The sequence below is a fragment of the Microbacterium sp. NPDC064978 genome (assembly GCF_044543605.1).
In the GTDB taxonomy this organism is placed as follows: Bacteria; Actinomycetota; Actinomycetes; order Actinomycetales; family Microbacteriaceae; genus Microbacterium; species Microbacterium meiriae.
The window spans coordinates 336567-448280 of the sequence record NZ_JBITWF010000002.1 but is presented as its reverse complement, the minus strand read 5'-3'; the positions used below and the strand labels follow the sequence as shown (position 1 = coordinate 448280).

At 69.1% G+C, this 111714-nt stretch carries 110 protein-coding genes (2 of these 110 running past the window's edge); 57 read left to right on the top strand and 53 right to left on the bottom strand.

The features are described from left to right. The 6 genes from ACIGJI_RS09055 to ACIGJI_RS09030 form a co-directional block, all read left to right on the top strand. Positions 1-187: the final stretch of a Gfo/Idh/MocA family oxidoreductase gene (locus tag ACIGJI_RS09055; RefSeq protein WP_363445134.1), read on the top strand. 662 nt of this gene lie to the left of the window's left edge; 187 of the gene's 849 nt are visible here — the last part of the coding sequence; its start codon lies off the left edge, out of view; it ends in the stop codon at positions 185-187. A gap of 91 nt (positions 188-278) precedes the next feature. Further along, a complete protein-coding gene (locus tag ACIGJI_RS09050) occupies positions 279-1223 on the top strand; it encodes a phosphate/phosphite/phosphonate ABC transporter substrate-binding protein (RefSeq protein WP_232089150.1) in 945 nt (314 codons plus the stop codon). A gap of 5 nt (positions 1224-1228) precedes the next feature. Further along, positions 1229-2059, top strand: coding sequence for a phosphonate ABC transporter ATP-binding protein (locus tag ACIGJI_RS09045; RefSeq protein WP_363445132.1), 831 nt, complete (start codon positions 1229-1231; stop codon positions 2057-2059). After that, positions 2043-2882, top strand: coding sequence for a phosphonate ABC transporter, permease protein PhnE (phnE, locus tag ACIGJI_RS09040; RefSeq protein WP_363445130.1), 840 nt, complete (start codon positions 2043-2045; stop codon positions 2880-2882). Before ACIGJI_RS09045 ends, phnE begins: the two co-directional genes overlap by 17 nt. Beyond that, positions 2879-3646: a tyrosine-protein phosphatase gene (locus tag ACIGJI_RS09035; RefSeq protein WP_187662955.1), complete on the top strand. Its 768-nt coding sequence runs from the start codon at positions 2879-2881 to the stop codon at positions 3644-3646. Before phnE ends, ACIGJI_RS09035 begins: the two co-directional genes overlap by 4 nt. Beyond that, positions 3643-4263, top strand: coding sequence for a TetR/AcrR family transcriptional regulator (locus ACIGJI_RS09030; RefSeq protein ID WP_259951787.1), 621 nt, complete (start codon positions 3643-3645; stop codon positions 4261-4263). Before ACIGJI_RS09035 ends, ACIGJI_RS09030 begins: the two co-directional genes overlap by 4 nt. Positions 4264-4383: 120 nt before the next feature. Here ACIGJI_RS09030 and ACIGJI_RS09025 read toward each other — a convergent pair whose 3' ends face one another. The 3 genes from ACIGJI_RS09025 to ACIGJI_RS09015 all read right to left on the bottom strand — a co-directional run bounded on the left by ACIGJI_RS09025 (position 4384) and on the right by ACIGJI_RS09015 (position 7965). Next, entirely contained in the window at positions 4384-4821 is a 438-nt protein-coding gene (locus ACIGJI_RS09025) for a VOC family protein (protein WP_187662957.1), read from the bottom strand. Between the two features lie 21 nt (positions 4822-4842). Continuing rightward, positions 4843-5187, bottom strand: coding sequence for a TraR/DksA C4-type zinc finger protein (locus tag ACIGJI_RS09020; RefSeq protein ID WP_363445127.1), 345 nt, complete (start codon positions 5185-5187; stop codon positions 4843-4845). 243 nt (positions 5188-5430) lie between these two features. Then, complete coding sequence (locus ACIGJI_RS09015; protein WP_363445125.1) at positions 5431-7965, bottom strand: MMPL family transporter; 2535 nt, start codon at positions 7963-7965, stop codon at positions 5431-5433. Positions 7966-8033: 68 nt separating this feature from the next. On the opposite strand from ACIGJI_RS09015, the gene ACIGJI_RS09010 reads away from it, so the two are divergent. Further along, positions 8034-8606, top strand: coding sequence for a TetR/AcrR family transcriptional regulator (locus ACIGJI_RS09010; RefSeq protein ID WP_363445123.1), 573 nt, complete (start codon positions 8034-8036; stop codon positions 8604-8606). A 78-nt stretch (positions 8607-8684) separates the two neighbouring features. Here the strand turns inward: ACIGJI_RS09010 and ACIGJI_RS09005 are convergent, their stop codons facing one another. From ACIGJI_RS09005 to ACIGJI_RS08985, 5 genes are all read right to left on the bottom strand, one after another. Beyond that, positions 8685-8828: a hypothetical protein gene (locus tag ACIGJI_RS09005; RefSeq protein WP_363445121.1), complete on the bottom strand. Its 144-nt coding sequence runs from the start codon at positions 8826-8828 to the stop codon at positions 8685-8687. After that, positions 8828-11155, bottom strand: coding sequence for a phosphoribosylformylglycinamidine synthase subunit PurL (purL, locus tag ACIGJI_RS09000; protein ID WP_187662961.1), 2328 nt, complete (start codon positions 11153-11155; stop codon positions 8828-8830). The genes ACIGJI_RS09005 and purL overlap by 1 nt, the downstream gene beginning before the upstream one ends. A 109-nt stretch (positions 11156-11264) precedes the next feature. Then, entirely contained in the window at positions 11265-11645 is a 381-nt protein-coding gene (locus ACIGJI_RS08995; RefSeq protein ID WP_363445119.1) for a PIN domain-containing protein, read from the bottom strand. Then, positions 11642-11905: a type II toxin-antitoxin system prevent-host-death family antitoxin gene (locus ACIGJI_RS08990; protein ID WP_363445117.1), complete on the bottom strand. Its 264-nt coding sequence runs from the start codon at positions 11903-11905 to the stop codon at positions 11642-11644. The genes ACIGJI_RS08995 and ACIGJI_RS08990 overlap by 4 nt, the downstream gene beginning before the upstream one ends. Before the next feature lie 138 nt (positions 11906-12043). Continuing rightward, entirely contained in the window at positions 12044-12994 is a 951-nt protein-coding gene (locus ACIGJI_RS08985) for a WYL domain-containing protein (RefSeq protein WP_363445115.1), read from the bottom strand. A gap of 98 nt (positions 12995-13092) precedes the next feature. On the opposite strand from ACIGJI_RS08985, the gene ACIGJI_RS08980 reads away from it, so the two are divergent. The 4 genes from ACIGJI_RS08980 to ACIGJI_RS08965 all read left to right on the top strand — a co-directional run bounded on the left by ACIGJI_RS08980 (position 13093) and on the right by ACIGJI_RS08965 (position 15088). Continuing rightward, complete coding sequence (locus ACIGJI_RS08980) at positions 13093-13533, top strand: VOC family protein (protein WP_280566529.1); 441 nt, start codon at positions 13093-13095, stop codon at positions 13531-13533. A 285-nt stretch (positions 13534-13818) separates the two neighbouring features. After that, entirely contained in the window at positions 13819-14046 is a 228-nt protein-coding gene (locus ACIGJI_RS08975; protein WP_187662965.1) for a hypothetical protein, read from the top strand. 7 nt (positions 14047-14053) lie between these two features. Beyond that, positions 14054-14776 carry a 3-keto-5-aminohexanoate cleavage protein gene (locus ACIGJI_RS08970; protein ID WP_280566525.1) on the top strand — a complete coding sequence of 241 codons (723 nt, stop codon included), beginning with the start codon at positions 14054-14056 and terminating at the stop codon, positions 14774-14776. A gap of 147 nt (positions 14777-14923) precedes the next feature. Further along, positions 14924-15088 (top strand): hypothetical protein, encoded by a 165-nt coding sequence (locus tag ACIGJI_RS08965; protein ID WP_187662967.1) that lies wholly within the window; start codon positions 14924-14926, stop codon positions 15086-15088. A gap of 324 nt (positions 15089-15412) precedes the next feature. Here ACIGJI_RS08965 and ACIGJI_RS08960 read toward each other — a convergent pair whose 3' ends face one another. Both ACIGJI_RS08960 and ACIGJI_RS08955 read right to left on the bottom strand, forming a co-directional pair. After that, the gene (locus ACIGJI_RS08960; protein WP_363445113.1) at positions 15413-15790 is read right to left on the bottom strand and encodes a VOC family protein; all 378 of its coding nucleotides are present in this window, start codon (positions 15788-15790) and stop codon (positions 15413-15415) included. Positions 15791-15848: 58 nt separating this feature from the next. Beyond that, entirely contained in the window at positions 15849-16553 is a 705-nt protein-coding gene (locus ACIGJI_RS08955; RefSeq protein WP_363445111.1) for a WYL domain-containing protein, read from the bottom strand. 82 nt (positions 16554-16635) lie between these two features. On the opposite strand from ACIGJI_RS08955, the gene ACIGJI_RS08950 reads away from it, so the two are divergent. Beyond that, entirely contained in the window at positions 16636-17505 is an 870-nt protein-coding gene (locus tag ACIGJI_RS08950) for an NAD(P)H-binding protein (protein ID WP_363445109.1), read from the top strand. Positions 17506-17548: 43 nt separating this feature from the next. After that, on the top strand, positions 17549-17881 hold the full coding sequence (locus ACIGJI_RS08945; protein ID WP_259951800.1) for a hypothetical protein: 333 nt from the start codon (positions 17549-17551) through the stop codon (positions 17879-17881). 62 nt (positions 17882-17943) lie between these two features. On the opposite strand, the gene ACIGJI_RS08940 is transcribed toward ACIGJI_RS08945, so the two are convergent. Next, positions 17944-18945, bottom strand: a complete 1002-nt coding sequence (locus ACIGJI_RS08940; protein WP_363445107.1) for an SDR family NAD(P)-dependent oxidoreductase — start codon at positions 18943-18945, stop codon at positions 17944-17946. Positions 18946-19020: 75 nt separating this feature from the next. On the opposite strand from ACIGJI_RS08940, the gene ACIGJI_RS08935 reads away from it, so the two are divergent. After that, complete coding sequence (locus ACIGJI_RS08935; RefSeq protein ID WP_363445105.1) at positions 19021-19590, top strand: TetR/AcrR family transcriptional regulator; 570 nt, start codon at positions 19021-19023, stop codon at positions 19588-19590. A 148-nt stretch (positions 19591-19738) separates the two neighbouring features. Here ACIGJI_RS08935 and ACIGJI_RS08930 read toward each other — a convergent pair whose 3' ends face one another. The 5 genes from ACIGJI_RS08930 to ACIGJI_RS08910 all read right to left on the bottom strand — a co-directional run bounded on the left by ACIGJI_RS08930 (position 19739) and on the right by ACIGJI_RS08910 (position 23024). Beyond that, entirely contained in the window at positions 19739-20218 is a 480-nt protein-coding gene (locus ACIGJI_RS08930) for a DUF2087 domain-containing protein (protein ID WP_363445103.1), read from the bottom strand. Positions 20219-20363: 145 nt separating this feature from the next. Then, complete coding sequence (locus tag ACIGJI_RS08925; protein ID WP_363445101.1) at positions 20364-20663, bottom strand: hypothetical protein; 300 nt, start codon at positions 20661-20663, stop codon at positions 20364-20366. Between the two features lie 23 nt (positions 20664-20686). Continuing rightward, a complete protein-coding gene (locus ACIGJI_RS08920; RefSeq protein ID WP_363445099.1) occupies positions 20687-21538 on the bottom strand; it encodes a hypothetical protein in 852 nt (283 codons plus the stop codon). 160 nt (positions 21539-21698) lie between these two features. After that, positions 21699-22337: a hypothetical protein gene (locus ACIGJI_RS08915; RefSeq protein WP_363445097.1), complete on the bottom strand. Its 639-nt coding sequence runs from the start codon at positions 22335-22337 to the stop codon at positions 21699-21701. A gap of 162 nt (positions 22338-22499) precedes the next feature. Continuing rightward, entirely contained in the window at positions 22500-23024 is a 525-nt protein-coding gene (locus ACIGJI_RS08910; protein ID WP_363445095.1) for a DUF4188 domain-containing protein, read from the bottom strand. Between the two features lie 70 nt (positions 23025-23094). On the opposite strand from ACIGJI_RS08910, the gene ACIGJI_RS08905 reads away from it, so the two are divergent. Further along, complete coding sequence (locus ACIGJI_RS08905) at positions 23095-23715, top strand: MerR family transcriptional regulator (protein WP_363445093.1); 621 nt, start codon at positions 23095-23097, stop codon at positions 23713-23715. Here the strand turns inward: ACIGJI_RS08905 and ACIGJI_RS08900 are convergent. Together ACIGJI_RS08900 and ACIGJI_RS08895 are read right to left on the bottom strand one after the other, a co-directional pair. Further along, the gene (locus ACIGJI_RS08900) at positions 23705-25444 is read right to left on the bottom strand and encodes a DNA/RNA helicase domain-containing protein (RefSeq protein ID WP_363445091.1); all 1740 of its coding nucleotides are present in this window, start codon (positions 25442-25444) and stop codon (positions 23705-23707) included. The genes ACIGJI_RS08905 and ACIGJI_RS08900 overlap by 11 nt on opposite strands. Beyond that, positions 25441-25776, bottom strand: coding sequence for a nucleotide pyrophosphohydrolase (locus tag ACIGJI_RS08895; RefSeq protein ID WP_363445089.1), 336 nt, complete (start codon positions 25774-25776; stop codon positions 25441-25443). Before ACIGJI_RS08895 ends, ACIGJI_RS08900 begins: the two co-directional genes overlap by 4 nt. Positions 25777-25890: 114 nt before the next feature. On the opposite strand from ACIGJI_RS08895, the gene ACIGJI_RS08890 reads away from it, so the two are divergent. Genes ACIGJI_RS08890 through ACIGJI_RS08875 form a run of 4 tightly spaced genes read left to right on the top strand, consistent with a single transcriptional unit; the run spans position 25891 to position 37178 of the window. After that, a complete protein-coding gene (locus ACIGJI_RS08890; RefSeq protein WP_363445087.1) occupies positions 25891-30663 on the top strand; it encodes a sacsin N-terminal ATP-binding-like domain-containing protein in 4773 nt (1590 codons plus the stop codon). After that, positions 30642-32177, top strand: coding sequence for an NERD domain-containing protein (locus ACIGJI_RS08885; RefSeq protein ID WP_366244227.1), 1536 nt, complete (start codon positions 30642-30644; stop codon positions 32175-32177). Before ACIGJI_RS08890 ends, ACIGJI_RS08885 begins: the two co-directional genes overlap by 22 nt. Continuing rightward, complete coding sequence (locus ACIGJI_RS08880; RefSeq protein ID WP_363445083.1) at positions 32174-35362, top strand: helicase-related protein; 3189 nt, start codon at positions 32174-32176, stop codon at positions 35360-35362. The genes ACIGJI_RS08885 and ACIGJI_RS08880 overlap by 4 nt, the downstream gene beginning before the upstream one ends. Then, positions 35343-37178, top strand: coding sequence for a DUF1998 domain-containing protein (locus ACIGJI_RS08875; RefSeq protein ID WP_363445081.1), 1836 nt, complete (start codon positions 35343-35345; stop codon positions 37176-37178). Before ACIGJI_RS08880 ends, ACIGJI_RS08875 begins: the two co-directional genes overlap by 20 nt. A 53-nt stretch (positions 37179-37231) precedes the next feature. On the opposite strand, the gene ACIGJI_RS08870 is transcribed toward ACIGJI_RS08875, so the two are convergent. Continuing rightward, the gene (locus ACIGJI_RS08870) at positions 37232-37762 is read right to left on the bottom strand and encodes a very short patch repair endonuclease (RefSeq protein ID WP_363445079.1); all 531 of its coding nucleotides are present in this window, start codon (positions 37760-37762) and stop codon (positions 37232-37234) included. Between the two features lie 75 nt (positions 37763-37837). Between ACIGJI_RS08870 and ACIGJI_RS08865 the strand changes: the two genes are divergently transcribed. Further along, complete coding sequence (locus tag ACIGJI_RS08865; protein WP_363445077.1) at positions 37838-38905, top strand: DNA cytosine methyltransferase; 1068 nt, start codon at positions 37838-37840, stop codon at positions 38903-38905. A gap of 799 nt (positions 38906-39704) precedes the next feature. Here ACIGJI_RS08865 and ACIGJI_RS08860 read toward each other — a convergent pair. Beyond that, positions 39705-41207: a SulP family inorganic anion transporter gene (locus ACIGJI_RS08860; RefSeq protein WP_363445075.1), complete on the bottom strand. Its 1503-nt coding sequence runs from the start codon at positions 41205-41207 to the stop codon at positions 39705-39707. A gap of 175 nt (positions 41208-41382) precedes the next feature. On the opposite strand from ACIGJI_RS08860, the gene ACIGJI_RS08855 reads away from it, so the two are divergent. Together ACIGJI_RS08855 and ACIGJI_RS08850 are read left to right on the top strand one after the other, a co-directional pair. Continuing rightward, positions 41383-42468: a type I restriction endonuclease gene (locus ACIGJI_RS08855; RefSeq protein WP_102208760.1), complete on the top strand. Its 1086-nt coding sequence runs from the start codon at positions 41383-41385 to the stop codon at positions 42466-42468. A 50-nt stretch (positions 42469-42518) separates the two neighbouring features. Beyond that, entirely contained in the window at positions 42519-43028 is a 510-nt protein-coding gene (locus ACIGJI_RS08850) for a hypothetical protein (protein WP_363445073.1), read from the top strand. 4 nt (positions 43029-43032) lie between these two features. On the opposite strand, the gene ACIGJI_RS08845 is transcribed toward ACIGJI_RS08850, so the two are convergent. Genes ACIGJI_RS08845 through ACIGJI_RS08825 form a run of 5 tightly spaced genes read right to left on the bottom strand, consistent with a single transcriptional unit; the run spans position 43033 to position 48974 of the window. Next, positions 43033-43911, bottom strand: coding sequence for a metallophosphoesterase (locus tag ACIGJI_RS08845; RefSeq protein WP_363445071.1), 879 nt, complete (start codon positions 43909-43911; stop codon positions 43033-43035). Positions 43912-43953: 42 nt separating this feature from the next. Beyond that, positions 43954-44976: a LacI family DNA-binding transcriptional regulator gene (locus ACIGJI_RS08840; RefSeq protein WP_363445069.1), complete on the bottom strand. Its 1023-nt coding sequence runs from the start codon at positions 44974-44976 to the stop codon at positions 43954-43956. Continuing rightward, positions 44973-46832: an iron ABC transporter permease gene (locus ACIGJI_RS08835; RefSeq protein ID WP_363445067.1), complete on the bottom strand. Its 1860-nt coding sequence runs from the start codon at positions 46830-46832 to the stop codon at positions 44973-44975. The genes ACIGJI_RS08840 and ACIGJI_RS08835 overlap by 4 nt, the downstream gene beginning before the upstream one ends. A gap of 1 nt (position 46833) precedes the next feature. Beyond that, positions 46834-47853, bottom strand: coding sequence for an ABC transporter ATP-binding protein (locus ACIGJI_RS08830; RefSeq protein WP_363445065.1), 1020 nt, complete (start codon positions 47851-47853; stop codon positions 46834-46836). Positions 47854-47891: 38 nt separating this feature from the next. After that, entirely contained in the window at positions 47892-48974 is a 1083-nt protein-coding gene (locus ACIGJI_RS08825; RefSeq protein ID WP_363445063.1) for an extracellular solute-binding protein, read from the bottom strand. Between the two features lie 216 nt (positions 48975-49190). Between ACIGJI_RS08825 and ACIGJI_RS08820 the strand changes: the two genes are divergently transcribed. Next, positions 49191-49844, top strand: coding sequence for a hypothetical protein (locus ACIGJI_RS08820; protein WP_280566458.1), 654 nt, complete (start codon positions 49191-49193; stop codon positions 49842-49844). A gap of 284 nt (positions 49845-50128) precedes the next feature. Beyond that, positions 50129-51472, top strand: coding sequence for a DUF222 domain-containing protein (locus ACIGJI_RS08815; protein ID WP_363445061.1), 1344 nt, complete (start codon positions 50129-50131; stop codon positions 51470-51472). 67 nt (positions 51473-51539) lie between these two features. Here the strand turns inward: ACIGJI_RS08815 and ACIGJI_RS08810 are convergent, their stop codons facing one another. From ACIGJI_RS08810 to ACIGJI_RS08800, 3 genes are all read right to left on the bottom strand, one after another. After that, entirely contained in the window at positions 51540-53141 is a 1602-nt protein-coding gene (locus ACIGJI_RS08810; protein ID WP_363445059.1) for a glycosyltransferase family A protein, read from the bottom strand. Positions 53142-53270: 129 nt separating this feature from the next. Beyond that, a complete protein-coding gene (locus ACIGJI_RS08805) occupies positions 53271-54773 on the bottom strand; it encodes a DUF4127 family protein (protein ID WP_363445057.1) in 1503 nt (500 codons plus the stop codon). Between the two features lie 50 nt (positions 54774-54823). Further along, a complete protein-coding gene (locus ACIGJI_RS08800) occupies positions 54824-55540 on the bottom strand; it encodes a GntR family transcriptional regulator (protein WP_259951856.1) in 717 nt (238 codons plus the stop codon). A gap of 127 nt (positions 55541-55667) precedes the next feature. Between ACIGJI_RS08800 and ACIGJI_RS08795 the strand changes: the two genes are divergently transcribed. The 8 genes from ACIGJI_RS08795 to ACIGJI_RS08760 all read left to right on the top strand — a co-directional run bounded on the left by ACIGJI_RS08795 (position 55668) and on the right by ACIGJI_RS08760 (position 64907). After that, positions 55668-56957 carry an ABC transporter substrate-binding protein gene (locus tag ACIGJI_RS08795; protein ID WP_259951858.1) on the top strand — a complete coding sequence of 430 codons (1290 nt, stop codon included), beginning with the start codon at positions 55668-55670 and terminating at the stop codon, positions 56955-56957. A gap of 10 nt (positions 56958-56967) precedes the next feature. Next, positions 56968-57936, top strand: a complete 969-nt coding sequence (locus ACIGJI_RS08790) for a sugar ABC transporter permease (RefSeq protein ID WP_363445055.1) — start codon at positions 56968-56970, stop codon at positions 57934-57936. Next, positions 57923-58789: a carbohydrate ABC transporter permease gene (locus ACIGJI_RS08785; protein WP_085604539.1), complete on the top strand. Its 867-nt coding sequence runs from the start codon at positions 57923-57925 to the stop codon at positions 58787-58789. The genes ACIGJI_RS08790 and ACIGJI_RS08785 overlap by 14 nt, the downstream gene beginning before the upstream one ends. After that, the gene (locus tag ACIGJI_RS08780; protein WP_363445053.1) at positions 58786-59469 is read left to right on the top strand and encodes a putative N-acetylmannosamine-6-phosphate 2-epimerase; all 684 of its coding nucleotides are present in this window, start codon (positions 58786-58788) and stop codon (positions 59467-59469) included. Before ACIGJI_RS08785 ends, ACIGJI_RS08780 begins: the two co-directional genes overlap by 4 nt. Further along, the gene (locus ACIGJI_RS08775) at positions 59466-60377 is read left to right on the top strand and encodes an ROK family protein (RefSeq protein WP_363445051.1); all 912 of its coding nucleotides are present in this window, start codon (positions 59466-59468) and stop codon (positions 60375-60377) included. Before ACIGJI_RS08780 ends, ACIGJI_RS08775 begins: the two co-directional genes overlap by 4 nt. 71 nt (positions 60378-60448) lie before the next feature. After that, the gene (locus ACIGJI_RS08770; protein WP_363445049.1) at positions 60449-61072 is read left to right on the top strand and encodes a PadR family transcriptional regulator; all 624 of its coding nucleotides are present in this window, start codon (positions 60449-60451) and stop codon (positions 61070-61072) included. A 45-nt stretch (positions 61073-61117) separates the two neighbouring features. Beyond that, entirely contained in the window at positions 61118-62833 is a 1716-nt protein-coding gene (locus tag ACIGJI_RS08765; RefSeq protein WP_363445047.1) for an AarF/ABC1/UbiB kinase family protein, read from the top strand. 115 nt (positions 62834-62948) lie between these two features. Further along, on the top strand, positions 62949-64907 hold the full coding sequence (locus ACIGJI_RS08760; protein ID WP_363445045.1) for a BCCT family transporter: 1959 nt from the start codon (positions 62949-62951) through the stop codon (positions 64905-64907). A gap of 18 nt (positions 64908-64925) precedes the next feature. Here the strand turns inward: ACIGJI_RS08760 and ACIGJI_RS08755 are convergent, their stop codons facing one another. Further along, positions 64926-66509 carry an SDR family oxidoreductase gene (locus tag ACIGJI_RS08755; protein WP_363445043.1) on the bottom strand — a complete coding sequence of 528 codons (1584 nt, stop codon included), beginning with the start codon at positions 66507-66509 and terminating at the stop codon, positions 64926-64928. Positions 66510-66627: 118 nt separating this feature from the next. Between ACIGJI_RS08755 and ACIGJI_RS08750 the strand changes: the two genes are divergently transcribed. After that, positions 66628-67851 (top strand): MFS transporter, encoded by a 1224-nt coding sequence (locus tag ACIGJI_RS08750; RefSeq protein ID WP_363445346.1) that lies wholly within the window; start codon positions 66628-66630, stop codon positions 67849-67851. On the opposite strand, the gene ACIGJI_RS08745 is transcribed toward ACIGJI_RS08750, so the two are convergent. After that, positions 67848-68393 (bottom strand): MarR family winged helix-turn-helix transcriptional regulator, encoded by a 546-nt coding sequence (locus ACIGJI_RS08745; protein WP_232089158.1) that lies wholly within the window; start codon positions 68391-68393, stop codon positions 67848-67850. The genes ACIGJI_RS08750 and ACIGJI_RS08745 overlap by 4 nt on opposite strands. Beyond that, positions 68390-68626: a hypothetical protein gene (locus ACIGJI_RS08740; protein ID WP_187663005.1), complete on the bottom strand. Its 237-nt coding sequence runs from the start codon at positions 68624-68626 to the stop codon at positions 68390-68392. The genes ACIGJI_RS08745 and ACIGJI_RS08740 overlap by 4 nt, the downstream gene beginning before the upstream one ends. Before the next feature lie 128 nt (positions 68627-68754). On the opposite strand from ACIGJI_RS08740, the gene ACIGJI_RS08735 reads away from it, so the two are divergent. Together ACIGJI_RS08735 and ACIGJI_RS08730 are read left to right on the top strand one after the other, a co-directional pair. Further along, positions 68755-69201 carry a MarR family winged helix-turn-helix transcriptional regulator gene (locus ACIGJI_RS08735; protein WP_187663006.1) on the top strand — a complete coding sequence of 149 codons (447 nt, stop codon included), beginning with the start codon at positions 68755-68757 and terminating at the stop codon, positions 69199-69201. A gap of 69 nt (positions 69202-69270) precedes the next feature. Next, positions 69271-69597, top strand: coding sequence for a hypothetical protein (locus tag ACIGJI_RS08730; protein WP_187663007.1), 327 nt, complete (start codon positions 69271-69273; stop codon positions 69595-69597). Between the two features lie 169 nt (positions 69598-69766). Here the strand turns inward: ACIGJI_RS08730 and ACIGJI_RS08725 are convergent, their stop codons facing one another. Together ACIGJI_RS08725 and ACIGJI_RS08720 are read right to left on the bottom strand one after the other, a co-directional pair. After that, the gene (locus ACIGJI_RS08725) at positions 69767-70519 is read right to left on the bottom strand and encodes an SDR family NAD(P)-dependent oxidoreductase (RefSeq protein ID WP_187663008.1); all 753 of its coding nucleotides are present in this window, start codon (positions 70517-70519) and stop codon (positions 69767-69769) included. Between the two features lie 69 nt (positions 70520-70588). Further along, positions 70589-70900 (bottom strand): hypothetical protein, encoded by a 312-nt coding sequence (locus tag ACIGJI_RS08720; protein ID WP_363445349.1) that lies wholly within the window; start codon positions 70898-70900, stop codon positions 70589-70591. Between the two features lie 7 nt (positions 70901-70907). On the opposite strand from ACIGJI_RS08720, the gene ACIGJI_RS08715 reads away from it, so the two are divergent. Beyond that, positions 70908-71498: a GrpB family protein gene (locus ACIGJI_RS08715; protein WP_363445344.1), complete on the top strand. Its 591-nt coding sequence runs from the start codon at positions 70908-70910 to the stop codon at positions 71496-71498. A 21-nt stretch (positions 71499-71519) separates the two neighbouring features. On the opposite strand, the gene ACIGJI_RS08710 is transcribed toward ACIGJI_RS08715, so the two are convergent. The 3 genes from ACIGJI_RS08710 to ACIGJI_RS08700 all read right to left on the bottom strand — a co-directional run bounded on the left by ACIGJI_RS08710 (position 71520) and on the right by ACIGJI_RS08700 (position 75964). Further along, positions 71520-72866, bottom strand: a complete 1347-nt coding sequence (locus tag ACIGJI_RS08710) for an MFS transporter (RefSeq protein WP_363445041.1) — start codon at positions 72864-72866, stop codon at positions 71520-71522. Positions 72867-73790: 924 nt separating this feature from the next. After that, positions 73791-74780, bottom strand: coding sequence for a SagB/ThcOx family dehydrogenase (locus tag ACIGJI_RS08705; protein WP_363445039.1), 990 nt, complete (start codon positions 74778-74780; stop codon positions 73791-73793). 53 nt (positions 74781-74833) lie between these two features. Then, positions 74834-75964: a radical SAM/SPASM domain-containing protein gene (locus ACIGJI_RS08700; RefSeq protein ID WP_363445342.1), complete on the bottom strand. Its 1131-nt coding sequence runs from the start codon at positions 75962-75964 to the stop codon at positions 74834-74836. 777 nt (positions 75965-76741) lie between these two features. On the opposite strand from ACIGJI_RS08700, the gene ACIGJI_RS08695 reads away from it, so the two are divergent. The 3 genes from ACIGJI_RS08695 to ACIGJI_RS08685 all read left to right on the top strand — a co-directional run bounded on the left by ACIGJI_RS08695 (position 76742) and on the right by ACIGJI_RS08685 (position 79573). Continuing rightward, positions 76742-77146: a metalloregulator ArsR/SmtB family transcription factor gene (locus ACIGJI_RS08695; RefSeq protein WP_363445037.1), complete on the top strand. Its 405-nt coding sequence runs from the start codon at positions 76742-76744 to the stop codon at positions 77144-77146. Between the two features lies 1 nt (position 77147). Beyond that, positions 77148-78125: an SRPBCC family protein gene (locus tag ACIGJI_RS08690; protein ID WP_363445035.1), complete on the top strand. Its 978-nt coding sequence runs from the start codon at positions 77148-77150 to the stop codon at positions 78123-78125. Positions 78126-78220: 95 nt separating this feature from the next. Further along, the gene (locus ACIGJI_RS08685; protein WP_363445033.1) at positions 78221-79573 is read left to right on the top strand and encodes an FAD-dependent oxidoreductase; all 1353 of its coding nucleotides are present in this window, start codon (positions 78221-78223) and stop codon (positions 79571-79573) included. On the opposite strand, the gene ACIGJI_RS08680 is transcribed toward ACIGJI_RS08685, so the two are convergent. The 7 genes from ACIGJI_RS08680 to ACIGJI_RS08650 all read right to left on the bottom strand — a co-directional run bounded on the left by ACIGJI_RS08680 (position 79564) and on the right by ACIGJI_RS08650 (position 83691). Beyond that, entirely contained in the window at positions 79564-80262 is a 699-nt protein-coding gene (locus ACIGJI_RS08680; RefSeq protein ID WP_363445032.1) for a Pr6Pr family membrane protein, read from the bottom strand. The genes ACIGJI_RS08685 and ACIGJI_RS08680 overlap by 10 nt on opposite strands. 139 nt (positions 80263-80401) lie before the next feature. Continuing rightward, a complete protein-coding gene (locus tag ACIGJI_RS08675; protein WP_363445030.1) occupies positions 80402-80788 on the bottom strand; it encodes a hypothetical protein in 387 nt (128 codons plus the stop codon). 28 nt (positions 80789-80816) lie between these two features. Continuing rightward, positions 80817-81596 (bottom strand): ribonuclease H, encoded by a 780-nt coding sequence (locus ACIGJI_RS08670; RefSeq protein WP_363445028.1) that lies wholly within the window; start codon positions 81594-81596, stop codon positions 80817-80819. 102 nt (positions 81597-81698) lie between these two features. Next, the gene (locus tag ACIGJI_RS08665) at positions 81699-81920 is read right to left on the bottom strand and encodes a hypothetical protein (RefSeq protein ID WP_363445026.1); all 222 of its coding nucleotides are present in this window, start codon (positions 81918-81920) and stop codon (positions 81699-81701) included. A 104-nt stretch (positions 81921-82024) separates the two neighbouring features. Then, on the bottom strand, positions 82025-82336 hold the full coding sequence (locus ACIGJI_RS08660; RefSeq protein WP_363445024.1) for a protealysin inhibitor emfourin: 312 nt from the start codon (positions 82334-82336) through the stop codon (positions 82025-82027). After that, complete coding sequence (locus ACIGJI_RS08655) at positions 82311-83381, bottom strand: M4 family metallopeptidase (RefSeq protein ID WP_363445022.1); 1071 nt, start codon at positions 83379-83381, stop codon at positions 82311-82313. The genes ACIGJI_RS08660 and ACIGJI_RS08655 overlap by 26 nt, the downstream gene beginning before the upstream one ends. Positions 83382-83475: 94 nt before the next feature. After that, on the bottom strand, positions 83476-83691 hold the full coding sequence (locus ACIGJI_RS08650) for a hypothetical protein (protein WP_187663017.1): 216 nt from the start codon (positions 83689-83691) through the stop codon (positions 83476-83478). A gap of 93 nt (positions 83692-83784) precedes the next feature. Between ACIGJI_RS08650 and ACIGJI_RS08645 the strand changes: the two genes are divergently transcribed. After that, positions 83785-85302, top strand: a complete 1518-nt coding sequence (locus ACIGJI_RS08645) for an SDR family NAD(P)-dependent oxidoreductase (RefSeq protein WP_187663018.1) — start codon at positions 83785-83787, stop codon at positions 85300-85302. An 82-nt stretch (positions 85303-85384) separates the two neighbouring features. Here the strand turns inward: ACIGJI_RS08645 and ACIGJI_RS08640 are convergent, their stop codons facing one another. Next, positions 85385-86458: a HAMP domain-containing sensor histidine kinase gene (locus tag ACIGJI_RS08640; RefSeq protein ID WP_311198654.1), complete on the bottom strand. Its 1074-nt coding sequence runs from the start codon at positions 86456-86458 to the stop codon at positions 85385-85387. A 10-nt stretch (positions 86459-86468) separates the two neighbouring features. Then, positions 86469-87140 carry a response regulator transcription factor gene (locus ACIGJI_RS08635; protein WP_259951898.1) on the bottom strand — a complete coding sequence of 224 codons (672 nt, stop codon included), beginning with the start codon at positions 87138-87140 and terminating at the stop codon, positions 86469-86471. Positions 87141-87227: 87 nt separating this feature from the next. Between ACIGJI_RS08635 and ACIGJI_RS08630 the strand changes: the two genes are divergently transcribed. Genes ACIGJI_RS08630 through ACIGJI_RS08615 form a run of 4 tightly spaced genes read left to right on the top strand, consistent with a single transcriptional unit; the run spans position 87228 to position 90408 of the window. Further along, positions 87228-87911, top strand: a complete 684-nt coding sequence (locus tag ACIGJI_RS08630; RefSeq protein WP_259951900.1) for a M15 family metallopeptidase — start codon at positions 87228-87230, stop codon at positions 87909-87911. Next, on the top strand, positions 87908-89029 hold the full coding sequence (gene alr / locus ACIGJI_RS08625) for an alanine racemase (RefSeq protein WP_363445019.1): 1122 nt from the start codon (positions 87908-87910) through the stop codon (positions 89027-89029). The genes ACIGJI_RS08630 and alr overlap by 4 nt, the downstream gene beginning before the upstream one ends. Beyond that, positions 89026-89976, top strand: coding sequence for a D-alanine--D-alanine ligase (locus ACIGJI_RS08620; RefSeq protein ID WP_363445017.1), 951 nt, complete (start codon positions 89026-89028; stop codon positions 89974-89976). The genes alr and ACIGJI_RS08620 overlap by 4 nt, the downstream gene beginning before the upstream one ends. Positions 89977-90018: 42 nt before the next feature. After that, the gene (locus tag ACIGJI_RS08615; RefSeq protein WP_101847682.1) at positions 90019-90408 is read left to right on the top strand and encodes a VOC family protein; all 390 of its coding nucleotides are present in this window, start codon (positions 90019-90021) and stop codon (positions 90406-90408) included. Positions 90409-90423: 15 nt separating this feature from the next. Here ACIGJI_RS08615 and ACIGJI_RS08610 read toward each other — a convergent pair whose 3' ends face one another. The 7 genes from ACIGJI_RS08610 to ACIGJI_RS08580 all read right to left on the bottom strand — a co-directional run bounded on the left by ACIGJI_RS08610 (position 90424) and on the right by ACIGJI_RS08580 (position 97191). Beyond that, positions 90424-93030 carry a DUF3516 domain-containing protein gene (locus ACIGJI_RS08610; RefSeq protein ID WP_363445015.1) on the bottom strand — a complete coding sequence of 869 codons (2607 nt, stop codon included), beginning with the start codon at positions 93028-93030 and terminating at the stop codon, positions 90424-90426. Positions 93031-93054: 24 nt separating this feature from the next. After that, positions 93055-93555 carry a hypothetical protein gene (locus tag ACIGJI_RS08605; protein WP_187663025.1) on the bottom strand — a complete coding sequence of 167 codons (501 nt, stop codon included), beginning with the start codon at positions 93553-93555 and terminating at the stop codon, positions 93055-93057. Continuing rightward, positions 93552-94115 carry a hypothetical protein gene (locus tag ACIGJI_RS08600; RefSeq protein ID WP_363445013.1) on the bottom strand — a complete coding sequence of 188 codons (564 nt, stop codon included), beginning with the start codon at positions 94113-94115 and terminating at the stop codon, positions 93552-93554. The genes ACIGJI_RS08605 and ACIGJI_RS08600 overlap by 4 nt, the downstream gene beginning before the upstream one ends. Before the next feature lie 68 nt (positions 94116-94183). Next, the gene (locus ACIGJI_RS08595) at positions 94184-94555 is read right to left on the bottom strand and encodes a hypothetical protein (RefSeq protein WP_187663027.1); all 372 of its coding nucleotides are present in this window, start codon (positions 94553-94555) and stop codon (positions 94184-94186) included. A gap of 110 nt (positions 94556-94665) precedes the next feature. Further along, entirely contained in the window at positions 94666-95379 is a 714-nt protein-coding gene (gene deoD, locus ACIGJI_RS08590) for a purine-nucleoside phosphorylase (RefSeq protein ID WP_363445011.1), read from the bottom strand. A gap of 13 nt (positions 95380-95392) precedes the next feature. Next, the gene (locus ACIGJI_RS08585; RefSeq protein WP_363445009.1) at positions 95393-96052 is read right to left on the bottom strand and encodes a DNA alkylation repair protein; all 660 of its coding nucleotides are present in this window, start codon (positions 96050-96052) and stop codon (positions 95393-95395) included. Between the two features lie 101 nt (positions 96053-96153). Further along, positions 96154-97191: an FUSC family protein gene (locus ACIGJI_RS08580; protein WP_336501310.1), complete on the bottom strand. Its 1038-nt coding sequence runs from the start codon at positions 97189-97191 to the stop codon at positions 96154-96156. Between the two features lie 101 nt (positions 97192-97292). Here ACIGJI_RS08580 and ACIGJI_RS08575 point away from each other — a divergent pair, with 101 nt between their 5' ends. The 13 genes from ACIGJI_RS08575 (at position 97293) to ACIGJI_RS08515 (ending at position 111610) form a co-directional block, all read left to right on the top strand. Next, positions 97293-97748 (top strand): SRPBCC family protein, encoded by a 456-nt coding sequence (locus ACIGJI_RS08575; protein ID WP_187663031.1) that lies wholly within the window; start codon positions 97293-97295, stop codon positions 97746-97748. 94 nt (positions 97749-97842) lie between these two features. Further along, positions 97843-98931: a hypothetical protein gene (locus tag ACIGJI_RS08570; RefSeq protein WP_363445006.1), complete on the top strand. Its 1089-nt coding sequence runs from the start codon at positions 97843-97845 to the stop codon at positions 98929-98931. Between the two features lie 132 nt (positions 98932-99063). Further along, positions 99064-99282, top strand: a complete 219-nt coding sequence (locus ACIGJI_RS08565) for a hypothetical protein (protein ID WP_187663032.1) — start codon at positions 99064-99066, stop codon at positions 99280-99282. A 65-nt stretch (positions 99283-99347) separates the two neighbouring features. Beyond that, complete coding sequence (locus ACIGJI_RS08560) at positions 99348-102212, top strand: AAA family ATPase (protein ID WP_363445004.1); 2865 nt, start codon at positions 99348-99350, stop codon at positions 102210-102212. A 73-nt stretch (positions 102213-102285) separates the two neighbouring features. Continuing rightward, entirely contained in the window at positions 102286-102489 is a 204-nt protein-coding gene (locus ACIGJI_RS08555) for a cold-shock protein (RefSeq protein WP_025104028.1), read from the top strand. A gap of 234 nt (positions 102490-102723) precedes the next feature. Beyond that, positions 102724-103749 carry an iron-siderophore ABC transporter substrate-binding protein gene (locus ACIGJI_RS08550; protein ID WP_363445002.1) on the top strand — a complete coding sequence of 342 codons (1026 nt, stop codon included), beginning with the start codon at positions 102724-102726 and terminating at the stop codon, positions 103747-103749. A gap of 32 nt (positions 103750-103781) precedes the next feature. Next, the gene (locus ACIGJI_RS08545) at positions 103782-104825 is read left to right on the top strand and encodes an iron ABC transporter permease (RefSeq protein ID WP_363445000.1); all 1044 of its coding nucleotides are present in this window, start codon (positions 103782-103784) and stop codon (positions 104823-104825) included. Then, entirely contained in the window at positions 104822-105895 is a 1074-nt protein-coding gene (locus ACIGJI_RS08540) for an iron chelate uptake ABC transporter family permease subunit (RefSeq protein WP_363444998.1), read from the top strand. Before ACIGJI_RS08545 ends, ACIGJI_RS08540 begins: the two co-directional genes overlap by 4 nt. Then, positions 105892-106692: an ABC transporter ATP-binding protein gene (locus ACIGJI_RS08535; RefSeq protein ID WP_363444996.1), complete on the top strand. Its 801-nt coding sequence runs from the start codon at positions 105892-105894 to the stop codon at positions 106690-106692. The genes ACIGJI_RS08540 and ACIGJI_RS08535 overlap by 4 nt, the downstream gene beginning before the upstream one ends. Further along, positions 106682-107638: a siderophore-interacting protein gene (locus tag ACIGJI_RS08530; RefSeq protein ID WP_363444994.1), complete on the top strand. Its 957-nt coding sequence runs from the start codon at positions 106682-106684 to the stop codon at positions 107636-107638. Before ACIGJI_RS08535 ends, ACIGJI_RS08530 begins: the two co-directional genes overlap by 11 nt. Position 107639: 1 nt before the next feature. After that, positions 107640-108479 (top strand): ABC transporter ATP-binding protein, encoded by an 840-nt coding sequence (locus ACIGJI_RS08525; RefSeq protein ID WP_259954923.1) that lies wholly within the window; start codon positions 107640-107642, stop codon positions 108477-108479. Between the two features lie 24 nt (positions 108480-108503). After that, entirely contained in the window at positions 108504-109535 is a 1032-nt protein-coding gene (locus ACIGJI_RS08520) for an iron-siderophore ABC transporter substrate-binding protein (RefSeq protein WP_363444992.1), read from the top strand. Beyond that, positions 109532-111610: an iron ABC transporter permease gene (locus tag ACIGJI_RS08515; protein ID WP_187663040.1), complete on the top strand. Its 2079-nt coding sequence runs from the start codon at positions 109532-109534 to the stop codon at positions 111608-111610. Before ACIGJI_RS08520 ends, ACIGJI_RS08515 begins: the two co-directional genes overlap by 4 nt. Positions 111611-111680: 70 nt before the next feature. Here the strand turns inward: ACIGJI_RS08515 and ACIGJI_RS08510 are convergent, their stop codons facing one another. Then, a protein-coding gene (locus ACIGJI_RS08510) for an alpha/beta hydrolase (protein ID WP_363444990.1) crosses the window boundary here: on the bottom strand, positions 111681-111714 show its end. Its footprint extends 809 nt past the window's final position; only the last 34 of its 843 coding nucleotides appear in the window; its start codon lies off the right edge, out of view; it ends in the stop codon at positions 111681-111683.

The window sequence follows — 111714 nt, the reverse complement described above, 5'->3', positions numbered from 1 at the left end:
GGCGACCGTCGTCGGCCGACGGGGCATCGCCAGCCGGGAGATCCCGATCGGTCCCGGGTACGTGCAGCCCGGCGTCCGTGCCTTCGCCCGGATGCTCGAGACCGGTGAGCCGCCGGTCCCCGCGTCCGAGATGCGCGCCCCGATCGCCGTGCTCGACCAGGTCGCCGGGGTCCTCGCCTCCCGCTGACCCGGGCGGCGACACCATCCGTTCACGAAGCGTTCGGATACGGGTACGGCGGTCTCGTAATTCCCCGTCACCTTCGGGAGTTGGAATACCGATGGTCTCGGAATCCCGGGGCCTCACCTCCCGAAAGGTCATCATGCGCCGCTTCACCCTGCCCGCCGTCGGCCTCCTGGGCGTGGCCGCCCTCGCCCTCACCGGATGCCAGACCCCCACCGCCGATGCGGCCCCCGCCGACCCGGACGCCCCGATCACGATCGCGACCATCCCCGTCGGCGACGACCCCACGGCCGAGAACCCCATCGAGGTGTTCGGCGCGCTGCTGGAGGAGGCCACGGGCCGCGAGGTCGAGATCACCGACGTGCCCGACTACCTCAGCGTGGTGGAGGCCATCCGCGCCGACCACGTCGACATCGGGATCATGAGTGGATTCCCGTCCGCGCTCGCCGTGAACACCGGCGAGGTCGATGCCCTCGTCGCGTTCGAGGGCGACGGCAAGCCCGTATCCACCTGCGTCGTGCTCGCGGACTCGCCCGTGCAGACGCTCGAGGACCTCGCGGGGAAGACCGTCGCGTTCGCGGATCAGGCCTCCAGCTCCGGATACTTCATGCCGGTCTACATGCTGCACGAGGCCGGGTTGGAGCAGGGCGACGACTACGAGGCCATCTTCGCGGGCGGCCATGAGGGCAGCTTCGCGGCCCTGGAGCAGGGGCAGGTGGATGCCGCGTGCACCGCCGTCATGCTCACCGAGCTCGGCGCGCCGATGTTCCCCTTCGCGGACGGCGAGTGGCGCGCAGTCGGCGAGAGCCCGGCCATGGACGTCGCCGGCGCCGTCCTCGGTCGTCCCTCGCTCGACGCCGCGACACGCAAGGCCATCCAGGACGGTATCGCCGCCGTGTTCACCCCCGAGAACGCTGAGAAGCTGGGCGCCTTCGGGTCGTTCGCAGCCGCCCCGCAGACGGTCGACCCGGACGACAGCGCGTTCGAGTCCTTCGCCGAGATCGCGGCCGTCGCGGGCGTCGAGCTGAAGGACCTCCAGTGACGGGCATGAGCGTCGCCGTGGCTGCCCGGCACCAGGACGACGGGCGCACGCCGACGGCCGAGGTGCGCCAGGCGCTGCCGCTCGTCAGCGTCCGCGGTCTGCGCGTCGCCTACGACACCACGACGGTGCTCGACCGCGTCGATCTCGACCTCTTCCCCGGCGAGATGGTCGCGCTGCTGGGAGCGTCGGGCTCAGGGAAGTCGACGCTGATGAGGAGCCTCACCGGATTCGCGCCCATCGCCGCGGGCTCCGCGCGGGTCGCCGGACACGACGTCACGAATCTGGCGCGCGGCGAGCTGCGCACGCTGCGGTCCGAGGTGGGGCAGGTCTTCCAGCAGTTCAACCTCATCCCGCGCCTCAGCGTCCTCACCAACGTGCTGACCGGGGCGCTGCACACCGCGGGACCGCTCAATCTCGTCGGCGGATTCACGAGCGCGGATCGCCGCCGGGCCCTCGACCTGCTCGACCGTGTCGGGATCGCGCACAAGGCGGCGGCGCCGGCGCGGTCGCTGTCCGGCGGCCAGCAGCAGCGCGTGGCGATCGCCCGCGCGCTCATGCAGCGCCCGAAGCTGATCCTCGCCGACGAGCCGGTGGCCTCGCTCGACCCGAAGCTCGCCGACTCCGTGCTCGGACTGCTCCGCGAGATCGCGGTGCAGGACGGGATCCCGGTGCTCGTGAGCCTGCACGTGCTGCCGCTCGCCCTCGCGCACAGCGACCGCATCGTCGGTCTGCGGCACGGGGAGATGCTCGTCTCCGGCGTCACGTCGCAGCTGGACGTGGCCGCACTGGAGGCCCTGTACGACGACGAGGAGCACGCCGATGACCACGACCGTTGAGCGCCAGGACCGGACCGTACGCCCCCAGCTCGAACCGGCGGAGCGCGCCCGGCTCGACAGCGCGTTCCGCGTCCCCCGCGCCCGCTTCCTTCTCGGCATCCCGGTCGCGGCCCTTCTGCTGATCTGGTCCTTCGCCGGGGCGGGTTTCGACTTCGTGAAGCTCGGCGACGGGGCCGTCAACATGGGGGAGTTCCTGTCCCGGCTGTTCCCGCCAGACTTCTCGAAGATCGGCACCATCCTCGCGCTGCTGCTGGAGACGTTCCAGATGGCCGTCGTCGGCACGGTCCTCGGTGCGGTGCTGTCCCTGATCGTCGCGTTCGGGGCGACGTCCACCCTCGCGCCACCGTGGCTGTACTACCCGACGCGCTGGATGATGAACATCATCCGCTCCGTGCCCGACCTCGTCTTCGCCCTGATGTTCGTCTCGGCGGTCGGACTGGGGCCCTTCGCCGGCATCCTCGCCATGACGCTCGGCTCCATCGGGTCGATCGGCAAGATCTTCGCGGAGGCCATGGAACAGGTCGACCGCGGTCCCGTCGTCGCGATGGAGGCGGTCGGCGCCTCGAAGCGTCAGGTGATCCAATACGCGGTGCTCCCCCAGGCCGCACCCCTGCTCACCTCGTACACGTTGCTGCTGTTCGAGGGGAACGTCCGCGGCGCGACGATCCTCGGTCTCGTCGGCGCCGGCGGCATCGGCCTGGAGCTGACGACCGCCATGCGCATGTACGACTACGGCCACCTCAGCGCCATCATCCTCTGCATCATCGTGCTCGTCACACTGATCGACCAGGGCAGTGCCCTCATCCGAAGGAGAATCACATGACCACGATCGACACCGGTCTCATCCTCAGCGCGCCGGTCAACCTGCGCGACCTCGGCGGCATCGCCATCGACGGCGGGGTGCTCCGTCCGGGTCTGGCCATCCGTACCGACGACCTCGCCTATGTGACCGCGGAGGTCGCGGACGAGCTCCTCGCAGGCGGGCTGACGGCCATCATCGACCTGCGCTCGCCGCTCGAGGTCGCGGTCACCGGCCGCGGTCCCCTCGGCGAGCACCCGGTCGCGTACCACCACCTCCCCCTGATCGCCGATGTCGGCGCATCGATGGATCGGGAGCACCCGGCGCTAACGCACGAGGCGATGGGGCTGATGTACCTGCGCATGGTGGAGGGCGCCGCGCCGCAGCTCGTGACCGCGCTCAACGTCATCGCGCACACCCCGGGAGCGACGGCGTTCCACTGTGCGGCGGGGCGCGACCGCACGGGAGTCCTCGCCGCGATGCTGCTGCTCGCCCTCGGGGCTGGGGACGACGACATCGTGGCCGACTACGCGCGCACCGGCGACAACATGGTCGCGATCATGGCCCGCACCGCTCCGGTCATGGGGGCGATGTGGAAAGCGCTCGGCTTCGACCTCGACGCGCGGGACGCGTCGTCGGCGCTGCTGGAGGGGTCGATGGACGTGTCCATGCGCAGCCTCCTCGACACACTCCGGGCTCAGCACGGCGACCCGCTGGCTCCGCTCCGCGCGGCCGGGCTGTCCGACGCGACCATCGTCCGGTTGCGCGAGCGGGCGCTCGGGGCATGACCGTCGTGACGCCTTCGGGCGTGGGGCGCCGCCGCCCCGGCCGTCCGCGCGACGAGGACATCGATGCACAGATCGTCGCTGCCACGCTGGACATCATCGATGCGGGCGAGGATGTGACGGTCGCGCGGGTCGTCGCCCGGAGCGGGGTGAGCCGGGCGGCGCTGTACCGGCGCTGGCCGTCACTCACGACGCTGATCGCTGCGGCGCTCGACGTGGGCCGGGAGGTTCCGCCGGAGTACCCGATCGATGCCGACCTGCGCGAGATCCTCCTCACCGGCCTCGGGCTCGGCGCGGAGGGCGTGGCCCCGTCCGCGCCTGGCTATTCCGAGGAGCGGTTCCGTCAGCGCATCCGTCTCGTCATGTCCGATCGGGGTCTGCAGAAGGCCTACTGGGAGTCGCACGTCTCCCGTCGTCGGGTTCCGCTGCAGAACGCGCTGCGCGCCGGTGTTGTGCGCGGCGAGCTCCGGGCGGATCTCGACGTCGAGGCCTGCTTCGACGCGGTGGCCGGTGTCGCGTACTACCAGCTGGTCGTCCGCGGCGACCGCATCAGCGACCCGGCCGTCGTGGCTCGCCTGCGCGCCGCCATCGAGGTGATCTGGCGCGGAATGGTGGCCTGACGGCGACCCACGCGCTGACCCGGGCACAGCTTCGGAGATCCGGGCCGACACGCCGGCGACAGGTTCCGTTCGACGGCGTGTCGCCTGCGGTCTCCGAAGCTGTGCCCGGCCGACGCGGGTTCAGGCCTGCGTGAGGTCCTGCGCGAGCATGAGGATGATGCCGCTGGGGCCGCGGAGGTAGGTCAGTCGGTAGATGTCCCGGTAGTTCGCGACGCCGCGCAGGGGATGGAACCCGTGCCGCGCGGCGATGGCGAGGGAGGCGTCGATGTCGTCGACGGAGAAGGCGATCCGGTGCATGCCGATCTCGTTCGGTCTCGTCGGCTCCGTCTCGATCGCGTCCGGATGGATGTACTCGAAGAGCTCGATCTGCCCGCGCCCGTCCGGGGTCTGCAGCACGGCGATCCGCGCGTGGTTCCCGTCGAGTCCGACCGCGGTGGACGCCCACTCGCCGCTGACCTCGTCCCGTCCGACCACGGACAGCCCCAGGTCGGTGAAGAAGGCGATGGTGGCGTCGAGGTCGCGCACGGCGATCCCGATGTTCTCGAGGGCGATGGCCATGCCCGCGATGCTACTCCGGCGTCAACGACCGAGCTTCTCGGCGCAGGCCACGCAGTATTCCGCGAACGGCCGTACCTCCAGGCGCTCCGGCGGGATGGGCTTGCCGCAGCGCGCGCAGATGCCGTAGGTCCCGGCGTCCATCCGCATCAGCGCCTCGTCCACCTGGCGGAGCTCCGCCTGCGCCGCCTCGGCGAGCCCCGACAGCCGGGACCACTCCGACGAGAGCGTCACCCCTTCCGGGTCGTGCTCGTCGTCGTCGTTCGAGCCCTCACGGTCGTGCATGAGCTCGGCGAGGGTGGCCGCCGTCGCCGTGACGCGAGCTGCGGCCTCGGCGCGACGCTCTTCCAACAGCGCTCGCAGATCCATCCGCCCACTCTAGGCCCGGCGACGCTCGCGTCGTCGCGGGTCCAGGCGTCCGCGCCGATTCAGGCGCCCGCGCGGAATCAGGCGACACGGGCAGCAGGCGCCTGAACTCCCGCGCCTGCCTGTCCTCTCCTGAAAGCCTGCGCCCGCGACGGCGCGCGCAGGGTCAGGCATCCGCGCGGCATCAGGCGACACCAGCAGCAGGTGCCTGAACTCGCGCGAACGCCTGTCCCCCGCGAACCGGATTCAGCCGCGGGTGCGCGGAGCCTCCACGGTGGGCACGGAGTCGGTGTGCACGCTGGGGTGATCCCGCTCCAGCGCCGCGCCCTCCATGTCGACGTTCGGGATGATGCGGTCGAGCCACTTCGGCAGCCACCAGGCCGAGCGTCCGAGCAGGTGCATGAGCGCGGGCATCAGCAGCATCCGCACGACAAACGCGTCGAGCAGCACGCCGAACGCGAGGCCGAACCCGATGGACCGGATGATGGTCGACTCCGAGAACACGAACCCGCCGAACACCGACACCATGATGAGCGCGGCCGCGATGACCACCGAGCGCCCGGCCCGGAACCCCTGCGCCACGGCATCGCGCGCGGAGGCACCGTGCACATAGGCCTCGCGCATCCCCGACGCGAGGAAGAGCTGGTAGTCCATCGCCAACCCGAACAGGATGCCGACGAGGATCACCGGCAGGAAGCTCAGGATCGGACCGGTGCTGTGCAACCCGATGAGGTCGGCGCCCCATCCCCACTGGAACACCGCGACGATGAGCCCGTACGTCGCGAACAGCGACAGCACGAACCCTCCCGTGGCGATGAGCGGCACGAGCAGCGAGCGGAACACGACGATCATGATGAGCAGCGACAGGCCCACGACGACCACGAGGTACAGCGGGAGCACGCTCGCCAGGGCCTCGGAGATGTCGATGTTCGTGGCAGCCTGCCCGGCGACGCCGAGGGTGATCCCGCCGTCGATCTCGGGGAGGCCCCGCAGATCCTGCACGAGCTTCTCGGTGGAGGCGCTGTTCGGGCCCTCGGCGGGCAGCACCTGGAAGGCGAGGAGCGTATTGTCGTCCGACGTCGCGATGGGAGCGACCGCGACCACGTCGTCCTGCTCCGCGATCTTCTCGGCCACGGTCACCTGGGTGGCCAGCAGGTCGTCGTCGCTCACGGCGTCGTCGAGGGTCGCGGTCACCAGGAGCGGCCCGTTCGCGCCCTCGCCGAACTGCTCGTCGACGGTCTGGAACGCGCGGTAGCTGGTGGAGTCGGCGGGCTCGCTCGACCCGTCCGGGAGGCCGAGGCGCATCGACATCGCGGGGATCGCGATCACGAGCAGCGCGACGACGCTGACGAGGGCGGTGACGACCGCGCGCAGCGTCGACATCCGGCGCACGGGCTTTCCGGCCGCGTGCTCCTGGCCGATGGTCGCCCGCGCCTTGCGGCCGAGCAGGCGGGTGCCGACGAGGCCGAGGATCGCCGGGGCGAGGGTCACGGCCACGAGCACGGCGACGGCGACGCAGACCGCGCCCACCGTGCCCATGAGGCCGAGGAACGGCACGCCCGTCACATTGAGGGCGAGGAGCGCGACGATGACCGTGGTCCCCGCGAACACCACCGCGGTCCCCGAGGTGCCGGTGGCCAGACCGATGGACTCGCGCACGGGCGACCCGGCCAGCAGCTGCTTGCGGTGCCGGTTCACGATGAAGAGGGAGTAGTCGATGCCGACCGCGAGCCCCAGCATCACGCCGAGGACGGGGGTGACCGAGGCCATGTCGACGACGCCGGAGAACGCGAGGGACGCCGTGACGCCCACGCCGACGCCGACCACGGCCGTGACGATGGGCAGGGCCGCACCGATCAGCGAGCCGAGCATGACGATGAGCACGACCGCGGCGAACGCGAGACCGATGGCCTCGCCGACGCCGAAGATCTCCGGCACGCCCTGGGCGATGTCGGTGCCGAAGTCGACCGTGACGCCGTCGATCTCCTCGTCCTGGAAGTGGGCGATGGTGCTCTGCTTGGTCTCTTCGGCGAGTTCCAGGCGCGGGTCGACGAAGGAGACGTTGACGATCGCCGTGGAGCCGTCCTCCGAGACGACGCCGATGCCGTCCGAGAGGTCGAGGAGGGTCGTTCCGAGCTCCAGCTGCTCCGCACTGTCGGCGAGCTCGTCGCGGTTCGCGTCGATGGTGGCCTGCTGGGCCTCGAGCTGCGCGAGCTGGGCGTTCAGCTCCGCGAGCTGCGCGTCGAGCGCGGCGGTCTGCTCGGGCGGTGCACCGGCGGCGTCGGCCTGAGCCCGCGCTCCTTCGAGCTGGGTGATCCCGGTCTCGAGCTGGGCGCGGCCGTCGTCGAGCTGGGCCTGGCCGGCGTCGAGCTGCGCGCGGCCGTCGTCGAGCTGGGCCTGTCCGTCTGTCAGCTCCTTCGCCTGCTCGTCCTGCTGCCGCTGGGCGTCGAACGGGTCGACGACGGAGGCGACGCCGTCGAGGTCCTCCGCGCTCGCGGCGAGGTCGGAGATCGCCTGCTTCTGCTCGTCGGTGAACGGCTCGCCGTCGTCCGTCCGGTAGACGACCGTCCCGGTGCCGCCGGCGGTGCCCGGCAGCTTGTCGGCGAGCTGATCGGTGACCTCGCCGGACGCGGTGCCCGGGATGTCGAAGCTGTTGCTCAGCGTGCCGCCGAACGTGAGGAAGGCGCCGACGCCGAGCCCGAGGATGAGCACCCAGGAGACGATCACCGTCCATGCTTTGCGCGCAGCGAAAGAACCCAGACGGAACAGCAGTGAAGCCACGTGATCTCCTTCAGACGAAAAGAGCATACGGCACGTCTCGTCTAGGGATCTGTGGCTATCCTGAACGCATGGTGAACGAGCATCGCAGCGGCCCCGTGCGCAGCACCGCGGCTCGCGAGGCGATCCTCGACGCGACGGCCCGGCTCTTCCACAATCAGGGGTACGACCGCCTCACGATCGAGGGCATCGCCAAGGAGGCCAAGGTCGGCAAGCAGACCATCTACCGCTGGTGGCCGTCGCGGGGTGCGCTCATCGGGGAGTGCCTGGCCGAGGGGCGACTCATCCCCGTGGACTTCGTCGTGCCCGACACCGGAGACCTCTCCGCCGACGTGGAGACCTGGCTGCGCAGCGTGCTCTCCATCGTCGAGAAACCCCAGGGCGGGGTGCTGCTGCGATCACTCGTGGCCGCGGCGACCGAGGACGCCTCGGTCGGCGCGCACCTCGGGGAGAGCCTCGGGGTGGAGAAGTACCTGTCGGAGCGCCTCCGCGGGGGCATCCGCGACGGCCAGCTGCCGAAGGACGCCCCGGTCGAGCAGCTCGGCCGCGCGATCCTCGGGGCCATCATCGTGGAGTCCCTCGGCCGCGAGGCCCACGATCCGGGTTCCGTCGTCGCCCTGACCCGCTACCTCTTCGCCCGCTGAGGTCGCGGATCCGCACGAGGTCGCATGGGTTCCTGGAATCCCTGCGACCGGGGTGCGAATCTGCGACGTAAGGCCAGGTCAGCCGAGGAGGACGGTGAGCACGGTCGCGCCGCCGCCACCGAGGATCAGTGCCACGATGACGGTCCACGCAATGATGCGGATGCGCCGGTTGCGCTTCTCGCCGAGGTCGCCGTAGTCCTCGCTGAGGCCGTCGCCGCTCATCAGGCCACCGGCTCCGTGACGGTCGGACCGAAGTACGACGGCAGCGTGGCCTGCGAGCGCTCGCGGAGCTCTGCCGCCGAGACGGTGAAGACGTCCTGCACCTCGAGCTGTGGCTCGCTGTCCGTGACGCCGATGCGGGCGACCGGGTAGCCGCGGCCCTCGCAGAGACCGCGGAACTTCACGTCGTCCTCGCGGGGGACGGTCACGAGCACGCGGCCGGTCGACTCGGAGAACAGGGCGGTCGCGGCGTCCACGCCATCGCGTTCGATGATCTCGTTCAGCCAGACGCGGGCACCGACGCCGAAGCGCATGACCCCCTCGGCCAGGGCCTGCGCGAGACCACCCTCCGAGAGGTCGTGCGCCGAGGAGATGAGCCACTCGTCACGGGCTGCGGCGAGCAGTCCGGCCAGGCGCTTCTCGCCCGCGAGGTCGACCTTCGGCGGGCGGCCGCCGAGGTGCTGGTGCACGACGTCGGCCCACGCGGAGCCGGACAGCTCGGTCGAAGTCGTGCCGAGCAGGTAGATGTTCTGCCCCTCGTCCTGCCAGCCGGACGGGATGCGGCGGGAGACGTCGTCGATGATGCCCAGCACGCCGACGAGCGGCGTCGGGTGGATCGGCACGTCGCCGGTCTGGTTGTAGAACGAGACGTTACCGCCCGTGACCGGGGTGCCCAGCTCGTAGCAGCCGTCCGCGAGGCCGTCGACGGTCTGCCCGAACTGCCACATGACCTCGGGGTTCTCGGGGGAGCCGAAGTTCAGGCAGTCGGTGATCGCGGTCGGCACGGCGCCGGTGACGGCGACGTTCCGGTAGGCCTCGGCGAGCGCGAGCTGCGCGCCCGCATAGGGGTCGAGCTGGCAGTAGCGGCCATTGGCGTCCGTCGAGACCGCGAAGCCCAGGCCGGATTCCTCGTCCACGCGGATCATGCCGGCGTCGTCGGGGAAGCTCAGGGCCGTGTTGCCGAGCACGTAGTAGTCGTACTGGTTCGTGATCCAACTCGTGTCCGCGAGGTTCGGGGAGGCGACGAGGGCGAGGAACTGTTCGCGGAGCGTCTCCGGGTCGTTTGCCCGCGGCAGGTTCTCGGCGGCGTCCGCCTGCAGGGCGTCGATCCACGTCGGGTAGGCGACGGGACGGTCGTAGACGGGGCCGTCGACCGCGACGGTCGAGGGGTCGACGTCGACGATGCGCTCGCCCTGCCAGTCGATGATGAGGCGTCCGTCGCCGGTGACCTCGCCGAGCACGGAGGTCTCGACCTCCCACTTGTTCACGACGGCCAGGAAGGCGTCGAGCTTCTCGGGGGCGACGATCGCCATCATGCGCTCCTGCGACTCCGACATGAGGATCTCCTCGGCCGTGAGCGTGGGGTCGCGCAGCAGCACGTTGTCGAGGGAGACCTTCATGCCGCTGTTGCCGTTGGCCGCGAGCTCGCTCGTCGCGCACGAGATGCCGGCGGCGCCGAGGTCCTGGATCGCCTCGACGAGCTCGCCGCGGTACAGCTCCAGGCAGCACTCGATGAGCACCTTCTCGGCGAACGGGTCTCCCACCTGCACCGCGGGGCGCTTGGTGGGGCCGCCGTCGGCGAACGTGTCGGAGGCCAGGATGCTGGCACCGCCGATGCCGTCGCCACCCGTGCGGGCACCGAACAGGACCACCTTGTTGCCGACGCCGGTGGCGTTCGCGAGCTTGAGGTCTTCGTGGCGCAGCACGCCCACCGCGAGCGCGTTCACGAGCGGGTTGGCCTGGTAGACGCTGTCGAAGACGGTCTCGCCGCCGATGTTCGGAAGGCCCAGGCAGTTGCCGTAGAAGCTGATGCCGCTGGTCACGCCGTGCACGACGCGGGCGGTGTCCGGGTGGTCGATCGCGCCGAAGCGCAGGGCGTCCATGACCGCGACGGGGCGGGCGCCCATCGAGATGATGTCGCGGACGATGCCGCCGACGCCTGTCGCCGCGCCCTGGAAGGGCTCGATGAACGACGGGTGGTTGTGCGACTCGGCCTTGAAGGTGACGGCCCAGCCCTCGCCGACGTCGACGACGCCCGCGTTCTGGCCCATGCCGACCATCAGGCGTTCCTTCATCTCGTCGGAGACCTTCTGGCCGAAACGGCGCAGGTAGTTCTTGCTCGACTTATAGGAGCAGTGCTCCGACCACATCACCGAGTACATCGCCAGCTCGCCCGAGGTGGGGCGGCGGCCGAGGATCTCCTTGATGCGCGCGTACTCGTCGTCCTTGAGCCCGAGGGCGCCGTACGGCTGCTCCTTCTCGGGCGTCGCGATCGCGTTCTCGACGGAGTCGGGGACGTGCTGGGGGGAAGGTGCAGGGGCGGTGGTCACGCGCACTCCAAAGGAAGGGGCCGGCGGGGCGTCTTCAGTCTACCGGCGCGGTCGGGGCCGTTCTCTCGTGCGCGCAGGCGCACGGCGTCGGGGTGGGAAGGCGGCGGCGTCATGGCAGCTCGGCGAGGCTCAGGCCCTGTGCGCGTGCTGCGGCCGCCAGCTCACGGTCGAAGGTGAGGAGCGCAGTGACCACGTCGCCGAGTTCGAGCGCGGCGGCGAGGTGGAGAGCATCCAGAGTGCGGAGCCCTGAGCCTGCCTGGATGGCCGCGGTCAGCGTTTCGTCGTCGACAGAGACGAGCGCGACGCGGTCGAGGAGGTCGACGACGGCTGCGCGGTCGAGGGAACGGCGGTCGGCGATCGCGTGCAGTTCCACGGCGAGGAGGCTCGAAGAGACGAACTCGCTGCCGTTCGCGAAGGCGCGGACGACCGCTTCCGACCCCTCTTCCTCGATGAGTGCCTTCGCGGCCGCTGAGGTGTCGAGGTAGATCACGACCGGTCGGCCCGAAGCTCGCCAAGGATCTCCGTCGCGGACAGCGAGTCCGGCACGGGGGCGTGGCGGAGCGGACCGTTCGCGCGGGGCAGCGTCACCCGCCCGTTGGCGATCATGCGCGTCCAGGCCGTCTCGGCGGGCGGCGACAACTCGGCGATCGGGCGCCCGCGGTCTGTCACCGTCAGGTGCTCGCCGGCGGTGACGCGCGCCAGCACCCGCGCGGTCTGCTGATTCAGTTCGGTCTTCGACACGGTGCCCATCTCCTCAGGGTAGATCCAAAGTAGTAGAACTACTAGTTCTTGGATTCGTGGGTCCAGTGAACCATCGCTCGGCGACATTGCGAGGCCGGGCGGACGGAGCTCCGCGAAGGTTCTGGATAACTCCCCCACAGGGCAGCGTCAGGAGGAGGAGTGCGCTGCCGCGAACCGCTGCGCCAGCATCCCCGCAGCCTCGCGCAGCGCCTCGGGCCCGACCACCGTGAACGGTGCGTCGAACCGGGCCACCGCGGCGAGCACACCCGTCCACGACCAGGAGCCGACCGTAAGGCGGCACGAGCCGTCCGACAGGGGCACCACCTCGCCGTCGCCGACCCACGGCATCACCTCCCGCGCGGGCAGGTCGAGGTCCACCTCGCCCGTGCACGGCCAGCGGTCCTCGGTCGTCGAGCCCTTGGCGCGCGCGGCGAGGAGTGTCTGCGCGTTCGCGGCGGGGAGAGGCCGCGGCGTGAAGGAGGGCCCGGTCGGCGTGCGGGGCCGCAGTCGATCGAGGCGGTACGTGCGCCAGTCGGCCGCGTCGAGGTCCCAGGCCAGCAGGTACCAGCGGCCTTCCCGCGCCACGACGGCATGGGGCTCCGTGCGCTGGGGCGGGCGGTCCCGTGCGGAGCCGTAGTCGAATCGGAGCACCTGTCGGTCGCGCACGGCCGCGCTCGCCGCCTCCAGCACGGCCGGGTCCACGCGGACCTCGGCGGGCGCTCCGGTGAAGCGGATGCCGTCGATCCGGTGTCGCAGGCGTGAGGGCATCACCTGGCGCACGGTCGCGAGTGCACGCTGTGCGGCCTCGGTGACTTCGACCCCGGTCGCGCTCGCACTCTGCAGGGCCACGGCGATCGCCACGGCCTGATCGTCGTCGAACAGCAGCGGCGGCATATCGGATCCCGCTTCGAGGCGGTAGCCGCCGTAGGGGCCCTTGCTCGAGCCGATGCGGTAGCCGAGGGCGCGGAGCCGACCGACGTCGCGGCGCACCGTCCTGGGTGTGACACCGAGGCGGTCGGCGAGTTCTCCGCCCGGCCAGTCCCGCGTCGCCTGCAGCAGAGACAGCAGCGTGAGCATGCGCGAGGAGCTTGCGGTCATGGCTCCATTCTGTGTGGGAAAGCGGACAGAAACAGACCTCTACTGCTGTGAGGGTGGGGTCACACGGCCCGATCGGCGGGCCGGGACACGGAGGCACCATGACTCTCACGACCACCACCCACCTCAACTTCCGCGGCACGGCTCGGGAGGCGCTCGACTTCTACGGGTCGGTCTTCGGCGGCGAGGTCACCGCGGCGACCTACGGGCAGTTCGGGATGCCGGAGGGGGTTCCCGGGTTCGACAAGGTCGTGTTCGGGCAGCTCGACGGACCCGTGCGGCTGATGGCGTACGACATCCCGGGTGCGGACGACACCGCTGCGCCCTCGGGAGCCACCCGCCGCGAGAACGGGATGACGATCACCGACCGCTCCTTCTTCCAGTCGCTGCGGGCGGATTCCCTCGCGGAGCTTCAGCCCGTGTGGGATGCCCTCGCCGACGGCGCGACGGTGGTCGAGCCCCTCGCCGCCTCCGCGTGGTCGGCCGGCTTCGGCATGCTCACGGACCGCTTCGGCGTGACCTGGGTCCTCGACGTCGCCTGATCGCCGACCCACCCCCTTGCGCTCGACTCGGCCCCTTGCGGTCGTCCCGGCCCTCTGCGGTCGTCCGCAAGGGGCCGGGATGCACAGAACGGGGTGGCTCGACGAGCGGCGTGCCTCCTGTGCCCGAACCGGCCCCTTGCGGTCTACCCGGCCCTCTGCGGTCGTCCGCAGGGGGCCGGGTTGCGCGGAAGGGGGTGGGTCGGCGCGGGCGCGCGACACGACATGTCAAGGGCCTCTTCGCTGTCGGTCGCCTCACGTAGAAAGGAGGGAGACGAAAGGCAGGGCATGGCCGCAGGAGACATCGAGACGTTCTCGCGCAACGGCATCTGGTTCAACCGGATCCAGGGCGAGTCGCACACGCTGGGCAGCAGCTTCGAGTCGATGGAGGAGGCGGTGAAGGTCGGCCGCGGGGCGGCGACCGCGCGCCAGGTGCAGCACTTCGTCCGCACGGAGGAGGGGCCGTCGGAGGACGTGGCCCCGAACGAAGCGCACCCGCGCGACCTCATGTGGTGAGGCGCGGATGATCCTGCAGGCGTGTGTGAACGGCGCCAGAGACGTCGCGGAGCACCCGTGGCTGAGCGCCGACGAGACGGTGGTCGCTCAAGACGCCGCGGCGGCCGTCGATGCCGGGGCTGCGGAGATCCACGTGCACGCGAAGGACGCCGCCGGCCGCGACTCCCTCGCGCCCGAGGATGTGCAGCGGTGGCTCGGGGCCGTCCGCGCCGCGGCGCCGGGAGTGCCCGTGGGCGTGACGACCGGGGCCTGGGCCGAGCCCGACGTGTCGCGAAGGCTCGAGGCCATCGGAGGCTGGACGGAGCTCCCCGACTATGCCTCCGTGAACTGGCACGAAGACGGGGCCGACGATGTGGCCGTGGCGCTGGGTCGACGGGGCATCGGCGTGGAGGCGGGTATCTGGGACGCGGCGGGACTCGAGGCGTGGCGGGTCTCCCCGGTCCGCGGCGACTGCCTGCGCGTGCTCGTGGAGCTTCCCGCGGAGGCGGCCGACGTCGTCCGTTCGCACGCTGAAGGTCTGATCGCGCACGTGGCTCGCGAGGAGCCCGACCTGCCGATCCTGCTGCACGGGGAGGAGCTGTCGACCTGGCCCGCCCTCGACCTGGCCGCGGAGTTCGGCCTCGACACGCGGATCGGCCTGGAGGACACACTCCTCCTCCCAGACGGCTCCGAGGCTCCGAGCAATGCCGCCCTCGTCCGCGCCGCCCGCGCCCGCCTCCCGCGCCCCTAGCCACGCCGCGTCCCTCCTTTCGCGTGAGAGTGCAGGAACGTCCCTTCGGCCACCGGATTCGGGGCGTTCTTGCACTTCTGACCGCAACGAGGTGACGATCCTCTCTACCTACCGTCGCTGGAGCACGACCGCCCCTACGCTGGAGCGATGTTCGCCGGTACCTCCGTCCTCTTCCTCCTCGTCTACCTGGTCGTCCCGCTTCTCGCGCTGCTGCTCCTGTGGCTGATCATCTACTCGGCGGTCCGGGCGGCGCTGACTGCGCATCGCCGCGCGCTTGCCGCCGAGCGCACCACCGCGCCGGATACTCTCTGACCCTTCGCCTCCAGCGACCTCGACGGCCTCATGCGTCGTCGCTGGAGTCCCGGTGCAGGCGCAGAACCGTTCCTCCCGTCGCCGGCTCGGGCACGTTTCTGCCCTTCTCTGCACGGGTTCCCGTCCGGGACCCCGGTGCGAGCGCAGAAACATCCCTCATCCTGATCTCGCCTCGACCGGAACGGTTTCGCACTCCCCACCGGGTGCATCCCATTCAGTGCCGATACGGGATCAGAAACGGCCCCGACACCGCCCGCCCCGGAACGTTTTCGCACTCTGCACCCGCGGGAGACCGCACGAACGGGCCGCACGAACACCCCGGACTCACGCGGTGCTCCACCCACGCCAGTCGGGACGGTCGACGACGCAGAAGCGGTTCCCCTCGGGGTCTTCCATGATGATGTAGTCCGCGTCGTCGGGGCGGCCGTCCCAGTGCACCTCCCGTGCTCCGAGTCCGGCGAGGCGCTCCACCTCCGCGGACTGATCCTCCGCATAGATGTCGAGGTGGATGCGTGGCGGAAGCACACGCTCCGAGTGGTGCGCGTCGAGCGCGATGCACGGTGCGTCGGCGTCGCGGGGTGTGAGCACGACCCAGTCGTCCTCCGCGGGGTCTCGTTCGACGTAGTCGAGGGCGGCCTTCCAGAATGCGGTCTGGGCCGGGAGGTCCTCCACGCGGATCACGATCGACACGATCTTCAACATGCGGCGAGGGTACGGCGAGGGAAGGTGTCCGCGGAGGGGGTTGCGCCGCCGCGTGCGATCAGCTTCCGGAACGGCCGAAGTCGCTCGTGAGCCACTCCTCGACCGATGCGAACGGGAACTCCCGGGCCGCGAACACCCCCGGCAGCGCCCGCACCTCCCGCATCCGGTCGAGCCGGAACAGCCGCCAGTCGTCGCGGTCGATGTCGAAGCCGACCACGTACCACCGCCCTCCGCGGAGGATATGGCGATGCGGCGCGATCACCCGCTCCGAAGCGCGATCGTGCTGGTCGGTATAGGTGAAGGCGACGCGAGCATCCTGAGCGACCGCGTCGGCGAGTGTCCCGACTGCAGCCCACTCCGCGGGCGCCGGCTCGGCCCGCAGGATCTGCGTGGACAGCGCCGTCGCCGCGGCCCGTCGCCGGAGGCCAGGCGGGAGGACCTGCTCGATCTTCCCGCGGGCGACGGCGGCGGCCGGGTCTTCCGGGCTCCACGCTTCGAGGACGAGCAGCCCGGTGATGATCGCGGTGACGTCGTCGGCGTCCAGGAGCAGCGGCGGGATGCGCGTCCCCGGTCGCAGGCGATAGACGGCGCCGGGACCGGGGCGGGAATGGACGTCGTAGCCGAGCTCGCGCAGGCGCTGCACATCGCGGCGGACCGTCCGCGGGCTCACCGTGAGGCGGGCGGCGAGGTCGGGCACGCTCCACTCGCCGCCGGTCTGCAGGAGGGACAGCAGATGGAGGGTGCGGTGCGAGGGGGCGTCCACAGCTCCATCATCGCGCGAGATGCGGCCGGAATCAGGCCGTATCCGTCCGTAGCGTGGAGCGACACCGACCGAGAGGACCCTCATGCGCATCGCTGTCACCACCCCGAACGGCCACGTCGGGCACCACCTCACCCGGATGCTGATCCGCGCCGGTGTCCGTCCCCTACTGCTCACCAGGGACCCCGATCGCATCGCCGCCGACCTCCGCCCGTACGTCGACATGGCGCAGGCCGACTCGCAGGATCCCGAGGCGATCGTCGCCGCGACGGGGGACGTCGATGCCCTGTACTGGGTGGATCCGTCGGCGTTCTCCGACGACCCGCTCGCCGACTACGCGCGTGCGACCGAGGCCCTGGTGCAGGCCGTCCGGGCGAACGGCGTCCGGCGGGTGGTGTTCCAGAGCAGCGTCGGGGCGGAGAAGCGGCACGGCGTCGGCGAGATCGACGGCCTGGCCGGCACGGAGGTCGCGCTCGACGCCCTCGACATCGACGTGACGCATCTGCGCTGCGGCTACTTCTTCACCAACCTGTTGCTCGACGTCGAGTCACTGCGGGGAGGGACGCTCGCCACCGTGCTGCCGCTGGACTTCCGGATGCCGTGGGTGGCGCCGCGCGACATCGCGGAGGTCGCCGCCCTCACGCTGCTGAACGGGGAGTGGAGGGGGCGGCGGGTGCAGGCCGTGCACGGACCCGCGGATCTGAGCTGGGCCGAGGTGGCCGCGATCCTGACGCGCGAGCTCGGGCGAGAGGTGACCGTGCAGCGCGTCGATGACGAGGAGATGCGTCAGGGGCTCCGCGCTGCGGGGATGCCGGAGGCGATGGCCGAGGCCGTGCTGGGGATGTCGACCGGGCTCCGCGACGGCTTCGTGGCGGAGCAGCCGCGGTCCGTCCTCTCGACGACGCCGACGACTCTCGAAGCATGGGTGCGCGAGGAGCTCATCGGAGTGGTGTGACCGGCATCCTGCCGGAACCGGTCCCGTCCGATATGGTGCGGCCATGGAGACTACATCCGAGGTGACGCACGAGACCGATGACGACGCGCGGTCGGGGACCGCGCCCGAGACCGATGAGGTCGACCTCGCGGAGCGGCGACGGCTGGCCGTGAACAGCTTCGGATGGATCGCCGCGTGGGGTGTGTCGGTCGTGGCCCTGATCGTCGGCATCAGTCTCACGGGAGTCGGGACGGTCGAGCACATCGTCGAGTACGACGACAGCTACGACGTCTTCACGCGAGAGGTCTGGCCCGCGGGTCTCGTGCTCCTCGGCGTGGGCGCGCTCGGCATCATCGCCACCGCCCTCGCCACCACGGTCCTCACGCAGAGGCGCTGACCCCGGACGGAGAACGCCCCCGCCGTTCGGGTCGGCGGGGGCGTCGGTTCCATGGAGTCGCGTTACTGCACGGACCAGCCTCCGTCGGAGGCGAGGATGGCGCCGTTGATGTTCACGGCGTCATCCGAGAGCAGGAAGGTGATCGACGCGGCCGGGTGCTCGGCGGTCGCGACGGTCGGGATGGCCTGCTGGAACGGGGCGAGGCGGCCGGAGCCGTACTCGGACATGTTCGGGGGCATCGGGATGCCGGTGGCGACGCCGCCGGGGGCGACGGAGTTCACGCGGATACCCTTCGGCCCGTACATGAAAGCGGCGGACTTGGTGACCCCGATGATGCCGTGCTTGCTGGCCGTGTAGGCGTTGCCCGAGGCGTTGCCCCGCAGACCCGCCTCGCTCGACACGTTGAGGATCGCGCCGCGACCGGCCTTCTCCATGACGGGGATGACCGCGCGCATGAGCTTGAACGGCGCGGTGAGGTTGATCGCGATGACGCGGTCCCACACGGCATCCGGGGTCTCGCCCGCAGGGGAGAAGTCGTCGTTGATACCGGCGACGTTCGCGAGCCCGTCGATGCGGTCGCCCGCGGCGGCGAGCACGGCGTCGATCGCGTCCTGCTTCGTGAGGTCGCCCGCGACCGTCACGATGTCGGCATCCGGGAGCTCGGCCTTGAGGGCGTCGAGCTTCTCGGCCGCGATGTCGCTGGCGAGCACGCGTCCGCCTTCCCGGGCGATGCGCGAGGCGGTGGCCTTGCCGATGCCGGACGCGGCGCCCGTGACGATGACGGTCTTGCCGGCGAAGCGGCCCGCCGTGACCTTCTCGGTCCAGCCCTCGGAGGCGTCGTCCTCGGGAATCTCGCCGTTGTTCGCGGCGCGCACGAGGTCGTCGACGACCGACTGCGGGAGCTGGCCCTGGCTCATGGCGACGAGCTGCTGCAGGGGGAGTCCGAGCACGGGGGTGAGGAGTTCGGGGTCGGCACCCGTCTGCTCGAAGAGGCCCCGGATGAGCGGGCCGCCGGTGGGGTCGTTCATCCAGTCGCCGATGGTGGAGTGTGCGGTGAGGGCCATGCTCTTTCTCCTTGCTCGGGTTTCGCAACGGTGCGTCTACTTATGTTCCAGTGTACGCCTGAGTACGCTCGAAAGGTGCCCCGTCCTCGCAGTGAAAAGGCCCGCCAGTCCGTGCTGGAGGCGATGCGTCGCGCGCTCGCCGCAGACGGGTACGAGGCCGTGACGATCGAGGGTCTCGCGGCTGAGGCGGAGGTGTCGAAGCAGACCATCTACCGCTGGTGGCCGTCGAAGGCCGCGATCCTCGGCGAGGCGCTGCTCGAAGGGGCGGTCCCTGGTTCGGATGTCGTCGTACCGATGACGGATGACCTCGGCGCGGACCTGCGCGCATGGTTCACAGCGGTGTCCGCGGGGCTCGCTCGGCCCGAGGGCGTCTCGCTCGCGCGGGCGCTCATCGAGGTGACGGCGGCCGACCCGGAGCTGGGGCTCGTGTTGAACGAGCGGCTGGCGGCGCCGATCCGGGAATGGGTGTCGGAGCGGGTCTCTCGCGGGCGGGCGGACGGAGACGTGCGGGCGGACGTGGATGCCGCCGCGGTCGCCGACGAGTTCATCGCGATCGCCTCGTACTCCGCTCTTATCGGACAGCCGTTGAGTGTGGAGCGGGTGGAGGAGACGGTGGTGCGGTTGCTGCGGGGGATCGCGGCGTAACTAGTCCGCGGTAGGGCTGAACCGGAGCACGTTCGTGTCAGGCCTGCGGAACCCGAGGCGCGGCTGGTCCATCTCGATACCGTAGCCCGGCGCGGAGCGCGGCGAGTGCAGATCGGGCTCGTTGCGCCGGCGCATCAACGGTCCCGACTCAAGCGCGCCAGTACACCGAGCCGTCCGTCTCTCGGGCAAGGATCCCGTGGACGACAAGGAACCGTCGCAGCGTCGGTACATCGGAGTCGTACCGTTCGAGGCGGAGGTTCAGGTCCGCTTCGCTGAGCCGCTCACCGTCGGCGATCACGCGGTCTCCGATGGCCTTCAGCATCGCCCGTCGCTCGCTTGATCTCCGCGGGTACTGCTTGACCCGACCGCTGGCGTCGAACCACCGCTGCAGCGGATCCGGCATCGACACACCTCGAAGTCCCGCCAACTCCGCCCTGATGCCTTCGGAGTTCAGAGAAAGGCTGTCGCCGGTCGCGGTGATGAGGCCACTCCGGGTCAGAGCGTCGACCGCCTTCTCCGCCTTTCCCCGGGGGACGTCCTCCGTGGTCACTCGGAGGACGATGCTCGCGAAAACCCGAGCGACCTCCTCGTTTGCCAGACAAGCCAACATTGCTCTCACGTCGCTCACGATGCCTCCACGGTCCAAGGTCGGCGCTGCGGGTTCCGCATCGGCCCGAGCAGGACGAGCAGCACGCAGAGAGCATAGAGGGCGCACGAACAGATGATTGCCCACTCGAGAAGCGAGCACGGGAAACGCTGATCAATCGCCGGGGTCAGGGTCCATCGCTGCGACGAAGGGCACTGCGATAGCCCCTCATCATCGCGACGTACCAGCCGGCGACGCCCATCACCGCAGTCACTTCGAGGACGGGAGCGACGTATGGCAAGAGTCCGCCGCCCACGAATGCGGCGATGAACCAAGCCCACACGCCGAGGGTCGCGATCAGGTGACGGCGAGGCTTCGTGATCGTCGATAACCACGTGGGGCGATCGACGAAGAGACGCCTCGATCGCCCGCCACGTGACAAAGGGCCGCCGAGTCTTCGCCACCCTTCGGGCTGCTTGCCGAACATCGTGGTTCCCTCCTCGTGAAGCGTCAACGACTCGCGATGCGTTGCAGGTCCGCATCGGTGACGTCCTGAAAGCCGACCGACACGGGCGCGAGGCGAGTGGTGTGTGCCTTGCCACTGCCGTCCGTGTAGTCAATGGACGGGCTCATGACGCGGAAGTCGAAGTCTCCGTCGCATGCAAGTTCCGCTGTGACGCTGTGCGATCGGGTGTCCAATGCGACCTCGTCTGCGTGGACGTCTGGTGAGCCCGGGTCGAAGCGCTGGACCGACGCCACCGCCTCAGGAACGGGGAAGTCGGCCGTCGTGCATCGCGGCATACCGACCACGTCCGCACCGGCGTCTGCGGAGGCGAAGTCGTCGGCCGGCGCGCCCCTCAGTGACCAGCTGCCGACAGGCACCTGGGTGATCGTCGGAGAGCCCGCGAAGACGAGGCCGACCGTGCGGAACGACAACCCGGCGGCGGGAATGTCGAGAGTGAAGGTGACGTTCCCGAGCGTGGCCCCGTTGGCGCCGTCTCCGCGGGCGACGGTGAAGTCGCCCGGCGGGATCGACAACTCGTCTGAAAGCACGATGCCCGTGAGATCCGTCCAGATCGCGTCGTCGAGCTCAGCCACGAAGATCAGATTGACCGGATACGTCGCGTTGGTCGGCTGGACGATCGTCGCGGATGTCCGTGCGAAGGAGGCGGTCGAACGCGGCATTCCCCCGGGAGAGCAGGACGCCAGGGTGGGGATGAGGCTCAGCGCGAGGATGCTCCATGTACTCAGCGTCCCGACGAGGTTCTGACGTCGTTGCGAGACCATCGAGAACCACGAGTGGTCGCCTCCGAGCGGATCGTCAACGAAGATGCGGGCTCCCACGTCGCTTCTGCTCGACATCACGACGAGAGTTGTGCCGAAGTCGGCGGTAGGCCGCTCTTCCCAAGAGGAAGATGGTGTACCCCGCACCCCCGACGACGACGAGCCAGAGGAGGATGACGGTGACGGCGAAGACGTTTCCGAACATTGGGGTTCCTTCGTGCTGCGGCGCTGGCGGCGTTCAATAGGTGGAGACGGATGTGCCGCTTACGCGGATCCCGATAGAGCCCTTTGTGGTTGCCCAGGCCAAGTTCGCGGTGTACCGGAGTTCCGCCCATGCCGGGCCCGCGGCGCTCTGCGTCGCCCGCTTGATGCTGCCCGATCGGGTGCAGGAGCCGGCGACGTTGTCGCAGGTGAGCGATCGCATGTCGCGAACCCTCGCGCGACCTGAAGTGCTGGTCTGATAGTCGATGACGAAGGTCGCGCTGCTGATGAGGTCGTAGACCCCCACCCGGCATCCAACCTTCCAGCCCGCGGAGCTTCTGCAACCGCTGATGGAAGACCGCGTTGCTGCGTCTGACGCACCGGTTGGAAGCTCGAGTTCGGTCCAACTCCGAGAACCGTCGGCGAAGATGCTGATGGTGCGAGTGCCGGTGCTCGTGGATTCGATCATCGTCCGCACAGGATCCTTTCCAGCAAGTGAGTCAGGAGCTTCGCCGTGCTCCATCTTGTCGACTAGCTGATCCTGGATCTCCAGGTCGATGCCGCCCTCGGTCATCGTGGATCGGATCGCTGACTCTTCGGCGTCGGAGAGAAGTCCCGCATCGGCCGAAGCGGGAGCCGCGAGGAGCAGCGTTGTAGCCACACTCAGGCCAGCCACCAGTCCGAGGCTGGGAATGTACCGTCTTATGGATCCTCCTACGCGATCTGCATTTGCAGAGAGTAAAGCGCACGCATGAGGACGATTGCAATATATTTGGATGACGAACGTAGTCCAGGCGATGGTGTCAGAAATGGTGTGGTTCCCGGCGCCTCGAAGGGCTCACTGAGTGTTGGCCTGGGAGTGATCGGCTCTCGGGTGGGATGCCGCCGTCCGCCCATCCGTGAAGCGCGCCTGCGCGCGGTCGTGGCGTCGCGGTACGGGCACGTGCTCTGTCGCGGCCGCGAGGCCCATGCGCTTCGTCGAGACGTACACGCTCTCGGCGGTGTCGACGAGAAACGTCTCGTGCCACACGCCGACCGCTCCCGGAGCCTTGCGAGCAGCGCGGTTGAAGGCGGTCCAGGCCGGACGGTGCTGCTGTTCCGGGTTCGAGGCATAGGCGTAGAGCTTGTCGACGGACGACCAGAACTGCACGACGTAGGGCCCGCCCGATCCGAGGAGGAGCTGGTAGCCGAGCAGGCCGGAGTCTGGCTCGGTGCTGAGCTCGCGGAGCATGCGCGGCATGGCGACGAACGCCGGCAGCCACAGGTCGGGGCGCCACCACCGGTTGATCTGCATCCCGATGTGGAACACGACGAGCTCGCCCTCGTGGCGGTGGGTCATGCGGCCCGTGATGACTTTCGACATGGCGACTCCTCAACTGGATAGCGATGCTATCCATAATGGATAGCGCTACTATCGAAGTCAAGAGGTGGCCATGAGGATTTCCGAACTGTCGGCGCAGACCGGCGTGACCGTGCCGACGATCAAGTACTACCTGCGCGAGGGGCTGCTGCCCGAGGGGGAGCGCACCTCCGCGACGCAGGCCGCGTACGGCGAGAAGCACGTCGAGCGGTTACGGGTGATCCGGGCGCTGCTCGACGCCGGCGTGAGCATCGCTGAGACGCGACGGGTGGTCGCAGCGCTGGATGATCCGCCCGCGAACCCGCACGAGCTGCTGGGGACCGCGCACGTCGCGATCACCCTGCCGGCCGATGACGCGTTGGACCTCGCCGGCGCTGAGGCGCTCGCCGCCCAGCTCGGGTGGAAGCCCGGGATGTGTGACCCCGCGGTGCTGCATGCGGTTGCGCGAGCGTTGCAGGGGCTGGAGCGCGTCGGGTTCACGGTTCCGGAGGCGGTGATGGCGGAGTACCTCGCGAGTGCGCGGCGGATCGCGGATGCGGAGATCGCGGGGGTGCCGGAGGAGTCTGCGGAAGCGGCCGTGCGGTACGTGGTGTTGGGGTCGGTGCTGGTGGAGCCGTTGTTGTTGGCGTTGCGGCGGGTGGCGCAGCAGGTGAAGTCGGGGGAGCGGTTCAGCCGGCCGGAACTTAACGGGTAAGCGCGGCGGCGAGACGCTCCCGAAGCGCCGGATCACACACGTAGATGTACGTTCCACGCATCCCGCGCGTGAGCAGCACCCCGTAGATGTTTCGGATGAACGTCAGCAGGTCATCGTCCCCGAACTCATCCTTCAGGTGCCCGGTGTTCTCCTTGCCCTTCTTGTCGCGATAGCTCTCGCGACAGGCGACGATCCGACCCGTTGCAGGGTCCAGGCGTAGGTCTGGCCCAATGATGACGCCAGCGTAGTTGAGGTCGTACCCCTGTACCGTGTGGATCGAGCCGACCTCTTCGAGTGAGTCTCTTGAGTTGATCCAGTCCTTGTCGGTTCCGTTCCACCGAAGTCGCTCGCCATCGAGTTCAATGTCGAAGGCATCTGAGTCCTTCCGCGACACCCATTCCCACGCGTAGCCAGCGACAAGTCGGGAGAGACCGACCTCAGCATCCTTCTGGCGGATGGCTTCGCGCATTTCTCCGAGGTCGTCGAAGAGGCGGAGTTCGTACTCGCCGAGATCCGGTAGCGACGGCGCTTCGCTCCGAAGAAGGGCCCGGATAAATTCCACATAATCTGCGCCAGCCTGGACCCGCATCTGGGTGGTCAGACGGAAGAAGCGGTGCTCGTCCTTCGCTCGGGACACCTCCGCGCTGAGCGTTGTCGGGGAAAGGTCATGAGGCCGCACGCTCTGCTCGCCGTCGACGAGCAGGAGCTGATGCTTGCTCCGAGCCTTGATCCAGTCGAGCTGGGTGTATCGAGGATCGTCGCTCCCGAACAGCGCCTCGTTGATTTCGCGGAACTTCTTGTTTTGCACGCCCGATGCTTGGTTGGCCCGCTGCCCGAGACGATGGGTCTCGTCGACGAGCACGAGGTCGTATGGCTGGTCCGATTCACTCAGCTGGAACGGCGACATCACCATCGAAGCGTCGAGCTTGGGCGTCTTCTTGAAGACCTTCTTCACCGACATCCGCAGAGACTGTTGAGGGATCACGAGGGCCATTCGAAGCGTCCTCAGCAGATCGCGATTCTCCGGGACGAAGAACTCCGAGAACATGGAGTCCGGCTCGATGCCGTCCTGGTCTCGGTAGTCGCGGATATCGGCGAGCAGCTTCATGAGAAAGATCGCGATGATCGTCTTTCCCGTTCCGGGGTTGCCCTGCACAACGAGGGTCGATCGAGCGCCCGGGTCCTGGAGATCTTCGAGAAGCCCCTCCAAGATGTCCATGATCGCGATGCCCTGGTCCTCGGTGAGAGCTTTGAACGGCGACAGCTTGAAGAGGTCCGAGTTCTCGATCTGCGGGATGCTCCGAGAGAAAAGTCCCTCTGCTCGCAATGCCTCAAACACGTCACGGAAGGACTCGCGGTAGATATCGCGGTCGTAGTACTGCGCGTCAGTCAGGCCGTCGTTGCCATTGAGGAGGTGATAACGTCCGTCGCCCGAGAACCACCGGATGAGATGCGATTCAAGGTCGAGGCACACTGACTTGTTGAACCTGTGGTTTACGACGACGCGAATCGACTTGAGGGACTCGTTCCGTTTTGACCCAGAGAGATGTTGACGCATCCGAGTGGCGGCACTCACGGTCTCACCGACGTAAAGTCCTGGCGAACTGCGCCGGGAATCCCCTTCGATCACGTACACAACCGGCCAGTTGGTGTGCCGGGCGTCATCACGCGCCCAGGTATCAACGGCGTCACGGCGGAACGGGAGGCGCTGGATGCTGAACTCTGTCACTCCGGCGCCTCGGCGAGCTTGGTGTACTTCGTCATGCGGCCCTTGGCGAACTCGACGGGGTACTTCGCCTTCGTCGACTCCAGCTTCTTCAGGACGATCTCGTCGAGGTCGCCGCCGATCTTGTTCGCGAGATGGATGCAGTACGTGATGACATCCGCGAGCTCTTCTTCGACCCGTTCTTGGTCGAAGTCAGGAGACCATTGGAAGCACTCGAGGAGCTCACCGGCCTCGATTGCGATGCTCTTGGCGAGGTTCTCTGGCGAGTGGAACTGGTCCCAGTCTCGTTCCGCGACGAAAGCACGAAGGGCAGCGAGAGTCTGCGGCGACGGCATGATGCGACGCTAGCAGCGAGCCCGCCATTGGGCGAACACCGTGTCGCACCAACGAACGCCAAGTTGACGCTACGTTGGTCGCAGGGTCAAAGAGGATCGTTGGGGGAGTCGCCGATGCTGATGAATGAATGGACGTTCAATCCCGAGCTCGCTCGTGAGATCGAGGACCAGTTCGAGAGCGCAATAGCCGCCTACTCCGCGAAGCCCACGCTGATCACTGAGCATGCGAATCATGAGGAATCGATTCGGACCGGTGGATACGCGAACCGCACACTTCTGGAACTAGTTCAGAACGCCGCCGACGCCATGGCAGGTAGCGCCCTAGACGGCGGCTTAGGGCGAGTGGAGATCGTGCTGGACCCGGCCACGAAGGTCTTGTACTGCGCGAACTCTGGCCGACCGTTCTCCAAGAACGGTCTCGTCGCTATCACGCACGCTCATCTCAGCGGCAAGCGGGGAGACGAGATCGGTCGGTTCGGGCTTGGATTCAAGTCCGTATTGGCGGTCACCGACTCGCCGCAGATCCTGAGCCGTTCTGTCTCGTTCGAGTTCAACTCGGACAAGGCGCAGTCAGCGATAAAGGGGATCGGTTCCGCCGACCGTCGGCTCCCAGCACTCCGAACGGCCACGTTGCTCGACGTCCGTCGGCTCTTCGACGCGGATCCGATCGCAAGGAACCTCGCCGAATGGGCGACCACGATAGTCCGTCTGCCTGGTATGGACGATACCGAGAGAATCCGCCGAGAGATGGAGACCTTCAAGTCCGAGTTCCTCTTGTTCGTCAGTGCGGTGCGGGAGATCAGGCTCACGGTACTTGGAGACAAGGGGTTTGCGACTAGTCACGTGTCGAAGGATCTCGGGGGCGGCCGATTCAAGATTGAGCGCCCGGACTCGACGGGCGATGAATGGCTCGTCAATGAGCGGATGCATGCACCCAGCGCCGCAGCTAGACGAGAGGTCGGCGAAGCCGTCTCGCGCAACGAGATCAAGGTCAGCATCGCGATGCCCGTCAGACCCCGCCGAGCCAATCTGGAGACTGGGGACGCCGGTACCCAGATCGGCCAATTCTGGAGCTACTTCCCTCTGCAGGACCGAACATCTGCCACCGCCTTCTTCAACGCCCCGTGGAGCGTAAACGATGACCGCACCACGCTGCTGCGAAACAGGTACAACCGTGAAATCCTCGCGACCGTCGCTGACATGTTTGTCGAGCTGCTCCCACGAATCAGCAACGAACAGGATCCCGCCGCCCACCTCGACTACCTCCCGGCTCGAGGCCGCGAAGCCACCTACATCGGCGATGAAGTCCTGTGCGGACTCGTGCCGCCGCTGGCCGTCGCAGCGGCGCTGATACCTGACGGCCGCGGGGTGCTGCGAAGACCAGAAGAGCTCAGGCCCCTTGATCTGTTGTGCGAGTGGAAAGTTCCCGAGATCGCCCATGAAGCATGGATCGCCTCATCGAACACCAAGAACGACGTGCCCCACTGGCGCTGCTATAGCTCTACCCAGCGGGTTGCGCGACTTCGGCAGTTGTTCGCCGTGAGCGTGAGCCAGGACCGGTTCGACGAGAACAGCCGCGACATGAAGCGCGCGCTCGAACTCGTGCCGAAGCGCGGCATCCAATCCTGGCTCCGGGAGTGGGCAGAGGGCGACGATGTCGAATCAGCGGCCAACGCGGTCAAGGTCGTCATCGCGAATCGTGGGGCGGAGGAAGCGGACAGAGCTCGCGTCATTCCGACGACCGACGGGCTGCGCGCGCTCGCGGACAGGTCTCTTGTCTTCCTCTCGAAAGCCGAGGACCCGGAGATCGAGGGCGCGGTGTTCGTCGCTCCCGACTTCCTCGCCTATCCCGACATGGAACAGGCCCTTCGTTCCGCCGGCTTCCGCGACCTCGATCCCATCGCCATTCTCCACGCGCGCCTCGCGAAACTCTCCACCGCCCCCGGCGCCGAGCAGCAGACGAAGTTCTGGGAAGCTGCACTCGGCGTCAGCACGCGCGACGCGGTAAAGGCGGTTCGCGCAACGCCTGCTGCGCAGGTCCTGGTCCCGACTCGTGACAGCGGCTGGCACTGGCCCCAGCAGGTTTTCGATCTGGACGGCGATCTACCGGGCGCCGACGGCCGAGTCCTCCTCGACCGTCAGAGGTGCGTTCCCGCGCTCGCTCATGAGATCGGAGTCGTGAGCTCTCCGCGCCGCGACTACGACTTCGAAGACGAGACGGCTGCCGACGAGTATCGGGACTGGGTCATCGCGGACTTGAACAGCAAACTCACGCCTGGTGAACGCCCCATCGAGCAGATATCGCTCTATCCGGGACAAGGCGGCTCCGCTGGCCCGTTCTCGATCCTATTGATCCTTGAGACCGCAGGCGCGGCGGAGCAGATCCGCGCGAGCTGGACAAGCGGTCTCCTGGAGTTCGGCGACGCTCCTTGGGACTGTGAGGACGTCGCCTCCGGGGTGTCCTACCGAGTGAAATCGCCCGTTCGATGGGCGGTCGAACGCGCAGGCCTGCTCCGCACATCCCGAGGGTTTCGACGGATCAGGCACGTCGTGTCTCCCGCGCTCGTCGAGTACCGCGATCTGCTGCCGCTCTACGAGGGACCGCGCAGCATCGTCGACACGCTTCAGCTGTCCCACGACCTGTCGACGATCGCCCCTGAGGTACTCCGAGAGGCGCTCGCGATCGACCTGCTGCCGCCCCATCTCACCGACCCGGTGCTGGTGCGATTCATTCTCGAGGTCGCTCCCCTGGCCTATGCCGACGGGCGTCCCCCACGTATGCCTGCCCGTGTCGGACGCGTGATCGAATCGCGACCGACAGGGACGGTGTACATCGCGGTGGACGAGGAGCAGCGCGACTACCTGGCGCAACATCACCAACCGTATCTCCGGACGTCCGAAGCCGAGGCCGAGCGGCTCGTTGCCGACGTCGGATGCAAGCGGTTCGAGGACTCCTTCGCCTTCTCGATGCGCATTGATGGCCAGCAGGACGCGGAGAGGCTGCTTGATGTCTTCACCGGGCTCAGGGGCTGGCCCAGTACCGAAGATCTGGGGAGTTCGACGTTCTCCCGCGCCGAGTCCATCGCGAAGTGGGTCACAACAGAGGACGGCGTTGAGACCCAGTCGCTCGATTCGTTCCGCGACGGCGGAGACTTCGTCGTTGCGAGCCGCGTCCCTGAGAGGGAGGCCCTACGACTCGTCAGCGAAGCATTCGACCTCGGCCTCAACAACGCGGAGATTGAGCGCGTGCTCGAGGTCGGCCTCGCTCAGCACCTGGAACTGATTCGACAGGAAGCGTTGTCGGCGACGGGGGTCGCGGATCGTCTCGATGTCTACTTCGGTGCTGACGATCTGCGGGAAAAGCTTCCTAGGGGGCTCTGGCAGGGACTGATAGCCCAGAACCTGGTGTCCAGAGACACATCCGTGGCCGAGCTCTGTCTCTCGGTCTACCGCAAGGACACCATCAAGGAGCTCGCCGATCTCTTTCGGCGTGAAGGCTTCCCCGACGTTCCGACGCAATGGGCTGGCGGCGCGGCGACCATCACCTGGCTGCGGAAGATGGGTTTCGGGCCCGAGTTCGCCGGACAGCGCATCCAACGCCAGGCCGCGGAGTTCGTGGTGCCGGGGGCGACAGTGTTGCCCGCATTGCACGACTACCAATCGCGGATTAGCAGCGAGCTCCGGTCCGCGCTTCTCGAGATCGGCCAAGAAGGCCGTCGCGCCAAAGCCATGGTCGAACTGCCAACCGGAGCCGGCAAGACACGAGTCGCGTCGCAGACCCTCCTTCAGCTCTTCATCGACGGCGAATTGAGGGGGCCGGTCCTCTGGATCGCTCAGTCCCAGGAGCTCTGCGAACAGGCTGTGCAGACGTTCAGCGAGGTATGGCGCGGGCTCTGCACAGAGCAGCGGGCCGACATACCCCTTACGATCGGGCGACTTTGGGAGAGTAACGACGTCCAGAAGCCGGACACTGCTCACAGCATCATCGTCGCGACCGATGCGAAACTCGAGACGTTGCTCGACAGCGCTGAATATGGCTGGCTCAGTCGTCCTGCAGCTGTGTTCGTCGACGAGGGTCACGTCGCTGGCGCATCCACGCGATACACACGGATCCTGACGTGGCTCGGAGTCGACGGAAGACAATTTGAGAGGCCGCTGATCGGCCTGTCAGCGACACCTTTTAAGGGCACGTCCGTACAGGCCACGGATCAGCTGGCAGCGCGCTTCGGTCGAAGAAAGATCGTCGCGTTCGAGAAGAACCCGTACCAGGAGCTGGTCGCACGCGACGTCCTGGCACGAGTGAAGCACGCTGTGCTCGAAGGTGCCGACGTCCGTCTCTCAGACGAGGAGGCGCGTGAGGCCAAGCGTACGAACCGCGTCAGCGGTTCTGTGCTCGACCGCGTCGCGGCCGACCATGCCCGCATGCGAATCCTGGTTGAGAGCATCAGAAACCTGGTGAGCTCGAAATCCGAACAAGGGCGGTCGGTCCTCGTGTTCACCCCGAACGTCCTCTCTGCGCAGGTCCTCGCTGCCACGCTCAACTGCCTGAACATCGACGCCGCCTCGGTGAGTGGTCGGACCGGTCGGCAGGAGCGGCGAGATGTGATCAAGCGCTTCAAAGACGGCGAGACCCAGGTACTCGCGAACTGCGACCTATTGACCCAGGGCTTCGACGCGCCCGGCGTCACGGCCCTATATATCGCGCGTCCCACATTCAGCCCGAACGCATACATACAAATGGCCGGTCGCGGACTGCGCGGTTCAAAGAACGGCGGAAAGGACGAGTGTCTCATCGTGGACATGGCGGACAACTTCGGCAGCAGCGACATCAACAGCCTGCTCGGCTTTCGCGAGTATGAAGAGCTGTGGCAGGAGCAGCAGTCGTGATCTTGAGCCCGGACCTTCAGGACATCGAGCGCATCGCGCAAAGTGATGCCGAGCGCAAGCTTGCCCGACTACTCCACGCGGTGCCGCAGGCCGACGCCGTCGCGTTCTACTCGATCAAGCTCCGGACTGCACCGGGGAAGCAGATGGCGGAGGCCGACTTCATCATCCTCTGGAAGGGCGTCGCGATCGTCGCTGAAGTCAAGGGCGGGGGGGTGAAGAGGTTCGAGGGAGTCTGGTACACCGTGGACAGACACGGCGACAATCACAAGCTGAAGTCCTCGCCCATCGACCAGGCCCGGGATGCGATGTTCGCCCTGAGGGACATCCTTCGAGAAGACGGGCTCGGCTGGTACCCTTCGGAGGCGATCGCTGTCACGCCGGACATCGGGCATCCGCCGACGGATGTCGCGTGGAAGGCTTCGCACTGGTTGGCGAAGGAGTCTATGACGGTCGGCTCTTTGACCGCCGCGCTCGATACCGTGGCGCGTTCGGCGCAGAAAGCCCCGAGGGGCGCCAGCGCGGCGCGCATCGACGAGCTCCGGGAGCGACTCTTCGGCGAGTTTTCCCTTTTGCCCATCATCGACGCGCAGCGAGGAGCGGTGATCGACGAGCAGAACACCGCCACCGCGGAGCAGGCGAGAGTCCTCGCCGGTCTCGCGAGGAACCCGCGAATTCTCGTGCTCGGAGGTGCTGGCACCGGTAAGTCCGTCGTCCTCGCAGAGGCGGCGAAACAGGAGGCAGAGGCGGGCAGGTCCGTGTTGGTGACGTTCCGGTCTCCCGGGCTCCGGAATTTTTTCGAGCCTCGCCTGGCCGGACGCGCGATCGAGATGAGCGCGTTCGACGAGATCGACCCCTCGGCGCAGTTCGACGTCCTATTCGTCGACGAGGCGCAAGATCTCATGTATCCCGAGGCGATGGACGTGCTCGACCGGGTCGTCAGAGACGGCCGAGGGCAAGGGCGTTGGAGGATGTTTCTCGACCAAAACAACCAGGCTCATGTAGACGGCAGCTTCGATGACGAAGTCTTCGATATCGTCCGCGCCGAGGGAATCGAGTACGACCTGAGCAAGAACGTCCGCAACACGCGCGCGATTGTCCACGCAGTGCAGGAGTATCTCGGTGCCGATGTCGGCGACCCGGGGATCGTGAACGGTCAGCGCATCAACTGGGAGACCGTGGCCGAGCAGGAAGCGCGCGCACATGCGATCCGCATTGCGAAGTCATTCAAGAAGGAAGGGGTCAGTGCCGAAGACATCTGGGTCATTTCGGCGTCGACGGCCGGGTCGTTTGATGAGACCGTCGACGGGATCCGCGTTCTCAGCCCGAGAATCGCGAAGGGCCTCGAGGCGGAGCACGTCATCGTCTGTGATATGCCCCAGGAGTTCACGGACGCCGCACTCGCGTCGCTTTACGTCGCCCTCACGCGCGCGCGTGTGTCTCTCCACGTCATCTACACCGACGCCGACCGCCGACGCCTGCGTGCGCTGGGGCGCAGAGCTGAGGTGACGGCGTGACGCTCACCCCGGCACAGGTCCGTGTGCTCACGCATCTTCGCGACGCTTACGTCGGACCCGAGCAGGGAGAGGATGAAGTGCTCATCGAGAACCGTCCCTCGCTGCAGTACGCAGTCGGCATGCTCTTTCCCTCTGAAGATGAGGTCGCGGCACTCGGAAGCGTCGCGGCAGGAGAGATCGACCCGGGGCAGCTCATCATGGCCGATGTCGAAGAAGGCGACGTCGAAGAGGGCGATGCAGCGTGCCCCATCGCGGAGGATTGGCGACCGTCCTCTGTGGCGGTTTCCTTCATCACCGACTCAGAGTCCGTCCTCTGCGACTTCTCTGCGGGTACATATGCGCTGATCGAGGATGACGGACCGCAGCGATGGCAGCGTACCGGCCATGACTACCGGGACGTCGAGCTCACGCGAGGCAAGGCGCAGGTGCGGCAGATGGCGGCGGGCGACGTTTCGTTCGAGATCGGCACTCGGTGGCGGCCATACGGCTCCTCGAATTGGCTCGTGACACTGCATGTCCGACTGCGGACGAAGTCGACCGGCGATGATCGTTCCGATATCCCTCTCATGCTATTCCAGGTCGATCTGGCTGCGCGGCCAGCAGACGGGCTCATTCTCGAGTACGACATGTCGCGCGCGCTCGACGTCGACCCGGAGGCTGCTGAACTGCGCTTGAGGTATCGGAGCCGCAAAGTGTTCGCAGTCGGACACGGAATGGCAGCGGACTGGGAGACGGATGAGTTCGGCAACTGCATTCGGATCAGGCTCGAGCCGGTCCCGCACGTCGTGGTGCCCGCGATCGAACAGGCCAGCAGCTCCAAGCTCAACGAGCGTGCGCGACCCGCACTCGATCTGGAGTTCCTCGCAACTATCGAGTCGGAGCCGGCGCCGGTCCTGGAGGCGTTCGGCTGTTTCATCGACGACTTCTCCGACTGGGTCGCGGATCAGCGGGTGCAGGCTTCAGGCCTCGGTCAAGACGCCGAGGCGATCGCGCAGCGTGCGGGGATCACAACGGATCGGATGCGCCAGGGAGTTCGCTTGCTCGCGAATCCCGACTCGAGCGCCCTCCGATCATCGTTTGCACTCGCCATGTCGGCCATGCGCCTCCAGATGCGCCAGGCGGCTATCGGACGTGGCGAGACGGATCCGAAGCCCGCGTGGCGTCCGTTCCAGCTCGGCTTCTTGCTGGTCTCGCTCGAATCGAGCGTTGACGACTCTCACCCTGATCGTTCGCTGGTCGACTTGATCTGGTTTCCGACCGGCGGCGGAAAGACAGAAGCATACCTCGCGCTCGCTGCCATTGTGATCTTCTTACGGCGAATCGAATACGGATCGGCGGGCGGCGGTACCGCGGTGATCACCCGTTACACCTTGCGATTGCTCACTTCGCAGCAGTTCCAGCGCGCCGCCTCGTTGATCTGCGCCATGGAGCTACTTCGGACGACCGATCCGAGGGCCAAGGGAATGGCGGCGTTTTCGATCGGGCTCTGGGTCGGGAACGAGGCGACACCAGGTTCACGCTCCGACGCCAAGTACGCCCTCGACCGCCTCTATAAGGCTCAACATCCGCAAGATGCAAACGAGTTCCAGATCACGGAATGTCCTTGGTGCTTGGCCGAGCTCGTCCCGCGAAAGAAGGACGACACGCGAAAGAAGTACGGCGCGCGCTTAGTGGGCAAGGATGTGGTCTTCCGGTGTGTCGAGCCCGCCTGCGAGTTCTCGCGTCGCGATCTACCAATGAACGTCGTGGACGAGCTGCTCTATGAAGCGCCGCCGACCTTCCTGCTCGCCACAGTCGACAAGTTCGCCCGCCTTCAGTTTAAGGAATCCGCCGGACGACTCCTCGGTATTGGAATGCCTTACCGGCAGCCGTCGCTCGTCATACAAGACGAGCTCCATCTGCTGTCCGGTCCGCTCGGCACCAGTGTCGCGGTCTTCGATGCCATGATCCAGATACTGCTGAGCCAAGCGGGGTCCACGCCCAAAATCGTCGCCTCGACGGCGACGATCCGCGCGTCCGGCGCCCAGGTGAAGGGACTGTACGGCCGACAGGTCGCGCTCTATCCACCAGCGGGTATCGACGGTGACACCACGTTCTTCGCCAGTCCCGTGGCGAGCGGTGAGGGGCGGGTTTATGCCGGCTTGATGCCGCAAAGCGTCTCGCAGGCCACCGCCCTCGTCGCAGCGTCCTCACCCATGCTGGAGTTGCCGGGCCTTCTGCTCGGCACGGAGCGCGTCGGAGATCGCGTCGATCCCTACTGGACCTTCGTGATGTATCACAACAGCCTTCGGGAACTTGGCCGCACGGCGGCGCTGCTCCTGGACGACATCAATGGCCGCATCAGAACCCGTGCGGACCGGCTTGGGCTCGACCCAAGAACAGTGCACGCCGACCGGGTGCTTGAACTCACGAGCCGGCGCGGGCCTGAAGAGCTACCCAAGGACCTGCGGCGGCTTCGCCTCAGCGCGGACGATTCGCCCGAGGCCGTGGACGCGGTGCTGTCATCGAACATGCTGTCCGTCGGAATCGACGTGCAGAGGCTCGCTCTGATGCTGATGGTCGGACAACCGAAAACGACGGCGGAGTACATCCAGGCCACCAGCCGCGTGGGACGCGGTTCTGTGAACGGCGTCGTGGTGACGTTGTTCCGGTCCAACCGAGCTCGTGACCGATCTCACTTCGAGACCTTCCGGGGGTACCACGATGCGCTCTACAGGAGCGTCGAACCTACGAGTGTGACGCCCTGGTCGCTCTCCTCCCGCGATCGCTCGCTGGCCGGGGCGCTCATGTCGCTGCTTCGGCATTCAGTTCCCGGTCTCGCCAAGGACGAAGACGCAGGCGCGCTCGATCTGTCCGATGATCGCCTTCGAAACTCGGTGGAAAGACTCGTTGGGCGATTCCTCGCCCTGGTCCGGCAATCGGATGAGGACGAAGGGGACGCTGTCGGCGAGCAGGTGAGGCGGCTTCTTCGGGAATGGGATCGGAAAGCTGCAGAAGCCCGCCGTTCCGGAGAAAGCCTTCGATACGAGCACCGTCAGGCGGGAGACCGCGCCCTGGTGAAACGCTTCGGGCAGGCGGGCGATGAGTGGATGGTCGGTGACTCGATGCGCTCCGTCGAACCCAGTGTCGCCGTCGAGGTACAGGAGCCCAGACAGGAGGCGCGTCGTGCAGAAGATCCGTCATGATCTTCGTCTTTCGGAGACGGTATCGCCGTACGGGGTAGGTGCGATCGTCGATATCAAGGGCGAATCCCTCATCGCTCCCGACACATCGTGGTGGGATCGGAAGGTCTCACCGGAGATCCACTGCGATCGCCTCGTCGACCAACTTAGGGTGTCCGGGCGCCCGCGGCCGGTGCTCCGCCAGGCCCCCTCGCATGCCGGCCGGGCGGGCCAAGAGACCGCGAGTCTCACCTATTGGCGATTCCCGGCGTGGCGTTTCTGCGAGCGTTGCCTCAAGCTCTCCATGCTGACGACGATCGACAAGGGCCGGTTCCGCAACCGGTGCGGTTGCGGCGGAGCACTCGTTCCGATGCGATACGTCGCGGTCTGCAAGGCAGGAAGTCACGTCCAGGATGTCCATTGGTTCGCGTGGGCCCACCGCGGCCACGACAACGGCGTAACTGAGGAAGTCCGCTTCTGCCGCGCGTACGACGAGCTGCGTTTCGTCCGTTCCAGGGCGAACGGCGAAGGTCTCGCCTCTCTGTGCGTAGTCTGCGACGGATGCAAGCGGTCACGATCCCTTTCGACGCTCGTGGTTGCAGGCGCCCTCCGCCGTGACGGGATCCGGTGTGAGGGTCGGCAGCCCTGGGAGCCCATGGACTCGGTGTCCTCACGCTGCGACGATGACCTCGTCGCAGTCCAGCGTGGAGCGACCGGCAACTACATCGCCGACCGCATCTCCGCGCTCGACATCCCCGAGGAGCAGACGCAGTCGGAGGATGCCAGCGCGAAAATTCGGGCTCACGACTATTTCCAGCGCCTGGTTGATGACAACGGCGGGCCGAAGTCGGAGATCATTGCCGGGTGGATTGCGGACGAGGTCGGCCTCGGGGTCGATGCCGTGCTGTCGATCGCCAGAGGCGCGGAGTACTCCGCCGATACCGGCATGCACGTGCTGAAGGATGGCGAGTGGGCTGCGTTCGTGAAGAAGATCGCCCGCGGTAAAGATCTGGAACTCAGTGACTTCGTCGTCGACGGGTGGTCCGGTGCGTCCATCGCGACGGGACCGTCGGCGCTCAGCAGCGTGATCACGGGGCTCGGGCAGGTCCACCGTGTCCGTGAGGTGCGCGCCCTCAGAGGCTTTCGCAGGCACAGCCCCAACTCCGATTTCATCAGCGCCGACCTCGGGGCCGATCCGAAACAGCGCCCCGTCTATCCGTCCCTGGAGCTCTTCGGCGAAGGCATTTTCCTGCAATTTGATGAGGAGGCGCTCCGCGAGTGGGAGTCGCTTCCCGATGTGCAGGCCCGTGCGCACATACTCATGGACCGTCGTGAACATCTGGAGTGGGCTCGCACCCGTCTCGACGTACCCGAACCTCGCTTCATAGCGCTGCACACGATCGCTCATCTGCTGATCCGTCGCCTCGCTTTCGCCAGCGGCTACTCGTCGGCGGCTCTGCAGGAACGGATATACGCAAGCACGGAACGCCCCGATAACACGGCGGGCGTTCTCGTCTACACCGCCGCCGGTGACGCGCAGGGGACCCTCGGTGGACTCGTACGCCTCGGCGCTCCGGACCTGTTGATCCCCCTGCTCATCGCAGCGCTCGACGATGCCGACGTCTGCTCGAACGATCCGGTGTGCATCGAGAGCGATCGACAAGGATCGTCCCATCTGAATCTGTCGGCGTGCCACGGCTGCGCCCTTGTGAGCGAGACTTCTTGCGAGGCAGGAAACCGGCTACTGGATCGGCAACTCGTCCTCGGTGGAAGCGAGGTGACAGGGTTGCTCGCTTATGTGCTACCTGAGGTTCGAGCCCTCTCGGACGGCGCCTTGTGAACTCATTGCACGCCCTCCGTCGCGATGGAGGTCGGTCCTCGAAGCCGGGCCGTCTACCCGGCGCTGTCCCCGGCGGCAGGCGAGTGTCTAGCCGCTTCGGACCGGTTCTCCACACTCTCCTCGGACCACGTGTGGGCTGAAGGTCGTCGCACCGCCTCGACGATCCGGGCGGCCACCTCCTCTGCGTCTGCCCGGATCTCGTGCTCCCAGAAGCGCAGAACGAGCCAACCTCGCTCGGTAAGTCGAAGCGTGGTCTCGGAATCACGGGCTTGATTCGCGGCGATCTTGTCCGACCAGAACCCGGCATTGGCTTTGGGGGCCTGATGATGTCGCGGACAGCCGTGCCAGAAGCATCCGTCTATGAAGACGGCGACGCGAGCGCCGCGGAACAGCAAGTCGGCCGTGCGACGGAAGTCTCGCTCAGGTCGAGCGCTGACCCGGTAACGGAGGCCCGCAGCATGCACCAGTCGGCGCACCTGCATCTCGGGTTTCGTGTCCTGCCCGCGGTTGGCCTGCATGGTCGCCCGCGCCTCTGGGCTGCTCGCCCATGAAGCCGATTCGCCTTCCGCCGGCGTCGCATCCATCCGTCCATCATCCAACGTCATAAGATCAAGTCGCACCCACTTCCTACGCTGGGTGCGAACGCGCGGGAGGCACAGTTGGGGAACCCGATCTCCGTCCTCGATCTGTTCGCCGGAGCAGGCGGGCTCAGCCAGGGGATGCACGAGGCATCGTCTCGGTTCAACGTCGTGCGTGCAGTCGAGAAGGATCGGGACGCGGCTGCCTCGTTCGCCCTCAACCATGGCGAGGGCATCACTTACCAGGGTGGGATTGAGGGATGGTTGCGGGACGAGCCGGTCCCGTCCGTCGACGTCGTGGTCGGCGGACCCCCGTGTCAGGGATTCTCCACTCTCGGTAAGCAGAACGCTGAAGACGAACGCAACACCTTGTGGCGGGAGTATGCCGAGACGATCACCCGCGCTCAGCCGAAGTATTTCGTGTTGGAGAATGTCGCGGTGTTCGCGAAGTCCCCCCAATTTCGCTCACTCACGGACGCGACAGAGAGCGAAGGTATCCTTCGCGACTATTCGTTCGAATGGGATATCTTGAACGCCGCCGACTTCGGTACGCCGCAGGCGCGAAGGCGGGCGATCCTCATCGGCAGACACCGCGACATGCCGGAAATCGGACTGCCGAAAGCCAGTCATCATCGCGATGAGCATGTCACCGTTGGCGATGTCTTCGCGGGCATCCCGCACAGTGTGATGCCTGAACTCGATGATCGCCGTGTCGAGATCGACGGTCGCGATCACCGCGGCTGGTGGTCATCACGCGAGCTTCATGTCGGGCGCGACTACGCCGAGGTCTCCCTTCGGAGATTCGCTAAGATTCCCCCGGGCGGCAATCGTTTCGATCTCCCCGACGAGCTCCTCGCCCCATGCTGGCGGAGTCACAAGTCCGGGTCGGGAGACGTAATGGGTCGGCTCCATACCCACAAGCCGTCGGTGACCATCAGGACCGAGTTCTTCAAGCCGGAGAAGGGTCGCTACCTTCATCCTTTCGCCGACCGGGCGATCACGCACTACGAGGCAGCCGTTCTTCAGGGGTTTCCTGCGGACTATCGGTTCGCCGGATCGCGCACGGCCATCGCGCGGCAGATCGGCAATGCAGTCCCGATCCCGCTGGGCAGGGCGATCGGGAGTCTGCTCGCCGATGCGTTGCGCTGAGTTTCTGAGCGTGGATCGACCGCACACAGATAGCCTGCGCGTCGATGTGATCGAGATCAGTAGACGAGAGCGCATGAAACCGCTGCGACGCGCTCAATGCTCGCTGTCGGGGAGCGCGCTGAGTTGCTGAGGAGTCGCGCGCTGCATCGCGAGAACAGTCCCTTTCGAGGTGAGAAGCATCCCGTCCGCCTTCGCCCAATTCGTCCACACCATTGTCTCAATGGGCTGTCAGAACGCCCGCGACAGTGGTGACACTTTTGGCCATCGAGCCGCCCTGCTGGCGCACGTGTGCGTTGAAGCGGTCAGACGGCGGGAGTGCCTTCAGGAGGTTGGCGACCGCGCGCACCTGACGCCGAACCGTAGACATAGGTGGCGAGGTCGCGGTAGGTGGTCCAGATTGATCTGCCCACGAGTGCCACAACGATGGCCGCCTTCTGCTGGTCCGAGTTGTATAACAAGGGTCGTCGTCTGGTGCCGCAGTACGTGCGGTGGACGGCGCAAGGTCGTCGTTTTCGACGTCGTCGAACGGTACGGGGACTGCGACGAGCATCTCCTCCCACTTCACAGCGCGACACCCTCGCGGGCGAGCAGAGGATGGTCTCATCGTCACAAGTTGTGACCGGTATTCCGGTGAAGCAGATCGGTGTCCTCGGATCGGTCGGCATGGTCCGCCTCTATCCAGCGGCCACACTTGGGAGCCCGCCCGGCGATTTATCATCATGGTCGTCGACATCTAGACAGATAGTGAATCATCGACCCACCCGTTGGCGACCTGGGTTTTTAGGGATGGTCGGCCGCCCTACTTGAACCCGCCCGTCAACCGCCCGTGCATCGTGCCGCTCGAGTCGTTCATCCCGACGATCTCCACCGTCTTCCCCAGCGCCTGGTACTTCGTCTCGATCGCATCCAACGCCGCAACGGTCGACGCATCCCACACGTGCGACCCCGACAGATCGACGACAACGCGACCGGGATCCTCCGTATAAGAGAACAACGTCGTCAGGTCGTTACTCGACGCGAAGAACAGCTCCCCCTCCACGACGTACGTCACCACATCGCCCGCAGGCCCCAGAACCCGACGAACCGAAACGAAGTGCGCCACCCGCCGCACGAACAGTACGGACGCAACGAGCACCCCACCGACGACCCCCACCGCAAAGTTGTGCGTGATCAGCACCAGCATCACCGTCGCGATCATCACGAACGTCTCGCTCCTCGGCATCCGCTTCAGCGTCGACGGCCGCACACTATGCCAGTCGAACGCCCCGATCGCGACCATGATCATCACGGCGACGAGCGCCGCCATCGGAATGGTCCCGACGAAGTCGCCGAACACGACCACCAGCAGGAACAGGAAGATCCCGGCGCAGAACGTCGAGATGCGGGTCCGCGCGCCCGACGCCTTCACGTTGATCATCGTCTGACCGATCACCGCACAGCCGCCCATGCCGCCGAACATCCCGGACAAAACGTTCGCGACGCCCTGCCCCCACGACTCCCGGGTCTTGTTCGAGTGGGTGTCGGTGATCTCGTCGACGAGCTTCGCAGTGAGCAGCGACTCCATGAGCCCGACGAGCGCGACTCCGAGCGCGAACGGCGCGATGATCGTGAACGTCTCCCACGTCAGCGGAACGTTCGGGATGAACAGCGACGGCAGACTCCGCGGCAGCTCACCCTGATCGCCGACCGTCGGCACCGCGATCCCGAAGGTGAGCACGACGCCGGTCACGATGATCACCGACACCAGCGGCGCCGGCACGATCTTGGTGAGCTTCGGCATCACCAGCATCACGACGATCCCGAGCGCCACCAGCGGATACACCAGCCACGGCACATCGATCAGCTGCGGGAACTGCGAGCTGAACACGAAGATCGCCAGCGCGTTCACGAACCCGACCATGACGCTGCGAGGGATGAACCGCATCAGCTTCGCGACGCCGAGCACTCCGAGGATCACCTGGAAGATGCCGGCGAGGATGACCGTGGCGATGAAGTAGTCCAGTCCGTACGTCGGCGCGACGGGAGCGATGACGAGCGCCACGGCTCCGGTCGCCGCGGTCACCATCGCCGGCCGCCCGCCGAGGAACGCGATCGATACCGCCATGATGAACGATGAGAACAGCCCGACCTTCGGGTCGACGCCGGCGATCACCGAGAACGCGATGGCCTCCGGGATGAGCGCGAGCCCGACGACGAGCCCGGCCAGCACTTCTCGCGTCAGCAGTCGCGGGTTCTTCAAGGCTTCGAGCACCGAGGGGTGGGCGCGATAACGGGCGCGGTCGTCGACCGTCGTTGCAGACATGGAGCTCCAGGGGAAGGCGCCTCAGAGAGGAGGCAGACGTTCCAGCCTAAGGCGGAGCTCGCGCTCTGGAGCGCGGGCAGATGACACACCCACTCGAGATTCGCCCGTGCAGTGGCGCGCGCGTGGACTCCGCTATGGTCTGGATCAAGCGTGTTCAACGAAGAACGGAGTGATGGTGGAGTTTGCAGAACGTCTTGATTCCCTCGCGACGAAGGTGAAGAACCAGGCGACGGCGATCGGGACCGAGGAGGCGACGAAGAACGCCTTCGTCATGCCCTTCATATCGACGATTCTTGGCTACGACGTCTTCGATCCGTTGGAAGTCGTCCCCGAGTTCACGGCCGACGTCGGGACCAAGAAGGGCGAGAAGATCGATTACGCCATCATGCGGGACTCGGAGGTGCAGATCCTCATCGAGTGCAAGCCGTCGATGGGTTCCCTGAAGATCGAGCATGCTTCGCAGCTCTTCCGCTACTTCGCTGTCACGAATGCGCGCATCGCGGTCCTGACTAACGGCGTTGTCTGGCATTTTTACACGGACCTGGACGCTCCGAACCGTATGGACGCCAAGCCCTTCCTCGTACTCGATCTGCTCGACATCGACGAGACACTCATTCCCGAGATCCAGAAGCTCAGCAAGGAGAGCTTCGACCTCGATTCGATCATCAGCGCCGCGGAGGAGCTCAAGTACATCGGCGCGTTGAAGCGTGAGATTGCGAGCCAGTTCCGCGAGCCGACCGATGAGTGGATCAAGTTCTTCGCGACGCGTGTCTATGACGGTTCGTATACGCAGAAGGTGCGGCAACAGTTCACCGGTCTCGTCGGGAAAGCGGCGCACCAGTTCCTGAATGAGCGCGTGAACGACCGGCTGAAAACCGCGCTCGGGGTCAGTGGCATCACCCATGCGGCCGATCCCGCGCCTGCGACGAGCGCGGAGGTCGTGGAAGCGGACCTCGATAGGGACACCGAGATCGAGACGACCCTTGAAGAGCTGGAGGGGTACCAGATCGTCAAGGCCATCGCCTGCGGCGAGGTCAAGCCGCAGCGCGTCACGCACCGTGACGCCAAGAGCTACTTCGCGGTGCTCCTCGACGACAACAACCGGAAGCCCGTCGCTCGCCTCCACTTCAACGGCAAGCAGAAGTACCTGGGGCTACTCGACGCGGACAAGGTGGAGACCCGTCATCCGATCGACGAGCTCGACGAGATCTACTCTCACGCCGACGCCATCCGCGAGGCCGTGCGCCGGTACAAGGAGTAAATGTCCACACATCCGTCAGGATGAACAAGACCGCCCCGAAGGAGCCCCGCATGTCGCTCGCCCCCTCCACGTCCCAGGACAAGGCACCCGCCGCGCTCCCCGGCGCCGTGGTCATCGCCGCGATCCGCCGCGTCCTCCTCTGGTCGCTGATCACCGCGTTCCTCTACCCCGTGTTCATGACCGCGAGTAAGGGCATCTGCCCCGGCGGCGTCGACGGGAACGGCGGGTTCATCGACTCCGCGGGCCAGCCGGTGGACGAGGCTCCCCAGTGCATCCAGCTGACGCTCGCGCCGAGCCCCCTCGTCTACGTCGCCATCGCCGTCATCGTGCTGCTCGCGCTCGGTCGCGTGATGAAGGCGGCCGATGAGCGCGCGGCGCTGCGAACCCTGGAGTGGACCCTGCGCGGAGTCGGACTGCTCGTGGTGGTCGCGATCGTCGTCTCGCACGTCTGGTTCGCGCTGATCCCGATCGAGCAGTTCACCGGCGACTCCTGGACCGTGTCCAGCCCGTTCCCGTTCGGCTCGATCGACGTCGAGGTGACGCCGATGGCCACCTCGTGACGGCTTAGTCCCGCCAGTCGATCCCGACGCCGGCGATCCGTCGCCCGGCCTCGTCGGCGGCGACCGGCTCTCCGACGTCCGCCCCGCGCTCGAGCGAGACGGCGGAGTGCACGATGGTGTCGGCGTACACGTGCACGAGGTTGTAGCCCTGCGCGGCGTCCTGGCCGCGCGTGGCGCCGACGGGCTGCGCGAGGTCCTGCCCGTACGCGCTCGATGACGCAACGGCGACGGGGATCCCGGCGAAGGTACCGAACGACGGATGGTGCACATGCCCCGACAGGATGCCCCGCACGTCCGACCCCCGCAGCACCGCGGCCAGCGCGTCCTGATCCCGCAGCTCGACCGTCACGGCGAGGTCGAGCACCGTCGGCAGGGGCGGATGGTGCAGGAGCAGCAGCGTGCCCTGTGGTGCCGCCGTCGACAGCTCTCCCTCCAGCCACTCCAGCTGCGACGACGGCACCTCCCCCCAATGCGCGCCGGGCACCGTCGAATCGACGACGATGACGCGCATCCCCCCGAACCACCGCACCTCGACGATCGGCTCGTCACCCGCCCCCGCGAGTCCGAGCTCCGATCGCATGGCACGGCGGTCGTCATGGTTGCCGGCCGCCCACACGACCTCGCACCCGAGCGCCGCGGCAGCGGGCGTCACGAGTTCGCGCAGTCGCCCGTACGCGGCGGCATCGCCCCGGTCCGTCAGGTCCCCCGTGAACAGCAGCGCGTCGGGACGGAGCCCCGAGGCGACGAGCCGGTCGAGCATCTCCGCCAGGTTCGCGTCGGCGTCGGCCCCGCTGCCGTACAGCGGCGACCGCTCACCGGGCAGGTGCGTGTCGGAGATGTGCACGAAGGTGTGCGACGGGCGAGGGTGTTCGGTGAGGATCATGTCTCTTCCTGGTCGGCGGACGAAGGCAGGTCGGGGCAGATGTCAGACGGCGGCGGCCGTGGAGCCGGGGACGAGCGTTCCCGTGAACGAGCGGCGCACGAGCGTCTCCGGCTCGTCCGCGGTGAGCAGCTGCTGCATGGTCTCGACGGCGGCCGCGGCCACCGCCTCCACGGGGATCCGCAGGGTGGTGAGCCCGAGCAGGTCGGCGCCGGGCAGGATGCCGTCGCACCCGGTCACGCTCACGTCGTCCGGCACGCGGAGCCCGGCCGCGCGGGCGGCGCGCATGACGGCGAGCTGCCGGTAGTCCGAGGCGCACATGACGGCGGTCGCCCCGGCGCGCACGGCGACGAGGGCTTCGTCGACGCCGTCGTCGGGACCGGCACCGGCTGAGATCATCGTCACGGCGACGCCGGCCGCGGTCAGCACCTCCTGCATCGCGAGCGCGCGGAGGTGCTCGGGGTACGACGCGTCGGGGCTTCCGGCGAGCACGACGACGGTCCGATGCCCGAGCCCGACGATGTGCTCCGCGAGCAGACGTCCGTGGCCCTCGTCGTCGTAGTGGGCGGTGTGGATGCGGCCCGCTGACTCCACGCGCCCGGCACGGAGGATCGGCACCTGGTCGGCGAACGGCTCGAGCTGCGCTGCGGAGATGCCGCCGGTGGCGACGATGAGTCCCGCGACCCGCATGCCGAGCAGCCGGTGCAGCGCATTCACCTGCTTGGCGCCCTGCTCGTCGGCGCCGATCGTGACGGTCACGAGGTCGAGGCCGCGCTGATGCGCCTCCTCCTGCAACCGGGAGAAGAGGAGGCCGTACGCGGGGTTGCTCGCGTCGCGCAGCATGAGGCCGACGGTGCCGGTGCGTCCGGCGGCGAGCTCAGCGGCCATCGTGTTGCGCACGTATCCGAGCCGCTCGGCGGCTTCCAGGATGCGCTCCTGCGTCTCCGGCGCGAACCGGCCCTCGCCCTTCAGCGCCCTGGTCGCCGTCGCGCGGGACACTCCGGCTGCCGCGGCGACGTCGCTGATCGTGACCCGCAGGGCGGGCGTCCCGGCATCCGCCCCGCTCATGCGCGCTGCTTCCGTCGGCGGGGCGCTCCGGCGCGTGAACCTCGTCCATACACGAGATACATGGTGACACCCATGATGATCATGAGCAGCACGGTGTAGACGAACGTGATGGGCATCGCGTCGAGGTTGTTCTCCCCGCGCGTGCTCTCCTGGATCGCGACGCCGAGCGGCTTGTACAGCGGGTGGTAGAGGAAGATCGCGGCGTCGTAGTCGTCGAGCAGGCTGTTGAAGTTCAGCGCCGTGATCGCGGCCGCGGTCGGCAGCACGAGCGGGATGAGCACGCGCCGGAACGTGGTCAGCGAGCGGGCGCCGAGGATGCGCGAGGCGTCTTCCAGGGAGTCCGGCACGGACGCGAAGCCCGCCTTGAGCAGCCGCAGCGTGAACGGGATCTTCACGCAGATGTACGCGACGAGCAGCAGCACCGGCGTCCCCGTGAGCACGATGTTGCCGACGAGCGGCTGCGGGGCGTCGAACGCCATCACGAAGGCCAGCGCGATCAGCACGATCGGCAGGATCCACGGGATGTGCAGCACGTACTCGATGGCCGTCGTGAGCAGGTTGCGGTGCTTCTGCATCATCCGCGCGACGAACAGCAGCCCGCCCACGACGATGACCGCGGCGAGGGCGCTGTAGACGACGCTCACGATGAACGGCCGGAGGGCCGCCGCGCTGGAGAACACGGTGATGTAGTTGTCGAGCGTGAAGCTGTCGAGCGTGATGGATCCGGCGAGGATGCTCCGCGCGTCCACGAACGAGAAGATCACGATGAGCACGACCGGGATGAGGTAGATCACCCAGAGCAGGTAGGCGACCACGTGCACGACGGCATTCGCGAACGGGTTGCGGATCCGCTGCTTCTGGATCGGCGTCGCCACCTTCGCCACCGAGAAGTACACCCCCGACTTCTCGGCGCGGTTCATGATCGCGAGCAGGATGATCGTCGCGACACCGAGCACGATCGCCAGCAGCGCCGCGATGTCACGGGTGATCGGACTCCGCGACAGGTCGATGATGAGGGGTGCGACGGTCTGGAAGTCCGGACCGCCGAGCACGAGCGGCGCGGTCAGGGCCCCGAGGCCGATGAGGAACGTCAGCACCGTGACGGCGAAGAGCATCGGCTTCATGACCGGCAGCACGATGCGCCGCAGGATCGTCCATGTCGAGGCACCCATGAGCTTCGCGGCCTCGATCGACGCGTAGTCCACCTTGCCGAGCGACGAGGACAGGAACAGCATGTGGTTCGTCGTCGTCGCGAACGTCATCACGAACACGACCGCGAAGTAGCCGGAGAACCAGTCCCGGTTCATGTCCGGCCAGATGTTCACCATCAGATTCGTGATGAAGCCGAACTTGCCGTAGATGAAGTTGTAGCCGGCCGCGAGCACGATGCCGCCGTAGATCAGGGTGGTGGCGTAGCCGAGCCAGAGGAGTTTCGCGCCGCGCACCTGGAAGTACTGCGTCACCAGCACGATGAACACCCCGACGACGTTCACCGTGACCGACAGCGTGATCGCGAGGAGGAAGCTGTTGCCGAGCGTCTTCAGCGCGCGCTCGCTGCCGAGCAGCTTCTCGACGGCGCGGATGCTGAACTGCCCGTCCGGGAAGAAGGTCGCGGCGAGCAGCTCGGCGTTCGGCAGCACGAGGAAGGCGGCGGCGAACCAGATCACGACGATGCCGGTCACCCAGGCGAGCGGCGAGCGGAGCATCGCGCGCACGCTGCCGGGACGGCCGCGGCGGAGGCGGGGCTTCGTCGCGGTGCCCGCCTCGGCCGCCTCGGTCGTCAGCGCGCCGGGGGTGTCGGTCATCGCCGCGGACGGCGGCGGCACCGGACGGGAGTCGTTCTGCGGGTCGCTCATGTCACGCCGCCGGGTACTGCAGGATCCACCGCGGGTGGACGTCGATGCGCACGGCGTCGCCGACGTCCCAGCGGTGCGCGCTCGCCGCGGCCGGCACGCTCACCCGGAGCGACGCGTCGGCAGCGGAGACCGTGTAGACGCTGTGGCTGCCGTGGTACGTGCGCTCGCCGACGGTGCCGTCGAGCGACGCCGTGCCGCCGGCGGTGGCCTCGGACGGCGACGCCAGGTGCAGCTTCTCCGGCCGCACGTAGCTCTCGGCCGTGGCATCGAGGCCGGCGCCGATCGCGACGAGCTGCGCGGGCGTGAGGCGGTTGTTCTCGCCGATGAACCGGCAGACGAACGGTGTCGCGCTGCGGTCGTAGATCTCCTCCGGCGTGCCCACCTGCTGCAGCGTCCCGGCGTCGAGCACGGCGATGCGGTCGCTGAGGGTGAGCGCCTCCTCCTGATCATGCGTGACGTACACGGTGGTCACGCCGACCTCGTGCTGCAGCTCCTTGAGCTGTTCGCGCAGCTGCACGCGGAGCTTGGCGTCGAGGTTCGACAGCGGCTCGTCGAGCAGCAGGATGCTGGGGGTGAGCGCGAGCGCCCGGGCGATGGCGACGCGCTGCTGCTGGCCGCCGGACAGTTCCGCCACGTTCTTCTCGAGCTGCGACGCGGCGAGCCCGGTGCGGTCGGCGACCTCGTCCACGCGCCGCCGCTGCTCGGCCTTCGACACCTTCTGCACCGAGAGGCCGAACGCAATGTTCTCCCGCACATTCATGCTCGGGAACAGGGCGTAGTTCTGGAACACCATGCCCACGCCGCGCTTCTCGCTCGGCACCCGGGTCACGTCGCGACCGGCGATGTGGATGCGGCCACCGGTGGGCTCGATGAACCCCGCGAGCGTGCGCAGGGCGGTGGTCTTGCCGCATCCGGACGGACCCAGGAGGGTGAAGAACTCACCCTCCTGGATCTCCAGATCGAGGTGCGAGACCGCACGGTGGTCGCCGAACACGACCTCGACGTCGTCGAAACGGATCATCGTCTTCTCTCTCTGCCGGAGCGGCGGGACGGCTCGGCTCAGCCGATGTACTCGAGCGTGACCTTCTCGACCCAGGCGCCGAGGTTCTCGCTCACGAAGCCGAAGTCGATGTCCTGACGGTCGAGCGTGCCCATGAGCTCGACGACCTCGGGGTTGGCCTTCTCAACCGCGCCCTCGTTCACCGGCATGGCGTTGAACTCCGCGGCGAACTCGCCCTGGACCTCGGCGCTGCCGAACCAGTCGATGAACTCCTGCGCCTTCTCCTCGTTGTCCGTGCCGTTGATCTGAGCGATCTGCTCGGTCACATAGGGGACGCCGTACTCGGGAACGATCATGCCCGTGCTGGTGCCGTACTCCTCGTCGCGGGCGGAGATGCCGCTCGACGGCAGCACGCCGTAGTCCACCTCGTCGCGGGTGATGCGGGCGTAGAGGTCGGTGCCCTCCACAGCGGGGGAGCCGTTGGCATAGTACGACTTCACCAGGTCCCAGCCCTCGTCGCTCACGCCGAGGTCGCCGTCCTCGTCGAGGTGACGGGTGAGCATGCTGGCGAGCACGAGCTGCGGGGTGGCCTGGCCGAGCGCGGGGTTGACCTCGTAACGGCCGGCGAACTCCTCGTCGGTGTACAGGTCGTCCGGGTCCGCCGGAGCGTCGCTGATGCGGTTCTCGTCGTAGACCGTGACGATCGCCTGCTCCACGAGCGGCCAGAACGCGCCGTCCTTCGGGTCGCCGGCGTCCGCGGGGACCTCGCCGCTCCAGCTCGGTTCGTAGGCCGTGATGGCTTCCTCGGTCTTGAGCTGCTCGAAGAACATGTTGTTCAGGCCGAAGACCACGTCGCCGACGGGGTTGTTCTTCTCCGCGATGATGCGGTTCGTCAGGTCGGCGCCGCCGAGGCCCACGATCTCGATGTCGATGCCCGCGTCCGCCGCCTTCTCGGTGATCCACTCACCGCGGCCGTCGCTGTTCGAGTTCGTGTAGACGATGAGGGTGTCGCCGGAGCCGCTGTCGCTGCCGCCGCCGTCGCCCGCGTCTCCGTCGCCGCCCGCCGTGCATCCGGTGAGCGCGATCGCCGCCGCGGCCGTCAATCCGATGAGCGCCCAGCGCCTCTGCTGCCTGTCGGCCATGTTCGTCCCTTTCTCGCCTTCGAGGTATGTCGATGCGACACTACCGGTTCTTGTGGTGAAGGCACAAAGATTGTCTGGTTTCGTGAGCGCGGTCGCGCGTCCGCACTCAAGGTAGGCGCGCGGCGTGAACGCGAGGATGCGACGAGGTGAACAGGTGGGATTCGTGAATGTCATCCATTAGTTGACGCTCACGAGCTCGGCCCATAGACTCGCTTCATGGATGGATCATCGACCAGCGGCTTGTCGCTTGCCGACCTCGCCTCCCTCGTCGACGCTGGCGGACGAGAAGCGCCGTCTCGCTCGGATGACGAGGTTCTGATGATCCGTCAGGCCGACGAGTTGGTCCGGCGTTCGCGTGAGCGCTTGCAGGAGTCGGTCTCCACTGCGCGTTCGCATGGCGTCTCGTGGCAAGAGATCGGCGCCACGCTCGGCGTGAGCCGACAAGCAGCGTTCAAGCGATTCGGCACCAAGGGTGAGGCAGGGATGATGGCAGCGCCGGTGACAGACCTCTCGGATCGCACGAGCGCGGTATTCGCACACCTGGATGCCGGCGACTACGAGGCGGTGCGAGCACACATGACGTACGCCTGCGGTCGCGCGCTGACCAAGCGCAAACTGATGAGCGTGTGGGACCAGATCCGCAGTGACACCGGCCGCCTCGAAGCCTGCGTCGATTCGACGGTACAGACGGCGGACGGCAGTACGCCGCTGAGCACGCTCGCCAACCGGCACCTGAGTAACGGAGCGATCGTGCAGGTGACCCTGCACCACGAGGCCGGAGAGTGGATCGGCCGCGTTGCCTACAACGGCTTCGGCAAGATCACGGGCATCCTCATCGCCCCACCGGGGTCTCGCGACCTGCCGTTCTAGACTCGTTCCACCCGGGCGTCTCACCCTCCTGACAGGGCGGGTTGCTGTGATTCGATCCCGCCGCCGCTGTCCTGCTCGGGACGTGTGGTGTTCGTCGCGTGCTGGGCGCACGCGCGATCGTCGGACCGATCGACACGGCCCGTGATCTTTCCTGCCGCGTCTGCCGCCCGGCCCTGCTCTTCGACGTGTAGGGACGGGCAGGAGGAGTGGCAGACCGCGGCAGAATGCCGGCATGCAATCGAACATAACTTCGAAAGTCGAGACCTGACGAGATAGAATGAAGCATGTCGAAAACGTCCGGACTGCGCGAGGCGATGGATCGCCTCGACGAGGCGTGGGGCGCCGCGGGCGATGTCGCCGAGCTCTCCCGCGTGCAGCTCGTCGAGGTGGCCCACGCGATCGGACTTCTGCAGCGCCGGCTCGATGCGATCCACGTCGACGTGGCCGCCGGCATCGCTCGGGAGTCGCGCGCGGAGCTCGGAGCCGACAGCTTGGCGAAGCAACGCGGGTACCGCACGGCGGCGAAGCTCATCGCCGCGACGACGGGCATCTCGACGGCGGAGGCGCAGCGCCTGGTGAAGGTCGGAGAGGCGACCGCGCCGCGGAGCGATCTGCTCGGCGCGCCGCTGCCCGCGCGGTATCCGCTCCTCCGGGAAGCACTCGCGTCGGGTGTGCTCGGAGCGCCGGCGATCGGTCTCCTCGTCGCTCTCCTCGATCGCTGCCGCGTGGCCGCCGGTGTGGAGCGCATCGCCGAGGCGGAACGCGTGCTGACCGCCGCAGCCGAAGGGCTCGAGCTCGATGCGGTGCGCAAGCTCGTCCTCCGCGCCGAAGCGTGGCTCGACCCCGACGGCGTAGCGCCGCGGGCGGAGGAACAGCGCGGTCGGCGTGGACTGCGCATCTTCGAACGTGACGGCATGGTGCACCTGCACGCGCAGCTCGATGTCGAGTCCGCTGCGCCGGTCGTCACCGCGATCCGCGGGCACGTGTCTGCCGTGTTCGCCGCCCGCCTCGAAGCCCCCGATGCGGAGTCGCCCGACGCGGATCGGCGCTCCGTCGCGATGATCCAGGCCGATGCGCTGTCCCTCTTCTGCGCGCACGTGCTCGGGTGCGAGGGCGATCGGGTGCCGCTCGCCGGGGCGACGGTGATCGTTCGGGTATCGCTGGACGATCTGCAGGTGGGAACCGGGTCGGCGACGGTCGACGGGCTCGACCAGGTGATCGACATCGGTGCTGCCCGGCGGATGGCGGCCAGCGGGGGCGTCATCCCCTGCGTCCTCGGCGGTGCGAGCGAGGTTCTGGACTGGGGCCGCGAGAAGCGCCTCTTCACCCGAGCCCAACGACTGGCGCTCGCCGAGCGGGATGGCGGGTGCGCCATGTGCGGGCTCCCGCCGGGGATGACGAAGGCTCACCACCTCCGCTGGTGGCAGCGAGATCGAGGTCCGACCGATCTCTCGAACGGGATCCTGCTCTGCGAGACCTGCCACCACCGTATCCACGACAACGGGTGGGACATCGTGATCGAGGGTTCCGGCGTGACCGGCCGACCGTGGTTCCTTCCGCCGCGGTGGGTCGACCCGCAGCGCACACCGCGGCTGGGCGGACGGGCGCGCTTCGATGTCGCAGCGTGAGTGGGATCCCGCGGGCGTCAGCGCGTGTGGAGGGATCTGCTGCGTGGACGGATCTGTCGGTGGGGGATCAGCGGCGAAGTCGGGAGCGGACGCGGCGGGCGGCTCGTGCGAGGGCGTCGCGCCAGGCGCCGCCCGGCCACTCGCGGCGCAGCCGCAGGCTGCCGTCCTCGTTCCGTACGAGCTCGACCCGACGGCCCGCGAGAAGCGGCGACCTGCCGAGGTGCGCCGTCACGTCCGGCGCCGCTGTCAGCGGGGCGGTGAACATCCACCCGGCGTAGCGGACGGCGACGGTGAGGTCGGCGTCGCGAGCGCCGTCCTCACGGAACGCCTTCATCGGGTCCAGCGCGATGGACACCGCGTCGAGGCGCTTCGGGCGTCGGCCGCCGATCTTGCGCTCCGAGCCTGCCGTCGACTCCGGCGCCTGTCCGGGGGTCGGCGTATCCCGCGCGACGAGGTCGACGCGGTCAGCGCGACGCTCCTTGCGGGCGTTGAGCAGCCCGGAGGGGAGGTCTTCGGTCGCCGACGGGGGCAGGGAGACCAGCCGGTCGGCGGAACCGACGGTCTCGAACACGAACGCCTCCTCGCCGTCCCGGAGCAGACGGACGCGCACGGTGAGCTGCAACCCGCCGCGCGACCAGCGCGCCGCGGTCACGGTGGCCGTGCAGGTCGTGTCCGCCTCGAACGCGGCGAAGGCGAGCAGGTCATCCCGGCGGTCGGCGCGCAGCAGAGCCGCCCGGATGCGCTGCGGGAACGACAGCCCCGCATCCACGCCGGGGCCGAATCGACGCTGCGCGAGCGGCACCACCACATCCAGCAGGCGGTCGCGGTACTCCGCCGGGTACTTCACCATCCGTCGTCCGGCGATCCGGTTGAGGATCTTGCCGCGGAACCAGTGCCGCAGCAGCCGGTCGCGCACCTTCCCGGGCTCCGTGTTCGCCTCGACGACATCGAGCACGGTCTCCAGGTGCGGGAAGTACGACTCGGGGTCGATGCGCGACGAGCTCGCACTCCCGGGCTCCTTCACCCACGCGTAGCAGGGCTCGCTGGCGAGCACCGAGATCGTGTCGGCGGCGAAGTACGCCTGCATCACGAACAGGTGGTCCTCGAGCCGCACCTTGCCATCAGGGAAGCGGATGCCGTGCTCGCGGAGGAACGCCGTCCGGAACATCTTGTGCGGCGTCAGCATCTCCAGGATCGGGTCCTCGCCGAGCACCGCGTGCGGGATGTCGCGCTGGAAGATCTTGGCGGGCAGCTTCCGTCCGATGCCCACCTCCTTGCCGACCACGACGTCCGACCCGTGCTCATCGGCGTAGTCGCACAGCCGCTCGAGTGCGCGCGGGTACAGCCAGTCGTCCTGGTCGACGAACTGCACGTACGTCCCTCTGGCCTCCTCGACGCCGCGGTTGCGCGGAGTGCCGGGCCAGCCGGAGTGCGGCAGCGACAGCACCCGTACATGAGGGCGATCCTTCGCGATGCTCTCCAGCCGCGCGGCCGTCTCCTCCCCGGAGCCGTCGTCGCAGAGCAGGACCTCGAACGCCTCCCGATCCAGCGTCTGGGCGTCGAGCGAGGCGATGAGGTCGTCGAACGACGCCTTCGGCCGGAACACCGGCACCACCACACTCACCCGCACTCGGCTGCCCGCCGCCTCGTGCCCGGTCGTACTGCTCATGGACGCCGTCCCCCCTGTGGTCGTACCCGGCTCGAATCTCCCCCGCCGGAGATTCCAGCCAACCACCCCTTCCTGTGGAGCGCGCCAGGCTCGCGGCGGTCCCGGGTGTATGCCGGCGCCGCGGAGGAGTCAGCGCAGGGTGAGACCGATCTCGAACGAGCGCCGCCAGGGGAGCGTCAACTCCTCGATCCGCACGTCGTCGGCGGGCAGCATCGACTCCAGCAGGCCCGTCAGCTCGTCGCGGATGACCCGCTCGGCCGTCGCCACCTGCGCATCGTCGGCCATCGGATAGATGTCAGGGAAGAGGGACGGCCCCGCATCCGTGCGCACCACGGCCTGGTAGGCGAAGTCGTCGAGCAGGCGGGTCAGCAGGGCGATCCGCGCGGCGCGTTCGTCGAAGGAGCCCGAGGCCCGACCGACGACGCCGGCGGCGGCCACCGCGACGACGCTGCCGAGCGTGTTCCCGGCGGTGTTCCACCCGCCGAAAGCCTCCAGGCGGCCGAGCAGTCCGGCTTCGGCGAGCGCGCGCACGAGCGCCTCGTCCGCGCCGTTCGGGTAGCGCACGTCGGCCAGGGCCACGTGCTCACCGGCGTCCAGACGCTCCCGCACGAGAGCGACCGTCCCCGCGACGGCGTCCGCATCGACGACCTCGGGCCGCCCGCGGAACATGTCGTGCCGGTCGGGGTCGGGGGCGTGCAGCACGAGGGTGACGTCGCCTCCGGCGGCCACCTCCTCGGCGCCGGCCGCGCGGATCTGCCGGCTCGCCGACGCCGCGAGCGACATGTTCTCGTAGGGCGGGACGCGCTCCATGCCGTCGGCGTCCGCGCACGCCACCGAGAACGAGGCGATCACCCCGGCGTTCGCCGCCAGGGCCCGGGCGACGAGCGCGGCGCCCACCTCGTCGGCACCGGGGTACATCAGCACGCGACGGCCCGACGGCAGCATCCGCATCCAGTGCCGGAGCCACACCTGCTCTGCGCTGCCCGCCGCGAAGGGGGCGGTGTCGTCGGCGGTGATCGCCAGGAAGTCGAGGGTCTCGTCCTCCATGAGTCCCAGCGTGGAGAGGTTCACGATGTGGTTGCGCAGCCGTCGAGACGAGTAGTCGGAGACGACCTCGGCGGGCACCGGAGTCAGGTCGTCCAGCGGCAGCACCTCGGTCTCGCCGAGCAGTCGGTGCGCGTCGCCGCCGAGTGCGTGGATCTCCTTGCCGTGCTCCGTCCAGTAGGTCGGCTCCTCGGCGGCGGAGTACGAGTTGCTCGCCCGGGTCACGAGCGACACCGCCGAGATCGGCAGGTCGGGCCGCAGCCGCCGCACCTCGCGCAGCACGTCGAGGCGCGCCAGCACGTCGCGGGTGGTGTCGTCGCTCGTGCGGCTCGCGATCAGACCGCCGTAGAGGAGCATGTCCACCGAGACGACCAGGTGCACCGTCGCGGGGTCGGCCGCCCGCTCCCGCAGCCACCCGCCCAACGCGTCGGCGTCGCCCGCGGTCCGGTACGAGGGGAGGATCTCGGCGGGCGGGACGTCGAGGATCACTCCGGCGACGGCCGCGACGTCGCCCGGGAGCTTGACGTTCACCGGCCGATCGTCGAGGGGGAGCAACGCGATGCGCGGGCGGAGGGTCGGGTCGGACACGAGGAGCCTTTCGTCGGTGAAGGGGATCGCAGGTCGGGAGTCGTCGGGGATCAGGGGCGGGCGATGGAGACGAGGTACGAGTAGCGGTCGCCGCGGTACACCGACTCGGCGTACTCGATCGGGCGGCTGCGGGCGTCATAGGTCGTGCGCTTCACGAGGAACGCGGGGGAGAACGGCGGCGTCTGCAGCGCGGCGGCCTGCTCCTCGTCGAGCACGACCGCGTGGATCTCCTGGTCGGCGCGCACGGCGGTGATGCCGAACCGGGTGCGCAGGTCGTCGTAGAGCGAGTCCCCCACGATGCCGTCCTCCAGACCCGGCACGGCGTCGGCCGCGATCGAGCACACCTCCAGGCAGATCGGGATGTCGTCGGCCGTCCGGACGCGGCGGATCCGCACGACGGGGGACTGCGGGCTGAGGTTCAGGGCGTACCCTGCGGTCTGCCCGGCCGCCGCGGTGCCGACGTCGACGGAGAGGGAGCCCGGTCGCATGTTCCGGGCGAGCATGTCCTCCGAGAACGAGGTCAGCTCGAAGGCCTTGCTGATCCGCGAGGCGCTCACGAATGTGCCGGCCCCCTGGAGCCGATACACCAGTCCGTCCCGTTCGAGCTCGTCGAGGGCGCGACGCACGGTCTGCCGGTTCACCTCGAGCGACTCCGCGAGTTCGCGTTCCGTGGGCAGCTTCTCGTGGGGTGCGAGGCCCTGGTCGATGACCTGCTCCAGATGCCGCCGCACGCGTTCGTGCTTCGTGACGCCCTCGATCGCCGACATGATTCCCCCTCGTTTGGACTAACCCAATCTTGACGATCACCCCGGTTTGTGTCAATGTCTCCTCTCAGCGGTTCTTAATTGGTCTATTCCAATCCTTTGCACGGTCAACGATGAGCGGAGAATCCCCATGCACGTGAAGCACAACATGCGCCGACGCGTCCTGGTCGCCGGGGCGCTGGGCACGGCGACGATCGTCGCCCTGAGCGGCTGCGCCGGCGGCGGCGGCGACGCGGACGGCCCCACCGAGATCACGTTCTCGTACCTGTGGGGCGGGGAGGAGGCGAAGGCGCTGGAGGCGATCATCGCCGACTTCAACGCCAGCCAGGACGACATCGTCGTCAAGGGCGTCTCCAGCCCCGACACCCAGAAGCAGCTCACGTCGATGTCGTCGTCGAACGGCTCCTTCGACATCTCCGACAACTTCGGCAACACCGTCGGCGCCTGGGCTTCTAAGGGCATCCTCGCGCCGCTCGACGACGCGATCGCCGCCGAGGACATCGACGTCGACGACTTCGTCCCGAGCGCCATGGAGCAGATGACCTACGACGGCACGATCTACTCGCTGCCGATCGCGATCCACAGCTTCCAGCTCCTCTACAACCCGCAGCTGCTGGAGGAGGCCGGGGTCACCCCGCCGACGACGATGGACGAGCTCGCCGCCGCCATCCCGAAGCTCACCAAGAAGGACGCCTCCGGCAAGATCACGCAGCTCGGTCTCGGCTCGGCGAACGACAGCACCACCCTCACGACCCTCGGCTACGCGTTCGGCGGCAGCTGGGACGGCGAGGACGGCCCGACCCCCGCGGAGGACGGGAACCTCGAGGCCCTGCAGTGGTACCAGGACAACGTGATCGAGCCGGTCGGCGCCGATGCCATGGCCACGTTCGTATCCGGACAGGGCGAGTACCTCTCCGCACAGGACCCGTTCTTCAGCGGCCAGGTCGCCATGATCATCGACGGCGAGTGGCGGTCGGCCAGCGCCGCCAAGATCGCCCCCGACTTCGAGTGGGGCGTGACCGCGATCCCCGCCGCCTCGCCGGACCTGGAGAACAGCACGCAGGTCACCGCGAGCACCCTGTTCATCCCCGCGAACTCGAAGCACAAGGAGGAGGCGGCCACCTTCCTCGCCTACCTCGTCAGCGACGAGCCCATGGAGAAGTTCGCCGTCGCCCTCGGCAACCTCCCCGGCCGCTCCTCCCTCGCCGGCAGCGCCGCGTTCGACGAGCTGCAGGACTTCGGTGTCTGGGCGGAGGCCGCGTCCTCCCCGAACGCGAAGTCCCTGGCCAGCCGTCCGTACAGCGCCGAGTACGCGACGGACCTCGCGACCGCGTTCGACGAGGTCGTGCGGCTGACCGCCACCCCGGAGGAGGCGATCGCGACCGTCGAGGAGCGCATGGCCTCCTACACCTCGAAGTGAGCCGGTCCTCGTGACCACGGCAACAGCACCCCGGGTCCGGCAGGAGAACGCTCCTGCCGGACCCGGCGCTCCCGTCCGGCGGCGCCGCAGCCGCCGGACCACGCTGATCGGCCTGGCTTTCGCGTCGCCGTTCATCGTCGGCTTCCTGTTCCTGTTCGCCTATCCGATCGCGGCGTCGGCGTACTACAGCTTCACCGACTTCAACCTGTTCCAGGCGCCCGAGTGGGTGGGGCTGGACAACTACACCCAGATGTTCGCCGACGGGGTGTTCTGGAAGTCCCTCGCCAACACGGCCGTGCTCACGATGTTCGGCGTACCGCTCGCGATCGGCATCGCCCTGGCCGGTGCGCACCTGCTGAACACCCCCGTGCGGGGCCAGCCGCTGTATCGCGCGCTCGTGTATCTCCCGTCGATCGTGCCGGTCGTCGTCGGCGGCTACCTGTGGCGCTGGCTCCTGAACGCCCAGTACGGCTTCATCAACCACTTCCTGTCGTGGTTCGGCATCGAGGGGCCGGCCTGGCTGCAGCAGCCGGAGTGGACGAAGCCCGCCATCATCCTCATGTCGCTGTGGACCGTGGGCGGCACCATGATCATCTACCTCGCCGCCCTGCAGGAGGTGCCGAAGGAGCTGTACGAGGCGGCCGAGCTCGACGGCGCAGGCGCCTGGCGCCGCTTCACCAACGTCACCTGGCCCACGGTCTCCCCGGTCACCCTGTTCCAGGTGATCGTGAGCATCATCGGGTTCCTGCAGATCTTCACGCAGCCCTACATCCTGTCGCAGGAGCGCTTGAATCAGGCGGGGTCGGGCCCGGGGCAGTCGATGCTCTCGTACGCGATGTACCTGTACCAGAACGCCTTCGTGTTCCTGAAGATGGGCTACGCCTCCGCCATGGCGTGGACGCTGTTCATCGTCACACTCGTCGTGAGCCTCATCGTGCTCGCGACCTCGAGGAAGTGGGTCCACGATGGCGCACGCTGACATCTCCGCTCCGGTGCGCCGCCCCCGTCGCACCCGCCGCACGCTCCGCCGCGTCCGGCAGCAGATCGCGGTGACGCTGCTCGCGCTGCTGTTCCTGTTCCCGTTGCTGGTGATGCTGTCGACCGCGTTCAAGACGCCCGGCGACGTGTTCTCCTCGCCGCCCACCCTGCTGCCCGCCGAGTGGACCACGGCCAACTTCGCCGAGGCGTTCGCGCAGATCCCGGTGTGGCGCTACCTCGCCAACACGCTCTTCGTCTCGGGCATGAGCATCCTCGGCACGGTCATCTCGTGTCCGCTCGTCGCCTACGCCCTCGCGAAGGTGAAGTGGCGCGGTGCCCGGCCGCTCCTGATCCTCGTGCTCGCCACGATGATGCTGCCGCCGCAGGTCACGCTGATCCCGCTGTTCCTCGTGTGGAACGGGCTGGAGGCGACGAACACCTACCTCCCGCTCATCGTCCCCGCGTTCCTGGGCACGCCGTTCTTCATCTTCATGATCCGGCAGTTCCTCCTCGCGGTACCGGACGAGCTCATCGAGGCCGCCCGTCTCGACGGCGCCTCGGAGTTCCGCACCTACGCGACGATCGTCCTTCCCCTGGCGCGTCCGGCCATCGTGACCGCCGCGATCTTCCAGTTCGTCTGGGCGTGGACCGACTTCCTCAATCCCCTCATCTACCTCAACGACCAGTCGACGTACACGCTGTCCATCGGTCTGTATGCCTTCTTCGGGGAGAACGACGTGGCCTGGGGGCCGCTCATGGCCGCGTGCGTGATGTTCACGCTCCCGGCCGTGGCGATCTTCCTCCTCGGTCAGAAGTTCTTCATCGGCGGCGCCAGTGCAGGAGCCCTCAAGTGACCCACGATCCCCTCGCTCTCCTCCGCGGCCGGCTCGTCGCCTCGGTCCAGGCGTCCACGGGCGCCCCCGCCAGGGACACCCACGTCATCGGTGCGCTCGCCGAGTCTGCGCTCCTCGGCGGCGCGAGCGGTCTGCGGCTCAACGGGCCGGAAGACATCCGCCGGGTGCGTCCGGTCACCGACGTGCCGATCATCGGACTCCACAAGATCTGGAACGGCGTCCGCAACGTCATCACCCCGGAGCTCGCGCTCGCCACGGGGCTGGCGGAGGCCGGGGCCGACATCATCGCGGTGGACGCCACGGCGGAGCAGCTCGGCGCGGACTTCCGGCTCATCGGGGAGATCGCCGCGGCGACGGGGCGACCGGTGATGGCCGACGTGTCGACGGTCGCGGAGGGCGAGCGCGCGTGGGCGGCGGGGGCGGCGGTCGTCGGCACGACCCTGTCCGGCTACACCCCGCACTCGCCGCGCCAGGACGAACCGGACCTCGACCTCGTGGCCGCGCTCGCCGCCGCGGGGATCCCGGCCATCGCCGAGGGGCGCTACCAGACCCCTGCGCAGGTACGAGCGGCCTTCGATGCCGGAGCCTTCGCCGTCGTCGTGGGCGGGGCGATCACCGATCCCATCGCCCTCACCCGCCGCTTCGTCGCCGCGACGCCGGCCGCCACGGAGCGAGCGTGATCGTCGGGGTCGACATCGGCGGCACGAAGATCGCCGTCGCCGGGTTTCGGCAGGAGCCGGACGGCGGACGCCGTCGCGTCACCGCCGTGCGCACCCTGTCCACTCCGGCCAGGGAGGGCGGCGAGGCCATCGTGCGGGCGGTCGTCGATGCGATCGACATGGTCCGCGGTGCGGAGCGGGTCGCGACGGTCGGTGTGGGCACCGCCGGGGTCGTCGATCAGGACGGCGGCATCACCTCGGCGACCGATGCGATCAGCGGCTGGGCGGGCTTCCCGCTGCGCGCGGCGCTCATCCACGCCCTCGATGTGCCGGTGGCGGTCGTGAACGACGTGCACGCGGCGGCGGTCGCGGAGGCCGCGGCAGGGGCGGGTCGGGGAGCGTGCGGGCTGTTGATGGTCACCGTCGGCACCGGCATCGGCGGAGCCGTCGTGCTCCCGGACGGTCTCCGCGCGGGCGTGACCGGCACGGCGGGGTCGGTCGGGCACACCGAACTGGCCCTCCCTCCGGAGCTGGCCGGGCGGCGCTGCGGCTGCGGAGGAGTCGGACACGTCGAAGCCGTCGCCTCCGGCCCTGGGCTGGAGCAGACGTACCGGGAGCGCACGGGCACGGCGCTCACGCTGCGGGAGGTGGACGCGGCCGCTTGCGCCGGTGACGCGGTCGCCGAGGAGGTGATCGCGGAGGGGGCGCGGTTCCTCGGTCGCGCGCTGGCCGGGGCGCAGGCGCTTCTCGACGTCGAGGTGATCGCGGTCGGCGGCGGTGTGGCGGCCATCGGGGAGCGCTATCTTGCCGAGGTCGCCCGCGCGTACCGGGCGGCGGCGATGCCGGGCCCGACGGCAGCCCGCGTGCGACCCGCGGAGCTCGGGATCGACGCGACCGTCACCGGGGCTGCGGTGCTCGCGCCGGTCTGAGTCCGGATTCCCACCCCGCGTTCAGCGTTAACGATATATCGTTGAGTATCGTTCACGACTGGGAGGTCATCATGAACAACGCATTCCCCTCCACCCCGTTCGGCGGGAACAGCAACGGCAGCAGCGGCGGCGATTTCGTCGGCGGCCTCGGCAATCTCTTCGGCGGCTCGCAGGGTCCGGCCGGAGCGCTGTTCGAGGCGATGGACCAGCTGCGCAAGTCGTTCGAGTCGCGCCCCTCCGGCGGATCCCGCATGGCCCGCGGCGACGTGCGCGCCGCCGTCCTCTCGCTCCTCGTCGAGCGACCGATGCACGGCTACCAGATCATCAACGAGATCGCCGAGCGCAGCGGCGGCACCTGGAAGCCGAGCGCCGGTTCCGTCTACCCGACGCTCCAGCTCCTCGCCGACGAGGGCCTGATCGAGGCCGAGGAGCAGAACGGCCGCAAGACCTACGCTCTCACCGAGGCCGGCCGTGCCGTCGCCGCGGAGAGCACCGAGACCCCGCCGTGGGTGCCGTCCTCCGACAAGGACCGCAGCCGCGACGCCCGCTACAGCGCCCTGCCCAAGGCCGGGGTCGACCTCGCCGCCGCGGCCGCGCAGGTCGGGCGCAGCGGCTCGCCGGAGCAGGTGCAGCAGGCCATCGAGGTGCTCGACGAGGCCCGCCGTAGGCTGTACACGATCCTCGCCCAGGACTGACCGCGTCGTGCGGCGTCCGGCGCGGAACGGCGGAAGGATGACGCGATGACGGCAGCGGCGGCACAGGGTCCTCACCGAGCCCGGTACCGCCGCATCCTGTCGTTCGCGAGCCGTGAGTTCCTGAAGATCTGGTGGTTCGAGCTCGTCCTTCCGCGGTTCGGGCTGTCTTCCGTCGCGGAGCGCACGCGCGCCCGCCGCATGCAGCGGTTCGCGCGCCGATTCCACACGCTCGCGATTGAACTCGGCGGCCTCATGATCAAGGTCGGGCAGTTCATGTCCTCGCGCCTCGACGTGCTGCCGCCCGAGATCACGGCGGAGCTGGAGGGGCTGCAGGACGAGGTCCCGGCCGTGCCCACGCCGCAGATCCGGGCGCTCGCGGAGGCCGAGCTGGGCATGCCGCTCGAGCGTGTGTACACCTGGTTCGACGACACCCCGGTCGCGGCCGCATCCCTCGGCCAGGTGCACCGCGCCCGCCTCTCGTCGCTCGATGCCGAGGACACCGGGCTCGACGAGGTCGTGGTCAAGGTGCAGCGCCCTGGCATCGACGAGATCGTCGCCGTCGACCTCGCCGCCCTCCGCCGGGTCGCGCGGTGGCTCACGCGGGTCCGGATCGTCGCCGACCGGGTGGACGCCCCCGCCCTCGTCGAGGAGTTCGCCGTGACGAGCCTCGAGGAGATCGACTACCTCCACGAGGCCCGCAGCGCCGAGCGGTTCCGCGAGAACTTCGCCGACGACCCGCGTGTGGCCGCCCCCGAGATCGTCTGGGAGCGTACGACCCGACGGGTGCTCACACTGTCCGACGTGACCGCGATCAAGATCAACGACACCGCGGCTCTCCGAGCGGCAGGCATCGACCCCTCCGCGGTCGCGGATGCCTTCGCCGAGGTCATGTTCGACCAGGTCTTCACGCACCGGTTCGTGCATGCCGACCCGCACCCCGGCAACATCTTCGTCACGCCGGTCCCTTCGACGAGCTCAGGGACCCAGGGCGGCTCAGGGGCTCAGGGGGGCTTCCGCCTGACGTTCATCGACTTCGGCATGATGGCCGAGGTGTCCGACAACCTCCGGCAGGGACTGCGGACGCTGCTCATCGCGGTGACCGCGCGGGACAGCCGGGGCCTTGTCCGCGCCGCGAAGGAGATCGGTGTGCTCCTGCCGACTGCCGACACCGGCGAGCTGGAGCGGGCGCTGACCGCCCTCTTCGCGCGCTTCGGGGGGATGGGCTTCGCGGAGCTGAGCCGCGTGGACCCGCGGGAGTTCACCGACTTCGCCGAGGAGTTCGGCGACATGGTGCGCCGGCTCCCGCTGCAGCTCCCCGAGGACATGCTGCTCCTCATCCGGGCCGTGTCCCTCACCTCCGGCATGTGCAGCGCCCTGAACCCGGCGTTCAACGTGTGGGACGCGGCCGAGCCGTATGCCGCGCGGCTGCTCCGGGACGAGTCCGGCACCCTCATGCAGGACATGGCGGAACAGGCGATGGCGAACGCGGCCACGACCTGGCGGCTCCCGAAGCGCATCGACGACATCATCACCCGCGTCGACGACGGCAATGTGTCCTTCGACACCTCCCGACTGGAGCGGCGGCTCGACCGGCTGGAGGGCATCGCGCGACGGATCGCCTCCGGGGTCCTGTTCGCGGCGATGCTCGTGGGCGGGGCGCTGCTCGTCGGTCCGCTGCCCCCGCTGGGCATCACCCTGCTGTGGGTGTCGGTGCTGCCGCTGCTGGGCGCCCTCTTCCTGGGTCGCCGCCGCCCCCGCTGACCCCACTCGACAGCCCCGCCAGAACAGGCGAACGCCCGGGATCAGGCACTCCCGCGGGAGAACGCCTGCTGTCCCGCGTTCGCCTGAGCCCGCGCAGGTGGAAAGATGGTCTCTCATGGACATGCCTGACGAGAAGCCCGCCGAACGCTCCGCAGGATCGACCCGTCCGCGCACCGACGCCGTCGTGACCGGGACGCACCGCCAGGCCGCGAAGGCCTCCGAGACCGCGCGCAAGATCGTCCGCGACATCACGACGGTCCCGCCGCGCAGCGTGCACCCGGCGCTCGTCCCCGGGGTCTCGGTCGAGGAGACGGGGCGCACCTACCGCACGGACCCGCTGGTCTTCGGCGTCGCCGCCGCGTTCGCCCTCGCCTTCATCGCCTGGGGCGTGTTCGCGGGGGACAACCTCGCCGGCACGACCAGCACGGTGCTGGCCTGGGTGGTCGAGTACTTCGGCTTCTTCTTCACGACGATCGCCACGATCATCCTCGTCTTCATGCTGTTCGTCGGGTTCAGCAAGTACGGGCGCATCCCCCTCGGCCGCGACGACGAGGAGCCCGAGTTCTCGATGTTCTCGTGGATCTCGATGCTCTTCGCGGCGGGCATGGGCATCGGCCTGGTGTTCTGGGGCGCCGCCGAGCCGCTGACGTTCTTCGAGAACCCGCCGCCCGGCACCGTCGAGGCGAACACCCTCGAGGCCATGCACACCGCGCAGACCCAGGTGCTGTACCACTGGGGCCCGCAGGCCTGGGCGTTCTACGCGCTCGTCGGTGGAGCCATCGCCTACGGCGCCTACCGCCGCGGTCGTACGCCGCTGATCTCGTCGATCTTCGCCCCGCTGCTGGGCGAGAACCGCACGACGGGTCCGGTCGGCCGCACGATCGACATCTTCTCCATCATCGTGACGCTGTTCGGCACGGCCGCCTCGCTCGGCCTCGGGGCGCTGCAGATCGGCCACGGGGTCGAGATCATCAGCGGAGCCGGACCCCTCGGCAACGGCATCCTCATCGCGGTCATCGCCGTGCTCACGGCGTGCTTCATCGCCTCCGCCGTGTCGGGCGTCTCCAAGGGCATCCGCGCGCTGTCGAACATCAACGCCGTCGTCGCCATCCTGCTGGCGTTCTTCGTCTTCTTCGTCGGTCCGACGCTGCTGATCCTCAATGTCATCCCGTCGGTCGCGGTCCAGTTCCTCGGTGACCTGCCGACCATGATCGGCCGCTCCGCCTCGCAGGGTGAGGCCGCGCAGGCCTTCCTGTCGAGCTGGACGATCTTCTACTGGGCGTGGTGGATCTCGTGGTCGCCCTTCGTCGGGATGTTCATCGCGAAGATCTCGCGCGGCCGCACGCTCCGTCAGTTCGTGTCGGTCGTCATCGTGGTGCCCTCCGCGATCTCGCTCGTGTGGTTCGCGATCTTCGGCACCACGGCCATCCAGCAGCAGATGGACGGCGCGGGCCTCGCGGTCGACCCGCCGGAGGAAGTGCTGTTCGGGGTACTGGAGAACCTCCCGTTCCCGCTCGTGACCAGCATCGTCCTGATCATCCTCATCGCGATCTTCTTCATCACCGGCGCCGACTCCGCCTCGCTCGTCATGGGCACGCTGTCGCAGCAGGGCCGCCCGGAGCCGTCGCGCTGGGTCGCCGTCGTCTGGGGTGTGCTCGTGGGGGTGATCGCCGCCGTGCTGCTGGTCAGCGGGGCCGAGGGCAGCGGACTGCAGTCGCTGCAGAACGCGACGATCATCGCGGCTCTGCCGTTCGCGATCATCATGGCCTTCATGATGATCGCGTTCATGAAGGATCTGCGGCGCGATCCGCTGATCCTGCGCGACCGGTATGCTCGCGCCGCCGTCCGGCACAGCGTCATGGCCGGGCTCGAGGAGTACGGCGACGACTTCGCCCTCGTGCCCGTCGAGTACGACCACTCGGAGGACGACCTCGCCTGGATCGACGAGGACACCGTCGACGACACGCTCGCCGAGGTCTACGAAGCGGCGACCGAGGCGATCGACATCATCCCGCCGGCCGAGGTGGACGCCGCCGTCGAGGCCGCGATGGACGCCCCCGCCGACAAGGACTGAGCGCGAGAGCTCAGGCGCTCACGCCGGGTCAGGCACTTCCGCACGGAAGGCGCCTGAACCGGCGTGATCGCCTGACTCGGCGGCCGCGGTGATCCGTGCGGCCATGCCGGAGAAGATCAGTCCGTGGAAGGGCAGCACGGCGAGCCAGTACAGCCGGCCGAGGAGGCCGCGGGGGAAGAACACGGCACGCTGTTCGTAGCGGGCGCCCTCGCCGTCGGGCACCGCGCGCAGTTCGAGCCAGGCCTCGCCCGGCACCTTCATCTCCGCGCGGAGCCGCAGCAGGTGGCCTTCCTCGGTCTGCTCCACCGCCTCCACGCGCCAGAAGTCGATCGCATCCCCGACCCGGGCGGCGGTGCGGCTGCGGCGTCCGCGGCTGAGGCCCACGCCGCCGACCACGCGGTCCATGAGCCCCCGCACCGCCCAGAGCAGCGGCGACGAGTACCACCCGTTCTCCCCGCCGATCCCGAGGATGACGCGCCACAGCTCCGCGACGGATGCGCGCGTCGCGACCGACCGCTTATCCGTGAACACGGTCCGTCCCGCCCAGTCGGGGTCGCTCGGCAGCGGGTCGCTCGGCGCTCCGGACACCTCGGCATCCTGCCAGCTCGTCTCCACGGCGTCCGCGTCCACCCGGCCGAGGGCCAGCGCCACGGAGCGGCGATACGGCGTGAGGCCGCCGTCGGGCCGCGGGATGAGTGCGTCGACGGCGTGATCCTTCATGATGCACTCGTTCTGCAGCGAGGCCACCAGGGGCCGGGCGATGGAGCGCGGCACCGGCGTGACGAGGTTCACCCAGTGCGACGCGAGCTCCGGCGTCAGCACCGGAAGGGCCGCGATGGCGCGCTGCCGCAGACCGGCCTCCACCGCGTACCCGTTCATCATCTGGCCGTAGCGCAGCACATCCGGTCCGCCGATGTCGACGGCGCGATTGACACCCGCGTCGACCCGCGCCGCGCCGAGTAGATAGTGCAGCACGTCGCGGACGGCGATGGGCTGGATCCGGTTGCGCACCCACTTCGGCGCCGGCATGTACGGCAGCACGTCGGTGAGGTGCCGGATCATCTCGAAGGACGCCGAGCCGGAGCCGATCACCACGCCCGCCTGCAGGACGAGGGTGGGCACTCCGGACTCCAGAAAGATCTCGCCGACGTGGACCCGGGAGCGCAGGTGCGGGGAGAGCTTCACGTCGTCCGGGTGCAGGCCGCCGAGGTAGACGATCCGCCGGACCCCGGCTCGGGCAGCCGCCGTGGCGACGGTGGTCGCCGCGCGCTCGTCGCTCTCCTCGAAGCCCTTGCCGGCCGACATGGAGTGGATGAGGTAGTACACGACATCGACGTCGTCCATCGCGGAGGCCACGGCGTGCTCGTCGTCGGCGGACCCCTCGAAGATCTCGCACTCCTCGCCCCAGCCGAAGGAGGCGGCACGAGCGGCATCTCGCGCGAGGACCCGGACCCGGTAGCCGGCGTTCAGCAGGCGCGGTGTCAGGCGGCCGCCGATGTAGCCGGTGGCTCCGAGGACGAGCGCGCGCGGCGCGGAGCCGTCGCCGCGCGGGATCGCCCGCAGGACGTCCTCGCGACCGGTGGGCTGGGTGAGCTCGCTCATGCTCCGAGCGTAGATCCCGGGGCCGACACGCGGAACGGGCTTGCGCCCCCAGCATCGCGCCGTCACGACACGCTCGCGAGCACCCCGGAGACACGGTACGGTCGTATCCGTGACTTCAATCGAATCGATTCGACGAGCACCCGCGGACGTCGCCACCCGTCGGGCGCGCATCGCCGTCTCGGCGCTGTTCCTCACGAACGGCGCCCTGTTCGCGAACATCCTGCCGCGGTACCCCGAGATCAAGGCCGCCCTCGGCCTCGACAACCTCGGCTACGGTCTCGCTCTCGCCGCCTTCCCCGCCGGCGCGATCGCGGCCGGACTCCTGGCGGCCACGCTGATCCGTCGCTTCGGGTCGGCGCACATCGCGGTCATCGGCACCGTCCTCACGAGCCTCGGTCTGCTGTCGGCGGCGCTGTCCCCGACCGGCGTCCTCTTCGCGATCGCGCTCTTCGTCGGCGGTGCCTCCGACGCCATCACCGATGTCGCGCAGAACGCCCACGGCCTGCGCGTGCAACGGCGGTACGGACGCTCCATCATCAACTCCTTCCACGCCATCTGGTCCATCGGCGCGGTGCTCGGCGGAGTGATGGCGGCGGGCGCGATCGCGCTGCAGCTCCCGCTCGCCGTCCACCTGGGGATCTCGACCGCGGTGTTCGCCACAGTCGCCCTCGTCGCCCTCCGCTTCTGCCTGCCCGGCCCTGACGACGAGACGGAGGAGGACGCCGCGGCGGAACCGGAGGAGATGTCCGGAGCCGTCCGTCGCGGCATCCCGGCGCGGACGGTCGTGGCCGTGATCGCCCTGACCCTCATCGCGATGGCCGGCGCCATCGCCGAAGACGCCGGCAACTCGTGGGCCACGCTCTACCTCGGCGACTCCCTCGGGGCCGCGGCGGCCGTCGCGCCGCTCGGGTTCATCGCCCTCGTCGGCGCGCAGTTCGTCGGGCGTCTGCTCGGCGATCCGATGACCGACCGCTTCGGACAGCGCTGGGTGGCGCGGGTCGGCGGCCTCATCGCCGCCCTCGGGATGACCCTCGCTCTGCTGTTCCCGAGCGTGCCCGGCACGATCCTCGGGTTCGCGGCTGTCGGCTTCGGCATCGCCACCCTCATCCCCGCCGCGATGCATGCCGCCGATGAGCTCCCGGGGCTGCGGCCCGGTGTCGGGCTCACCGTGGTGTCCTGGCTGCTCCGGCTCGGCTTCCTGCTGTCGCCGCCGTTCGTCGGATGGCTGGCGGAGACGCAGAGCCTTCGCGCAGGACTCGTGGTGGCGCCGGTCGCGGCGCTCGTGGCGGTGCTGCTCGCAGGCTTCCTGGACAAGCGGCGCCCGCGGAACGCGTCGGACTAGGCCGGCTCGTCCACGAGGTCGGCGCCGCTGTGCACGGCGTCCGCCTCGGCGGCCTCCTGGATCGCGGCGGTCATCCCGACGAGGAACCGCATCACGACCACGCGCTCGTCGTCGGAGAGGTCGTCCACGAGGGAGAGCATCCGGCGGTGCATCGCCCCGAGCGTCGCCCGCACCTCGTCGTCGCTGCTCACGGTCGGCACGACGATGCCGGCGCGACGGTCGGTGGGGTGGGGTTCGCGGCGCGCGTGCCCGCCCTTCTCCAGCCGGTCGATGAGTGTGGTCGTCGACGCCGTGGAGATGTCCAGCGTGCGGGCCAGGTCGATCGGGCGCACGATGCGTCCCGCCTTCTGCTCGCGCAGCAGGAACCGGAGGGCGACGAGGTCGGTCTCGTTCATCCCCATGGACGCGCGCGTGCGGGCGCGCATCGCCGTCTCGGCGCTGCGGTAGCGCCGCAGCATGTTGAGCACGTCGACCGTGGTGGCGCGCTCGCTGTCGGGGTACCAGTACCCGGAGGCGTGGAACTCGCCGGTGCTGTCGGTCACGCGACCTCTCCTTCGTCGCTGGAACCGGCCTCCCGCTCGAGCATCTCCATCGCGCCGGTCTCGACCTCTGCGGGGACGATGCGCAGGAGCCCGCCCGTGATCGCGTCGGTCTCGGCGCTGATGATCTGCTCGATCCGGCGTCGCGAGACGGAGGGGAAGAGTTCCTCCAGACGGGCGAGCAGATCGGCGTAGCGGATGTACGACGCCTCCTCGAGACTCAGTCGCTCCGGCATGGCATCCTTTCGGGGGCAGACTTCCATCTTCGCATCTCCGGAAGTCCTGGTCGCCCCCGAATATCGCTAGTCAGCCTTACTGTCAGTCAGTCGAGGTACCATGGGAAGCGGGGAAGGAGGATCTCTGCATGGGGAACATCAGTACCGACGTCACGACCTCGGCGCTCGCGCGCGATGTCGACGATTTCCGTCGCGCCGACGCGCAGCTGAACCGCCGTCTCGCCGCCCGCCGCGAGCCCAACGATACCGACCGCGCGGCGATGCACTTCATCAGCACGGCGCCCGTCGAGAAGCCGGTCACTCCCCGCGATCTCGCCACGTACCTCGGCATCAGCACGGCCGCCGTCACGAGTGTCGTGCGACGGATGTCCGAGCGGGGGCAGATCGTCGTCGCCCCGCACCCCCTGGATGCCCGGTCCAAAGTTCTCCGTCCTTCGCTCCGTGATCTGCACGGTCACGGGGATGAGCTCACCCAGCGGGTCGCCGCCCTGGAGGAGGAGTTCTCCCCGGAGGAGGCCGCGGTGATCTCCCGCTTCCTGCGCCGACTCACCGACGAGCTCGGCGACCTTCCCTGATCGATTTGATTTAACTAGTTAAACTAGTAAACTATCCTCGTCCAGGTTTTCTGCCACGAGGAGAAGAACATGGGAACCCTCACCTACGCGAACCTCGCCGACCCGATCGAGATCGACGACGAGCTGCTCGCCCACCTTCGCGCCGCCACCGTGACCAAGCTGCGGCGCAACGAGCCGTTCGCGCTCACGGTGCAGACCGGCGCCGACCGCACCGAGACGCTCTGGATCCACGCGTCCATTCCGATCCGCTTCGTCGTCGAGACGTCGGTCACCCTCCAGCGGCCGCTGCTGGCCCGCCTCATGCAGGCCGCGGGCTCGACCGGCGGACTCGACCTCACCGACCCCGAGCTCTCGCTCGATGCGATGTCGCGCGAACTGCACGCGATGTCCGCCTGATAACGGAGGGGTGCACAACCTGCCTCATCGCCTCGGGATCCTCTTCAAGGGCTCTCGGATTCCCGGACGGTGACGGCTACGGCGAGCACGGAGCGGGGGCTCTGGATCGCCGACCGCGGCATCCGGCCGCCGGGATTCGGGTTCCCGGCAGCCGGATGCCGTTTCTTCGTCAGAGGGCGGTGTAGCCGCCGTCGACCAGGTGGTAGCTGCCGGTGATGAAGCTGGCCGCGTCGCTCGCGAGGAACACCACGAGGTTCGCCACCTCGTCCGCCTGGCCGAGGCGACCGATCGGGTGCTTCGACACGAGGAAGTCCTTCGCCTCGTCGCCCATGTTCGCCAGGAGCGGGGTGTCGATGAAGCCGGGGCCGACCGAGTTCACGCGGACGCCCTGCGCCGAGTACTCCAGAGCGGCGGTCTTCGTCATTCCGACGACGCCGTGCTTGGCGGTGACGTAGGCGGGGGAGCCTGCGAAGCCGACGCTGCCGAGGATCGAGGCGATGTTCACGACCGAGCCGCCGCCGTTGGCGAGGATCGACGGGATCTGCGCCTTCATGTTGCGGAACACCGCGTTGAGGTTGATGGCGATCACCTTGTCCCACGCGTCTTCCTCATAGTCCGCGGTGGGCGCGGTGGCGCCGCCGATGCCGGCGTTGTTGACGCCGATGCGGAGCGGGGCGAGCGAGTTGGCGAGCTCGACCGACGAGGCGATCCAGGCCGGGTCCGTCGCGTCGCCGACCGACGCCTCCGCGGTGCCTCCGGCGGCGCGGATCTCCTCGACGACCGCGTTCGCGTTCTCCGCGTTCAGATCGTTCACGACCACCGCCGCGCCGTTCTGCGCCAGCAGCAGGGCGACCGAGCGGCCGATGCCGCTGCCCGCTCCTGTCACGATCGCCGAGCGGTTCGAGACGTCGTACTGAGCCACTTTCGGGCTCCTTCCCGGGCGGGCGCGGTGCCGGGAGATCTTCTCGGACGGTCCGTCCTTCCCTCCAGCCTACGCCCGGAATACCGGTGTGGATTCATGTGAATGGAAATGCTCGGCCGCCTGCGTGACGGCGTGGTCGTGCGCCGTCTGCGTGCGGTGCGGCCGGATGCGGTCGTGACGGGTCTCGGGCCCGTCGATGCGGTCACCGTGGCGCACGCCTCCGCGACGGCGCATCTCGTGCTCGGCATCGGCGAAGTGTCCGCCGGCGCGTGGTGCGACGCGGTTCTCACGGAGGGCGACGAGGACGGCCTGTCCCGCTTCCTCGCCCGAGCGGCGGAGGTCGAGGAGCGCCGGGGGGGCTCGACGACTCCCTCCGGACACGCCGCCGATCCTCGAGTCCTGGTCGCCGCGCTGGGCGGTGGATGCGGCCCGCCTCGGCGCTCGGATCGCCGCGGCATTCGACGGTGTCCCGGTGCGCGTCGATCACATCGGCTCGACGGCCGTGCCCGGGCTGCGCGCCAAGCCGATCATCGACCTCCAGGTGGGGGTGCGCGACCTCGCGGACGCGGATGCCGCGGAGCAGCGCCTCGGGGACGCCGGCTTCGTGAACGTGCAGCGCATCGTGCCGGACGCGCCGGGCGTCTCCCGGGACAACGCGCGGACGGGCGGCGATCCGGACGAGTGGTCGAAACGCCTGTTCGCGAGCGTGGACGCCAGGGCCCGGGCGATCGTGCACGTGCGACGCGTCGGGGCGTCGAACGGGCGATACGCCCTCCTGTTCCGAGACTGGCTGCGGGCGGACCCGGAGGCGCGCGACGAGTACGCGGCGCTCAAGACCGCTCTGGCCTCCGCGCACCGGGGCGACCGTGACTTCGACGGCTACGCGCGGGCGAAGGACCACTGGTTCGACCGGGCGCAGGGGGAGATGGAGGCCTGGGCGCGGGCGACCGGGTGGGTGCCGGGCGGCCGTGCGGCGTGAGTGCCGCGGAGAGATCCGAGCTCATGACGCAGGGCGAGGCTGCTCCTCGGCTGCGGGATCGCTGTGCTCCGGTGCCGCGTCGTCCGAGTCCTCGGGGTCATCGACATCCTCGCACGGCTGAAGGCCGCGCATGAGCGTGGCACCCAGGCACAGCAGGACGAGAGCGACCACCCCGGCACCGACCAGGGCAAGCCGGGGGCCGGCCATCGCCACGATGATGCCGGCGGAGAGGAAGACAAGGATCTGGATGACGTTCTCGGCCATCTCGTCGAGCCCGCCGATTCGCCCCAGGTGTTCGTCCTCGACGCTCGTCTGAAAGAGCGAGGTGACGGCGACGTTGTAGGGCGCGTTGACGAGCGCGCTGATACCCACGCCGACGAGGAGGACTCCGATGTTGGGTGCCATGCCCATCACGAACTGCGCGACCACGAAGAAGGCGAGGCAGACAAGGAACAATGGTTTGACCTTCACCCACTTCACGAAGATCCCCACGAGCAAAGCAGCGACGACCGCAATCAGTCCGTTCCACGACAGCACGATTCCCAGGGTCTCGACGGGGAGGCCGAGTTCGTCGTCGAGCAGGAAGATGAGACCGAAGGAGTTGACGCCCGCAGTGAACGTCACGCCGTAGGAAGCGACCAGCATGCCGAGCGCGAGTCGGTTGCGCGCCAGGATGCCGACAGCTTCGGGAATGCCGCGGATCGAGTCGGTGGCTTCCCCCAGGCCGGTGCGGATGCTGACGCGGAGAGGCGTCTTCTCTCCACTCGTGGGCTCGGGGCGGATCAGGACCTGCAGGAGCGCGGCCGAGATGAGGAAAGACACCGCGTCCAGGAGGAAGGCGACCGACGGGCCGTAGGCGGCGAAGGCAAGCGCCGCCAACGCCGGACCGACGGAGGCGAGGGCCCAGCTCACCGCCTGGATGATGCTGTTCGCGCGGGGGATCATCCCGCGCCGAACCAGGCGGGGCACGAAGACGAACGCCGACGAGGCGAAGAAGACGCTCGCCGTCGCTGCGCTGAAGACGAGCACATAGGCGAGCGCGCCTGGAGCAACCAACCATGCGACGACAGCGAGCGCCACGCTGAGAGCGCCGCGGATGAGCATGGTGGCAATGAACGTCTTCCGAAGGTCGAAGCGATCGGCGATCGCTCCGGCGATCGGAGCGAAGAGCATCCCGGGGATGACTCCTGCCAACAGGAGAAGGACGCGGGTGAGCTCCTTGTCCGGAGTCTCCTCGTAGAACCAGAGATTCAACGACATGACCCGGAAGGCGTCGCCGAGGTTCGACACGGCGATCGTGCTCAGGAACACGAAGAAGGTTCCGGGGAGGCCGAAGAACGACCTTCCGGGGTGCCGCACTGTGTTCATGCTCTGCCTTCCTTAATACGTGGCAAGGAGGCTTGGACCATGTCCCGAAGTGCCTCCCCCCTTGCTAGATCCCTCGCCGGCTTTCTTACACGTTGGGAAGATACTTCTGTCGGCTCGGCCACGCTTACACTCGCGAGCGCTGCCAGGATCGCGTCCACGGTAGCAGGGAACGAAAAAGCTTCTCGATGGAGCTGGGCATTCGAGGCCAGAAGAGCCAGGCGACAATCGTCCACTTCTTCGCCTCTCCGAATTCGTGCGATCTCAAACTGAGACCGAGCGATTATGTAGGTACGCAGATGGTGCGGCTCGGGGACGCCGGGCAGCGCAGGCATGCACGAACTCGTGTGGGCGAGTATCTCAATTGGTTCCGATATGCCACTAATCGTCGCTCTTGGCCACCGTTCGACGAACGACCGAGCGAAGTTGGCGAGGTGGTTCCAATCTCTGTTTTGGATGAGGAAGGCGCTGTATATGGAAGAATGAGCGGCGAGCAGCTGGAAGCGAGCACGAGCCGCGGCGGACATCGCAGTCTGTTCAAACGTAGCCGGCAGATAACATCGGCCACCCGGAACATAGGCACCTCTGTCGGCCAAATCGGAGAAGGCCCGAAGGGTCGGAGCCAACCCATCTGGCTCGTAGACGAGTTGCAGACGGGCGACATTTATCTGCGAATCCACGATCAGATTCCAGCGTTCGTTGTTGGATGCAGCTCCTGAGGATGCGGCCAACACTAAGTCCTCCGCCAGCGAAAGCAAGTACTCGCCAGGGTGATGACGTGCCAGCGCCAGGAGTGCTCGGTTAGCCCACCGAACGTGTTCCCTCGTCGAGGCTTCTCGGGGAGGGTGCTCGTCGATGCATCCCAGCAGCGTTGGACGCGGTCGCGGCCGATCGCCAAGCCATTCCTTCAGCGTGTCGGGCAGATAGTCAGCCACGACCCGGCCTCCGGTTGAAGCACGTAAGAAACGTCGGAATCTCGTCAGATGTGAGTCCCAATTGTGAACGGATATCGTCGGCTGAAAGCGCACCCGTGAGCCGTTGCGCTAGCCCCAGTGCCGTTGCCACCATAAGCATGACCTGAACCGCGTGTCCCGTGTGCTGCCAGACATGTCGGTACGCATGCGGGGAACGATACTTCCACGCGAGCCTCTCCGTCGCGCTGACGGTCAACACTGCGAAGTCGGCATAATCCGGCGCATGCTGTTGACCGGACGCGGCGTCCCAGAGGCCCCGCGAGGGCGCGGTTCCTATCTGGCGCAATGTGTGCTGCTCGTCGTCGTACCAGTAGGTTGCTGAGGGGATGCCAGGCACGTCGAAGACAAGGACGTATGCATCGATATCGTGGCGAGCGCCTGCGCTTGGATATGCCTTGAGGTGAGATACACCGAAGAATTTCGCGTCGGTAAGGGATCGTGAGCGAAATGTCTCGCCCAGCACTGTTGCCACATCTCCTACGGTTGTCGGATTCGTCGAAGGCTGTAGTTGGGTGCTTCGCCTTTCCCGCAAGACGGCTTTCAGTGATGCGTCGAGAGGCTTCTCTTCGCTCGCGGGGAGCCGGACGAAGGGGCGCCCTCGGTGGCGCTCTGTGGTCCTGTGTGGTTGCGGCCGCTGCGAGAGACTATTCTTGAGCGCATCGACCTCGACGTGATCCGCGGCGAAGCGAGTTCGTTCTCCTTCCCAATGTGCGAACCAGGCGGCCTCGCCCCAAGCGTCCCATGGTGGGGGCGTTCCAGCGCTCTGCCCATGCACCAGCATCCCCCGCAGAATGAGCTCGTCGATCAACCGATGCGCATCTCTTGGTTCCAGCTCGGACCATTCCACCAGCGCGTCGATCTCTACCGGCTCCACTGCGAAAGTGAGAATCCGAGCTGCTGCCGGATCGACGGCCAGGCCAGCACTCAGCTCGGGGCCGTCCACCAGCAGACGGGTGCCGTAAAAACGCAATCGTAGGCCGTTGCGGCGTTGGACTCTCACTCGACGGCAGCCGACCGTGTCACGAAAGGCTCTACAGGGGCAAACCCCGCCCGCTCCGCGGCGAGCGTCAGCCGCTGACGAAAGTTGGCCCGCATTGAAGGGCAAGCAACTTCCCCCTCTTCCCAGCGTTTTGGGCATCCGCCCCCGCACACGGGGAACAGCGAGCAAGTCTTGCATGGAAACGGTCGATGCTCGACCGAGGTTGCCCAATCGTCAAACCGACCCCGAGGGCGCCGTGCGGTGGCAGCGAGTGAGGCAGCAGTCGTCAGCATCGTGGCTCCGATGTCCCGAGGGACAAGGGGCTGCTCAGTGCAGGAGTACATTCGACCGTATTGATCGATAACTTCACTTCCGACGTGTGTCGCTACGCACGTTGTTGATGCGATTTTACCCGGCAGCAAGCGGTGGTTCAGCCCGAGTTCTGCCATGCGCCGGAACCAGGTGACCTCAAGAGCTGAGACATCCGATCTGTCTGCGCTCAACTCGGAAACGTCGTTACCCCAACTGTGTATCGGAGATAGCTGGAAAACGAAGCGATCGTCAGTGAATCCTCGTCGCGACATCTCCGTGAGGTACTCATCGAGATGGCTGAGATTGTGCCGATCGACATTCGTGCGTAGCACGAAAATGACGTCGCTGAAGGCTGGTGATTCGGCTGCGTACTTTAAGGTTTCGAGGATCGAGTCAAAAGACCCCATGCCGCTCTTGAGCGGTCGGTGCTTGTTGTGAACCTCCCGGGGACCGTCTATCGTGATGTCAAATCGAGTCACCCTTGCGACTTTCACGAGTTCCGTGAGTTTTCTTGGTGAAAGCAGGGCGCCATTGGTTGTGATTTTAGAGCTGTAGTCCCGATCGAACGCTTTCGCTTCGGCGATGAATTGTCGCGCCATGTCAATAGCTTCGGTGTATGCCATGAGCGGCTCCGCACCGAACCATGCGATATGGACGTTGCGTGTCGTGGGCTGGCGGATCGCCTCGAGTACTCGCGCTGTCATTGATTGTCGGTGGTTTTCCGACAGCCTGCCTTTGGTGTGCTCCTGTCCACAGTAGGTGCAAGACATGTTGCAGTAAGACGTAGGGAGTAGTACGAACTCTCTAGTTGAAGCGTCACCCTCTGCCTCCCCCATTTCGTTCCTAACTCTGGCAGTCTCCTGCTGCGAGTCGGTGACGAGTATCCGACGTTCGAGCAACGCGTCGACGGCACCGGGAGAAAGCAGGTCAGTCGGGTCACGTCTGTTCGCTAACTCATTGGCCAACTCGACGGGAAGCATCGCAACTGTGGGTGTCGTCGATGCATAAACCACGACGTACGACGTTCCATCTCGAGATCGAACGATCTGATCGCTGAACTCTAAGAAAGGGGAGACAACGGGCATAATCACCTCAACTCTGGAGCGGCGTAGAGGACGGCGAACGCCGCCGCCCTCTACGTGCACTACTCGCTAGCAGACATTGACCTTGTTCTGAGCGAGGTCAACGAAGTCGTCCGCTTCGACAGCATCGAACAGCAGGTTCTCGGTCGAAATGCTCTGGACGGTTGATGTTGACTGATCCATTTCCGCTCCTTCGGTTGAATGGTGTTGGTTTGAGGATGCTAGCCAGAAGGAACGGGGATGTCTGTCCCCCTTTTGTGGGACAACGGGTGCCGCGCCTGAAGGGAGTGGCTGTGTTCGCGATGGGCCCTGCGCGAGGACTTGGCCTGCCCGTCCGTGGGCCGACGGGTCCAGTTCCCTTGAGCCTTGTGAGAGAAGAACTGCCGGTTGCCCGATCGAACCCGATGGAAGCGCCGCGATGCTCGCTCCGGGCTCGTCAGGCGTCATTGGTGCGACGTGAACGCGACACCGGAGCGCGAGACCCGACGAGGCTCTTGACACGCTCGCGACGCGGGTCTAACGTACAACCAAATGGTTGCACAAGCGGAGTTGAGCGAAGCGGAGGTCGACCGTGTGTTCCACGCACTGGCGACGTCGACCCGGCGGGACATCCTGCGCCGGACGATCGAGCGGGAGCAGTCCGTCTCGACCCTCGCCTCCGAGTACGAGATGTCGTTCGCCGCGGTCCAGAAGCATGTGGCCGTGCTCGAGGCGGCGAACCTCATCGTCAAGCGCGCCGAGGGACGCGAGCGGCTCGTCCGCGCGAACCCCGAGATGATCGCCCGCGCCAGGGCGCTCCTCGCCCGATACGAAGAGCTGTGGCGGTCGCGCATCGCCCGGCTCGACGATCTCCTGGCCGAGCCGTCCCCGCCCGCGGGGAAGCCGGCCCCCACCGACCCCACCAGCAGTCAACGCACCGAATCGCAAGGAGACTGACATGCCTGTCACGGACATCATCACGGATGCCGAGAACCTCACCATGACCGTCGTCGCCGACCTCGCCGCGCCCGTCGAGCGCGTCTGGGCCGCCTACACCGACCCGCAGCAGCTCGAGCGGTTCTGGGGTCCTCCCGGCTGGCCGGCCACCTTCACGCAGTGGGACCACACCGTCGGAGGCCGAGCCGTCTACACGATGAACGGTCCCCGCGGGGAGAAGGCCTCCGGCACGTGGGAGTTCCTGGAGATCGACGCGCCGCGCAGCTTCACGGCGCTCGACTCGTTCGCCGACGAGGACGGCACGCCGGACGCGAACCTCCCCTCCATGCGCATGACCTTCACGTTCGAGCCGACGGCCGAGGGCACGCGCATGGTCAACACGAGCCACTTCACGTCCGCCGAGGCGCTCGAGCAGGTCGTCGCGATGGGCGCCGTGGAGGGCACCCGGATGGCCATGGCCCAGCTCGACGCCGTGCTGCAGGACCTCCGCGACTACGCGCAGGGCAAGGGCACGCGGGTGGAGCTGCTGGACGACACGCACGTGCGCATCACCCGCCTCGTCGAGGGTCCGCGCGAGCTGGTGTGGCGCGCCCACTTCGAGCCCGAGCTCATCCGGCAGTGGATGCTCGGCCCGGACGGGTGGGAGATGACCGAGTGCGTGTCGGCGACCGAGGTCGGCCAGTCGTACCGGAACTCCTGGGCGCCCGTGGGCGACACGGAGGGTGAGCCGTTCGGCTTCGAGGGGGAAGCGCTGCTGATCGACGCCCCGAAGCGTGCCGTCACCACCGAGCGGATGCAGGGCATGCCCACCGAGACGCTCAACGACCTCAACCTCTATGAGGAGGACGGCGCGACCCTCGTCACGGTGCTCATCGAGTACCCCGACATGGAGACGCGGGACATGATCCTCGCCACCGGCATGGCCGACGGCATGGAGGCCTCGTTCGCGCGACTGGAGCGGGAGCTGCTGTCCGTCTGACACCCCGGCACTCGCGCCGGAACAGGCGGTTCTCGCGGAGAGCCGCCTGTTCCGGCGCTTCTGCCTGTGCGAAAGCGGGATAAAGTGGCGGCACGATGAGGATCACGCGCCGTACCCTGCTCCTCGGCGCCGGTGCCGGTGCCGTCTCGGTGCTTCTCGCCTCCTGCACCCCGGAGCCGGAACCGACGCCGACCCCCACTCGCACGCGCGAACCGGAGCCGCCGCCCGGTGTCCCCGCTCCGAGCGGCAGTATCCGCAGCACCTGGACCACCGACCCGTTCGCCCGGGGCGCCGCGAGCTTCACTCCCGTGGGGGTGCTCGCCGCGACCCGCACGGCGCTCGCGCAGCCCGTCGACGACCGGCTCTTCTTCGCGGGCGAGGCGACCGACGACCAGGCGCCGGGTACCGTCCGCGGCGCCCTGCGGTCGGGCCGCCGTGCCGCTCGGGAGCTCACCGTCGCTGCGGAGGACGGCGAGCGGGTGGCCGTGATCGGCGCCGGGATCGCCGGGGCGACCGCCGCCGCGCAGCTCGCGGAGGACGGCCTGCAGGTGACGGTGTTCGAAGCGCGCGACCGCGTCGGCGGTCGGATCCTCTCCCGCACGGGCGACGACTGGCCGGTTCCGGTGCAGCTCGGCGCGTGGCTGTTCGGCGATGCCGACGCGGAGCTTCTCGATGCGATCGACGAGGGGGACATGGAGCTCGTCGACCTCGAGGGGGCGCGGTGGCGCTCCGCCGAGGGCGACGTCGACCCCGTGGATCCGCAGCCGGTGGAGGCCGCGGTGACCACGGCACAGTCTGCCCCGCAGGACTCCTCGGTGGCGGACGCCCTGGTGGCGGCCGGCATCGACCCGGAGGATCCCGCGACCGCCGCCCTCCTCGCGCTCCTCGCCGCACGCACGGGCGCCGACGCCGCCGACCTGTCGAGCTGGTTCGCCCCGCCGCTCCCCGACGCAGCGCTGCAGGGCGTCGGCGACGATCTGACCCCGTTCATCGAGAGCACCTTGGACGGGGTGAAGGTCGGGCTGAGCTCCCCGGTCACCCGTCTCGCCTGGGACGACACCGGCGTGAGCGTGCGCCTCGGCACCGGCGAGGCCCTCTCCTTCGACCGGGTGCTGCTGACGGTGCCGCTCGGGGTGCTGCAGGAGCAGGGCATCGAGTTCGATCCGCCGCTGCCGTTCGACAACCGCGGCGCCGTGTCCGCGCTCGGCATGGGTGCGATCGAGACGGTCTGGCTGCGGTGGGACGAGCCGTTCTGGGACGGTGACGAGGCGATCTGGCACGCGGTCGGCGAGGACATCGCGATCCCCACGTGGATCAACCTCCGCCCCTCGACCGGCGAGAACGTGCTCGTCGGGATCGTGGGCGGTGCGGCCGCGCGGGACTTCGCGGAGCTCGGGGACGCCGAGGCCGTCGAGGCGGCGCTCGGGTCGCTGGCGCTCTACGCCTGAACCGTCTCACGTGCGGCCTCGGCCGGGGCGCTGTCCTCGGGCGGCGGCTCCGTACGAGCGCGGTCCCACGGGTCCGGCAGGCGGCTGATGAGCACGAGCGCGGTCGCCACGGCGGCGAAGACGGCCAGCGCGATCGCGCAGGAGACCGTGAACTCGACGGGACCGCTCACCTGCCGCGGGTCGAGGAAGTAGTACGGGTACCAGCCGATCAGCGGTCCGCGGATGAGTGTCGCGACGCCCCACAGAACCGGGTACGCCAGGGTCACCGGGATCACCCGCCACGGCACCGCCCGATGCCCGGGGGCCAGGGCCCAGGCCGCGACGGTCACCGCGGGCAGCCAGAAGTGCAGCACCTGATCCGACCACGGCACGTCGATGCGGATCCCCCGGACTCCGGCCTGCCAGACCAGGATCGCGAACACGAGTCCGGCGGTGATGGTCCAGGTGAGCACGAGCGCGAGCGCCACGGTGAGCCACCGCGGATCGCGGGCTCTCCGCAGCGCGAGGACTCCGGCGATGGTCAGGAGGACGACGAAGGCGATGTTCGACTGATTGGTCAGATACGCGAAGAAGTTCTGGCTCGCGATGGTGTTCGACGCGAGTCCCCACGCGAAGCGGTGGATCAGCGCGATGAGGCAGACGGCGGCGGCGGTGAGCCGGAGCAGGCCGAAGACGGTGCGCTTGTTCACCGTCGCCTCGTCCTTTCCGCCATCCGCCGAGTCTACGGAGCCGACCCGGGGTGACGCCGCATCAGGCCCCCGCGCGGGTTCAGGCGCGGGTGAGTGTGGGGGCCGGTTCTCGCGGGAACGTTTGTTCTCGCGGGGTCGGTCAGCGCCGCGGGGCGCGCGTGGAGCACAGAGCCAGCGCGATGAGGGCCGGCTGGAAGAACAGACGCACGAAGCGCTTCATATCGGTGTCGAGGCCGAAGCCGTCGCGATGATGCATCCACTGGGCCACGTTGCCGGGGAACACCGCGGCGAAGAAGAGAGCGGCGACGGTGCCGACCGAGCGACGGCGGCGACGGGCGAGAAGGAGAGCGGAGCCGAGTGCGACCTCGGCGACGCCGGACGCGAGCACCGTGGTGTCCGGATCGAGCGGCAGCGATTCCGGCACCTGCGCCTGGAACTCCCCTCGGGCGAACGTGAGGTGGGAGACGCCGGCGAACACGAGCGAGGCGCCGAGGAAGATCCGGCCGATGGTGCGGGGAGTCGACATGGTGCGAGTGTACGCCCCGCGCTCTCCGTCAGATCAGGCGGCGGAGCGCTTCTTCCAGGGTGATGCCCTGCGCTTCGGCGCGGTCCCTGAGGCGGGCGTGCTCGTCGGGGGACAGCGGGACCTGGAGCACGATGGGGTCGTCCTGGGCGAGGTCGAGTCCGTCGAGGAGGTCGGAGGTCTCGGCCCACAGCGGCTGGGCGAAGTCCGCCTCCGCGACGGGCGCCGGGGTGCGGGACGGGGCCGCGGAAGTGGGCGACGGTGCAGTGGCTGCAGTGGCTGCAGTGGCTGCAGTGGCTGCAGCGGCGACCGGGGCGGAGGCCGCGACGGCGGCTCCGGCGTCGGTCGCGCGGGTGAACCCGGGGCCTCGCCGCGGCTCCTGCTTCTGCTGATAGGCCTTGGCGGCGGCGTTCGCGCGCTTGTCGGCGGCCTCGTTCAGGGGGTGACCGGCGTGGCCCTTGACCCAGGAGAACTCGACGTCGCGACCGCGCATGGCCTCGTCGATCCCCTCGAGGAGGTCACGGTTCAGCACGGGCCCGCCGTCGGACTTCCGCCAGCCGCGACGCTTCCAGCCGGGCATCCACTTCGTCACGGAGTCGATCACGTAGCGGCTGTCGCACTCGATGAGCAGCTTCTCGTCGGTGCCGGCCGTCGCCTGGAGCAGCTCGAGGACGGCGCGGAGCTCGCCCTGGTTGTTCGTGCCGTGCGGGGAGCCGCCGGCGGCCCAGTTCGCGTCGTCGATGTACCAGGCCCAGCCGTTCGGGCCGGGGTTGCCCAGGGCGGAGCCGTCTGCGGCGGCGGTGATGGTCATCCGTCCACCGTATCGCTGGCCGCGGACGGACTTTCGCGCCGAGGTCGCACGGAATCCCCGGGAGCCTGCGACGGGAGTGGGAGAGTGCGACGCCGTGCGGGGTCAGTCCTCGGGGTCGGCGTTCTCGGTGCTCTCGGCCTCGGGAGCGGGCGGGGCGACCGGGAACACGATGGAGCTCACCGAGGACGGGGTGTCGAGGCCGAGGGCCAGCGGGTCGACCGTCGGCGCGGCATCGAGCGTGTCTGCGGCCGAGGTCTCGAGAGGTTCAGAGGGGAGTCCCCACTGCTTCTCTTCTTCCTCGGGTCGCTGCTGGAAGAGTCCCATGCGTCCATTGTGACCCCCGGTCGGCCCGAGGTCGCCGTTTCCCACCGAGGTCGCAGGGATCCGGCGGGCTCGTGCGACGGGAGTGCGAATCTGCGACCGCGGGCTCACGCGTCGCGAGCGGCCTCCCGCACGGCATCGACGAGGGCGCGCCACGGACCGTCCACGGCGGAGTCGGGCAGCTCCCGCTCCCGGCGCTCGGACGGGGTGCGGGTGCGGATGCTCCACACGAACCGGTCGGCCCCCGGCTCCGTGTCGACGTCGTCGTCCCAGGGGCAGCTGTCGATGAGGCCGATCCACTCCTCGGCGTCCGGCGGCTCGGCCTCCACGCGCCACTGGCGACGGATGCCGGCGAGCCCTCCCGAGCGCACGACGGCGATGACGACGGGGGCGTCAGGCGGCGTCGGGTCCTCGGTCATCCTCATAGACTCCCACGGTCGTCCAGGCACGTCGAGCCGCGGCGACCGTCTCCTGATCGACCGTGGCCGCTGCGGCGACCGTGGCGTCGGCGAAGTCCGTGAAGTTCGCGGTGCTCGACAGGCCGCCGGTGAGCGCCCGGTACCAGACCGTGCCGGCGCGCTCCCAGGCGTTGCCGCCGAGGTCGAGGGCGAAGAGGGCGAAGGCGCGGTTCGGGATGCCGGAGTTGATGTGCACGCCTCCGTTGTCTTCGGTCGTGCGCACGAACCCGCTCATGTGGTCGGGTTGCGGGTCTTTCCCGAGTTCATCGTCGTCGTAGGCCGTGCCCGGCGCGATCATGGAGCGCAGAGCCGACCCCTCCACGGCGTCGGTGAAGATCTCCGCCCCGATGAGCCAGCTCGCCCGGTCGGCGGACTGCCCCAGCGCGTACTGCTCGGTGAGGGCGCCGAACACGTCGGCGACGGACTCGTTCAGTGCGCCCGGCTGGCCCTGATACTCCAGGTTCGCCGTGTGCTGCACGACGCCGTGGGCGAGCTCATGCCCGATCACGGTGAGCGAGCCGGTGAAGTGCTGGAACACCTCGCCGTCGCCGTCGCCGAACACCATGCGCTCGCCGTCCCAGAACGCGTTGTCGTAGTCGACGCCGTAATGGACGGTCGCGTCGAGGGGAGCGCCGGCGTCGTCGAGCGAGTTGCGGCCGAACGCGGAGAGCAGCATCTCGAACGTCGCGCCCAGGCCGTCGAACGCCTCGTTGACGGCGGTGTCGGCGACCGGCTCGTCGTCTTCCGTGCGGACCACGGCCCCCGGGAGCTGCTGCGTGTTGCCGGCGTCGCTGATCGTGCGGTTCGGCGCATCGGAGAGCTGCGCGACGAGGTCGCCGTTCTCGTCGATGGAGAGGTCGATGTGGGCGCGGAAGGGCGGGCGCCCGGCGGTGAGCGTCTGCCGGGCGGCGGCCGCGGCCTTGGGGAAGCGACCCGACTCGGCCAGGCGCGCGAGCAGGTAGGAGGGGACGACGCCGGGGTGCGGGAAGGATTCTGCGCTGCTCATGCGTCGACCCTACGCCGGGGATCGGACAGAGCAGGAGACCCGCTGCCGTTCCTCGAGGACGGCGGGAGCCATGGCAGCGGTGGCCGTGCGAGTGCTAGTCGCCGGATTCGCCAGGGGAGGCGCCGGGTCGGCGACGTGCCCCGACGATGAGCAGCACGATTCCCAGCACCGCCAGCAGGATGTTCACGCCGAGGTACACGGCGCCGTCGGCGCCGCCCGCCCGGACGACCGAGAAGGATGCGACCGTCCCGATGACGGCGAGAGCGAGGCACACGAAAGCGACGATCCTCAGCGTGCCGGCCTTCCTCATCTCATCCCTTCCGTCCGGACCCAGCGTAGCCGCGCGGCGCCCGGCACCCCACACGGCAGGAGACCCCCAGGACTGTCGCGTAAAATCGGCCTAATGACCGACGCGCCCGACGCCACTCCCGACCTGGGCCCCGGCATCGACCCCGACGACCTCGCCACCACGCTGCGCGTCCTCGCCGAGCTGCACACGATCGACAACGAGCACCCCGACTTCGTGGCCGTGCGCCACGCGACCGCGGCGATGTTCAAGGCGGTCAAGCGCGTGCGGCGCAAGGAGATCCGGGACGCGATCGCCGAGGCGGACAAGGCCGTCGTCGCTCGCACCGCCACCGGCGCTCCCGACCGCATCGACGACGAGACGCGCGGCAACGATCTCGCCACGAGCGTGGTGGACGCGCCCATCGCCGGCGAGCTCCTCAAACCCCGCAACTGCTACATCTGCAAGCAGCCGTACACGCTCGTCGACGCGTTCTACCACCAGCTCTGCCCTGACTGCGCGCGCTTCAGTCACGGCAAGCGCACCGCCCGCACGGACCTCACCGGCAAGCGCGCTCTGCTCACCGGCGGCCGCGCGAAGATCGGCATGCACATCGCGCTGCGCCTCCTCCGCGACGGCGCGCACACCACGATCACCACCCGGTTCCCGCGCGACGCGGTGCGCCGGTTCTCGGCCCTGCCGGATGCGGGCGACTGGCTGCACCGGCTGCGCGTGGTCGGCATCGACCTCCGCGACCCGGCCCAGGTGATCGGGCTCGCCGACTCGGTCGCCGCGCAGGGGCCCCTCGACATCCTCATCAACAACGCCGCCCAGACGGTCCGCCGCTCGCCGGGAGCCTATTCGCTGCTCGCCGACGCGGAGCTCCAGCCGCTGCCGGACGGGCCGCTGCCGGAGATGGAGACCTTCGGGCACACCGTCGACCCGCACCCGCAGGCGCTGCAGGCCTCGGTCGATTCGCACCCGCTGCTGTCGGTGGCCGCGCTCGGGGGCACGGTCGCAGAGCAGGGGGGACAGGCGCTCACCGCGGAAGACCTCGCACGGCTCGCGATGGCACCGGGCTCGTCCTCGCTGGAGAAGCACGCGGACGGCACGGCGATCGACGCGGGCGGACTCGTGCCGGACGTGAACCGCGTCAACAGCTGGGTGCAGTCCGTGGATCAGGTCGATCCGCTGGAGATGCTCGAGGTGCAGCTCGCCAACACGACCGCGCCGTTCCTGCTCATCAGCCGGCTGCGGGCGTCGATGGCCGCGTCGCCGTCGCGCCGGAAGTACGTCGTGAACGTCTCCGCGATGGAGGGGCAGTTCTCCCGGCGCTACAAGGGTCCAGGCCACCCGCACACGAACATGGCGAAGGCCGCGCTGAACATGCTGACCCGTACGAGCGCGGGGGAGATGCTGGAGACGGACGGCATCCTCATGACCGCCGTCGACACCGGCTGGATCACCGACGAGCGCCCGCACTACACGAAGGTCCGGCTCGCGGAGGAGGGCTTCCACGCCCCGCTCGACCTGGTCGACGGCGCCGCCCGCGTGTACGACCCGATCGTGCGCGGCGAGGCCGGCGAGGACATCCACGGCGTCTTCCTCAAGGACTACGAGCCCAGCCCCTGGTGACGCCCGTTCGACTCCGTTCGAATCGCCTGAATGGTTCTATCCGGAGCCGAAACAGGGCGAATCGCGCGATTCGAAAGCCGGGTCAGCCGGGATAGGGGTGCGGGAACCAGACGGTCACGATGAGGCCGCCGCCGGTGCGGGGGGTCAGCACGAGGGTGCCGCCGTGTGTCTGGGTGATGCGCTGGACGATCGCGAGGCCGAGGCCCACCCCGGCGTGCTCCGCTCCCCGCGTGCGCTCGGTGCCGCGCTGGAAGGGTTCGACGAGCGTGGCGACCTGGGAGGCGGGGAGCTCCGCACCGGTGTTCTCCACGACGAGGGCCACCGCGTCCGGGAGGGAGTGCGTGCGCACCGCGACGGAGCCGCCGCCGTCGCCCCGGTTGTGGACGATCGCGTTGGCGACGAGGTTCATGACGAGTTGCGGCAGCAGGGCGGAGGAGCCGAGCACGGTCGCCGGGACGCCGGAGACCTCAACCTCGACCCCGCGGCGGTCGGCGAGCGGGAGGAGGGCCTCGACGGACTCCTCGGCCAGGAGCGACAGGTCGACGAGCGTCCGCGAGAAGGTGCGCTGATCCGCCCTGCTCAGCAGCAGCAGCGCCTCGGTGAGGTCGATCGCCCGCGTGTTCACCTCGCGGAGCCGGTCGATGAGGGCGTCGACGTCCCGGTCGGGATCGGTGCGGGCCACGTCGAGGAGCGTCTGCGAGATGGCCAAGGGGGTCCGCAGCTCGTGCGAGGCGTTCGCGGCGAAGCGCTGCTGCTCGGAGACGTGCGCCTCCAGCTGCTCCAGCATGGTGTCGAAGACGTCGGCGAGGTCGCGGAACTCGTCGCTCGGGCCCTCCATGCGGATCCGGTGCGACAGCGAGCCCTGGGCCGCGAGCCGGGCCGCGTCGCCGATGCGGTCGAGCGGGGCCAGCATCCGGCCGGCGAGCAGCCACCCGCCGCCGAGACCGATCGCGAGCAGGGCGACCATCACCATCGCGGCGACGGGTACGAACGCCCGGATCAGGTCCGAGCGGTTGGGGACGAAGAACTCGACGACGGGGATCTGCACATCCGGGACGTACCGCAGGAGGTAGAGCGCCACGGCGCCGAGCAGCAGGAGGCCGGAGACGACGACGATGCCCGCGTAACTCAGCGTCAGCTTGAGGCGGACGCTCATCCCGCGCCGCCTACGCATCCGGGTCGGCCCCGATCCGGTAGCCGACGCCGGGCACCGTGAGGATCAGCCACGGCTCGCCGAGGCGCTTGCGCAGCGAGGAGACGGTGATGCGGACGGCGTTCGTGAACGGGTCGGCGTTCTCGTCCCACGCCCGTTCCAGCAGCTCCTCGGCGCTGACCACACCGCCCTCGGCGTCGACGAGCACCTCCAGCACGGCGAACTGCTTGCGGGTGAGGGCGACGTACCGGCCGTCGCGGTAGACCTCGCGGCGGAACGGGTCGAGACGAAGACCGGCGATCTCCAGCACCGGCGGTCGCGCGCGCTGGCGGCGGCGATCGAGGGCGCGCAGCCGCAGCACCAGCTCCCGCAGCTCGAACGGCTTGGTGAGGTAGTCGTCGGCGCCGAGCTCGAACCCGGAGGCCTTGTCGTCCAGCCGGTCGGCGGCCGTGAGCATGAGGATGGGGATGCCGCTGCCCGAGGCGACGATCCAGCGCGCGATGTCATCGCCGGACGGCCCCGGCACGTCGCGGTCGAGGATCGCGATGTCGTACGCGTTGATGCTCAGGAGCTCGAGCGCGGTGTCGCCGTCGCCGGCGATGTCGGCCGCGATCGCCTCGAGCCGCAGCCCGTCGCGGACCGCCTCGGCGAGGTAGGGCTCGTCCTCGACGATCAGCACACGCATGGCAGTGATCCTACGCAGTGCGGCATATCGGCGGTGTATGGAAAACGCCATACGCCCCGGCAACCGCGTCCTCTCTTCACTGGAAGCATGAACGACCTCCACACCCCCCGAGCCGTCCGGGCACGGCGCCGTCGGCGGATCGCCACCACGGCCTCCGTGCTGGCACTCGCCGTGGTCGCCGCCGTCGCCGTGCAGCAGTCGCTGTCGGCCGCGTTCGCCGAGACCGCCCCGATCGTCACGCCCGCCACCACCGGCTCCTCCGGCTCCGACACCGATCCGCATCCGCCGACCACCGGATCGGTGCTCGCCCCGAGCGAGGCGGACGGCGTGATCCGCGACGGCGATCAGCCGACGGTCTTCGACGTCGACAGGATCGCCGTCGGCAACCTCGACCCCGCGCTGCTCGACGCCCTCCAGCGTGCCGCCTCCGATGCCGAGGCCGACGGGGTCACCTTCGTCGTGAACAGCGGATGGCGGTCGGCCACGCTGCAGGAGCAGTTGCTCCGCGACGCCATCGACGACTACGGCTCGGAGGAGGAGGCGCGCCGCTGGGTGGCGACCGCCGAGACCTCGGCGCACGTCTCCGGCGACGCGGTCGACCTCGGTCCGCTCCCCACCCTCGACTGGCTCGCCCAGCGCGGCTGGCGCTACGGGCTCTGCCAGACCTACGCCAACGAGTCCTGGCACTACGAGCTGCGACCGGAGGCTGTCGAGGACGGCTGCCCCGCACAGTACGCCGATGCCACCGAAGACCCGAGGATGCAGCGATGACCGCGGTGCTCGCGGAGGGGGCGACCCTGTCCCGCCTGCACGCACCGACCCTGTCCACCCTTCCGGGCGCCGTCGCCGAGAACCTCCGCCGCGTGCGGGCCGCCGCTGCGGTTCCCGTCATGGCCGTGGTAAAGGCCGACGCCTACGGTCACGGCATGGTGGCGGTGGCGACCGCCGCCGTGGCCGCGGGAGCTGAGTGGCTCGGGGTCACCGACGTCGCCGAGGGGGTCGCGCTGCGCGAGGCCGGCCTGCGGGTGCCGATCCTCGCCTGGCTGCATCCGGCGGGCATCGACGCGCCGCTCGCGGCCGCTGCGGGGGTCGACGTGGCCGTGGGCTCCGTCGAGGAGCTGCGCCAGCTCGCGGCCGATGCCACAGCTTCCGTGCGGGTGCACCTGCACCTCGACACCGGGATGGCGCGCGGAGGGTGCCCCGTGGAGGACTGGGACACTCTGCTGCGCACGGCGAGGGCGGCCCGTGGACGGATCGATGTCGTCGGGGTGATGGGGCACCTCCCCTGCGCGGACGCCGCGGATCCGCGGGCGAACGCGGCCGCGGTGCTGCGAATGCGCCAGGGGAGGGACGCGGTCCTGCGCGCCGGGTTCGGACCGCTGCTCGTGCACCTCGCGGCGACGTCGGGGGCTCTCACGGACCCCGCCACGCACTTCGACATGGTGCGGGTGGGGGCCGCCCTCGTGGGGATCGACCCGTCCGAGACGGTGTCGTTGGTCGGGGCCTCCCGGTTCACCGCGCCCGTGGTGCACAGCGCCGCCGTGCCGGCCGGAACCGTCGTGGGCTACGGGGGCACGCACACGACGGCGACGGCCACGCACCTGAGCGTCGTGGGCGTCGGGTACGCGGACGGCATCCCGCGGGAGGTCGGGCCGGGTGCAGGGGTGGAGATCGGAGGGGAACGGCACCTGATGGTCGGGAGGGTGTCGATGGATCAGATCGTCGTCGACACCGGGGGGAGGGCGTTCCCGCGGGGAGCGGTCGCGACGGTGTTCGGGCCGGACGGCGGCGCAGTGCCGTCGGTGCAGGAGTGGGCGCGGTGGGCGGGCACCATCCCGCACACCATCGTCACGGGCATCGGCCCGCGAGTGAGAAGGAGCGTGGCATGACGATGAAGGTCCTGGTCATCGGAGGGGGACAGAACCCGGAGCACGAGGTGTCGCTCGCGTCGGCGGCGGCGGTCGCCGCGGCGCTGCGGTTGGGGGGACACGCCGTCACGACCGTGACGATCGACCGCGACGGCGTGTGGCGCGCGGACGGCATCCCGCCCGGCGTGAGTCCGGCGGCATCGTTGCAGCAGGCCCTGCCGCTGCTCGCGGCGAGCGACGTCGTGTTCCCGGCCGTGCACGGGGCGCTCGGGGAGGACGGCGCCCTCGCGGCGCTGTGCGCGCTCGCCGGGGTCCCCGTGGTCGGCTCCGCGCTGGGGGCGGGGGCGATCGGCATGGACAAATGGGCCACGAAGCTGGTGGCCCAGGCCGTGGGGCTGCGGACCGCCAGGGGGCGACTGGTCGCCGCGGAGGACATCGGCGATGTGGAGTTCGACGGCGCGGTCGTGGTCAAGCCGGTCACGGCCGGCTCAAGCCACGGCGTGAGCCTGGTGACGGAGGAGGGCGACCTGCTCACGGCGCTGCGGGGGGCAGCGCGGTTCGACCGGCGGATCCTGGTCGAGGAGGTCGTGCATGCACGGGAGATCGACGTCGCCGTGCTGCGGGAGAAGGGCGGGGTGCGGTGGGCCGCCCCGCCCCTGGAGATCCACGCGCCCGGGCTCTTCGACATCGCGACGAAGTACGACGGCACGGCCCGCTTCACGGTTCCCGCGCAGCTCGATGCAGCCGCCACGACGGCGCTCAAGCGCGCGGCGATCGCGATGTTCGATGCCCTGGGGTGCGACGGCGTCGCCCGGATGGACTTCTTCCTCACGGACGAGGGCCCTGTGCTCAACGAGGTGAACACGATGCCGGGGCTGACCGCCGCCTCCCAGGTGCCGCGGATGTTCGCGGCGGCCGGGGTGGACTACGTCGACCTCGTGGGCAGGCTCGTCCGAGCGGCCGTGTGAGAGGGGCTCGACACGGCGCGTGCGGAGGCGGATGCTGGGGGCATGGCAGCCTTCACAGCGGAGAACGCGTTCAGCGGTTTCAGCGTCGACGACATCGACGCGGCGAAAGAGTTCTACGGCACGACCCTCGGGCTCGACGTCGAGGTCAACGCGATGGGGTTCCTCGATCTGCGCCTGCCCCGCGGCGGGTCGATCCTCGTCTACGCGAAACCGAACCACACCCCGGCGAGCTTCACGATCTTGAATTTCCCGGTGGCGGACGTCGACGCCGCGGTCGAGGAGCTCAACGAGCGCGGCGTGCAGACGAAGATCTACGGCGACGACGAGTTCCCGTCGGACTCCCGCGGCATCGTCCGCGGGAACGGGCAGGGGCCGGACATCGCGTGGTTCCGCGACCCGGCGGGGAACGTGCTCGCTGTCATGCAGGCCTGACGGGGCCCGCATCGCTCACAGCCGGTCGACCGCCGTCACCGTGACGACCGCCGCGCCCGCTTCGTCCGACGCGGCGAGGTCGACGGTGGCGCTGATGCCCCAGTCGTGGTCGCCGGCGGGGTCGTCGATGATCTGCCGCGCCGTCCACGCGGTCGGACCCTCGGTGAGCAGCAGCATGCGGGAGCTGCGGGCGTCCGGTCCGGTGCCGATGTCGTCGTGCTCGGCGAAGTACGCATCCAGCGCGTCCGACCAGGCGGCGGCGCCGAACGACGGGTCGAGCTCGGCCAGCGCATCCACGTCCTCACGCGCGGCGAGCTGCACGCGCCGGAAGAGTTCGTTGCGGACGAGCGTGCGGAAGGCGCGGGTGTTGCTCGTGAGGCGCTTCGGTGCGGGCGGGACGATCGGCTCGTCGGTCTCGCCGCGGGCGGCGGTCCCTGCGGTCAGCTCGCTCCACTCGTCGAGCAGGCTGGAGTCGATCTGGCGCACGAGCTCGCCGAGCCAGGCGATGAGGTCGTGGAGGTCCTCGTCCTTCCGCTCCTCGGGGATCGTCTGGGAGGCGGCGCGGTACGCGTCCGACAGGTACCGCAGGACGACGCCCTCGGAGCGGGCGATCTTGTAGAACGCGACGTACTCGCCGAACGACATGGCCCGCTCGTACATGTCACGGACGACGGACTTCGGGTGCAGCGCGAAGTCCCGGATCCACGGCTGCGCAGCGCTGAACGTCTCGAAGGCCGCGTCGAGGAGCTCCTCCAGGGGCTTCGGGTACGTGATCCCTTCGAGGAGCTCCATGCGCTCGTCGTACTCGATGCCCTCGCGCTTCATCGCGGCGACCGCCTCGCCCCGCGCGAGGAACTCCTGCTGGCTGAGCACGGCGCGCGGATCGTCCAGCGTCGCCTCGATGATCGAGATCATGTCCAGGGCGTACGACCCCGTCCCCACCTGGGTCCCTGAGCCTTCCTGGGTCCCTGAGCCTGTCGAAGGGTGGGTCCCTGAGCCTTCCTGGGTCCCTGAGCCCGTCGAAGGGTCCAGCAGATCGAACGCCGCGAGGGCGAAGGGGGACAGCGGCTGGTTGAGCGCGAAGTTGGGCTGCAGGTCGACCGTGAGCCTGACCCCCTTCGGTGCTCCGGGCACGCCCGTGTCGAACGTCTCCACGACGCCCGATTCCCGGAGCGTCCGGAAGATCGCGAGGGCGCGGAGGGCGAGCGCACGCTGCCGGGCGCGCGGCTCATGGTTGTCGAAGACGAGCCGGCGGACGTTCCCGAACACATCATCGCCCCGGGCGATGACGTTGAGCAGCATCGCGCTGGTGATCTGCATGTGCGAGGTCAGGGTCTCCGGCGTCGCGTCGATGAGCTTCCGGAACGACGGCTCGCCCCACGACACGAACCCGTCCGGGGCCTTCTTGCGGATGATCTTCCGCTTCTTCTTCGGGTCGTCGCCGGCCTTGCGGATCGCGGCGAGGTTCTCCGTCTCGTGCTCGGGCGCCTGGGCGACGACGGTACCAGCGGTGTCGTAGCCCGCGCGTCCGGCCCGCCCCGCGATCTGATGGAACTCCCGGGCGTTGAGCTGGCGCATCCGGGTGCCGTCGAACTTCGTCAGCGCGGTGAGCAGCACGGTCCGGATGGGGACGTTGATGCCCACGCCGAGCGTGTCGGTGCCGCAGATCACCCGCAGGAGACCGCGCTGGGCCAGCTGTTCGACGAGCCGGCGGTACTTCGGCAGCATGCCGGCGTGGTGCACGCCGATGCCGGCCCGGAGGAAGCGGGAGAGCGTCTTGCCGAACGCCGTCGTGAAGCGGAAGCCGCCGATGAGGGCGGCGATCTCGTCCCGCTGCTCACGCGTCGCGACCTTCGTGCTCGACAGGGCCTGGGCCCGCTCCATGGCGGCCGCCTGCGAGAAGTGCACGATGTAGACCGGGGCCTGTCCCGTGTTCAGCAGGTCGTCGATGGTCTCGTGGATGGGCGTCGTCTCGTAGAAGAAGTGCAGCGGGACCGGGCGCTCCACTCCGGTGACCGAGGCGGTCTCCCGTCCTGTGCGACGCGTCAGGTCGGCGGCGAGGGTGGTGACGTCGCCGAGGGTGGCGGACATCAGCACGAACTGGGCCTGTGGGAGCTCGAGGAGCGGCACCTGCCAGGCCCACCCGCGGTCCGGGTCGCCGTAGAAGTGGAACTCGTCCATGACGACGAGGCCCACGTCGGCGGCATCACCCTGCCGCAGGGCCAGGTTCGCGAGGATCTCGGCGGTGCAGCAGATGATGGGGGCGTCCGCGTTCACGGCGGAGTCTCCCGTCACCATCCCCACGTTCTCGGCGCCGAACACCTCTGCCAGCGCGAAGAACTTCTCGCTGACGAGGGCCTTGATCGGCGCCGTGTAGTAGCTGCGGCGGCCGCCGACCATCGCCGCGAAGTGGGCTCCGACCGCGACGAGCGACTTTCCGGTGCCCGTCGGCGTGGACAGGATGACGTTCGCGCCGGAGACGATCTCGATGAGCGCCTCGTCCTGCGCGGGGTAGAGGCGGATGCCGGTCGACTCCGCCCATTCCACGAACGTCAGGTAGACCGCGTCGGGGTCCGCCGCGTCGGGAACGAGAGAGGGTTCGAGCCGCGGCGTGGGATTCATGGTGCTTCGATCATCCCATCTGCGTCATGTCGCCGATCCCGTGACCCCGAGCGCGGTGAGCAGCTCGTACGCCGTGGAGCGCGCGTGCACGATCACGGTCCCGAGCTGCGACGACGAGGCCGACACCGAGAGCAGGAGCTGGCCATACGGCGCGAGGATGAAGCTCAGCAGGGCCATCTGGTTCTCTCCGATGGACAGCGACACGATGGCCGACAGGGTCGGCTCCGTCCCGCCGGCGATGATCTCGGCTTCGGCTCGCGCGACCCCGAACAGGGAGCCGTTCATCGCCGCGAGCTGCTCGCCGCCGTCCTGGTCGACGCCGAGCGAGGCGATGTGGAGGCCGTCGGCTGTGCCGAGGACCGCGGTCGTCAGCTCCGGGAAGCGCTCCTCCAACTGCTGCAGACGGGTCTGCGCCGACGGGCCGACGATGCGCGACCACAGGGCCCAGTTGCCGGCGACGTCGGGGTGCATGCGGGACGGATCGGGCGTCGCGGCGGCGTCGTGCCGCCGGGCGGGTCCGGTCATGGCTTCTCCTCCGGAAGATCGAGAGCGGCGCCGGCGACACGCATCACGCTGTCGCGGTCGCGCGCGTCGGCCGCGAGGACGCGCGAGGCGGGGATGCCGTGTCGCGCGAGAGGGGCGGCGAGCGCGCGCCGGATATCGCCGATCGCTCGTCCGGCGGTGTGGCTGACGGCGATCACGACGCGATGCTCCTCGCCCGCGAAGACGTCCAGCCACTCGTCGGCGTCGGCGACGAGGGTGTCGCGGTCGCCGCGCAGCCAGAGCAGCACCCGGGTGCCCGGGATCGAGACGCGCTGCCGTGCCGACGCGAAGCGCTGCTGCCCCGGGATGCCGATGAGCGCGATGGAGACCTCGGGCGTCGGCCGCCAGGTCCCGTAGTCGAGCCCGACCGTCGTGGTGGTCTTGCCGTCACCGCTCGCGAACGACATCGGCACGTCGGTGTCCACCGGCGCGACGTCGCTCAGTGCACGGACCGCGGTCGTCTTGCCCGCGCCCACCGGACCGGCGAAGATCACCCGGTACCGCTGAGGCAGGTCGGTCCGTCGGCGCCGGGGGCGCCTCATCGTCCGCTCCCCGGGACCGGTCTTTCGCTGTCGCCCTCTCCCGAGGCCGCTCCCCACGGCCTCATGGATCACGCGCCGAGGGCGGCGACCCGGCGGTTCACCGAGGAGCGCAGCAGGGCGAGGTTCGTGGCCTGGCGATCGGCGGCCAGGTAGATGAACAGATCGTCGTCGAGCATCTTGAGCAGGTGCAGCTGCGTGTTCAGCGTCAGCAGCATGTCCTCGAGCTCGCCATCGATGCCGAGGGCATCGATCGTGCGCTTCTTGTTCTTCACGATCTCGCTGTTGAACGCGCTCGCGACCTCGAGGTCGAAGTCCGGACGGACGGAGCTCGAGGCGAGCGGCAGCCCTGATTCGAGGTCGACGATCGACGCCCCGATGAATCCGTTGATGTCGCGCTCGATGTCCGCCAGAAGCGTGTTGAGCTGATCTTGCGTGGCCATGGTTCTCCCCAGTCGTCTTCATCGCGCGCAGCAGCGACCGCCCTGTGCGGTCGTCCCCGGCGCCGCGCGACCTGTGAAGTGTATAACGTTACTCGACGAGGCGGCCAGTCTCAGACCGAGGTCGCCGCGCGGAGGGCGATCCGGACCATGTCGCCGAACGTCTGCTCGCGCTCCTGGGCCGTGGTCTCCTCGCCGGTGACGATGTGGTCGCTGACCGCGCAGATCGCGAGGGCGCGGCGTCCGTGGAACGCGGCGAGCGTGTAGAGCCCTGCCGCCTCCATCTCGACGCCGAGGATGCCGTGCCGCACGAAGGGCTCCGTGAGCTCCGGCCGGGTGCTGTAGAACTGATCGCTCGAGAACAGCGGCCCCACGTGCACCGTGGACGACACCGGCTCCGACTCGCTCGCCTCCACCGCCGCGCGGAGCAGGGCGAAGTCGGCGAGCGGGGCGTAGTCGAGCCCGTGGAAGCGCACGCGGTTGATCCCGGAGTCGGTGCTCGCGCCGTTGGCGATGATGATGTCGCGGACCGCGAGCTTCTCGGTCAGCGCGCCGCAGGATCCGACCCGGACGATCGTCTGCACGTCGTACTCCGTGAAAAGTTCCGTCGCGTAGATCGCCATCGACGGCTGCCCCATCCCCGAACCCTGGACGGAGACCCGATGCCCCTCCCAGGTGCCGGTGAAGCCCAGCATGCCGCGCGTCTCCGAGTACAGCTCGGCGTCGTCGAGGAAGGTCTCGGCGATCCACTTCGCCCGCAGCGGATCGCCGGGGAACAGGACGACGGGGGCGATCTGACCGGGTTCCGCGGCGATGTGGGTGCTCATCCGCTCAGCGTACTCAGCCCTCGCGACGCCGGACGATCTCCCCGATCCAGAGGGGCGCGAAGGGCGAGGTGCAGCCGGGGGCGGTGGGGTAGTCGGCCAGCACCTGGAGCCGTTCTCCGATCTCCACCGCCCGTCCCCGCAGGTCCGGATGGAAGATGCCGATGTTCGCGAGGGTCTCGTTCATGGCCCACTGCAGGCGCGGCGGGGCCTGCTGCAGGTCGCGGTCGATCAGGTCGAGCAGGTGCGGCAGGTCGAGACCGTCGGCGTCCTTCGTCACGCGGACCGTCGTGAGCGACCACGCGGCGGCCGCGACGGTGGGATCCGCGTCGTCGAACCAGCGCTGGCGCAGCTCCTCGGCGAGGGGCGACTTCTTGAGCACGTAGTTCACGAACCAGTCGTTCACCTTGGGCGGCCGCGTCTCGCGCAGCATCGTGTCGAGCTCGTCGGCGGTGAAGTCGGCCGGACGGCACACGAGCAGGGCCAGGAGCCGGGCGGACGTCTCGCCGGTCGCCCACAGCTCCCGCGCCAGGGCCTGGTCCGTCTTGATGCGCTTCGCGAGGGCGCGCATGCGGCTCAGGTTGATGCCGTGGTCGTCGCCGCGCTTCTCGTTCGCCGCGCGCTGCTTCGGGTCCTCCAGCGCCGCGAGCTCCGCCAGCGCCTCCTCGACTGTCATCCCGCCAGGGTAACCCCGCCGACCCACCCCTTTCGGTGCGTCCCGGCCCGTTGCGAACGCACAGAGGGGGCCGGGAGGTGCGAAAGGGGGTGGGTCGGTACTCAGTCTTCGTCGAGGAGCTCGCCGCGGATGCGACGGAGGTCTTCCATGAGGGAGCCGATGAGGATCCAGTGCTGCGAGGAGGGCGGACGGATCACGAGGGGAGCGGTCAGAGCGGGGATGGCGGAGGTCAGCGTCTCGGGCTCCGGAGAGGGCGCTGTGGTCTGCACCGCGAGGCGCACGTCGTGTCCGGCCCGGCGGAGTTGCTCGGCGATCGCGGCGACCGCGGGCTCTTCGCCGAGCCGGTCGTCGTAGTGGTCGAAGTAGGCCCGCGTCATGCCGATGGTCTGCGTGACGATGGGCGAGAGCCGGTCGAGCAGCGCCCTCAGCTCCTGCAGGTCGGCGCGATGGGTCGAGCGCCGGGGGTTCAGCGTGAGCGACTCCTCCCCGGCGGCGATCGCGGCTTCGGCGGCGTCCTTCATGGGTCGCAGCAGCCGCACCTCGAGCATGAGCTCCTGCAGCCGCGCCGGAGTCTGCGGGGCGGGCAGGGCGTCCGCGAGGCGGTCGAGGCTCGCGGCGAGCTCCCGTCCGAGCAGCCCCACATCCCGCCGCGCCGGCTCGACGAGCACCGGCGGCACGATCAGCGCATTCACGACGATGCCGATCACCACCCCGATGAGGGTCTCCCCGATCCGGGCGATCGCGTACTCCGGACTCGACGACCCGAGCGCCAGCACGAGCATCGCCGAGATCGCGACCTGGTTGCCGGTGCCGGGGGACGCCCGGAAGATCCATGCCACGAGCATCGCGACGACGATCGCGAGCAGCACGATCCAGCTCGGCGAGCCGAGGAGCAGGCCGAGGCCGACGGCGATCACCACGCCGACGATCACGCCGATGCTGCGCTCCAGCGCCTTCGACAGCGACTGGTTGACGCTGGGCTGCACGACCAGCAGCGCGGCGATCGCGGCGAACACCGGCAGCTGCCCGGGGAAGACCAAGCCCGCGATCAGCCACGCGGCGATGGTCGCCGCGGCCGACTTCACCACCTGCAGCAGGGGGGAGCGCTGGGAGGCGCGGATCGCGGCGGGGATGCGCATGGCCTCCACGGTAGTCGCGCCGATGTCAACCCCATCGCCGATCTCGCCCGCAGCGGGCTGAATGGAAGCACACGAACGACGAACAAGTGAGGAGCATCCCCATGGTGCAGATCATCGAGACCATCGACGTCGACGTTCCCGTCCGCACGGCGTACAACCAGTGGACGCAGTTCGAGAGCTTCCCGAAGTTCCTCGACGAGGTCGTCTCCATCACGCAGATCGACGCGACCCACACGCACTGGAAGGTGAATGTGGGGGGCGCGGAGCGTGAGTTCGACGCCGAGATCACCGAGCAGCACCCGGATGAGCGCGTCGCGTGGAACAGCGTCGGCGGCGAGACAGAGCACGCGGGCGTCGTGACGTTCCACAAGATCGACGAGAACACCACGCGTGTGACCGTCCAGCTCGACTGGGCGCCGGAGGGACTCCTGGAGAAGGTCGGTGCCCTGGTCGGCGCCGGATCCCACGCGGTGAAGAAGGACCTGAAGAACTTCAAGGAGTTCATCGAGGGCCGTGGCGTCGAGACCGGCGCCTGGCGCGGTGACGTGGACGCCTGACGCATCCTCTTCGAGGCCCGGACCGCTGCGCGCGGCCCGGGCCTCGTCGCGTGTGAGGGCTGCGGGCGTCGGAGGGTCGTGCTTGCATGGGCGCATGGACACGAGGGAGCGCCTGCGCGGCGAGGGGCGTGCCGTGCTCGCGACCGTGGTCTGCTTCGTCGGGGGAGCTCTCGCCGGGGCGCTGCTCCTCGCCGGCCCGCCGCGGCCGCTGACGGGTGAGGGAGGACTGGCGCTGCCCGCTGCGGGGGTCGCCGGCGGTGTCGCGGCCCTGGCCTTCGTCGTCAGCACTCTCCTGCACCGTCGGGATGAGGGGGCCGCGATGCCGCGCTGGCAACGGGTCGTGTCGCGCCTCTCGGCCGCCGCCCTCACCGTCGCATTCGGGGCGGTGACGGCGATGGGTGTGCTGCTCACGGCCGAGGTGCTCGCGGCGGGCCTGCGCGGCCTCGCGCTCGGAGCCATCGGCGGCGGGCTGCTCACGGGGGTCGCGGCCGCGGTCGGCGGACGACTCGCCTTCGGTGCGGGAATCGGGCTCCGGACCGCGGACCTCGCCGGGCTCCTGTTCGGGTTCCTCGTGATCGGCACGCTGTTCGCGATGGTGACCGCCGTCGACCCCCGGTGGTGGGAGGAGAACTTCTCGCAGCTCGGGGTGGGGTGGGCGTTCAACGGCACCCTCGTCGTCGCCGGGCTGCTGGTCGCCACCGTCGGCTCGTACATCGGTCGCGATCTGCATCGGCTGCTCGGGGACCACGCGCTGTCCCGGATCGCGACCGTGGTCGTGCTGTGGGCGGCGGCCGGACTCGCTCTCGCCGCGGTCGGGCTCCTGCCGCTGTATCGAGCCCCCGTGCCGCACGACATCGCAGCCGTCGCGGCGCTGCTCCTCTTCCTCGGGGCTGCCGCGGCGACGACTTTGATCGTCCCCGGTCGGCCCCTGGCCCTCGTGGTGACCTCCGTCGCCGTCGGGGTGCTCGTGGTCGGGGCCGTGCTGCTGTGGTGGCCGCTCGGCTTCTTCCCGGTGACCGCGGTGGAGGCGGTCGTCGTCGGGCTCGGACTGCTGTGGATGACGACGCTCGTGCGGGTGCTCGCGATCGTCGTGCCGGAGGGGACCCGTCCGTCCGCGCGGCCCTCGCTCTGGGAGGGCGGGCGTTCGCGCGGGCTCAGGCGGGTGGGTGGACCAGGAGCCTGATGCGGCGCGGGGGCCTGCGTCGGCGTAGGGAGGTGGGCGGGAAGAGGGCGCGGAAGATAGGGCATCCGTCCGATGTCGAGGGGGCACCTCAGAGCGGAGTGTAGGGATACACCGAACCGTCGAGGAGACATCATGTTCGAGCACCCCTCCCTCATCCATCAGGTCACCGTCTTCGAGCAGGAGCAGATCGAGCGCGCGGTCGCCCGGCGCCGGATGCTCATCGAGCACGCGGACCAGATCGTGCCGCGTCCTGCGGGTCCGCTGCGCCGGCTGCTGCGCCTCGGACGCGGGCGAGCGTCGGCGCCGCAGGCTCCGCGCACAGCGGCGTGCGATCCGGCCGTCGCCCGATGACGGACGGCGTCGTCCTGTCCTTCCCCGGCCCGCCGGATGTCCGCGGGCAGTGGCACGATGGGTCCATGGCCCCAGCCCCCACCGCCGCGATGGTCGGGCGTGATGCCGAGCTCGCCGGGATGCGCCGCCTGTTCGACGGCGTGCGCCAGGGTGTGCCCGCCGCGCTGCTCGTGGAGGGCGAGGCGGGGATCGGCAAGTCCCGGCTGGTGCGGGAGTTCAGCGCCGAGATCGCGACCGCGGCCGACGTGCACGGGGGCTGGTGTCTCGACCTCGGCACCTCGCGCGCCCCGTTCGGCCCGCTCGCCGGCATCCTCCGCTCGCTCGTGGAGCGGCTGGGCGCGGAGCGTGTGCGCGAGGCGGTCGGCGTGGGCGTCGAGGCGCTCGGCATGCTGCTGCCCGAGCTCGTCGACGCCCCCGCCGCTCGCGACCGCACCAGCCCCGAACGCCTGCGCGACGCGATCGCCTCCCTCATCGAGGCCGCCACGGAGCTGGCGCCGCAGGTCATCGTCGTCGAAGACCTGCACTGGGCCGACGACTCGACCCTCGCGATCCTCTCCTTCCTGCTGCGCACGCTCGACCGCGGCCGCCTCCTGCTGCTCATCACCTGCCGCACCGACGATGTGCGCCGAGGCGACGCGGTGAGCCGGTTCATCGGCGAGGCCACGAGGGCGCGACTGCTCGAACGGATGACCGTGCCGCGCCTCGACGACCATGCGGTCGGCGAGCTGGTCGCACAGATCACGGGACGCGCGCCGACCGCGACGGCGCTGGAGCGGCTGCAGGTGCGCGCGGAGGGCGTCCCCTTCTTCGTCGAGGAGATCGCCGGGTGCGCCCAGGGCCCCCTGCCTGAGAGCCTGCGCGACCTGCTGCTCGCCCGCTTCGACCGCCTCGGCGAAGACGCGCGCCGGGTGGTGCAGGTGATGTCCGGCGCCGAGCGGCCGCTCACGGATCCGCTGCTGCTGCGCCTCGTCGACCTTCCGGAGGATCGTGTCGAAGACGCCGTCCGTGAGGCCGTGCGCAGCGGCATCATCGTCGTCGGCGAGGACGACTACCGGTTCCGCCACGCTCTGCTGCGGGAGGCCGTGCACGGCGACCTGCTCCCCGGCGAGAGGGCGCGGCTGCACCGGGCCTACGCCGAGGCGTTGGAGGAGGGCGGGGGCGACGACGCGGCGGCGTCGGCCTACCACTGGCAGCTCGCGCAGGACGATCGTCGTGCGATCGCGGCCGCCGCCGACGCCATGCGGCAGGCGAAGGCCCAGTACGCCTTCGCCAGCGCGGCGCGGTTCGGGGAGCTCGTCCTCGAGCTCTGGCCGCTCGTGCCGGACGCGGCGGAGGCGACGGGCTTCGCGCGTCTCGACCTCCTCCACGTGCTCGGGTCGGTCCTGCGCAACGCCGGCGACGGGGAGCGCGCGCTCGCGGTCGCCAACGTCGCGCTGAGCGAGGTCGACGCGGCGACGGTCGACCCGCGACTGCACGCCCGGCTGCTGCGCAACAAGGCGCTGTACCTCGTCAACCTCGGGCGTCTCGGAGCCGTCCCGTTGCTTCAGGAGGCGCTGGCGCTCGCCGAGCGGGTCGACGACGACGTGTTCCGTGCGGAACTGCTGAATCAGCTCGCGAGTCGTCGCATGATCGCGGGTGACCGGGAGGAGGCCATCCGCCTCGCCGACGAGGCGGAGCGCCGGGCGGCGGGCGCCCCGACGACGGACCAGCTCTCGATCGCCGCGAACGTCCGTGGCGGGTCGCTGGCGCACCTCGGACGGGTCGCGGAGGGGGTGCGCGAGTACGGACGGGCACGCGACCTCGCCGCCGGATCGACGGCCGAGATGCGTTACCGCGTCAACTACTCCGACCTGCTGACGCTGCTGGGCCGCTACCGGGAGGCGGTCGCCGTCGCGGAGGAGGGTCTGCGGCGAGCCCGTGAGCTCCGCGTCGAGCGCACCTCGGGCTCGATCATGGCGCAGAACATGATCGTGCCGCTGCTGGAGCTCGGCGAGATCGACCAGGTCGAGGACATGCTGGCCCGCGACTTCCTGCAGGGCACGCTGCGGGTGTTCCGGATGTACGTGAGCATGACCCGGGTGCGGGTGCTCGCCTGGCGGGGCCGGGCCGCGGAGGCCGCCGAGACCCTGCAGGAGTGGCTGCCGGCGTTCGAGGAGACGGGGGTCTCAGAGCGGCAGATCTGGTACGACCGGATCACGATGCAGGTCGCCGTCGCCGAGAGTCAGGGCGACCTCCGCGGAGCGCTCGACGTGATCCTGGCGATGCTGGAGGACGAGCGTCCGGCGTTGCTGCATCAGCGGCGGCTGCTCCTGGAGGCGGGGGCCCTCGTGACGGCGCTGCGTGCGGGCGGCGCGGACGTCGATGCGGCGGTCGCGGCGGTGCGGACGGCCTGGGAGGCGCAGCCGCCGGAACTCCAGGACGACGCGTGGTCGACGGTGCTGCACGCCCTGCTCGAACCGGAGCCGGCGGTGGTCGACGAGGCGCTGGTGTGTGCGGACGGGGACGACGTTCCGGTGACGTTCCGGGTGGTGCTCCGGCTCGAGCGGGCCCGGCTGCACGTCGCCGCCGGGGAGCGCGCCGAGGCGGCTGCCGTGCTGGCCACGGCGACGGCGATCGCTGAGCGCCTCGGCCACGTGCCGCTGCAGAAGGCACTGACACGGTTCGGCGATGCGTCCAGGGTGCGTCCGACCGGACCCCGCGAGGCCGACGCGGAGCAGCTGACGGCCAGGGAGCGGCAGGTACTCGCCCTGATCGCTGAGGGCCTGAGCAACCGCCAGATCGGGGAGCGCCTGTTCATCAGTGTGAAGACCGTCAGCGTGCACGTCTCGGCGGTGCTGCGCAAACTCGGTGTCAGCACGCGCACCGAGGCGGCACTCGCCCATCGCACGGCCGAAGAGGCGGCATCCGGTCAGTCGGCCGTGGTAGCGTGACCGAGCATGCATGTCGGATCATCGGCATGATGCAGGCCGCGCGAGCGGCCGGTCAACAGAAAGTAGAAAACACATGGCCACTGGCACTGTGAAATGGTTCAACGCAGAGAAGGGCTTCGGCTTCATCGCTCCCGATGACGGCACCGAAGACCTCTTCGCCCACTACTCGGCTATCGCCGGCTCCGGTTTCAAGGAGCTCCGCGAGAACCAGAAGGTCGAATTCGACGCTGAGCGTGGCCCCAAGGGCATGCAGGCGGCGAACATCCGCGCTCTCTGAGCGTGCGCTGACTTCCTGAAGCCGGCCGGATCCGTACGGGTCCGGCCGGCTTTTTCGTTGCCCCGACACCTTCGAATCGCCCACTTTGCGGCATCCGGGCGCCGGATGGGACAAGGTGAGCGATTCGAAACGGGAGTGAGGCAGCCCTAACCTCCGTGTTAGATTAGGCGAGGCTTACCAAAGGCCGGACGCTCTCGCGTCGACACCCCATCTCCCATCCCGAAGGGAACGCCTGTGCGCACCTCTCGACTTCTCGCCCTCGGCGCGGCCGCCGCGCTCGCCGTGACGCTCTCCGCCTGCTCGTCCTCCGCGCCGGAGTCGACCGCGACCACCGGGGGCAACCCGGCCTCCGACGACGCGTTCCCGGTCACCATCGAGCACGTCTACGGCGAGACGACCATCGACGAGAAGCCCGAGCGCGTGGCGACCATCGCATGGGCGAACCACGAGGTGCCGCTGGCCCTCGGCATCGTCCCGGTCGGCATGAGCAAGGCCACCTGGGGCGACGACGACGACAACGGCATCCTCCCCTGGGTCGAGGAGAAGCTCGACGAGCTCGGGGGCGAGGCCCCGGTGCTCTTCGACGAGACCGACGGCATCGACTACGAGGCCGTGGCCGACACCGAGCCCGACGTCATCCTCGCCGCCTACTCCGGCCTCACGCAGGAGGAGTACGACACGCTCTCCAAGATCGCCCCGGTCGTCGCCTACCCCGACGTCGCGTGGGGCACGTCCGTCGACGACATGGTCGAGATGAACTCCAAGGCCCTGGGGCTCGAGGCTCAGGGCGAGGCCCTGATCGAGGACCTGCACGCCGACGCCGACGCGGCCCTCGCGGCCAACAGCGCGCTCGAGGGCAAGAAGGTGCTGTTCGCCTACTTCGACCCGAGCGACCTGAGCCAGATCGGCTACTACACCGCGGCCGACACGCGCCCCGGCTACCTGCACGACCTCGGCCTGCCGCTCCCCGCGATCGTGGAGGAGAACGAGGACAGCGACCAGTTCTACCTGCAGGTGAGCGCCGAGGAGGCGCAGAAGTTCGACGACGTCGACGTGCTCGTGACCTACGGCGACGACTCCACCCTCGCCACGCTGCAGGCCGACCCGCTGCTGTCGAAGATCCCGGCCATCGCGGAGGGCCGCGTCGCGATCCTCCCGGACGCCACCCCCATCGCCGCATCGGCGAACCCGTCGGCGCTGTCGATCCCGTGGGGTCTCGAGGACTACCTGGCCATCCTCGCCGCGCCGCTCGCGAAGTAAGCTCCGCGTCCGCCCCCCAGCGGAGAGTCGTCGTGATCTCAGCACCCGTCCTCGCGCCGGACGCCGCCACCCTGCGGCGTCCGGCGGTGGTACGCACCCTCTGGCTGCTCGCCGGGGTCGGTGTGATCCTCGTGCTCGTCGTGCTCTCGGTGTCGTTCGGGGTGCGGGCGGTCACCCTCGACGACATCCTCGCGGCGCTCTCCGGGCAGTCGGACACGATCGCTCAGGCCGCGGTCGTCAAGCGCATCCCCCGCACGGTGCTCGCGCTCCTCGTGGGGGCGGCCCTCGCCCTCGCGGGAGCGACGATGCAGGCCGTCACCCGCAACCCCGTCGCCGACCCCGGCCTCCTGGGGGTCTCGAACGGCGCCTCGTTCGCGGTCGTCCTCGGCATCGCGTTCTTCGGACTCAGCAATCCCTACGGGCAGATGGCCTTCGCGATCGTCGGCGCCGCGGCGGCCGCCGTGTTCGTCTACACCGTCGGCTCCCTCGGCCGTGGCGGGGCCACCCCGCTCAAGCTGGCCCTCGCGGGGGCGGCGACCTCCGCCGCGTTCGCCTCGCTCATCAGCGCGGTCATGCTGCCGCGGGTCGACCTGCTGCAGACGTTCCAGTCGTGGCAGATCGGCGGCGTCGGCGGGGCGGAGTGGCCGCGGATCGCGATCACCGCGCCGGTCCTCGCGGTCGGCGCCCTCATCTGCTTCCTGTGCGCACGGGGCATGAACTCCCTCGCCCTCGGCGACGACATGGCCAAGGGGCTCGGCGAGCACGTGCTGCGCACCCGGATGCTGTCGGCCCTCGGTGCGGTCATCCTGGCCGGCGCGGCGACGGCGATCGCGGGGCCGATCGGGTTCGTCGGGCTCATCGTCCCCCACATGTGCCGGATGCTCGTGGGCACAGACCACCGCTGGCTGCTGCCGTTCTCGGCCCTCGCCGGCGCCGCGCTGCTCACCGCGAGCGACATCGTCGGACGCGTGATCTCGCCGTCGTCCGAGGAGATCCAGGTGGGTATCATCACGGCGATCATCGGGGCGCCGTTCTTCATCTGGATCGTCCGCCGACAGAAGGTGCGGGAGCTGTGAGCACGACCGAGCACACCCTCGTCCGCGGCGACGAGTCCGCCGCCGCCCGCACCGCGCGTGTCATCGCCGGCCGCCGGGCACGCCACCGCCGTCATGCCGTGGTCACCGTCGCGCTCGGGGCCGTCGTGGTCGTGCTCTTCACGGTGGCGCTCATGGTCGGCAACACGTTCTACCCGCTCGACGAGGTCGTCCGCGTGATCCTCGGCGAGGCGGTGCCCGGTGCGTCGTTCACCGTCGGCGACCTGCGCCTGCCGCGCGCCGTCCTCGCCGTCCTCACCGGCCTCGCGTTCGGCATGGCGGGCGTGACGTTCCAGACCATGCTGCGCAACCCGCTCGCCTCGCCGGACATCATCGGCATCTCGAACGGGGCCGGTGCCGCCGCGGTGTTCGGCATCGTCGTGCTCTCGCTCAACGGCCCCGCCGTCTCGCTCCTCGCGCTCGTCGGCGCCCTCGTCACCGCGCTGGCGATCTACCTCCTCGCCATCAAGGGCGGCTTCGCGGGCACCCGCCTCATCCTCATCGGGATCGGCGTCGCGGCGATGCTGCAGAGCGTCATCTCCTACCTGCTGTCCCGGGCCGCGAACTGGGACATCCAGACCGCGATGCAGTGGCTCACCGGCAGCCTCAACAACGCATCGTGGGAGCGGGTGCTGCCGATGGCGATCGCCGCCGCGATCCTCGTGCCGCTGCTGCTCTCGCAGGGCCGGGCGCTGGGCACGCTCCAGCTCGGGGACGACTCCGCCGCGGGTCTCGGCGTGCGGGTCACCGCCACGCGCCTCGTCTTCATCCTCGGCGCCGTGGCCCTCCTCGCCTTCGCGACCGCCGCCACCGGGCCGATCGCCTTCGTCGCGTTCATGGCCGGACCCATCGCCGCGCGGCTCACCGGTCCCGGCGCCACGCTGCTGCTGCCCAGCGGCCTCGTCGGCGCGGTGCTCGTGCTCGGCGGCGACCTCATCGCCCAGTTCGCGCTCGGAGCGCGCTACCCGGTCGGCGTGGTCACCGGCGTCGTCGGCGCGCCGTACCTCATCTACCTGCTCATCCGCACCAACCGCACCGGAGGCTCGCTGTGACCGCCGCCCACCGCCTGTCCGCCGAAGGGGTCACCCTCTCCTACGGCGACCGCACCGTGGTCGAGGGCCTCGACCTGCAGATCGCGCCGGGGAAGATCACCACGATCGTCGGCGCCAACGGCTGCGGTAAATCGACGCTGCTGCGCGCCCTCGCCCGCCTGTTGTCGCCGGGGGACGGGGAGGTCGTGCTCGACGGGAAGTCCATCCACGCCCGCCCCACGAAGGAGGTCGCGCGCATCCTCGGCCTGCTGCCGCAGTCGCCCGTGGCCCCCGAGGGCATCGCCGTCGCGGACCTCGTCGGTCGCGGGCGTCATCCCCACCAGCGGGCGCTGTCGCGGTGGAGCGCGCGCGACTACGAGGTCGTCGCCGACGCCCTGGACGCGACCGGCATCAGCGACCTCGCCGACCGTAGCGTCGACGAGCTCTCCGGCGGCCAGCGTCAGCGCGTCTGGATCGCGATGGCCCTCGCGCAGGAGACCGACATCCTGCTGCTGGACGAGCCGACGACCTTCCTCGACGTCGCCCACCAGGTCGAGGTGCTCGACCTGCTCACCGACCTCAGCGTGGCCCGCGGCACCACGATCGTCATGGTGCTGCACGACCTCAACCTCGCCGCACGCTACGCCGACGAGCTGGTGGCCATGAAAGACGGCCGCGTGCACGCGATCGGCGCCCCGCAGGACGTCGTCACCGCCGAGCTCGTGCAGGAGGTCTTCGGCCTCCCCAATCAGATCACCATCGACCCGGTCTCCGGCAAGCCGATGGTCACCCCCATCGGAAGGCATCATGTCCGCTGAATCCACCACGACCGAGCGCCCCACCTACATCCTCACCCGCGCCGAGGTGCGCGCCGTCGACCGCGTCTCCCCGTCGTTCGTGCGGGTGACGCTCGGCGGCGAGGAGCTCAGCGAGCTGGGGACCCCCGGCGCGGTCTACGACAGCCGGGTCAAGCTCGTCTTCCCGCCCGCGTCCGGCGTGCTCGCGGAGATCGACCGGTCGACGTACGACTGGTGGGGCTCGTACCTCGCCGTCCCGGAGGAGGAGCGCGGCTCGATGCGCACCTACTCCGTGCGCGAGCTGCGGGTCGCCGACGACGGCCGCACCGAGGTCGACATCGACTTCGTGCTGCACCTGGAGCCCGGACTCACCGGTCCGGCCTCGCGGTGGGCGAGCACCGCCGCGGTGGGTCAGGAGCTGTGGCTGGTCGGCCCGCGCCGCGGCGTCGTCGCGCACGGCGGGGCGGAGTACGCGCCGGGGGCGGCGACCTCGGTGGTCCTCGTCGGGGATGAGACCGCGGCCCCCGCCATCGCCCGCATCCTGGAGGACGCCCCGCGCGACCTCCGCGGCGTCGCCTTCATCGAGGTGCCGTCGCCCGCCGACGTGCTCGCGATCGACGTGCCGGCCGGGGTCGACGTGCACTGGCTCCCGCGCGACATCGGCGAGCCGCACGGCCTTCGCCTCATCCCCGCGGTGCTCGAGTATCTGGGGGATGACGACGCCGGGGACGAGATCCGCGTCACCGACATCGAGGGGGAGGACCTCCTGTGGGAGACCCCCGAGTACTCGAGCCTGGGGGAGGAGATCCCCCGTGAGGACGACCGCGCCGGCCGCTACTTCTGGATCGCGGGCGAGAGCGGTGTCGTGACGACGCTGCGTCGGCACCTCGTGAAGGACCTCGGCGTCGACCGCGCACAGGTCGCCTTCATGGGCTACTGGCGCCGCGGCGTCGCGATGCGGGGCTGAGATGACCGAGGCCATCGATCGCCACAGCCTGGAGGGGGAGTCCCTCGTCCTCGGCTACGGCCGCACCCGGGTCGTGCACGACGTATCCCTGCGCCTCGCGCCGGGCCGGGTGACCACGCTGATCGGACCGAACGGCAGCGGCAAGTCGACCGTCCTCCGCGCTCTCGCGCGGCTGCACCGCATCGAGGCGGGGACCGTGCGCGTCGGCGGCGCGGAGTCGCGCGACGCCGCCGCCCTCTCCGCCAAGGAGTTCGCGAAGACCGTCGCGATGCTGTCGCAGTCCCGGCCGCACCCGTCCGGGATCGAGGTCTCCGACGTCGTCGCCTACGGCCGCCACCCGCACCGCGGACGGTTCTCCGGCGTGAGCGACGCCGACCGAGCGGCCGTGGCGCGCGCCCTCGCCCTCACCGGCCTCTCCGCCATGGCCGCCCGTCCGGTCGACCAGCTCTCCGGCGGCGAGCTGCAGCGCGTCTGGCTGGCGACCGCACTCGCCCAGGACACCGGGGTGCTGCTGCTCGACGAGCCGACCAACCACCTCGACCTGCGCTACCAGGTGGAGACCCTCGACCTGGTGCGGGAGCTCGCCGACGACCACGGCACCGCGCTCGGCGTCGTGCTGCACGACCTCGACCACGCCGCCTCGGTCGCCGACGACGTCGTGCTGATGCACCGCGGCCGGGTCCACGCGGCGGGGGCGCCCGCCGAAGTGCTCACCGGCGAGAACCTCTCGCACGTGTACGGCCTGCGCATCGACACCGCCCTCGACGAGGAGACCGGGCTGGTGCGGGTGCGTCCGCGCGGTCGCCACCACGGTCGCCTCCGCGCCCCCTCCGCCTCCTGATCCCGACCCCTGAAGGAACCACCGATGAAGAAGACCTCCCTCGCCGTGCTCGCCCTCGGCGGCGCCCTCACCCTCGCGCTCGCCGGCTGCGGCACCACGCAGACGCCGTCCGCCGAGGGATCGGACGCCCCGACCTCGACGAGCGCGGGCTGCACGGACGACACCACGAGCACCTCGACCGGGGCGGTCTCCGTCACCGACGACCTCGGCCGCACGGTCGAGCTCGACACGCCGGCCGAGCGGATCGCGGTGCTCGAGTGGCAGCAGATCGAGGACGCCCTGTCGCTGTGCGTGACGCCGGTCGCGGTGGCCGACGCCGAGGGGTACAGCACCTGGGTCACCGCGGAGGAGCTGCCGGAGGGCGTCGTCGACGTGGGCACCCGCCAGGAGCCGAACCTGGAGACGCTGTTCGGCACCGACCCCGACCTCGTGATCGTCGAGGTCAGTGCCGCGGACGACCCCATCGTCGCGCAGCTCGAGGCCTACGACGTGCCCGTGCTCGCGACGATCGGCGCCGATGCGAAGGACCCGATCGCCAAGATGCTGAACACCTTCGACCTCATCGCCCAGGTCACCGGCCGCGGGGAGCGGGCCGACGTCGTCACCGAGGAGTTCCAGGAGCACCTCGACACCGCGAAGGCCGAGCTCGCCGACCGCGACCTCGCCACCACCGACTTCGTGTTCTTCGACGGCTGGGTCGACGGCGGCAACGTGGCGCTGCGTCCGTTCGGCCAGGGTTCGCTCGTCGGCGAGGTGGGCGAGGAGCTCGGGCTGACGAACGCCTGGACCGGCGAGGTCGACCCCGTGTACGGCCTCGGGCAGACCGATGTCGAGGGCATGACGACGGTCGGCGACGCGAACCTGTTCTACACCGGCACCGCGGACCCGGAGTCCGAGAGCTTCGTCGACGCCCTCGCGGACAACCCCGCGTGGACCTCGCTCCCCGCGGTGGCGGAGGACCGCCTGACCGCGTTCCCGGCAGGTATCTGGACCTTCGGCGGCCCGCGCTCGACCGCGCAGATCATCGACGGCTACCTCGAGGTGCTCTCGAAGTGACGGAGACCCTCCGCCTCGACGACGCGACGGCGACCGCGGAGCCTGACGCCCCGGCGTCCGCCGTCCGCGTGGGGGCGGAGGGTCGGAAGCCCGCGGTGTGGACGGGCGTCGGCGTGCTCGTCGCTCTCGCCGTCGTGCTGGTGGCGGTCGCCTGCTGGCACCTCACGCAGGGCACGAGCGGCGCGGTGTTCGCTGACGCCGACGTCCTCTGGGGATCGCGGGTGCCGCGGCTCGCCGCCGGCGTCGCGGTGGGCGTGGCCCTCGGCGTCGCCGGCATCCTGCTGCAGTCCCTCGCCCGCAATGCCCTCGCGTCACCCGACACGCTCGGCGTGACCGCCGGGGCCTACCTCGCCGTCACGGCGCTCGCCGCGTTCGGGATCGCCGTGCCGGTGTGGGCCTCCGGGGCGGTGGCGTTCGCGGGCGGCATCGTCGCCGCGGGCATCGTGCTCGGACTCGCCGGAGGGGCGGGGTCGTCCACGACCCGCCTCATCCTCGCGGGCTCTGCGCTGGCGCTCGCCTTCCAGGCCGCGACCTCGACCCTGCTCATCCTGTTCGACGAGGAGACCAAGGGACTGCTCGCCTGGGGGAGCGGGAGCCTGTCGCAGCTCGGACTCACCGCGTTCCTGCAGGCGGCTCCGGTCGTCGTGGTCGTCACGGTGCTGGCCCTCGTGCTCGCGCGGCGCCTCGACATCCTGTCCCTGGGCGACGACACCGCCTCGTCGCTCGGCGTGCCGATCCGGTCGACCAGGACCATCGGGATCCTCCTCGCGGTCACCCTCACGGCGGTCGCGGTGACGCTCGCCGGGCCGATGGGCTTCGTCGGGCTGTGTGCGCCGGTGCTCGCGCGGCTGCTGACGCGGGTGGTGCCGAGCCTGAACCGCCATCTGCTGCTGATCCCCGCGTCGGGGCTCCTCGGCGCCCTCGTCGTCATCCTCTCCGACGCCCTCCTGCGCGCGCTGATCGGCGCGGAGGCCGCGATCCTCATCCCGACCGGCGTCGCGACGACGCTGCTCGGCGCGATCGTGCTCGTGCTCATGGCCCGACGCCTCCGCGACGCCGGTCCCACGCGCGAGCCTCCGCGGGTGCGCTTCGGGGTGCGCAGCCGCCTGCGCTTCCGGATCACCCTCGCCCTCGTCGCCCTCGGCGTGGTCGGGGTGCTGCTGCTCGGACTGCTCGCCGGGCACACCTGGCTGCTCACCGGCGACATCGCGCTATGGCTGCAGGGGCAGGCTCCCGCGCCCATCGCCTTCGCCCTCGACGAGCGCGCGCCGCGGATCGTGGCCGCCGTGGTCGCCGGCGCCGCGCTCGCGCTCTCCGGCGCCGTGATCCAGGGGGTGAGCCGCAACCCGCTCGCCGACCCGGGCATCCTCGGCGTCACCGGCGGCGGCGGGCTCGGCGCGGTGCTGGTGATCACGAGCATCACGTCGTCGACGGGCGGGATGATCGCGGGAGCCGTCACCGGCTCGCTGCTCGCCTTCGCCCTCGTCTACCTGCTGTCGTGGCGGGGCGGCCTGAACGCGGACCGTTTCCTGCTCATCGGCATCGGGGTCTCGTACTTCACGGTCTCCCTCACGACCTTCTTCCTGCTGCGCTCGAACCCGTGGGACACCCCGAAGATCTACACCTGGCTCTCCGGGACGACGTACGGGCGGGTGTGGGAGCAGGTCATCCCGCTGGCGATCGTCCTCGTGATCGCGGTGCCGTTCGTGGTGATGAGTCGCCGGGAGCTCGACGTGCTGTCGCTCGATGAGGACACCCCGCGACTGGTCGGCATCCGGCTGGAGCCCGTCCGGTTGACGCTGCTGCTGGTGGCGGCCGTCCTCGCGGCGCTGAGCGTGACGGCGATCGGGGTCATCGGCTTCGTGGGGCTCGTGGCGCCGCACGCGGCGCGGGCCCTGGTGGGCGCGCGGCACTCGCGAGTGATCCCGACGGCGGTGCTCCTCGGCGGGCTGCTCGTGGGCATCGCGGACACGATCGGCCGGACGGTGATCGCCCCCGCGCAGCTTCCGGCGGGTCTCGTGGTCGCGCTGATCGGTGCCCCGTACTTCGTCTGGCTGCTCTGGCGCTCCCGCTGACCCGCTTCGAATCGCCCGAATGGCCCCATCTCCGGAGGAAATGGGGCCATTCGGGCGATTCGAACGAGGGTTACCGGGCCAGGAACTGCGTCAGGGCGGCGTTG

Excerpts from the sequence above, each read along its gene's own strand:
- ACIGJI_RS09020 (WP_363445127.1), bottom strand. The coding sequence starts at position 5,187 with ATGGATCTGCGAGCGCTGTTGGAAGAGCGTCGCGCCGAGGCCGCAGCT.
- ACIGJI_RS08595 (WP_187663027.1), bottom strand. The coding sequence starts at position 94,555 with ATGGCCACGCAAGATCAGCTCAACACGCTTCTGGCGGACATCGAGCGC.
- ACIGJI_RS09030 (WP_259951787.1), top strand. The coding sequence starts at position 3,643 with ATGACCGTCGTGACGCCTTCGGGCGTGGGGCGCCGCCGCCCCGGCCGT.
- ACIGJI_RS08810 (WP_363445059.1), bottom strand. The coding sequence starts at position 53,141 with ATGAGCAGTACGACCGGGCACGAGGCGGCGGGCAGCCGAGTGCGGGTG.
- ACIGJI_RS09050 (WP_232089150.1), top strand. The coding sequence starts at position 279 with ATGGTCTCGGAATCCCGGGGCCTCACCTCCCGAAAGGTCATCATGCGC.
- ACIGJI_RS08905 (WP_363445093.1), top strand. The coding sequence starts at position 23,095 with ATGAGGATTTCCGAACTGTCGGCGCAGACCGGCGTGACCGTGCCGACG.
- ACIGJI_RS08695 (WP_363445037.1), top strand. The coding sequence starts at position 76,742 with ATGGTTGCACAAGCGGAGTTGAGCGAAGCGGAGGTCGACCGTGTGTTC.
- ACIGJI_RS08795 (WP_259951858.1), top strand. The coding sequence starts at position 55,668 with ATGCACGTGAAGCACAACATGCGCCGACGCGTCCTGGTCGCCGGGGCG.
- ACIGJI_RS08560 (WP_363445004.1), top strand. The coding sequence starts at position 99,348 with ATGGCCCCAGCCCCCACCGCCGCGATGGTCGGGCGTGATGCCGAGCTC.
- ACIGJI_RS08760 (WP_363445045.1), top strand. The coding sequence starts at position 62,949 with ATGGACATGCCTGACGAGAAGCCCGCCGAACGCTCCGCAGGATCGACC.
- ACIGJI_RS08660 (WP_363445024.1), bottom strand. The coding sequence starts at position 82,336 with ATGACCGAGGACCCGACGCCGCCTGACGCCCCCGTCGTCATCGCCGTC.
- ACIGJI_RS08835 (WP_363445067.1), bottom strand. The coding sequence starts at position 46,832 with ATGAGCGACCCGCAGAACGACTCCCGTCCGGTGCCGCCGCCGTCCGCG.
- ACIGJI_RS08615 (WP_101847682.1), top strand. The coding sequence starts at position 90,019 with ATGGCAGCCTTCACAGCGGAGAACGCGTTCAGCGGTTTCAGCGTCGAC.
- ACIGJI_RS08975 (WP_187662965.1), top strand. The coding sequence starts at position 13,819 with ATGGCCGCAGGAGACATCGAGACGTTCTCGCGCAACGGCATCTGGTTC.
- ACIGJI_RS08670 (WP_363445028.1), bottom strand. The coding sequence starts at position 81,596 with ATGACCATCACCGCCGCCGCAGACGGCTCCGCCCTGGGCAACCCCGGC.
- ACIGJI_RS08570 (WP_363445006.1), top strand. The coding sequence starts at position 97,843 with ATGGACACGAGGGAGCGCCTGCGCGGCGAGGGGCGTGCCGTGCTCGCG.
- ACIGJI_RS08850 (WP_363445073.1), top strand. The coding sequence starts at position 42,519 with ATGTCGCTCGCCCCCTCCACGTCCCAGGACAAGGCACCCGCCGCGCTC.
- ACIGJI_RS08675 (WP_363445030.1), bottom strand. The coding sequence starts at position 80,788 with ATGTCGACTCCCCGCACCATCGGCCGGATCTTCCTCGGCGCCTCGCTC.
- ACIGJI_RS08710 (WP_363445041.1), bottom strand. The coding sequence starts at position 72,866 with ATGAACACAGTGCGGCACCCCGGAAGGTCGTTCTTCGGCCTCCCCGGA.
- ACIGJI_RS09045 (WP_363445132.1), top strand. The coding sequence starts at position 1,229 with ATGAGCGTCGCCGTGGCTGCCCGGCACCAGGACGACGGGCGCACGCCG.
- ACIGJI_RS08765 (WP_363445047.1), top strand. The coding sequence starts at position 61,118 with ATGACGGCAGCGGCGGCACAGGGTCCTCACCGAGCCCGGTACCGCCGC.
- ACIGJI_RS08605 (WP_187663025.1), bottom strand. The coding sequence starts at position 93,555 with ATGACCGGACCCGCCCGGCGGCACGACGCCGCCGCGACGCCCGATCCG.
- ACIGJI_RS08890 (WP_363445087.1), top strand. The coding sequence starts at position 25,891 with ATGCTGATGAATGAATGGACGTTCAATCCCGAGCTCGCTCGTGAGATC.
- ACIGJI_RS08755 (WP_363445043.1), bottom strand. The coding sequence starts at position 66,509 with ATGAGCGAGCTCACCCAGCCCACCGGTCGCGAGGACGTCCTGCGGGCG.
- ACIGJI_RS08645 (WP_187663018.1), top strand. The coding sequence starts at position 83,785 with ATGACCGACGCGCCCGACGCCACTCCCGACCTGGGCCCCGGCATCGAC.
- ACIGJI_RS08735 (WP_187663006.1), top strand. The coding sequence starts at position 68,755 with ATGGGGAACATCAGTACCGACGTCACGACCTCGGCGCTCGCGCGCGAT.
- ACIGJI_RS08525 (WP_259954923.1), top strand. The coding sequence starts at position 107,640 with ATGACCGAGGCCATCGATCGCCACAGCCTGGAGGGGGAGTCCCTCGTC.
- ACIGJI_RS08685 (WP_363445033.1), top strand. The coding sequence starts at position 78,221 with ATGAGGATCACGCGCCGTACCCTGCTCCTCGGCGCCGGTGCCGGTGCC.
- ACIGJI_RS08940 (WP_363445107.1), bottom strand. The coding sequence starts at position 18,945 with ATGGCCCTCACCGCACACTCCACCATCGGCGACTGGATGAACGACCCC.
- ACIGJI_RS08980 (WP_280566529.1), top strand. The coding sequence starts at position 13,093 with ATGACTCTCACGACCACCACCCACCTCAACTTCCGCGGCACGGCTCGG.
- ACIGJI_RS08870 (WP_363445079.1), bottom strand. The coding sequence starts at position 37,762 with ATGGATGCGACGCCGGCGGAAGGCGAATCGGCTTCATGGGCGAGCAGC.
- ACIGJI_RS08840 (WP_363445069.1), bottom strand. The coding sequence starts at position 44,976 with ATGAGCGGGGCGGATGCCGGGACGCCCGCCCTGCGGGTCACGATCAGC.
- ACIGJI_RS08825 (WP_363445063.1), bottom strand. The coding sequence starts at position 48,974 with ATGGCCGACAGGCAGCAGAGGCGCTGGGCGCTCATCGGATTGACGGCC.
- ACIGJI_RS08650 (WP_187663017.1), bottom strand. The coding sequence starts at position 83,691 with ATGAGGAAGGCCGGCACGCTGAGGATCGTCGCTTTCGTGTGCCTCGCT.
- ACIGJI_RS08965 (WP_187662967.1), top strand. The coding sequence starts at position 14,924 with ATGTTCGCCGGTACCTCCGTCCTCTTCCTCCTCGTCTACCTGGTCGTC.
- deoD (WP_363445011.1), bottom strand. The coding sequence starts at position 95,379 with ATGAGCACCCACATCGCCGCGGAACCCGGTCAGATCGCCCCCGTCGTC.
- ACIGJI_RS08610 (WP_363445015.1), bottom strand. The coding sequence starts at position 93,030 with ATGAATCCCACGCCGCGGCTCGAACCCTCTCTCGTTCCCGACGCGGCG.
- ACIGJI_RS08950 (WP_363445109.1), top strand. The coding sequence starts at position 16,636 with ATGCGCATCGCTGTCACCACCCCGAACGGCCACGTCGGGCACCACCTC.
- ACIGJI_RS08655 (WP_363445022.1), bottom strand. The coding sequence starts at position 83,381 with ATGAGCAGCGCAGAATCCTTCCCGCACCCCGGCGTCGTCCCCTCCTAC.
- ACIGJI_RS08860 (WP_363445075.1), bottom strand. The coding sequence starts at position 41,207 with ATGTCTGCAACGACGGTCGACGACCGCGCCCGTTATCGCGCCCACCCC.
- alr (WP_363445019.1), top strand. The coding sequence starts at position 87,908 with ATGACCGCGGTGCTCGCGGAGGGGGCGACCCTGTCCCGCCTGCACGCA.
- ACIGJI_RS08895 (WP_363445089.1), bottom strand. The coding sequence starts at position 25,776 with ATGCCGTCGCCGCAGACTCTCGCTGCCCTTCGTGCTTTCGTCGCGGAA.
- ACIGJI_RS08970 (WP_280566525.1), top strand. The coding sequence starts at position 14,054 with ATGATCCTGCAGGCGTGTGTGAACGGCGCCAGAGACGTCGCGGAGCAC.
- phnE (WP_363445130.1), top strand. The coding sequence starts at position 2,043 with ATGACCACGACCGTTGAGCGCCAGGACCGGACCGTACGCCCCCAGCTC.
- ACIGJI_RS09035 (WP_187662955.1), top strand. The coding sequence starts at position 2,879 with ATGACCACGATCGACACCGGTCTCATCCTCAGCGCGCCGGTCAACCTG.
- ACIGJI_RS08785 (WP_085604539.1), top strand. The coding sequence starts at position 57,923 with ATGGCGCACGCTGACATCTCCGCTCCGGTGCGCCGCCCCCGTCGCACC.
- ACIGJI_RS08815 (WP_363445061.1), top strand. The coding sequence starts at position 50,129 with ATGTCGAAAACGTCCGGACTGCGCGAGGCGATGGATCGCCTCGACGAG.
- ACIGJI_RS08800 (WP_259951856.1), bottom strand. The coding sequence starts at position 55,540 with ATGTCGGCGATCGAGGGCGTCACGAAGCACGAACGCGTGCGGCGGCAT.
- ACIGJI_RS09005 (WP_363445121.1), bottom strand. The coding sequence starts at position 8,828 with ATGAGCGGCGACGGCCTCAGCGAGGACTACGGCGACCTCGGCGAGAAG.
- ACIGJI_RS08690 (WP_363445035.1), top strand. The coding sequence starts at position 77,148 with ATGCCTGTCACGGACATCATCACGGATGCCGAGAACCTCACCATGACC.
- ACIGJI_RS08740 (WP_187663005.1), bottom strand. The coding sequence starts at position 68,626 with ATGCCGGAGCGACTGAGTCTCGAGGAGGCGTCGTACATCCGCTACGCC.
- ACIGJI_RS08700 (WP_363445342.1), bottom strand. The coding sequence starts at position 75,964 with ATGGGGGAGGCAGAGGGTGACGCTTCAACTAGAGAGTTCGTACTACTC.
- ACIGJI_RS08580 (WP_336501310.1), bottom strand. The coding sequence starts at position 97,191 with ATGCGCATCCCCGCCGCGATCCGCGCCTCCCAGCGCTCCCCCCTGCTG.
- ACIGJI_RS08585 (WP_363445009.1), bottom strand. The coding sequence starts at position 96,052 with ATGACAGTCGAGGAGGCGCTGGCGGAGCTCGCGGCGCTGGAGGACCCG.
- ACIGJI_RS08925 (WP_363445101.1), bottom strand. The coding sequence starts at position 20,663 with ATGTTCGGCAAGCAGCCCGAAGGGTGGCGAAGACTCGGCGGCCCTTTG.
- ACIGJI_RS08640 (WP_311198654.1), bottom strand. The coding sequence starts at position 86,458 with ATGAGCGTCCGCCTCAAGCTGACGCTGAGTTACGCGGGCATCGTCGTC.
- ACIGJI_RS08620 (WP_363445017.1), top strand. The coding sequence starts at position 89,026 with ATGACGATGAAGGTCCTGGTCATCGGAGGGGGACAGAACCCGGAGCAC.
- ACIGJI_RS08945 (WP_259951800.1), top strand. The coding sequence starts at position 17,549 with ATGGAGACTACATCCGAGGTGACGCACGAGACCGATGACGACGCGCGG.
- ACIGJI_RS08565 (WP_187663032.1), top strand. The coding sequence starts at position 99,064 with ATGTTCGAGCACCCCTCCCTCATCCATCAGGTCACCGTCTTCGAGCAG.
- ACIGJI_RS08920 (WP_363445099.1), bottom strand. The coding sequence starts at position 21,538 with ATGTCGAGCAGAAGCGACGTGGGAGCCCGCATCTTCGTTGACGATCCG.
- ACIGJI_RS08600 (WP_363445013.1), bottom strand. The coding sequence starts at position 94,115 with ATGAGGCGCCCCCGGCGCCGACGGACCGACCTGCCTCAGCGGTACCGG.
- ACIGJI_RS08820 (WP_280566458.1), top strand. The coding sequence starts at position 49,191 with ATGGATGGATCATCGACCAGCGGCTTGTCGCTTGCCGACCTCGCCTCC.
- ACIGJI_RS08575 (WP_187663031.1), top strand. The coding sequence starts at position 97,293 with ATGGTGCAGATCATCGAGACCATCGACGTCGACGTTCCCGTCCGCACG.
- ACIGJI_RS08555 (WP_025104028.1), top strand. The coding sequence starts at position 102,286 with ATGGCCACTGGCACTGTGAAATGGTTCAACGCAGAGAAGGGCTTCGGC.
- ACIGJI_RS08985 (WP_363445115.1), bottom strand. The coding sequence starts at position 12,994 with ATGACCGCAAGCTCCTCGCGCATGCTCACGCTGCTGTCTCTGCTGCAG.
- ACIGJI_RS09010 (WP_363445123.1), top strand. The coding sequence starts at position 8,034 with ATGGTGAACGAGCATCGCAGCGGCCCCGTGCGCAGCACCGCGGCTCGC.
- ACIGJI_RS09025 (WP_187662957.1), bottom strand. The coding sequence starts at position 4,821 with ATGGCCATCGCCCTCGAGAACATCGGGATCGCCGTGCGCGACCTCGAC.
- ACIGJI_RS08730 (WP_187663007.1), top strand. The coding sequence starts at position 69,271 with ATGGGAACCCTCACCTACGCGAACCTCGCCGACCCGATCGAGATCGAC.
- ACIGJI_RS08520 (WP_363444992.1), top strand. The coding sequence starts at position 108,504 with ATGAAGAAGACCTCCCTCGCCGTGCTCGCCCTCGGCGGCGCCCTCACC.
- ACIGJI_RS08830 (WP_363445065.1), bottom strand. The coding sequence starts at position 47,853 with ATGATCCGTTTCGACGACGTCGAGGTCGTGTTCGGCGACCACCGTGCG.
- ACIGJI_RS08530 (WP_363444994.1), top strand. The coding sequence starts at position 106,682 with ATGTCCGCTGAATCCACCACGACCGAGCGCCCCACCTACATCCTCACC.
- ACIGJI_RS08630 (WP_259951900.1), top strand. The coding sequence starts at position 87,228 with ATGAACGACCTCCACACCCCCCGAGCCGTCCGGGCACGGCGCCGTCGG.
- ACIGJI_RS08845 (WP_363445071.1), bottom strand. The coding sequence starts at position 43,911 with ATGATCCTCACCGAACACCCTCGCCCGTCGCACACCTTCGTGCACATC.
- ACIGJI_RS08960 (WP_363445113.1), bottom strand. The coding sequence starts at position 15,790 with ATGTTGAAGATCGTGTCGATCGTGATCCGCGTGGAGGACCTCCCGGCC.
- ACIGJI_RS08665 (WP_363445026.1), bottom strand. The coding sequence starts at position 81,920 with ATGGGACTCTTCCAGCAGCGACCCGAGGAAGAAGAGAAGCAGTGGGGA.
- ACIGJI_RS08910 (WP_363445095.1), bottom strand. The coding sequence starts at position 23,024 with ATGTCGAAAGTCATCACGGGCCGCATGACCCACCGCCACGAGGGCGAG.
- ACIGJI_RS08635 (WP_259951898.1), bottom strand. The coding sequence starts at position 87,140 with ATGCGTGTGCTGATCGTCGAGGACGAGCCCTACCTCGCCGAGGCGGTC.
- ACIGJI_RS08990 (WP_363445117.1), bottom strand. The coding sequence starts at position 11,905 with ATGGGCACCGTGTCGAAGACCGAACTGAATCAGCAGACCGCGCGGGTG.
- ACIGJI_RS08770 (WP_363445049.1), top strand. The coding sequence starts at position 60,449 with ATGAACAACGCATTCCCCTCCACCCCGTTCGGCGGGAACAGCAACGGC.